A 108,776-nucleotide genomic window follows, 5' to 3' on the forward strand; every position below is an offset into this window, starting at 1 on the left:
CAGGCGCTGGAATCCCACCAGCCGGTGCACCAGCACGGCCGGCAGATGGTAAAGATCGTCCGCGAGGAGCTCGACGCGCTGCACGCGACGCTCGGCTGGGACGAGTTCCGCGCGATCTGGTCGCGGGTCGTCCGCCGGATCGTGCTCGGTGACTCCGCGCGCGACGACACCGAGCTCACCGAGCAGCTCGACCGGCTTCGCGCGGACGCCAACTGGGCCGAGTTTCATCCACGGGACGACGAGCTCAGAGAACGCTTCCTGAGTTCGCTCTCACGGTACGTCGACAAGGCGGAGCCTGGCTCGCTCGTCGAGCTGCTGCACGACCCGCTCCCCAATGCGCACGGCGACATAGATGGGGTGAGCAGCAGCGAGGTGGACGCGGTCGGGCAGGTGCCGCATTGGCTGTTCGCTTTCGATGCGGCGGGCATCGCTCTGTGGCGGCTCTTCGCGGTCCTCGCCGACCGCCCCGCCGCCCTGGAGCCGATCGTCGCCGAGGCCCTGCACCCGGAGGCTTCGCCGCTCCTGGCCGTGGCGGGCTCCGCGGTGCAGGAATCGTTGCGACTCTGGCCGACGACCCTCGTCGTACTGCGGGAGGCGCACGAGGACACCGAGTGGCGCGGACGGGTCGCACCGGCCGGGACCGAGTTCGCGATCGTCAGCTCGGTCTTCCATCGCGACGACAAAGCGATCGAGTTCGCGAACCGCTACGAGCCGTCGATCTGGCTCGACGGCCGCTCCGACGGCTCGTGGCCGCTGATCCCGTTCAGCGCCGGCCCGGCCGAGTGCCCCGGCCGAAACGTCGTACTCCTCGCCACCAGCACCGCAGTCAGCCACGTCGCCACCTCCTTCGACCTGGACGTCGATCCCTACACCCGCACCCGCCTGACCGACCCGCTACCAACCACCTTCAACCACACCACCATCCGCCTGGCTTTCTGGCCGAAACCACCACGCCGTACCCCACCCCCGCGCCGGATCCCGACGAGGACCCGAACGAACAACTCCCGTGGGACAACTGACCGCGGCACCCGCAACCGGAGGGACGCATGAAGATCGGATACTTCCTCTCCAGCGAGGAGTACACACCGGCCGAACTGATCGAGCAGGCGCGCCTGGCCGAGGAGGCCGGTTTCGACAGCCTGTGGATCAGCGATCACTACCACCCGTGGAACGACGCCCAAGGGCAGAGCGCGTTCGTCTGGTCGACGATCGGTGCCATCTCGCAGGTCTGCGAACTGCCCGTCACGACCGCTGTCACCTGCCCGACCGTCCGGATCCACCCGGCCGTGATCGCGCAGGCCGCCGCGACGAGCGCCGTACTGCTGAACGGGCGGTTCCGGCTCGGCGTGGGCACCGGCGAGGCGCTCAACGAACACGTGCTCGGCTCGGTCTGGCCGACGGTCGACGTACGGCTGGAGATGCTGGAGGAAGCCGTCGAGGTGATGCGGCGGCTGTGGACCGAGGACGGCTTCGTCAGCCACCACGGCAAGCACTACACCGTCGACACCGCGCGGATCTACACGCGCCCGCCGGAACCGCTGCCGATCTACATGTCCGGTTTCGGGCCGGAGGCAACCGATGTCGCGGCGCGGATCGCGGACGGGTACATCACCACGACGCCGGACAAAGACCTGCTGCAAAGGTTCCGCGACAACGGCGGCGGTTCGAAACCGGCCCAAGCCGGCTTCAAGGTCAGCTACGCGCCGACCGAGGAGGAAGGGGTCGAGCAGGCCCACCGCATCTGGGGCAACTCCGGCCTGCCCGGCGAACTGGCCCAGGTCCTCCCCTCCCCCAGACACTTCGAGCAAGCCAGCCAACTGGTCACCAAGGAGTCAACCGCCCAGTCGATCGCAGCCGGCCCCAAGGCGGAAACCCACCTCGACGCATTCACCCCGTACGTCGAAGCCGGCTTCGACGAGCTGTACGTCGCCAACATGGGCCCCCACACCGTCGACATGATGACCCTCTACCGCACCGAAGTCCTCCCCGAACTCCGCCGCACCAACCCCACACCCTGACCGGCGGCGTGTCACCCGCAGTGCTGCTGCGGGGCTCTGGACGGCGACGTCACATCGTGACGACGGTAGTCACGCCTGAAGAGTGTCAGTTCAACTCTTCCTGGGAGGACACCATGCCAAGCGCCAACCGCATCACCACGCCCGTCGTACAGAAGAACCTGGCCGAAGCGGCGGTTCGAGGATGACCGGGCAAGAGACCACAGCCACGGCCGCGCGGGCGGACACGGCGACCGCAGTGGCCAAACTGATCCGCTTCCTGGAGACCAACGTCGTACCGGACGGGCTCTTCGGACCGGACGTCTTCACCGATCTCACACTGCCACACTGGCGGATCCAGGCCACCACTGCCGACGAGGTCGCGGCGATCCGAATCCAAGGTCATTCGTCGCCCGGACAGGTCCGGGTGACCCGCGTCGACCCGACAGATCGCGGATTCATCATCGAGTTCGAGGAGCGATGGCACAACGAAGGCCAGCAGTGGTACTGCCGGGAGATGATCCGGGCCGACCTCACCGCCGCGGGCATCTCGGAACTGTCCATCTACTGCACCGGCGACTGGGACGAGGCGAAGCAGCGCGAGCACGCCGCCGCCGTACAACTCGTCCGGCCCTGAACCCGTTGCGGAGATCGTCCAAAAACCTACGATGGGCCTGATGGCACCCTCGCCGACGGTCCGCGACCTCCTCGACCGCGCCGACGCCGCTCGCGCGGCCGGTCGGGGAGACACCGCGGCACGGCTGTACGACGAAGCAGCGGCGCGCGGCCGCGACGAGGACGACCTGCCCGGTTGGACCCGGGCAGTGCTCGGCGCCGCGACCGTCCACCTGTTCGGCGCCCATCCAGGGAAGTTGCCGGCCCAGTTGTACGACGTACTCGTGCGCACCACCGACGACGGAGCGAGAGCCCGCCTGGCCGCCGCACTCGCTCGCTGCTGGGCGTACGCCGGTGAATCCGGCCGGGCCGCCCAGTTCGCCGACGAGGCCGTGAAGTACGCGGAACGGACCGGCACGCCAGAGCTCATCGCCGACTGCCTCGACGCCTCACTTGCCGCGCACTGGGGCCCCAACGAACTCGCCGTACGTCGGACTCTCACCCAGCGCCTCGACGACGTCGCGGCCCACGTCCTCGATCCGGAAGCCCGGCTGCAAGCACATCTGTGGGGTCTGCAAGTCGCCTGCGACAATCTCGACGTCCAGGCGATCCACCGGCAGATGCGTGCGCTCGAACGCCTGGGTGAGGAGTCATCTCGTGCGCTCTTCTTCGCCGCATCCCGCCGGCTGATGCTCGATCTGCTCCGAGGGCGGACCGAGACCGCCGCACGATTGCTCGAGATCGCCACCGAGGCAGCCCAGCAAGCAGCACTTGCGGACGCCTGGCTGGTAGTGACGGCAATGTCCACCTACGCCGCTGCACAAAGTGGTGACCGTTCGGCCTGTGCAGCCGGGGCAGCCATCGCCGAGTCCTTCGCCCAGTCCGAAGGCATCACGGTGATGTCAGCCGAGGCGGCCTTCCTCTGGGCCTGCGCCGGAGACGAGACTCGGACCCGCACTGTGGTGCACACGTTCCACGGCACAACGCTTGACGATCTGCCCCGGGACGTGAACTGGTTGCTGACGCTGCAATGCGTCCTGGAGGCAGCCTTGGCCGTCTCGGACCGCGAGGTCGTCGGCAAGGCGGCTCAGCTGCTGAGTCCCTACGAGGACCGAGCCGTGTTCAATGCCGGCGCGGTCATGTTCCACGGTGTCACCGACGACACGCTGTCGCGGGCGGCCGCCCTGCTCGGCGATCCGGCAACGGCTGACAGGTTACGCGGACGCGCCCTTGCGACCTACGAGCGGCTCGGAGCCACGTGGTGGCGAGACCGGCTGACCGCCTGGGACTGTCCCACTGTCGTTGCCAACGACAACGACTACATCCATTTCCACGCTGCCTCGGGAGGGCTCTGGCTGATCGGCAGGAACGCCGGTACGCCGATGCGCGAGCTCCGTGGTTTCGGCTATCTCGGTGAGCTGCTGCGCCGCCCGCGGCAGCCGATCGCGGCACTGGATCTCGTCGGCACCGATGCGGTGGTCGAATCGGGGCTGGGCGAGATCGTTGACCAGCAAGGGCTGCAGGCCTACCGGCGGCGGCTGCGTGATCTCGACCAAGAACTCACCGAGGCCGAAGACTGGTCGGATCCCGACCGGCAAGCCGCCTTACAGTTCGAGCGCGAGGCGCTGCTGGACGAGCTCGCCGCCGCCACCGGCCTCGGCGGACGACCCCGCACCACCGGCTCCAGCCAGGAACGCGCTCGCGTCGCCGTCAAGAAGGCCATCACCACCGCGATCGACCGCACGGCCACCGTCGACGCTGGCCTCGCCCACCACCTCCGAACGACGATCCACACCGGCCTCACCTGCACCTACGACCCCGGTCCCAGCAGCCCACGCTGGATCCTCGACTGACCTGCACGCGCAGTCCGGTAAGTACCTCGTAACCCGTCCCGCCCTTGACCGGAGCGACTGCCGGATCAATGGTCGAAGCGGGGGGATTGTGATGACGACGACTGCTCGAACCGTTCCTGATGACCGGGTGCTGCCCTACACGCGAGGCCTGTCGCTGGGCATCGTGCCGTTCCTCGTCGCGGGATTTGTGATTCTGTACTTGTTCCCTCAGCACACCGCGCGCTGGTGGGCCTGGCCGCTGCGACCGACGATGACCTCAATGGTGCTCGCGTCGGCATACCTCGGCGGCGCCTACTTCTTCGTTCGGGCGGTGCTCGAGCGACACTGGCACGTCCTCGCCCCCGGCCTGCTGGCCGTTGCGTTGTTCGCCACGCTGCTGGGCGTGGCGACGGTGCTGCACTGGGACAAGTTCAGTCACGACAATCCGGCGTTCTGGGTCTGGTCGGGCCTGTACTTCGTCGCCCCGTTCCTCGTCGTCGCTGCCTGGCTGGCCAATCGCAGGTACGCCGCGCCCCCACGCAGCAAGCTGATTCCTCAGCCGGTCCGTGTTGTCGTGACCGCCATCGGCGTACTCGCGGTGCTCCAGGGGGCTGCCATGTTCGCCTCGCCCTCGACCTTTGTGGATCTGTGGCCGTGGACGCTCACTCCACTGTCCTGCCGGACGTTGGCAGCCGTCTCCTGCCTGGGCGTGACAGGCGTCGGGATCTGGAGCGACCCTCGCTGGTCGACGCTACGCCGGATGCTCGAGGTGGAGATGCTGATGGTCGGCCTGATCCTGCTCGCCGCCGTCCGGGCCCGCCCCGAACTCGACCCGACCAAGCCACTCGCCTGGCCACTGCTGGTCGGATTCTCCCTGATCTTCCTCGCCTCAGCGGTAGCGTGGCTCAGACCACAACGACTACCGCGGCCTGAGATCTGACGACAATCACGACAGCCTACGAAGGCAAAGTGGTGAGTAAAGAGTGAGTTATGCCCCGGAAGTTCATTACCTCCGGGGCATGTTGCCTGGTGAGAGAGCCGGTGAGGGGACTTGAACCCCTAACCCCCGCTTTATGGCACCAGGATTGTCATCGTGCCTCGTCGACACTCAAAGATGGCTCTGACCTGCTTGCTCTCCCATGGAGAGTTGCCATTGCATGCTGCCGGTCCGCAACGCCTGCCGTCCAATCCAGTGAGTAAAACGGTGAGTCGAGGACGTGTGGCCTGCCAGGAGACGAACGGCCAGGCTCAGCCGCCCTCATGAACTCTGGTCGGCGAGTACCAAGCAATAGTGGCGCACAGTCGTTCCAGCGGAGATCGCCTACTTCGGACAGCGTCGTGGTGTTTCCCGAGCCGGATGGGCGGCACGGCTAGCGCGCCGTGGACTGACCGCTGACCGAGTTGGTCAGGGAGGCCCAGGCGAGAAGCCCGGCGTCGACGACGCGGTAGTACTGGGGCGAACGACCACCGCCCAGACGCGGCAGCTTCTCCAGCACGCCCGCGTCGGCCAGCCGCAGGACGACCGGTCGGACGAGGCTGTCAGCCAACCGGGAGGCGGCCGCGATCTGCCGAACAGTCACGAACTCGGCGCCGTCCTTTGACACTTCGAGCAGATGCGCTGCGCAGTCAGCGAAGTGCCGGTTGTTGAATAGCGCTGCCGACTTCGCCCGCCGCGCCTCCCCGTCGGGAACAGTCACTCGATCTAGTATGCCTTGTGTAGCGAAGTCCGTCACGCGGTTCGCAACCGCAGAGGAGAAGTAGATGTCGCAAGCGCAGGTGTTCACGGCGCGTCCGACGCGTGCCGATGATGCCGTGGACGGGCCGTCCGAGATCGTGATCGCGGGCCGACGGGTCTCGCCGACGGTCGTGTTCGACACGTATTGGGAGTTCGCTGCTCAGCGGCAAGCCGTCTACGCAGCCCGCCTGGCCGGAGAGTCCGGGCCGTGGACGGACGACCCGATTCTTAAAGCTCACAGGTTCACCAATTGCTTCCGGGCTGCCGACCGCGTCAGCCAGTACCTCATCTCCCAGGTCCTCTACGCCGGCGACTCTGACCCGGCCGAGGTCGTGTTCCGCGCGCTGCTGTTCAAGATGTTCAACAAGGTCTCCACGTGGGATCTCCTCACAGCCGCGCTAGGCCAGTTGACTTGGGCCGAGTTCGACCACGCTGCCTATGACACGGTCCTCAGCCGTGCGCTCGCCGACGGCCAACGGCTGTACTCAGCCGCGTACGTCATCCCACCGCCCAAATTCGGAGCTGTCCGTAAGCACACGAACCATCTGCGACTCCTCAATCACATGATGAGCACGGACCTGCCTGCCCGGCTGCAAACCGCAGTCACCATGAAGCAGGCGTTCGAGACGCTGCGGGCCTTCCCAGGTATGGGTGACTTTCTGGCCTTCCAGTTCCTCATCGATCTGAACTACTCCGAAGTGCTCAACTTCAGCGAGATGGACTTCGTCGTCGCAGGACCGGGCGCTCGCGACGGACTTCGCAAATGCTTCGGCCCGCAGGCATCGGGCATCGAAGCAGACCTGGTCCGCTACATGGCTGACACCCAAGACGCGAACTTCAGGCGGCTCGGCCTCGACTTCGGCGGCTTGCGCGGGCGCCCACTGCAGCTCATCGATTGCCAGAACCTGTTCTGCGAGGTCGACAAGTACGCACGCGTCGCGCACCCCGACGTCGCCGGTATCAGCGGCCGGTCACGCATCAAGCAGAAGTTCACCGCCGTGAACCAGCCGATGACTGCCTGGTTTCCCCCGAAATGGGGCATCAACGACGACCAACCCGCCGCCCCCTCTCGCCGGTCATCGCTCGTCGCGGTCTAGCGGCCTTCCGCACTCTTTGACGGTTGGTGACGCGTCGTCAGGCCTGTCCCCAGGCGTCGCCGAGGTGATCGGCGAGTGCGCGGTTTGATGCGTCGGTCTGGATGCGGCCGGCCGTCACGGTCAGCTGCCCCGGCGTCAGGTTGACGGCTTCCGCGACGTACTTCAGCAGCCGCGCCAACCCGAGGTAGTTGCCGTACCCCTTCTCCACCAGATACTCGTAGCGGTACTGGGCGAGCAGATGCACGTGTCCGGCGTCGAGTTGGAACGACAGCAGCGACAGGCACGGAAACGCGCGCCGCCCAGTGTCCTTGTGTGGAACGAAGATCGGCACAGCCACTTCGGCACTGCCCAGACCCTCCTCGTTCTTGCCGCTGTCCGCAGCGGCGTCGTCCTGCCGGTCGTGGGCAGCTTGGATACCGACCTCGTAGCGCGCGCTCATCGGTCCTGGCGTCTCCAGCTCGTGCGCGAGCTTGCAAATCAGCGGCGTCAGCTGGTCCAGGTCGCCGGTCGGGCTCGGGTAGGCCACGATGCGGCCGAAGTAGGTGCCCTTCTTGTTCGGTCCGAACCGTCGAAGAGTCGAATACGAGTCGACGTATCTGGCGACCAGAGCTTCCGGCGAGTCCGACTCGGCCGCCGGTCCGCTCGGAAAGATTGTGTGAGCGACGGTCTCAGCCGACTGCATCCGCAGATCCCGGAGAAGCGCGTCGTAGCCGTCGCGAATGGATGTGTCTTCTGCCAGCGGGTTCTCGATGCGCGTCAACGTGTGGAACGCTTTCCCGCCCTGTTCTTGCACGTCTTTCGCCGTCTCCAGCCACGCCTGCGACAGGTTGTCGGCGACGACGACACCCGGCGTAACGCGGCTCATCGGTCGCTGCTCGTCTTCGGCTGACGTCCGGCAGGCTGCGGCCCGGCCTCGACCGTCAGGGTCCAGCCAGGGTCAGCTTCGGCCTCGACGGTCAGAAGCCCGGTGTGCGGCTCGGCCAGGTCCACGACGTCCAGGACCACGCCGTCGGCGAACTCGGCCCCGGCTGTGGTCCCGGCAACGGCAAGCCACGCCGGTGCGTGCACCTGCGCCGCCGTGATTCCTGGAAGCACCAACCGGTCGCCGGTCTCCGTGTGCACGGGAACTCCACTCAGTGGCGCACCTACGACGAGAACGTCACGACGCCGGTCGGCTGGCGGCTCTACGCCCCGGTCGAGACGCGTTTTGAGTCGGCCGGGCGGCACCTTCAGCCACGTGTTCGTGTCTCGCGGAGACGCCAGTTTCAAGTTCGGCAGGTGCCTCAGCGTGGTCGCGTACGACGTTCCCAGAATGACCGACAACCGGTACACGTCCAGCGCAGACTCGGGCCGGTCGCGACCCAGGAGCCGCAGCGCGGTAGCGACGACGCGTCGCGGCATGAGGAACCATGCAGCGAACGCTTCGGCACCCATCTCCTGATCGGTCCAGCGCCGCGGTGCCCCATTCTCAGGGAGCGGGTCGATAGAGCCGCCACCGACGTCGATAGTGCTGCCGTCGTCAACAGTCGTGGTGTGGCGCAGCAGATGATGGCCAAGTTCGTGTGCCGCCGTGTGTCGGCGAGCTCCCCGCGGAAGGCCGCTGTTGACGAGGATGCCGACCGTCGCGTCCGGCTCGTTGAAGTAGAGGCCGAACAGGCGCGGCATCGGTCGCCAGAACAGGTCCAGGTCGGCGCGACCGATGGCGGCCTCCACGTCAACGCGTGGCGCCGACAGGTCGACCTCGAGGGCGCCGTGAGCGCGCGCGGCGGCAACGTTCGCCAGCTTGTTTGCCTGCTGCCAGGTCCCCATCCGCCCTCTACCCCCGATGCGTCCGACAACCGGCGCAACCTGAGTATCGACCTCGCGGGCAGTCGGCACCGAGCGCGACACGACGGCCCTCACGAGGAGACACCTCCGCGATGTTCGGGCTTGTCGACCTGCGCGCTGAACCGGAGGTACTCGGCGAACCGCAGGACTTCCTGACGGTCCTGATCGGTCAGGTCGTCGAACACACGTGCCAACGCGGCCACGGGGGCCGCCTCGTCTTCGTCGACACCTGACTCGCCCAGCAGGTAGCTGACCGGGTAGCGGTACAGCTTCGACAGCTTGCGCAGCTCGAGGCTGTCGACCTTGCGCTGGCCCCGCTCGATGTCCGACACAGCCGTGCGCGGGATGCCGGTCGCGGCCGCGACGTTCTGCTGGGAGATGCCGAGATACTCGCGAATCTCCCGCAGCCGAGCGCCCAGCGTCCGCCACTCCGCGTCGATGCCTGCGTCCGGAGCATTCACTGAGCGGCCTCCGACGGAAGCTCGAGGATCGCGCTGCGGACCGCAGAGGCGAACGCGGCCACTGACTGCATCGCCTCAGCCGTAGCCGGGTTCGCGTCCAGCTGCACGCCGAACCGCTCTTCAACACGCACCAGCACCTCCACTGCCAACAGCGAGTCGATCGGCAAGCCAGGCCCCTGCTCCTGCAGCTGCTGGCGCAGGTCGGCGGGGTTGACCCCACCGTCCTCGGCCAGCAGCTCGATGATCACGTCCTCAATCACTCGCTGCGTAGGAATCTCCATGACGCCTCCTGATGCCGTGCTGGTCGGATTCCCCGACGCCCTTGTCTGTTCATCCTACAGCTTATATGTTGGAAAATCAGACAGACTGCCGAAAAATCAGGAGGATCTCCTCATGGAGTTCAGAGACTTCCAGAACCGGGCGCTACGCACCGACCAGCGGCCTGGCATGGACCCGACTGACATTGTCGTTCACTTGCTCGGCCTGGCCGGCGAAGCCGGCTCGGTCGCATCGGAGTACAAGAAGATGCTCCGCGACGGCGGCTCACACACGTGGTGGCGGCCCAAGATGCGCGAGGAACTCGGTGACGTCCTCTGGTACGTCGCCGCGATCGCGCGGCATCTCGATCTGGACCTCGACGAGATCGCCCAGGCTAATCTAGAGAAGACGACTGACCGCTGGCTGCCCTCCAGTAGCGCCGCGCTCGACGCGAAGTGGCCCGACGCCGAACAGCTTCCACGGTCGGGAACCTACGAGTTTGTGCCCATTACGGCCGAGTCTGGCCGTCCTGCAGTCGATCTGTTCCTCAACGGCGAGAAGGTAGGTGCCCAACTCACGGACGCCTCCTACGTCGATGACGGCTACCGGTTCCACGACATCTTTCATCTGAGCTACGCCGTCATTCTCGGCTGGTCGCCCGTCACTCGGTTGATCCTCAAGCGGAAGCGGAAGAGTGATCCCGCCACCGACGAGAATGAGGACGGCGGCCGCGCCATCGTCATCGAAGAAGGCATCGCTGCGACCATCTTCGGCTACGCCTCCCAACACAACATGCTCGAAGACATCAATCGCCTCGACCAAAGCTTGCTCGACACTATCCAGATGGTCACCGGCCAGCTTGAGGTTGGAGTCCGAAGCCAGGCGAACTGGGAGTCGGCGATCCTCCAAGGCTTCGACGTGTTCCGGCAGCTTGTAACGCATCAGGGAGGGCGCGTGCACTTCGACGCCGACGAGCGCACCCTCACCTTCGAGGCTCCCGAGCACACGCCATGAGATGCGCCCGCCAGCCGTCACATCGAGCTGCGTCCAGGCCGGGCTGCGACTGAGTTGAGCGCCGTGTGGGACAGATGTTGCGGCGGTTCCAAAGCGCCGGCCAACGTCGTACCCGCCGCCGTTCTCGATCACGAGCTTCGCATTCGAGAGCGAGAGTTCTGTCTGCGCGTTCGCCTCGTACGAGTGCGGGTCCTGGTCAGGTTCGGAGACGATCGATATCACCTCGATCTTGTCCCCGCGATCTGCTTCACGATGTCGCCGTACGCGTCGGTCGACGCCACGACCTGCACCCCGGCCGTCAACGCCCATCACGCGGGTTCCAGTCACGACCGTGATGCTCGACAACGCGGAGCACTATCCCATCGAGGAACCCGGCCGGCAGCAAATGCAAGAAGCCATCATCGACTTCATCACAACCACCACGAGATAGCCTCGCATCGCCAGCGCCGAGCACCGGGGCCGCAGCAGGAGCGCGCCGGCCGCGTCCAGGAAGACCCACCGCGACAACCCTCTAGGCGCCGGCCAGTCATCCCGCCAGGTCGCCGACCAACTCGGACACGTCCCCACATCGAGGACAGCCGACGACGACTTCTGCGCGGCTCACATCGGACCACGCCCCCGCGACGGAGAGGAAGCCACTCGGCTGATCCATCCCTCTGGCGGTCGAGGGGACCAACTTCAGACACAGATGATCAAGTGATGTCGACGAGAGCTGGGAGTCAAGAGGTAACGTTCGGTGATGAACCCGAGTGGTGGCAATGATCCTAACCGGGAGGGAGTACGCCGGCTTCTGACCTCGACGGCGCATGTCGCCCGAGTGTCCGGGCGGCGGCCAATTCGAGGACTTCTGCGGCGGCTCACCGGCGGTCGTCTTGGCAGATCTACTGACTGGCCCAAGGTTCCGCGGCTACCCGCTCCGTGGCAGGACACGGCCTCGGCCGAGCTATCGAGTTGGCGACAGCGCGCGGCCAACTCTGCGGATCTCGCCGACCCGCTGATCCGCAAAGGCGAGTTCGTGTTTGCCGTCGACTATCGGGTTTGCCGGCGGTGTCAGCCTCGATGTGCCCGGTCGGAAGCCGCCGATAACCTGACCAACGGTTCACGACGCACACTGGGATCGTCGCATAAGCCGACACACGATTGAGGGGCGTCGACGATCGGACGCGCGATCGCCTCACTGCCGACGCTCGTCACGGCTGCCGATGTGACGCCGGCGGGCCTCCGAAAGGTCGCCAGGATCCATACCTTGCCGCGATCCGCCTGCCGAGAGTAGATAGTCACAATCTTCCTTCTGCCATCAGGACGCCATGCACCGACAGCGGGACTGGTAGTCGGCGCAGAGTGCTAGGGCAGAGCGTCTGCACTCATTCGTCGTCGAGCCACTCGGCGCCGGTCGCGTCGCGGTGGAAGCCTTGATGGTCTCCGCGTGCGCAGGGTCGACCGGTCATCGGATTCGTCCCATCGCAGCGAACGGCGGGCCTCAGATCGGGCCATCCGGTCGCATCATCGCCGCCACGCCACTCAACGCCCGCCCTCGGCGCCCCATCCGCACTCATACATGAAGGCTGCTTGAGCGAGCCAAGACAGGAGAACCCCATCCGCGGACACTTCCGGACATTTTGTGCTCCACGACATAGAACGCCGCGACCGACGTCCGCAATTGGGATGCGCTCGCGGCGGATCTCTTGAGCATCACCACGTCCGGCGACATACTCACGGCACCGAACCCCAGGTGACGCGAGAGGCGGACGGCTGACGTCCGATCGCGCGGATGGTTGCCAATGCCGCAGGACATCACAGCTCGGGGCCGGGGTCTTGTTGGGTGAGGTCAATCGCTGGCGGGCTCGCGCGGCGCCTTGGCCTTCGAGCGTCGCTGTAGTCCGCCAAGGGGCGGGTGGTGAGGAGGGCGTCGTGGAGGTGTTGGCGGCCGGGTTGGGATTGGGAGAGGGCGACTGCTGCGCCGGGGAGTTCGACCGCCCAGACGCGAATGAAGGTGCGCGATAGGTCGACGAGCATGTTGGCCGCCGTTCGCTGGGATTCCGCGGTGACGGCGACGATGGCTGTGTCGGTGGCGGCGTACCGGGCGAGGATTCTGGTTTGTTCGGCGGACAGGAGTGTGTCGCATAGGGGGATGGCAGCCCAGCGGCCGGTGGTTTGGCGGCTGATTCGTTCTATGGCGAGCGCGTCGAGTGGGTCGTTTACCAGGATGGGCATGGCTCCTTCGGAGAGAAGGTCGAGCTGTTCGGCGATTCCGACGAGAGAGCCGGAGCGACGGTGGATCTGGGTGGCCGGCGACATCGCGTAGTACGGCGACGACGTGCCTCGAACGCCGACAAAGCCGACGGTCTCCAGGCGATCGTTGCGCGCCGGGAACAGCACTTGGTCGCGGAAGCGATCGACTGTACGGCCTTCCGGATCGAGCAACGCGAGGCCGGCATTGCGGATTGATTCGACGTCGAAACCGCGCGAGCGCAGATGGTCGACCAGCCGGCACTGTGCGTCCGGTGCATAGCCGAGAGCCCAGTTCGCGCTCGGCTCCAGGACCGCCCGAGCGCCGCCGTTTCGCAGGTACTCCCCCGGCCAGCCTTTGGCTGATCGCAGCAGCTCGCGTCGGTAGAACATGGCCGCGGCTCGGTTCACGTCCAGCAGCCTGCGTCGCTCCGCAACGGTCGCGACCGAGTTCGGATCAGGTGGTCGCCGGTTCATGATGCCTCCGGCAACGTCGAGTCATCGTCATGACCTCGACGATCACCGCAAGGGCATCAGACCAGAACCCTGGTTCGAAGATCCAGGACTAGGAAGAGTTGCCAAAGGCAAGCAATGGAACGTTGTACAGATCTGGTTGCCGCACACGCGAGAAGGACGGCGCAATCACTTCCACCAGGTACATCTCAGTCAGGAACTGAATCTGGGCGCCGAGCAGGTGACTGGTGTGGGCGGTCGCGGAATGGGCCTTGAGGCCAACCGATACGTGGATGTGCGGCAACACCGTGCCCGACTCATCGTCGTACGCGAGAGTGCCGCCACCGACGGCCTCGACATTCTCCAGATGTACGGCGCTCCACACCGGCGCGGCTGGGTCATCCAGCTTCTCGCAGGTGCCGACCAATTGGACGTCGCGCATGCCCGCGATGAACATCGGGATGAAGCCCTGCCGCACGCCGTACTGAGCGCAGAACTCCGCCAACGCACTGTAGAAGTCGTCCCCATGATCGAAATGGACGGCGAACGTCCGCCCCATCGTCAGTTCAGCGGCGCGCAAGACCAGCTCCTTCAAGAGTGTCGAGATAGGCAACGTATCGAATCGCTGTCTCCAGACCACGCGTCGACAACAGCCGACTCCGAGGATTCGCGATCTCGGTGACCCCGGCCGCCGCGAGCTCCTCACACCGACGGACAAACCACTGCCACGGCACATTCAAATAGCTCGCCGCAGCAGCAAGTCGATACTCCGATGTCGGCTGATCGATCAACGAGTCCGACGCCAGTTGAGAGTCGATGTCGCGGTAGACAGATCGACGCGACGCGGGCGCGCTTGCATCGACGTACCAAACTCCCGATCCACCCAGCCAGTTGGCGACGATCGCCTCCTCCCCCAGCACGAACCCTTCCACCTCGGCATGCTCCGGCTCAGGGCTCAGCTCCACGGAGATCTCGAACGCCTCCATCAAGGCCATCGCCAGTAACAACAAGACCCGCTCGTACCCAGGCGACGCTGCAACGTCTGCCTCGGGAATGCAGAACCCGCGCCGCATCCGCGGGAACCATCGCGCCGTACGTCGCAGGTAGTCGAACTTGTGGCTCCACAGCAACCAAGAGGCCGCCTCCTCGCCGCGCCGCTCGCGGGTCCAGAAGAACGGCAGTCCGCCGACACGATCGAGATGCCGCGTGATGTGACGGGCGCAGAATCGTGAACCCAGCCACTGGGCCGAGACGGGACCGAGCGACGCCACGGCGTCGAGACCGACGTCCGACGAAGCCCGTTCCTCGTACGGCGCGATTCGCGCCTGAGCCCGGTCGAGTTGAGCGTCGTCGGCCAGCATGGCGATGTCGGCGTTCATCGTCGCCCAGATGATCCCCATCGTCAGGTCGTCGAGGAAGGTAGCCGACGAAATCGGCTGCGGACCGGTACGGCGACCGCCGCGATCAACGAATCGCCGACCATCGGCGACGTACAGGTGCTGATCATCGCCGGCCGCGACCACCAGTGATCGTCGATCGGGCCGGGTCAGCACTCTGTCCAGTGCACGATCAGAGTCAACCAGCAGCCAATCAGTCCCGACGTGGATCACCTTGCAGTAGTGCGCCAGAATCTCGGCGCCGGCAAACGACCGCCCGGCGGGGAGCGTGACGGTCGACGTCTCACCCGGCGGGTGCTTCACGTGCATCAGGTCGGACAGCGACACCGCAGCGGCAGGCTGCGGCGCCTGCGCAGTTCGCTTCCAGTAGAAGCCCAGATCGGCATCCGTCGCCGCGTTGAAGATCCGCCGTAGCGCACCCCTGACATCTGCGGACGGCCAGGTGTACCACCCGCACTCGTAGTCGGAGATCGCCTTCGCAGTGATCGTGATGTCCTTGCCCGTCGCTCGGTAGATCTCCGCACTGACTAGGTCCGCGAGCTTGGCCTGCGACATACCGCCGCGGGCACGTCGCAGCAGCCTGTTCGGAGTCCGGGCGCTCTCAGCCACGCTCAGACCCACCGCCGGCCAGAGCCGGGGGCCAGTAGCGATCGCGTCCGGACCGTCGTCGGCCTCCCTGTTCGACTCCGATGTACGCCGCTGCCAGTTGACGTCCACCGAGTCGGTCGAGGATCCGGATTCGGACAGCTGGCTCGAACCTCCTGGGCAATCGTCCGTGGGCACCTACGATGATCAGCCGTCCACCGTCGAGACGGCCGGTGTGCTCAAAGATCCAACGTTCGGCAATGCTGCGAACGGTGGCCTTCGGCGGCCGGCTGAACTTCGCCGTCCGCGCGACGGCGATCCACCAGTCGCCGTCCCGCCCGCGCATGGCGATCTCAAATGCGAACCTGGTCCTGCCCGTCATCACCCCTCCTCGGGTATGTAACGGCAGGATGCCTGTTGGCGGCCGGACAGCGTCACGGCGAGAACGGACATCTCCAGACGTCTCGCCTCACCGCAAAATGTCCCGAAATGTCTTAGGTTAGGTCTCGTGCCCAACGAACGACTACGAGCGGCGATGGTGGAGCAGGGCCTCACCCATCATGCCCTCGCGGAGGAGCTCGGAGTCAATGTCAAGACGATCGAACGCTGGGTCGTCGGCGACTATCTCCCGTTCCCGCGGAACCGCCACAAGCTAGCAGCCCGCCTCGGCCGCGACGAGTCCTACCTCTGGCCCGACGCACTGACCCGTGATCGGGCCGCGGCCGTATCCGCGAGCGAGCTCGTTCAGGTGTATCCACGGCGCTCCGACGTACCCATCGAGGAATGGCGCCGACTGTTCGACTCGGGCCAGCGGGACATCGGCATCCTCGTGTACGCGGGTCTCTTTCTCGCCGAGGACCCGATGCTCCACCGGATCCTTCGGAAGAAGGCCAAGGCCGGCGTCCGCATTCGCATTCTGGTCGGAGACCCGACCGACTCACACATCGCGGAACGCGGTGAAGAGGAGAGGATCGGCGACGCGGTGGCCGCCAAGATCCGCAACGCCATTGCCTTGTACGGCGATCTGCCCCGGACCGCCGGTATCGAGTTCCGGATGCACAGGACCGTTCTGTACAACTCGATCTACCGTGCCGACGACCTCCTCTTCGTCAACACCCACATCTACGGCCTCGCCGCCGCACAAGCGCCGGTGTGGCACCTCCGCAGAATCCCGGGCGGCGAGCTGGCCAGTCACTACATCGAGAGCTTCGAGCGGGTCTGGGACGAGGCCATCGCGATGAGGGAGGACTGATGCCAGGACGCATCGACTACCACGACGACCCTGATGCACCAGCTGCGAACAGCATGGTCCCGTCCGTCAACGTCATCATCGAAAACGAAGCCGGCGAGATCCTCCTGATCCAGCGATCCGACAACGGCAATTGGGCCTTGCCGGGCGGAGCGATCGACCTGGGTGAGTCGATGTCGCAGGCGGGCGTACGGGAAACCAAGGAAGAGACCGGCATCGACTGCGAGATCCTCGACGTGCTTGGGATCTACACCGATCCCAAGCACATCATCCTGTACACGAGCAACGGCGAAGCACGACAGGAGTTCTCCATCCTCCTGCGTGCTCGGTCGACCGGCGGTCAGCCAACGACCAGCAGCGAGAGCACTCAAGTGCACTGGATTCCGCGCGACGAGCTCAATGGCCTGAACATGGACCGATCGATGCGGCGCCGGATCTCGCACTATTTGGAGCCGGGTAACACGTTGTACTTCGACTAGCCCCTTAGGAGGTGCCCGACTTCTGAGGCCGCACGTCGAAGGGAAGCGGCCGACCGGAGGACGGACCGGTGTACGACGTGCTCACTCGAGTACCTCATCAGGATCTCGCTGAGACGCTCTTCCACCGTGACCTGACAACCATCGGGTGATGTGGTCACGTCGCAGTACGTCAACGCATCCAAGAGGTCCTGGTCTGGTGGCGCGAACTCGTCGGCCAGCTCCGGAATCCCCCGCTCGTCGGCCTCGACGAGCGCTCCCGAATGATGCGCGACGAGGCGGCACACCATGTCGTCGGCGACCATCACGTCGCGCAGGTAACGAGCGCCGTCGAGCGGATGGAATCCGGTCGATCGGAGCAGTGACGAGTACCCGATGTCGTGCAACCACGCGGCGGCCAGGACCAGGCCCGCTCGGTGACCGAGCACTGGCGTCAGTTCGGACGCGCGCGCCGCCACCCCTTGGGTGTGCGCCCATCTCCGCGGCAGTTCCTGCCGGAGGAAATGCTCGGCCGTTGAACTCGCTACCTGGACGTCGATCACGTCAACGACAGTACGACCGTCGAACCGGACACCGGTACTACATCTGCGGACATCTTCGGCAAAGGACTCGCTGCGAAGATGTCATCGGTTGATGGGCTCGGCCGCGGACCAGATCGTCTCGAAGCTCGCCACGTACTCGTCGAACATCTCGTGGCGCTCTGCTCGATTGAAGTGAAAGACCGGCGAGTCGACGACGGGAATGCCGTATGCGTGCTGATTGACCAACAGTTGTTCGTCGGAACGGTAGATCGAGTTGTAGAGCACCGCATCATGAAGCCGCACCTCGAGATCTTTGCCGTCAGGAAGGTGCCCCAGCAGTCCCAGTGCGGCGCGGATTCGATCTGCGAGGACCTCGTCGCGCAACTCCTCAGTTCCACGCTGGACGACCTTGGTGCTGTCAGGCGTGCCGAGGGCGATCCTGATTCGCACCCCTTGGCTGGTCTTCGCGGCGAGAAGGTCCTGGATCCGCGGATCTTCGAGCAGGAAGAGCGCGCTGTACGTGAGGATGCCAATCTCGGTTTGAGCTCCATCGAAGACCGAAGCCCACTCCTCCCGCGCGATGGCACCGCGCCGCGCGTAGACGCCGGCGAGCTCAGCCGGTCGCCTGCGCATGCCACCGGAAATCGCCAGCTCCGGCCACAGTCGCTCCTCGTCGACACCCAGTGCTCGGGTCAGCGCCACTCGAGTCTGCTGATGAGGCACCTGTCCGCCCAACCAACGGCGGACAGTCTTCGGGTCGACTGCCAGCGTCACGGACAGGTCCAACTCACTCAGGCCTGCGTCGTACATCGCCCGCCGGAGCACCTCGTTCACTCGGATCGTCGTCCTTACCCGTGGGTAGATGTCGGTAAATGTCTAATCCGAAGGTAGCACGAAATGTCCGCAAATGTCCGGCGACAGGGTTCTCCTGTCCAGCGCGCCGCGGGCAGTCTTTGAGTCATGCTCGGCGCCTTCGCCGGGCGGTCGCAGTGAGCAAGGAGCGTGCAAGTGAGTAGCGCCGCAGACGTCGGACAGCGTCGCGTTCGTCAGCCCGGGAGGCAGGCTTGATTCGCCGCGGGGAGCTGTACCGGTACCGCGATCCATCGGGCGTGAGTGGCACCGGAGTCGTCGCCCTCGTCGCCGAATTCCCTCCGAACGAGGACGGGCAGCAATGGCTCGCGGTCAAATGGCTCGGGCAGCATCCCTGCCTGACGTTCTGGTCGAACATCGGCGACCTGCTCGAGGTACATGGTCACCTGGGCGCGTCGGAGATCCGATGGCTCGACGCGGACCCATTCGACCAGGATCAGACGGCGTTGGCTGAAGGCAGCTCGCGCCGTTCCTAGAAGCCGGCGAGGCCGACGCGTGAGCCTCTCCTCCGCGTCGGTCGCGCCTTCCAACCCGTCGGGCGCAGCTGTCGACCGCCACGGGATCGGGTCCCTGCCGCTGCTTCCCCTGTCGGCGGCAGGGCCCCAGTCGTTCGGAGTCGCGCTTCAATCCCAGCGCTCGTCGACGATCTCGTCATTCAGATCGCTAAACCAGGAGACCACGTCGCTCGCGCGGTACCGCAGATGCCGGCCGACTCGCTTCCCGCGTGGACCGTATCCGTGGGTGCGCCAGCGGTACAGCGTCCGCTTTGGCACTCGCAGGTATGCCGCCACCTGGTCTATGTCCCAGAGCGGGTCCGGTTCGACCGCACGCATCAGAGACCTCCGATGGCAGCAGCTTCTTCGTGTTGGGTCAGCATTTCCCGCCGCTCTCGATCAGACTTCACAACCCGCCGAAGATCGCGAATCGTCCAACCGAGGATCTCGGCGGCGGCCTCAGCCGATCCACAGATTCGAGCAAGGTCCGCGGTTTCTGCTGCAGCAGAAGCTTCCGCCCGCGAGACCCTGTCGTCGTAGCGTTCAATAGCCTGAATCCTCGCCTCGGTGGCTCGGTCGAGAGCGTCGTACGCCCTGATGGTTCGGGCGGTGACGGACTCGATCTTGGCTTGCCGTTCGCGCGCTCGCCGTAGTGCGGCGACTCTGTCGCTGGCTCCCATCCTCGCCTCACAGGTCCGGGCCGTCTGGAGCCAGGAACACCGAGTCGAGAGGTCGCGCCGCCACCGGAGGCAGTGGAGCCCGGTTGACCTCGATGTGGGTCGTGGTTGCGTCGAGGAGCTGTCGGGCCGCATTGACAACTCGGGCGCCGGTCGCGGTCACGACGTCTGCCAGCTGCGCCGCGTCGACCGATCCGGCCCAGCGCGCCACATAGTCGAACGACGACTCACCCGCGCCGATCCCGTGGTGCGCGAGAAGGATGTAGGCCACCGACTCAGCCTCGACCTCTCGGATTGCACGGGTAGGCGTACCGGCCTCCGTCGCATGTAGACGGGTGTGCGCGACCTCGTGGGCAAGACGTCGGACGGCCACGGCATCGTCCAGATGATCTGCGACAACAATTCGGCGGTCGTCGTAGTCGGTGAAACCTTCGGACGCATCTCCGGTCGCACGAACCTCCAGGGTGTACTTGTCCCGAGAGACCTCGTCGGCGAGGGCATCCCACAGCCCCCGGGCGACGTCGGGACCCGTCGTACGACGTGGAAAGTGGATGGGTGGGCCGACTGTGTCGGTCACGTCGTACACCTCCCGACCCGAAACCCGATCACGTCATGTTGAACCGTGACGCTTGATCCAGCGTCTTGGCTTGTGTGGCCTCGACTCCGGATCGGTCGGAGGATCTTGATTGCCTGCTGCCTCCTGACCTTGCGGCCGAGCTGCTCCCAGGTCTGCGCCGGTGCAACCCAGTTCGCCTGCGGCATCTGCAGATTGATGAGAACGAGGTTCCCGAATCCGAACCTGGGAAGCAGGGCTGCGACATCCAGCAACCTCGACCAGTCGCTGGCGGTGTGGAGCTTTCGTACCTCCGTCTTCAACACTTGATGCAACTCTTCGGCGCTGACCCAATCATTGCCCACGGCAACCTCCAGTAAGATCGACGACAGCGGCTCAACGGCCGAGGTCGACCAGCTCTTGTCCTGGATTCGCAAACCCGGTCGATACTTCGAGAACGGGCGCGGGGTGCCGTCTTGCCTCAGCGCTACCGGGACGAAGCTGGCGCGATGTTCCGGCGAGCCGCCGGGCAGCGTCCGAGGCGACGTCGAGGTGGGCGACACAGTGAGCGAGCGCCTCCATCAAGTCCTTGAAGGGACCCGCCAGATTCGTCCGTACCCAAAGCGCCTGAAGTGGTCGACTACCGAGAGGCCGATTGAAGTATCTGAAGTCGTGCGGAACTACATCTCCACGCGGCACGAAGAGGCGTCCGTCTCCGATCATCTCGGTCACCATCAGCCGTTGGCGCTGGGCAACGCGATGAGCCGACCACAGGAGCTCGTCGACCACATCAACAAGGCTCGCCGTACGTCTCCGATCGACGACCTGGTCGCGATCATTCCAGACGCAGTCGAGAGCTTCTCTGAGTTCGAAAAAGGCCGCCTCGCCCGGCGACGCCGTCGGCCCCCGAAGATCAGAGAGGCGACGCTGCCAGACTCGAGCGACGTTGAGCGCGGAGGAGTCGTGCGCCTGCAGCGCCGCCATCACGGCCATCAGATCGCGACGATTCCGAGGATGCCAATCCACCGAAGCGCACTGCAGCCGGCCGACGAGGAGTGTCGTCGCACCGGCGACTGTCCGCACCTGACTCGTTGTAGACCGAAGGTCCCGCGTGAGAAGCGACCGCGATGGGACCGATTCGTGCGCTCGGTCCCATCGCGTCGCCGCCGAGGAGATGCGCATCAATTCGTCGCCGGTAGCCGGTGGTCCTATCGCAGTCAGCGAACCAAGCGGACCGAGATCGCCCGCTCCACCGTGCGTGGTCGAGTAGGTCTGCAGCTCGGCGATCGCTGCCCGAACACCGTCGTACTCCGGCGTTGCCTTCGGGATCTGCCGCAGCACGGCGTCGGCGGCGACTAGCGCGACCGCAGCTACCTCGGCCCTGGCCACGGCCAGATGACGAGGATCATCGAGTGCGGCAGCGTGGTGCGCGTTCTGTATCGCTAGCAGGTCTGCTCCCGCGCCAATTGCCTGAGCCAACCTCACCAACGAGCTATCGCGCGGGTCGTCTGCGCATTTGAGACCGTCCCCAGCCCTCAGCTCCACACGCAGCCACCGCAGATGGATCCGTGCGGCTGCGAGCACCGATCCCCATCCAGCGAGAAGCTCGGCGAGGTCTGAATACCTTCCGCGATGGACATTCACGGCGAGGCGGCGAGCGAGTCGCAACAGATCCTCATACGTGGCGCGCATCTCGAACCATCCGGATATCCGCGATAGCAGTCCGAAGAGCGTCCCCCAGGGCGAGCCGCCAAGTCAGATCCTCGATCGGCACATCGAGCCCGCCGACCAGCTCCGCAGCCTGCTCGAGCAGTACGACGGGATCGTCGGTCGAGCCACCGTCGTAAGGCTCGTACGGCATCACATCGAGCAGTTGACACAACCGATACCGGCTAAAGGCGGTCATCGCCCACCGCCCGTCTTCTGTCGCCTGCTCCATCGCCTCAACAATCGCTTCGGCGCGAGCGACCAGCTCAACAATCCGACGCCTCGTCTCGCCGTCACCCGGCAGGTTCTCGTTCACGCGGCTGTTCCTTCCGTCGCTGTCCTGGATCCAAAGGCCCAGGAGCAACCGCCGCCCACGAATATTTGCCGAGGGCACCGACCCACCTGAACCACAGCCACTCAACGGATGCCGCCAACAACTTTTCCACCCAACGAGAAGCTCGCGTAACAGGCGAGGATCGGAGCGACCGAGCGCCCACGCAGCGCTCCAGGAAAGAAGGCCCCACCGAATCCACACTCCCGACGCAGCTCGCGCGGCTACCAGACGCCGAATCCCCGATGCCCCTTCGAAGAATGTGTAGACCTGTTGCAGGTGCGGGTGAATCGAAATGGAGGCGCCGAAATGTCGCTCTGACCTGCACGTCGCTGCCTACCCGTGATCGTCACTCGCCCGCATTCTATGAAGCTGTGACTGTGGGCACGAGCTTGCCAGAGCGGCTGGCGAGCGCACGCGCGGCGAGCGATCGAATTCTTCAGTCAGACATGGGGAGGATCGGCATGCGTTGTCAGTCCCGACGGCGGCAGAGGATTTCATCCTGTCGTGATGCGCATCCTCCGTCGGTACGACCTTGGCTATGTGACCACTATTGGCGTCAGCCTCAGTGACGCCGAGGAACTCCGGCCGGGTCAGGTCGAGTCACTGACCCGATGGCGAACCGATCGCAGCAAAGGATCGGGCAGCTGCGATCGAGCGGGCGCGGTGGGGCGGTCCGCGGACTATCGACCCTGCATCGACCGTCCCGGCAGTAGCTGCGGTGCGCAACAATGCACCAGCTTTCACGAGGATGGGATCCTCGAAAGGTTGTCGGTGTTCCCCGGGGACTAGGATCCGCCACCTCTCTCGTCGCCGGTGACGATCGCGGAACCAAATCGAATCTCATCGATGCCGCGGGGCCAAAGTCGGACATTGCCGTCGCCATGTGTGACGGTGTTCCGGCTGCAGCGATGAACAGGAGATCGCTCGGCGATCGCAGCATCAGACACCAGGATGTCGCACATGCACTTGCCCGCCGTTGTACCGTCGGCGTTTTACCTCGGCAGCAACCCCGTCAATTCGTGGGGACAGAGACTCGAAACGATCAGAACGCGCATCGGCGGAGCCAGCCGGAAGCCTCGCGGTAGCCGTTCGAGTCGGCCACCAGCATCTCCGCCGTGGACATCGCCAGTGCCAGGAGCATCAACACCACCCCCGCCAGCAGACTCCACGAGATCCTGCCGAACCGGTCGTGATCGAACTCGTGTGCCGCCTCGAAGCCACCGACTGTCGCACCTGCGGCCACGAAGCCGAACAAAATCATAGACACGATGACACTCAACCGCTTCTGACCGACGACGTTTCGCAGGCGGGTCTCGATCCGGACCTCGGATCTCGGATCCAGCCTACTCAGGTGATCCTCGATCGCTCGCTTGACGCCTACCCGGGCACCGCGTTCCGTCAGTATCTGCGCGACGTAGTGAAGGATCACCAGCAGGATCAGTGGCGCGGCCAGGACAATCGAGTTCAGCACATCGGAGCGTCCGTCAGGGCGAGCCACCACAGCGACTGTTGCGATCCCTAGCGTGCCGACCAGGCCGAAGTACTTGTCCGCCGAACTCGTATAGGAGTCGATCTGGTCGCCGAGCTCTTTGATCTGAGCAACCAATCGATCGTTGGCCGCCCCGGCGGTGGCCGCTTGAACTGCCGCTGGCACGACGGTGGCCGCCTGCCGGGATGCGGTACGTCGCTTGAACACCCGTGCCCCCTCGTCTCCTGATACCCCGGTGCGCATGATTCCCGCTGACCGATCGATTCAACCCTGGGGCGTTGCTGGTCGCAGGTAAATTCTCCCATCGAGCAATTGGAAGCGCGACTCCATCGCGTAAGCGTCGTTCTCGGCAAATAGCGTTGTGCTCGGCCAACGCTCTGGTGGTTTCCGCCATGTTCAACTCAGCGATCGGCCTTCCGTGATGCCTTCACGTCCCGGAGTCTGCTGCTCCGGTCTGCTGGATCTTCTGCTCGTATTTCTCCATGTCTACGGCTGGAACTGTGCCGATGGCTTGGAGCTGCCGGAAGAGTCGGATGGCGAAGTGGATGAGCTGCTGTCCGTTGTCGCTGGTTGTGCGTTGGGTTGTGACCATGGCTCCGGTGAGTGTGGGGGTGTAGTCGAAGCAGAAGTCATCTAGGGCGATGCCGATGTTGAGGAACCCCGGGTCGTCAGGAGCGGGTTGATATCTGTCGAGGTTGGCGAGGGCATCGTGCCAACCGTTTCGCGTCGCAAGTATGCCGCCGATGATGGGACTGAGGGTAATCTGTGCTGGCTCGTATTTACCGCCTTTGTGGACGACAGGCGCCGAGGTTCGGTCTAGGTTGCGAACGGTGGTGACCTTCTGGATCGCGGCCTGCACGTAGGCGGCGTTGAGTTCGGGTTTAATTTCGAAGACAGCGTAGACGCTTTCAACGGGCACGAAGCGCACATTGTTGGCTCCACCGAACCATTGTGGCGAGTAATGCTTGTCATAGACCGCGACGTCGATTTGATCACTCATGCCGCCGTGGTGGTCAACTGCGAATATAGGACCGACTTCGTATCGGGTGGGAAGGAAATCACGGATGAGACCAGTCCAGTCGCCTTCGGACACATCCCCTTGGGTAGGGCCATGGCTTGTCACGTCGCGGATGGCGAGAAATGAGGCTTTGAGAGCTACTTGCTTATTAATGAAGGCCCGGTGGAGGTCGAATGCAGGGCGCTCGTTTTGTTTGTCGGTCACGGCTGTCTCCGGAGCGAGATAGGTGTGGCATAAGTCGAGTCGATGAGCCACGTAACGGCGTGCATGGCTCCTTCGATCTCGGTGACGATGATCGAGATGAACTGGGTGAAGTCGAGATCTGGGTCGTCGAGATGGTGGAGGTAGGAGATCAGGTCGCGGAGGCTCGGGACGGGTTCTTGGTTCGGATGCGTGTGCCATTCGCCGAGCCATTGGCTGCGGTCGTGGGTCCATGCTGTTGTGGCTAGCGCCGTGGCGTGCGCGAGGTCGCGGTCGAAGGTGTGGGGTCCGCGTAGCGCGTCAGGGCCTGCATCGCCTGCGTGCCGAATTTCAATGCGATGGCCGAAGTCATGTCCGAGAAGTATCCCGCCGGTTTCCAGCCCGTCGCGAGACTGCTGTGCTTCGCGGGCGATCGCGTCGAGAGCGGCTCCGGTGATGGATACGTCTGGCGGACCGTTCGACTCAGGGGAGGGCGTTGGAGAGTCGTCCAGACCACCGGTCATGCTGAGCCGCATGTTGGACAGTTCGGGCGCGGCGGCGGCAGATCTGCCCAGCGAGTTTCTCCAACGCGGTGGAGATCAAATGGCGGTGTGAGATCGCCTCTGGGGCGAAGGCCGACGATGGCGTGCTCTGCGGGCAGTCGCTGCGTGGTGTCGCCGTGCTGGGTCTCGAGGACGGTGGCCAAAGCGAACTTGGCGGCGAGATTGCCGACCTGGTGGAGGTCCGTGGGCACAGCAGTCATCGGCCGGTGCACGCGTCCGGTGCCGTAGTCGAGTTCTTGGCCGGCTTCAGCGTCCATCGCTCCCTGTTCCGCGAGATGGTGCCGAAGGCAAAGGAGGCACCCTATGCGCGGTGCAGGTCTGAGCCTGATGATCTCGCCGATGGAGCCGTCATCGAGGACGCATGCGAGGACGGCCGGAACGTTCGCCCTTCGTGCGAGGTGGCTGACGACTCGGCGTGGCGCGATGCCGTCGGCGGCGCAGAGTACAAGGTCGACATTCCTAAGTACGGGGCGAACATAATGAGCGTCATCGACGACGTCCACGGCATGCGGAGTGAATCTGGTGAGCGGCCATCGTTCTGAAAGATATGTGCTGAGCGCCTCGACTTTGCGCCATCCGACATGCTCTGGAGGCAAGACGTGCCGCACGACGTTGTGCCACAGATAGCGATCAGGATCGACAAGCTCGATTCGACCTATGCCATAGGCGGCAAGCGCCTGGGCTGCAGCTCCGCCAATACTCCCGCAACCGACAATCATGATCGAGTTACGCTGCAAGCGCGCCAACGGCCATGAGTCGGCCATCTGGTCGAGGCCGAGTACGTCTGGCTCGATTGCTATGGCGATAGGGCGGACGCCTTCACGCTCAATCAGCCAAGCTGCGAACTCGCCCGCGCCATGCTGCTTGAACACATCGAGCACATCTGGCTGATGAGTAACAAGGATTCCTGCGTTCTTCCCCGGATCTAGGATCCCTGCAAGGAGATTCCGGAACCACGAATAGTTGATAGCAGTGCCAGGCCGGCGCAGCGCGTGCCAGTGCCATTCGTGGAGCGGAATGCCGACCACGCGCCGCCACTGCCCGGGTACATCGACGTTGCCCCACGTCAGACGTTTATAACGGTCTCCTACATCGACCGGGAGGCGCAGTCCTCGGCTGGTTTCAATGAGGTTGAGCACGTAGAAATCGCCGGCGGTGACGTGACGGAGTCCAATTACGCCGGCACCGTCAATCGACGCCTTGAACTTCTCAAGGGCGTCATGCGGAAGGAGTACAGGCGGAACCGACATCAGGCGGTGTTCCCACTCTGGCTGGTGGTATCTTCGGCCTCGTCACCGGTCATGTTGTCGGATTGTCGTGTGGCTGAGGCGACGAGGCCGTCAAGGCAATCGTCACCGACGATGCCGCACACGGTCATCTTGTCGATGACCTCGGCCTTCATCAGCGCGTACTCGACATGCCACCCAGCGGCCTTCAAGAGCAATTCGGTAATGCTGGCCTCCGGTTGCCATTGGCCTTGACTCTGCAGCAGGCACAGGGATCCGTCGGGGGCCACGTGCCACATCGCCTGCGTTCGCTCCTCGATCGCTGGCTCAGGCATCACTGGGTAGATCGCTGGGGGCACCATCGGATGCGCCGCCGAAAAGACCACCTCGACCTCGAGCCCGGTCGCCAACAGACTGCCTAGACCCTCGGGTTCGGGACGCTCGAAGGGCCACAGCGGCAGACGTCCGCGCCATCCACCGTGCAGAAACCCCTGCGACCGTGGTTCGACGAACCCTAGATCGGGCGCGAACTCCTCGACCTCTCGGCGATCTCGTTCGAGCCGCTTCGGTTCGTCATCCATCCAGAGAATGCTGGCGACCGCGTCCGTACCGTTGAGCGTCATCCTTGCGGCGTGTCCTTGACCTTGTGCGGGGGCAAGACGGGCGGCACGATCACCGCCTTGCCCCCGTTCAACGGTGGCTCCGGGAAGTCGTCTCCAAACAACTCGCGCCAGTAGCCGATGGCGAGTGCAGTACCGTTCCGGAGCTGCGCTCGGACTGCGTTGCTCGATACGTCGCGAGCCGCCGCCAAGCGCTCGCCGAAGGCGGTGAGATCGAGATCTTTCTGTATGACTCCACACAGGCCGGCCGGATCCTCGATGTTAAAGCCGTTGTTCACGTGATCCCACGCCTTGTGGAAGAACTCGTTCAAGGCGGCAGGGCGATTCGTGTCGGTCGGGAGGTAGCTGAGCGCTAGAACCTCCATCACCAGCGACTTGATCTTGCTGTCCTGATCAGATGCCCACCGCTTTAGCATGCGAACAGTACCCGCGAACTTGTTCCACTCGGCATGGCGGGCGGCGATCTCGGCGATCAGGTATTCGGGATTCGTCCCAACCCAAATCCGGTTCTTGGCCTCCGGGACGAGGAGCACACCAGCACGACGCAAAGCAGGCATCGCGTCGACCGTGAAGCCACCGTCGTCGTCAGGGTCGTCGAGGAAGCACTTGACCGCATGATTGCGCGGCGAGGCAAGCCGCACCTCGCGTGCATGGGTGCCGTTTGTTGCGCCGAGCACCTCGTTGATCATGCTCCCCGTGTACGACAGGGCGTCTTGTGCGGAGTCACCAGGCTCTCCCCAGTCGGGGTGATCGGTTTCGTCATAGATCACGACCACGTCGACATCGTTGATGGGATCCTTGTGCGTACCTCGAGCCAATGATCCGCTTGGAAGGATCTCGTCGACATCAGCCTCGCCACCCAGGCCGCTCTTGAAGACATCGCGACGCTGCCTCGCCGTTCTGAGCGATGTCTGAGGGACGTTCACAACGTCCTGAAAAATGCCAAAGGCGTCGTTCACGTCCACTGCGGCTCTCCTTGTCTTTGCGTCTCCCACAACCCAATCTAAAGATGACCGCCGACAGAACCACCGGAACGCAACAGCATCCCGCCCCGCTCAAGCAACTTCACCAACCTGTCAGGCACATGCATCGGTGACAGCAGGTCACGAACTCACCCCGGCAGAACCTGTATCGCTACAGAGAGCCACTGCGTTACGGGCTACCACAAAGCCGAAGATCAGCGCTTGGGATCTCGTGAGGTGGTCCTGCGGCGAAATACGCCTATAATTGAGCTCTCAACCATCACGCGCTGCTCCACCGGCTGGAAGACGGCGCCGAATCGCACCCAGTGAGACCCGCGATACCGTCACACTTCTTGCACTTGAGGAGCGGGTTGGGCGTCGAGTGCCGAAATCGGTCGCGGCTGCGTCAGCCGTTGAGCTGTCATGTGGCATCGACGGCTTGGAATTGAACGTGTTCCGGGGTGCGGGCGCTCGTGCTGAGCATTCATCGGCTAACGGCCGGGGACGGCTACAAGTACCTGTTGAAACACATCGCGTCGGGCGATGTCGATCGACGGATGGCGACTCCCTTGACGGCGTACTACACAGCGTCGGGATACCCGCCGGGCCGATGGTTCGGCAGGGGCTTGCGCGGCTTGGGCGACGGTCTGCTCACGTCCGGAACCGGCGTCACCGAGGCACAGATGGCTGCGGTCTTCGGACGTGCGGAGGACCCGTTGACCGGTGCGGCACTCGGCCGCCCGTATCCCGTTTTCAAGGCGCCATCCGAACGGATTCAGGAGCAGATCCGTCGGCTTGATGACCACCTCAGCGACGCGGATCGGCATGCCGCGATCGAGGAGATTCGGCGTGCTGAGATGCGCCAGAAGACCAGGCAGGCAGTCGCCGGCTTCGACCTCACGTTCTCACCCGCGAAGTCGGTTTCGGCGCTGTGGGCGACGACAGATGTTGGCGTGCAGGAGCAGATTGTCGCTGCGCATCACGAGGCGGTTCACGCCGTACTCGCGCTCATTGAGGAGGATGCGACGTTCACTCGGACAGGCAGCGGAGGGATAGCGCAGCTCGACACACGTGGCCTGATCGCCGCGGCCTTCGATCATTGGGACACCCGCCGCGGGGATCCTCAGCTTCACACCCATGTCGTCGTGGCTAACCGTGTCCAGGGGACCGATGGAGCCTGGCGCTCGCTCGACGGCCGAGTTCTGTACCGGTCTGCGGTCGCGATGTCGGAGATCCACAACGTCTTCCTCGCCGATGCCCTGAGTCAGCGGCTCGGCGTGACCTGGGAACTCCGCGAACGAGGGCCGCAACGCAACCCAGCATTCGAGATCGGCGCCATACCGGATCGACTGATCGAAGAGTTCTCCGCTCGGACAGAACAGATCGAGGCGAACCTTGCGGCCCTACTTGAAGGGCGAGAACAGGAACCCAGCAGGCGAGAGATGTACGTCCTACGCCAGCAAGCGACGCTTCACAATCGGCCGGCCAAGCATCTGGCACGACCACTCGCCGCCCTCATGGCCGATTGGCGTAAGCGCGCCCATCGGACCATCGGCAGCGACGCTGTTGCGGCCATTCAACGCTCCCTCGAGTGGCCCGCCGATCGCCCACTCGCAGCTGGAGATCTCAGCCCTGAAACGCTCGGGGCGTACGGCGCCGCAACCATCCTGACCCTGCAGACAAAGCGGGCGACCTGGACCCGCTGGAACCTCCTGGCCGAGGCCGCACGCCAGACCCGACTCCTCCGAATGACCTCCTCGCAAGACCGCTTCGCCGTACTCCAGTCCATCGTCGAGGTCGCCGAACGGCACTCGATCAGACTCACGGTTCCCGATCTGGTCTCCGTCCCGGTTACGCGCGCCAGCGGCGAGAGCATCTTCACGATCCACAACGGCGAGATCTTCACATCTCCGGTGATCCTCGGCGCCGAGTCGCTCCTACTCGACCTAGCCCGCAACTCCGAAGGTCCAACTATCCCGGCAATCCGGACCGACGGACTCAGCGTCGACAAAGCCCAGGCACTCCAGCGAATCTGCGCAAGCGGACAGAGGCTCGAGGCACTGATCGGCCCCGCCGGTACCGGCAAAACCAGGCTGCTCTCGACCCTCACCGCCCGCTGGCAGGCAACCCACGGCGAAGGCTCGGTCATCGCTCTCGCGCCCTCGTCAGCCGCGTCGACCGTCCTGTCTGACGCCATCGGAGTACACACCGAAAACATTGCCAAATGGATCTACGAATCCGCCGGCCTGGGCGCCGAACAACGCCGACAGCTCATCCAGCAAACGTCGTACGCTGCGGGGCTTGCCCACCACGCACGCCGCAAGCGGCGCCACCTACGCCTGACTGAACAGCTCGCCGCTCTCCACGCCGAAGACGACAGTTGGATCTTCCGCAAGGACCAACTCGTCATCGTCGACGAAGCCTCGATGGCGAGCACTATGGAACTCGCGACCCTTGCGCGTGCAACCAAAGCTGCCGGCGCCAAACTCCTCCTCGTGGGCGATGACGCCCAACTCTCCGCCTCCGATACCGGCGGCGCCTTCCGCCTCATCGCCCATGACACCCAAGCCGCCGAACTCACCGACGTCTGGCGCTTCACCCACCCGTGGGAGCGCGATGCCGGCCTCGCCCTCCGCCGCGGCGACCTCACCGCTATTGACGCGTACGAGGAGCACCATCGCCTCTCCGCCGGCGCTTCCGACGACATGGAAGTCGCCGCCTACAAGGCCTGGCTCGCCGACACCCGAGCCGGCAAGACCAGCCTCCTCCTCGCCGCCGACAACACGACCGTCGCCCGGCTCAACACCCGCGCGCGCCTCGACCGCATCGCCACCGGCGAAGTCGAACCCGACGGCATCGAACTCCACAACGGCACCCACGTCGGCCTAGGCGACCACATCGTCACCCGCCTCAACAACCGCCGCCTCCGGTACGGGCGTAACTCCTTCGTCCAGAACGGCGACCAGTGGACCGTCATCCACCGATGGCCCGACGGCTCCCTCACGGTCCAAAACCACGCCGACGAAACCGTCACCCTTCCCAGCACCTACGTCCAAGAATCCGTAGAACTCGCCTACGCCACCACAGCCCACCGAGCGCAAGGCACCACCGTCGACACAGCCCACCTCATAGTCACGGATCACCTCACGCGAGCCCTCCTCTACGTGGGCCTAACCCGCGGCCGACACACCAACAACGCCTACGTAGCCACTCACCAAACCACCACCGACCTCCATGAACCCCACCCCGAACAAACCATGCAAGACATCCTCGAAGCGATCCTCGCAGACCCCGGCGTCGAACAATCCGCCCACGAAGTCCTACGCCAACAACTAGACAACGCCACCCGCCTAGACCGCCTAGTCCCCCTCCACGAACACCTATGCCAACTAGACGCCCGCACCCGCTACCGCCAAGCCTTCGACACCTGCGGCCTAGACCCCACCAACCAAGCCGCCCTAGAAGCCTCTCCCGCCTACGGCGCCCTCATCGCCGAACTCCGCCGCGCCGAGAACGCTAACCTCAACCTCCCCGACCTCCTCCGCCGAGCCGTCACCCAATCTCCCCTAGCGGACGCCAACGACCTCAGCGCGGTCCTCCATTCAAGAATCGAACGCCTCGTCTCTCGATCGCTCCGCCGCACCGGACACCAACCACCAACAATCGCGGGCCTGGTCACCCCGGCCACGCACGTCAACAACCCCAGGCTGCTCGGCCCACTACGCGAACTCGAATCCCAAATCGCCCGTCGAGCAGATTGGCTCGCGGACCGCACCATCTCGGAGCCAACCGCCTGGTATGACGCCTTTGCGAACGCGTCCCCTCATGGATCGAGCCAAGACCTCAAACCCCTCGTACGCGAGATCGCCGCCTACAGAGACCGCTACGACATCCGCAGCGCGGATGTTCTCGGCGCTCCACCGCCTCACGCCGCCGCCGCCCAGCTCCACCACCGAGCACGACTCATCAGCGTTCTACAAGACACCCTTGACACCGTCCGAGCGCCTGTACCGGCCGAGACAATGGCCGAACACCAAACGCTCCCGCATCACCTGTCTGACGGCCCGGCCATGAGTGGGACCGCTGCCGTCTCCATCCTGCCGGACGAAGCCACAGGATCGACCTACTGATCTGACGCAGTCTTCTGGTCGCTACGCAGCCACGGGCGCGGCTACGCGTCCGCGGCAAACTGAGGTCGCATCCACCCGCTCAACCTGTCGAAAATCCCACGAGGACGGAAGGGCGGCCGCTGGTCATCTGACACAGCTCGCCATCGGACGTTAGTGCAGCGCTGCCACCGCGGTCTCGATCACCGTGTCGGGAGGGCTCACGACGTCGGGCACGACGCCGGTTCCTTCCCAGTTGGTGCCGCTGATGCTGTCGACGACGTACGCCTCGGGCAGGTACGCCAGCACCGTCGGCGCCAGCCGGATCGGCGTGATGTGATCGGCGGCGCCGGGCGTGGTTTCGCCCACGACGGTGACCCGGCCGCGAGCCTGCAGGTGATAGGCGAGCGCTTCGCCGGACGAGAACGTGCCAGGCCCGACCAGAACGGCGACAGGCTGCCGCAGACTCATGCCGGACGGCAGGGCGGGCGTCCACCACTGACGCTGGCGGTCCGGGTAGACGACCTCGGACAGCTGTGTCGGCGTATCGCCGAGCAACCGGCCAGCGATGTGCGCGACTGTTGCTGGGTCGCCGCCGCCATTGGCGCGCAGGTCGAGCAGGATCCGGGCCGAGCCCTGCGCGAGGGCGAACGCGCCGTCAAGATACGGCTGGGCGAGACTGACGTCGTCGAGGTCATCGACGCTGATAAGACACGTGCCGCCCACCAGCCGCCGCACCTGCGAAACGCTCGCGGCCCGAGCCTGGACCACATCCGGGTCGGGATCCGGCCAGCCCGGCGGGACGGTGTCGGGCCGGGCGGTGCCGTCGGGCTGGAAGGTGAGCGCGAGATGCCGCGAGACCGTCCACGCACACCGCTCCATCGCCACACAGTCCGGGGCAGTAACCGGTCTATCCACGGCCCCGAACCGTTCGGTCAGCACAGCGATGAGGGCGTCACGGCGGGCGCCAGGTGGCATCAACCGGCGCAGCCAGCCCGTGAGCCGCTCGACAAGGTCACGCATCACCACGGCGTCAGCCATGATCGAACACTAGAACAGACAGTTCGCGCCAACGGCCTCGACCGATATGCCCACAGCAAGCCGACGGCTCGGCAGGCTCGGTGGCGGGACCGAGACCGTCCACAGCAGACCGCGGCAGTCCCGGACGGTGGCTCCTCATCTCGACCAGCTGCATCTCGGTCAAGAACTGGATCTGAGCGCCGAGCAGATGGCTGGTGCGCGCGGTCGCGCAATGAGCCTTGAGACCGACCGAGACGTGGATGTGCGGTCGGACCGTGCTGACTGACGACCCACTCCGCACCACCGACATCGAGACCACATCCTTTGCGAGCAAGAGCGCACCGAGACTAAGCTGCGATACGGACGGTGAAATCCACATTCCTTCCCTGAGTTTCGCCTGCCGCCGTCTGCCCCTGGCAGGAGACGAGAATCTTCACCGAGCCGCTTTCTGAAGGTTGCTTGATGCGCGAGCAGGATACAAAAAAAGCAATGACATCAAACTCGATATCAATGTCGTCGAGCGCACCAGGTACCCCCTTGAATGTAACGAAATAGCTCCCTGTGCTAGGTCGACTCGCTTCCGGCTTGATGCCGTTCGAGGTTCGAAACCTGTCCACCGATCCCCCAGCAGAGACGAACGCCCGACCGACGTAGCCAGCCGGTCCGGACGTAGGAGGCAGGTAGTAGCCATGGAGGTCGACAATGACATCGACCATGCCGGCGGAGTTGAATATCGTTACTTTACGATTTGCGCCGAGCTTGACGGTGGCAGGACTGTTGGCAATCCTCCCGGCGGCATATTCGACGTCACTGGTTCCGGGCCTCGATGTGCCAGTCGGATAAAGAGTGAGATGTCCGGTACTGGCCGTCCCGAGGGCGGCCGTTATCCCCAGTGACACGGCCGTCGCGTCGGCGGGCACCGTCGCCGGCATCGTGACAGTAATCTCCTTGCCCGGGCCGAGTTTCAAGGCTGGCGATGACAAGGTGCTGAAGACTCGCGCGGGATTGAGTGGCTGGAATGATCCAGGTCCAACCGCTGGGGCAACCGCGGCCACGGCTTGTCCTGGGAGCGCATCGGAGTAGGAGAGGCATCCAAAGGTCAGGAGGGCGCCCATCGCTGCCCCCAGTGCCGCCGCGCCGAATCGGCTTCGCATACCTAGCAACCTCCTGATCAACAGATGCTGTCTCTGACCATTACGCGACCTGGCACACGCACGGTTCGATCAGGTCCAAACAGTTCTCTTGTACCGAGCCAATGCGACGACAGCTACCCGGCGAGGAGCGCAACGTTCCCGGCGGCCCAGATTTCTCCCTCCCGTCCGCACGCTGAGCAGTGCGGGTGCGGAAGCACCACTGCTCTGCCCCCGGTTATCGGCCCTGAGCGTGGTGTGGCTAACGCTCCGTCCTCGCCAACAATGTTCCAGACCTTGGGTGCGCTTGCCGTGACCGCCAGAGACAGTCACGGCGCCAGAGTTGAACTTTCTGCCTCGGCTCGATGACTGGTTCGGCTGCAGCCCAAGAGGGAGGCCCAGTCTCGGAGGCGGCGGATGGCGAGGGTTAGGTCTCGGTGGAAGGCGAGGGGGTCGGAGGGGGCGGCGTCTTCTTGGTAGCAGGCTTCCCAGAAGGTTCGGAGGGCTGAGAGCTCTTCGACGATGGCGCCGTGGTGGGGCCAGCAGGGTGGGATGGCCTTGTGGTCGAGGTTGTAGCGGGCGGCCGCCCAGGTGACCCAGGTGGACAGGCGTTCTAATTCTTCGGCGGTGCTGGTGGGGTCTAGGTCTCGCCAGCAGATGACGTAAGGGTCTGTGGTGGCGGTGAAGGTTAGAGCTTTGGCCAAGTCGTCGTTCATATGGTGGCCGACTCGATGCTGTGGCGGATTTGGGCTGCGTCGGGGCGGGCGGTCCATGGGGTCATGTTCAGCAAGATGGGTGGGGCGGTTCGGGCGAGGAGTACGCCGGTGCCGAAGGGGAGAGTTCGGATGACGTCCGGCGGGAGGATCGGGATTCGGCGGGTGCTCGTGGAGATGGTGCGGGCGCCGTCTGGGCCGCGGCTCCAGTTGCGGAGTTCTTCGTCGCGTTCGCCGCAGACGGCCGCTAGGTCTTGGAGGTCTCGGGGTTGGGCTGAGCCGCCGAGGATGAGACGGAGGGTGGCGGCATCCCACATGGCAGCTGCGGCTTGTTCGCTCCAACGTTCGCGGGCTTGGGCGAGGGACTGGATGACGACGAGGGTGGAGATGCCGGTACCGCCGCCGTCTGCCATGAGGGACGGCAGTGAAGGTAGGGCGCACAGGTTGGCGATCTCGTCGAGGACGAGGGCGAGTGGTGGTTCGAGTCGTCCGCCGGGGTTGTGCGCGGCGAGTTGGCGGGCTGACTCGGTGATGTCTTCGAGGAGGGCCGCGATGAAGGACGAGCTCGCGCTGGCGCCGGATCCGGTACCCAGTAGGTAGATCGTGCCGCGCTCGCGGATGAACTCAGCGGGCTCGAGCCCCTCGCCGGGTGGCGGGTCGAACGAACGTCGTACGGCGGGATCCGCGAGCGCTGACAAAGCAGAGCGGACACCGGCCCAGATGGCGTCCCGGGTGCGTCCGTCCATGCGGACGATGCCGTCGAGCGTGTCGCCCCACCCTTCGGCGGCGTCGTCGGAGCGGTTGAGGATGTTGACGGCTTCGATGGCGGAGACGGGCTCGAGGCTCCAGCGGTAGAGCTGTTCGATGCCGGTGTCATCGAGGGCGGCGGCGTGGAGGAGGCCGCGGATGGCCATCTCGGTTTGACCGTGCCAGAAGGCACCATCACTGACGCCGCCCTTAGCGAAGCCGGCGCCGGCGGCGAGGCCGCTGGCGCGAACGATCGCAGTTGTTGGGTTCTCGCAGCCCCGAACGGGGGACCAGCGGATGCCTTCGACGTTGCCGAGGCCCTGCGGATCGAAGATGGCGACGGGACCTATTGCTCGTCGGAGCTCGAGGGTGGCCGCCAGGTTGTCGGGTCGGGTTGACGTGGTGACGACCGCTCCGGGTGCGTCGATGATCGTGTTGATGATCTGGTGAAGGCCTTTACCGGACCTTGGTGGGCCGACGGCGATGATCGAGTCTTCGACGGATGCCCAGCATTCGCGACCGCGCGAGTGACCCAGAAGGTTTCCGACTTCGGCAGGTGATGGTGTGCCTGCCTGAGGCCGGGCTGAACGTCCGCGCCGTACTACTTGCCGACGTCCGACCGCAGCGTCAACGTCCGCAGCAGTCGCGAGACCAGGTCGGCTTGCAAGAGCTCGGGTACGGCTGGACGTTGTCGCCCGCCGTCGGCGCCAGAGTCGCAGGAAGCAGAACGTGGCGATGAAGGGCAAGCAAGCGAGAACACCGAGCACGACCCAGTAAGTCGCCGCACCGAAGGACGCTTGAAAGGCGTCGGCGGGATCGGCGGGATGGAGTGCGACGTTCAGGGCATCGATCCAGGGTGAGCGGACCCAGTGGCCGGTGGTCAGCACGCTGGCGACCCCGCCAGCGGCGTACAAGACGCCGGCAGCCGAGAACAAGACAGCGGCACCGATGATGAGTAGGTCTGACATGTCTCGAGGTGGGCGTTGGTTCATTGCTCCTACATCCGGCCGTCGGTATCGAACAACTCGACCTCGCGGGCATGACGAACCAGCTGTACGACGAACGACCGGTTCGGCAGCCGCCACAGCGCCCGGCCCTTGGGCAGCTTCGCGATCGTCGCGATCTCAACGTCGGTCAGTCCGAGGAGGCTCGCAGTTCGGGACAACTGGTCGCTCTCCTGCCGGAGCATGATGCGCGTCGAGCAGTCGGCCAGCAGTCCCTCAGCCAAGGCGCGCGCTTCAGATCCAAGGTCGCCAACGGCGGCGAGGTCGGACAGTCGGTGCACGATGAGAATGTTGGAGACGCCCCACGCGCGGGAGAGCTTCCACTGTTCCTGCATCCGTCGTAGCAACGCCGGATCACGCATCACGCGCCAGCCCTCGTCGTACACGATGTACCGGTTGCCCCCCGCGGGATCCGCGACGGCCGCCTCGAGCCACGATGAGGCGCAGGCGAGGGTCAGGCGGAGCGCCTGGTCGTTGCCGCCGCTGCTCAGCCACGACGAGTCCAGCGTGACCATCGGAAGCGTTGGATCGAACTCGGTGGTCGACGGCCCATCGAACATCCCGGACAGATCGCCGTGCACCAGTCGCCGGATGGCGTGCGCAACCTCGCGACCGTCATCGGTGAGGTTCGCCGCTTGCAGTCCAGCGCGTCGAGCCGACGCCGGATCCGGGGTGAACAGAGCAACAACAACGTCAGGAATCGTCGGAACGTCCACCTGCTGCGAGACGGTCTCCAGGGCGAGGTCGATCGCGGTGTGTTCGACTGCGGCCAACGGGCGGCCGAGCGTCGACTCAGCCAACGTCCCCAGCAATCCTCGGCGCCGTGACCACACGATCCGTTCCCATTCGTCTGCGTCGACCGCCGTCGGCCGGCGACCGGCATCGAGCGGATTGAGACGTGTCGGCAGGCCGGGCCCGAGCTGGATCGTGGCGCCGCCTACCGCGGCAGCGACGGCCGTCCACTCACCTTTCGGGTCGCAGGGCACGTAGGCCTTGTGGCCGAGAGCAATGGATCGGGTGATCAATGCCTTCGCGGTCGTCGACTTCCCACTTCCGATCACACCAGCCAGTAGGACGTTTGGGTTGGTGATGATCCGCGCCTGGTAGAGAACCCATGGGTCGAAGACGAAGGAGCCACCGCTGAAGACATCGGACCCGATGTAGGTGCCGTCGGCCCCAAGTCCTCCTTCGGCCAGAAATGGGTACGCGACGCGGAGCACTCTCGTAGTCGCCCGATGCGCGTAAACGAGCAGGCGCCGATCACGACCAGAGCCCGCCTCTCCTTCGAGCAGCGTTGGGCGCGGCTTGCGCTGTACGTCGGACCGCACCCGCCGATTGGCTCGCCGAGTCGCTCGATCAGCTCCGTCGGCCTCGAAGTACGCCGAGAGTGGCATCAGAGACCAACTCCGAACGGCAGCGCAGCAGCGAGGAAACCCTCGAGCTGCTGACCAACCAAACGCCGCAGATCAAGCAGAGCCTGCGTCGCCGCGATCTCGATCTCCATGCAGGCGTCGTCGAGCGCTTCGTCGGAGTCGGCCGACACGACCACCAGCCCCAGCCACCGCACATCGCCGTGGCCTGCAGCGAGGTCCCGTTCGCGTTGGGCCACGTCGGCATCGACCTGGCGATCCTCCTCGGTCTCCATCTGACCGATCCGATTCCGGGTCGCGCGATCGCTGACCCGTTCGACCTGATGCCGCCGCGCGTCCCGCAGGGCTTTCGCAATCGGAATCGGCTGAAGCACCATGGTGAATGTCCGGCGAATGCCCGGCCGCAGCAGCAGCGGACTCAGGAACGACGACGTCGTACGCACCCGCGGCCACTCGGTGATCACATACACCCGATGCAGCGACGAATCCGTCCTCAAGTGGTCCCAAGCGGCATCAACCGCCAGCGGACCCGCATCGGCCGCATCGATGGGACGCGAGCCCGATAGCGTCCGGGTAGCCGCCGGATCAAACGCCATCCGCAGACTCGCCGCCAGATCACTCGCATCAAGCCACGCACCCGCCACCCCAGCAGCGGCGAGCGACGTCTGGAAAGCGCGGGCTTCCGACTCCAGCACTGCACTGGCACCCGCCAGACCACCGCCCTGCTTGCGCACCTCGCGCGCGACCGCATCCAGGTTCACGGCGAAGCTGAACAGCGTCTCGTGCTTGGCCGCAGCAGGCGCAGCACGCTCCAGGAGATCGGTGTAGATCCTCCCTGCAGGCGTCGTCGGATCCACCTTCCGTTGCCTGGCCCACTCCCCCAGCTCGTCGCCGGGATCAGGGAGTGTCCGCTCGAGTATCTGCGCCCGAGCGATCCGGTTGCCCTGGCACAGTCCGGCGATCAGCTGACCGTACGCCGCCACCCGCCGATCCTGCTCGTCCGCGTTCTGCAGCAGATGCGCCGGTCCCTCGATCCGAGCCACGGCGATCAGCCGTCGCCGCCGCGGATCGTGTACGACGCCAAAGCCGGTAGCTGATGTCAGGATCTGCAACGCACCTGCCTCTCCCGGCAATTGCAGACGCCCAAGGTGCCTCGGCTCCATCACCCGGGCTCGGAACGACTGCCGCCCACGGAGCAGCCCCCACATATGCATTCCTCTCAGGAACAACCATCGGTACAAAGGAATCTCTTCAGCCTGGGCAAACGCGACGACGCCGCACACCGGCACTAACGCCAGCCCGGTCACCTTTGCGAGCGGAGGCAGTTGGGTGGCCAGCGACAGCACGAACACGACGACTGCGACCAACAGCAGCGCGATCTGCATCGGCCGAAGTCCAAGCAGTACGGCGTTTCGCTCGGGCCGCGGGAACCGCGTCGACAACATGTCCGTCACCGTGACTCCTCTTCCTGGTTGCTGTCTCCACGACCATCGGCCCGCCGGCCATCGACATCGACCGACACCTGGCTGGTGGCGACGGCCACCGCCGAGGAGCTCTGGCCATCAGCACCAGGCGCCGCAGACTCGACCCCGACCGACGGAGCGAGCGTTCCCTCCGGCCCGACACCTTGTGATACCGATTCGCTCGCCGCAGACACCTCCGCCGTACGGTCGTCGCCCGACCCGCTTCCAACCACCGCGCCAGCATCGTCGCTGCCACCTCCGCCACCGAAGTGATGCGCCTTCCACTGCTGAGCCTGATCGAACCGCTCCTTGAGTGCACTCGCACCGGCTGTCCCCTGCTGCAACAACTGGACTGCGGTGTGCCCTTGGTCGCCTGCCCAGTGAATGAACGAGTACGTCGCAATCGGCGCGAAGGCCGCCATTGCGAACAGGAGGATCCCGGTCAGGAAGGTACCGATGCTCACCCCGCCCGCCTCGTCTGTATTCCCGGTGGCCGACAACCCGAGGCTGAACACGACAGCCATCGCCACCTTCGAGAACAGCAGAGCGCCGATGACCTCAACCCAACGCCGCAGCCAGTGCCTGGTCGCGGTCCAGGTCCAACTCGCCAGAGCAATCGGTGCGAAAACGACAAATGCAACGAGCGCAACCTCGCGGATGAGCATCACGAAGTACAGGGCTGTGGTCGCGAAAATACCCAGCGAGACCGCGACGCCCAGAAACCCTCCGAGCGTTGGGAGGCTCAGCAATGCAGTGATGTCGAGCATCCTCTTCAGCCCAGGCTCAACCGGACGTGCCCCGAGAATCGCGGTCGCGAGCTCATCGACCATCCGGCCAGTTGCCCCGACGACGGCTACGGCGAACGGGACTCCCGCCGTACCGAGTAGAGCTCCTAGGACCGCATGGCCCAGGCGGGCTGGCTCGCGTCGGATCGCCGCAGATGCGCATTGCAGGACGAAGGCAATGACCAGCAGCGGTAGCGAGATGGTGACGACCAGGTCGAGGTTGTCCTTCCACCATGACTGGCTGAAGTCAGGCGTCGTACTGGCGCTGAACGCCTGGAACACGTACGACGTCATCTGCGTCAGCCCCTTGGCCAGCCAGCTGACGAACGAGTCCCACAACGAGTCAGTGGCCGCGTCGGTGCCGGTCGTGACCGCACAGGCAGCCGGGCTGATCAAGCACTCCATCCAGGGCATCGGTCTCGTCCCCGATCAGCCGAGGTTGATGCCGCTGAAGAAGCGGATCAGGCTGTTCGCCGAACCGATCAGGATGGCGGCTCCGACGGCGGCGAGTACGCCGATCCGTCCCTTGCTCGCATAGCCCGGGTTGCCGTTGATGCTGCCCAAGGCCCAGGCTGCGGCCGCGATAATGAGCGCGACGACGCAGGCCACGAGGGCGAAGGTCACGGTCGCGCCTGCGAGCGTTCGGACCGCCGGCAGGCCGGGGAGGCCGTTGGTGTTCGGAGTGACGCCCGGGTCTTGCAGCATCACGGTGGCTTCACGGATGACTTCGATGTACTTGAGCATGCCGATGTCCTTCAGCTAGTTGAGTAGATGGGCGGTGCCCAGCCGAGGTAGGTGGCGCCCCATTTGGACTCGATGAGTCCGAAGTCGACGAGATACACGCCGCCTTCGCCGGGGACTTCGTCGTTGATGTCGTTGGAGACGATCCAGCCGTTGCCGACGTACACGGCGACATGGCCGTACGGCCCACCGGTCTTCCAGAAGAGCAAGGCACCGACAGGTGGGCGTCGATCGGCCCGGTGTGCGTTGCCGGTAGCAACCATCTGGCGCCACTGCTCAGCCGCTGAGAAATACCCGGCGCGTGGCCGACTCCAGATGTTTGCCGCGAGTCGAGCACACAGCTGGTAGTAGCCGTGGCTGCCGACCAGACGCAGTGCCCGCGCCACAGCATCATCGGCGCCTGCTAGGTCTCCGATGGTGCCGACCGGTGAGGGGCAACCGGCCGGCACCGCCTCGGCGGGGGTCGCGACGCACGTATCCGAGCGGCTCGACGCGAGAGCCAGCGGGGCCGCCATACCCACTCCAGTGGCGAGCAGCGCCGCGCCCAGCGTCAGCTTGAGGATCACGGCGAGACCTGCGCTGTCGCGGACCAGAACTTGCACAGCGGTGTGCACACCACAGCCACTGCGGCTTGTCGTTGGACGAACTTGGTCTCGGTGTCCAGGATCGTTGTCTGGTTCGCCGTGACGACGAACGCATGCCAGCCCTTCGGGGCGGAGGCATTGCTGGCCATCGCTTGGAGTTGCGGCGTGACCTCGGCCCCTACTTCGCCGACGGTGGCCCGAGCCTTGTGAAGGCTCAGCTGATCCCACTCCGACCACAGCGGCAGCAGGCTCCGCGCAACCTCGGGCGCGGCGCTGGTCGGGTCAGCGAAGACACTCACCGCGTTCTGCCAGTCGACATAGCTGTGCCGCGTCGTGTCATAGGTCCAGATCGCCCGTGCATAGGCGACCGCGAACTCCCGCGGATCAGACGTCACGGGCCGCCGCCACGCCTTCAGCTGCACCGCAGTCTCACCCGGTACGACGGTGCCGCCGGAGCTCGGCGTACCGGCACCGCCGTCTGGGCGCTGCCAGCGGGCAACCAACATCACGATCAGCACGACAACGCCCAGAACGACCAGGACGGGGACCACGATCTTCGACCGGATCGAAGACTTCACCTTTGTTCCTCTCTTGGGGATTTCGGTACGGCGCAGCCACGCGTAGCCGGCGACCGCGATCGGCGGCGGGACAAGCCGCAGCGCGGTGAGCACGCGCAGGTAGAACCGGAGCTGGGCGCGGTAATACCGAACGAGCCAGTGATGGCGGGGTACGACGGTGTAGTTGTGCGTCATAACGAGCCTCAACGGATGAGGCCGGGAGACTTTTCGTGCCCTCAATCTGGCCGAGGCAGGGCCGTGCGAGAACCTGGATCTCGCGATCCAGGAGTCCTGGATCAGATACCCGGGGTCTGGTCGGGCGGATCGGGGTCGGCCGCACGGGTCGAGAGAAATCCGGCGCCGGTCGTGCGATAGGTCATCAACGGCTTGGCCCTCGACAAGACGTCGTGCAGCCCGTTCGTCCCGCCCTCCCACTGGACGAGAGTCGCTGGTGCAACTGGGAGTTCGACCGCTCGAACGCGGTCGAAGAAGAAGGCCAGGTCGAGGAGGTACCCGGCGGCTTGATGCCGCTCGGCTTGATTACCACTGATGGCAACGATCACCTTGTCAGTCGCGCTGAAGCCTCGCAGCATCCGAGCCTGCGCAGTCGACAAGCCGGCACCGCAGACAGGAACTCCGGCCCACTCGCCGTTCATGCTCCTGCTCACCATCGACAGCGCGATCGCATCGAACGGCTCGTCCACGATCACCGGCGTGGCACCCGCGCCCAGAAGATCCCGCTGCTCCTCGATTCCGGCGAGCACGTTGGACTGCCGGTGGATCGGCGTCGCCGGAGTCAGCGGGCGTGCCACCCCACCACGTCCCATGCCAATGAATCCGACCGGCGACAGCCGATGATCCCGAGCAACCATCACCAGCCGATCGCGATGAAGGTCGATCGGTACGGCATCCTCGCTCCAGGTCACGAGCCCGGCTCGCACCATCGTCGGGTAGCTGAAACCCTCCGACTCCAGATGCTGAACCAACTCGGTCCCGGAAGCCGGGGCATACCCGACCCCCCACGCGGAATCCTGCCGCAGTACCTGCTCGATCCCTGATTCCCTCAGGTACTCGATCGGCCATCCACTCGACCGCTGCAGCAACTGCCCCCGATAGAACCCCGCCGCCGAGGCATTCGCCTCAACCAGCCGCCGCCGTTCCTCCAGCGACATCGAAAACCCAACCTCGTTCACAAGACCCTCCACAAGCCGACAGAACCGGCCTCGAAGATCTCCCGAACAACCACGCCACAGAACCCGGATCACCACATCCAGGACACACGCCACACAAAGGCATCGGCCTGCAAGCACGCGTACTCGCAGGCCGATGAATTGCAGAACCGCGGTTCGTTGCCGCCATCAACGACTTAGATCGGGAGAACCGGCCTCAGGCAGCTCGAACAGCGACGGGCTCAACCGCTCGGCGGTGGACGAGATGGCTTCCTCGGCCGAAAAACCGCGGATCACGGCCCGCGGCCGCCCAGACCCAACGGCGTACGCCGGGGTCAGCGAAGACGTCGTCAGGTCGTTCGCCCAACGCGAGCCGAGCGAGCGCGGAGGGCTTGCCGGCACCACCGCGCAGCAACCAAGACAAAGCCTCGGCCTGCTCGGTTGTCGCGCCTACTCGCCGCAGACGCAAGACGATGGCCGAGCGGTAGAACGGCGGCCCATCTGCTCCGACCCTGATGACGCGCCGCGCCACCGGCGGCCGCATGCCGGCGGCAACCAATTCAAGCGCCACTTGCTCGAGATGTTGCCCTAATCCAGTCAGACGTACGGTTTCGCTGTCGGGCAGTGGATCGGTCGGTGGGTGGCGACGGCGCCGGAGGACCTCTGCTCGTACGGCGTCCTGCAGGCGCCACCGCACGAGGTTGGCGAGGTAGCCCCACGACAGACCGTCGTCCGGCGGTTGAACGGCGAGCTGTAGGCATCGCTCCCAGGCGACCACTCGCGCGAGTTGTTCGGCTTCGTCGCTTCCGAGAGCTGCCCGCAGCCGGCTCGACAGCGGTGCCACGATGTGCAATTCGATCTCTTCGGCCAACCGTCGCGACGGTTCCGGTGCCCACCCCGAACTTGCCGCCGCTGCAATGAGGTCCTCCAGATCATCCATGACCTCAATTTGCTGAACACTGTCACCAACGAGAACCTGGATTCGGCGATCAAGGACTTCTGGATTGTTCCTCGACGAACTCCTCGGCAGCTAAGCCAGGATTGTGTCGCCACTTCCCATGCGACACCTGCGGCCAGGTCGATCCACGGCGTCGAGGACCTCACGCGACACGATCTGCTCGTCCAGCTGCACGGCCTTGGCCAGTTGGCAGATCGCACGCGCCACTCTCTCCGGCGGAAGGCCCGCAACCAATGGCGCGACGGCCCGTACGGCGTTGACCGGCGACCACCCCTATCCAGGATCCAGAGCTGTACAGAGACCGCGTTCACGCAGATGCGAAGCCGCCCAGCCGCGAGGTCTCTGCCGCAGTCGATCCTGGTAGAACGCGACAGCAACGACGTGTACATCTAACAGTCGCTGCCTCACAACCGCGGGCCACGGTCAGGCGGCTCCAGATCGAGTCCGCGCTCCTGCCTGAATCTCGTGCTCAGCGGAATGGTCATCGCGGGCTCCGCCGTGATCAACAGTTTCTGCAGCTCGCCGGGCGCCTCACTCGCGAGCTTCCGCGGGCTGCTGCTCAGTACAACCGCCCGGATCCGGTCGTAGAGCATCGTCAGATCCCGGACGTGCGCCGACGTCAACTGCACCGAGTTGGCGTCATCGCGCACGATGAGCGTGACGTCCTCGCCCAGCGTGAACTTCCTCAGCAACCGTGCCTGCTCGCGCGACAACGGCTGGCCAAGGTCCGGGATCGCTACCCACTCGCGATCCATCTCGCGGCTCAGGTTCGACAACACGATCGCATCCACCGGATCTTGCACAATCACCGGAACTGCACCGCCGCGCAGCAGATCCAGCTGCTCCTCGATCCCTACAAGCACCTCCACCGGCCGGTGAATCTCCCTCGTCGTGATCAGCGGCTGCGCCCGCCCCTCCGGATCGATGCCCACGAACCCCACTGGCAGTAAATGGCGATCCCGTGACACCAGCACAATCCGGTCCCGGAACCGATCTATTGCATCCCCGTCATCGGTCCACGTCACCAACCCCGAACGCACCATCGTCGAATAGTCGAACCCCTCAGACCGCAGATGATCGACCAGACCGCTATACCCCTCAGGCGCGTACCCAACCCTCCAAGGCGACTCCGCCGCCATCACATGCTCGGCGCCCGCATCCTTCAAGTACCGAACCGGCCACCCACCCGTTGCCTTCAGCAACTGCATCCGGAAGAACCGCGCCGCCGAAGCCGTAGCCTCGAGCAACCGTCGCCGCTCCTCCAACGTAATGGCAAACCCAGGATCATTCACAGAGCCCTCCAAAGCCAGACAATTCCGGCCTCGAAGATCTCCTCACCACCCACCAGACAGAACCCGGATCACCACTTCCAGGACCCCTCAGAGAAGCGGCACCCCACGATCCGCACCTGGCTCCCCCAACTCGGCATCACCAACCCCCACCCCACCCACCGACCGCCGCGGCCGACGCCCCGACTCCCGCACCAACCGCTCCTCAAACGAGTCATCCCACAACCCCGCCGACCGAGCCAGCTGAGCCCCCGCCGAATCAATGGCCTCATCCACCAACCGAATCAACGTCCCCATCGTCCACACACCAAGATGCTCCCGGAGAGAGTCGGAACCACCGGGTGCCTCCTGACCGTCACCATCCAGCACATCATCCATACCCACGAACATGACGACGGCAGGAGAGACCGGGAACCTCGATCTCTGGATCAAGGACATCTGTGGTCGCTATTTGGCGCTACCCGGATCCAGGCTGGCCTCGCGCAATTCGAGGAGACAAAGTCAGACGCTCGCGTCGCCAGGACCGCCTTCGGGCCGTCGGGGCCTACCCATCGCGCGGATGGCCTCCTGAACGCCGAAGGACATCATCCGCCGCCTCAAACGACACCTCGCCGGCGAGATCTACCACTACGCAATCCGCCGACGTCACCCCACCCCATACCGCCAACCAGCCCGCGCCTTGACATCCATAGGAGCGTCCATGGTGATACTAAAACATCCCGTCGCGGGCCTTGTAGCTGGCGGCAACTACTTTCGCAGCACGCGAGAGCCGATGGCGACGAACCCGACCAACTGCAGCACACCCCCGAGCACGTCGGGCCACTCGTTGCCGAGCACGAACAGCCCGATGATGTGCAGTGGCGACCACGCCGCGATGAAGCCGCCCACGACCGTTGGGATCACCGCACTCCGGAGCAGGGCGATCCCGAGCAGAAATGTGCCGACGATGGTTCCGACAGTGAAAAGAGAGGAGATCCAACTGAACGCCAGGCCATCGCCATTCGTCGCATTCAGAACCCTTGTGAAGTCCGGAACAGTTCCGCCGTCCTCAGCCAACTTGAGGATTACCGTGTTGTATACGCTGATGCCGAAGTAGCAGATGTACCCAGCTGCCACCAACGTGCCGGAAAAGAAACCCAGGCGGGCCGACCGGCTGCCAATAACACGCGTCGCTGCCATCGCGGCCGGCACCATGAACAGCGAACCGACGATCGCCGAAAGCGTGGCGTATCGTGCGGCGGCCGGATGAGCTGCTGCCAGCGCCATGATGTCGGCGCCCGTCTGATCGCTCGTGCCGTGCAGAGTCATCACCGCGAATAGCAGGTGCGTCATCAGCAACCCCAAGGGTCCAACCACCGTCGATGTCAGCAGGCCCACGCGCCGCGGCTCCAGCCCCGGAGCCGACAACTCCACCACCTCTTCAGTCTGCGCCATCTGTGCTCTCTCAGTTTGTGGGTCGACTCACTAGGCAGTACGGAGGACGTCACGGGTGCGGATCGCAGTCCGGTCGGCCACCACCCATCCGACATGACCAACCAGTCCAGCTCGATCACCGGCAGGCATCTGACCGTTGCTGGCGGCATCGTCCGGAAGCGTGGGCGAACCGAATAGGCAGGCGACCGCGTACTGAGAGCAGATGCGGCGATGTCTCCGCGGGTTCGAATCCACGGTGCCAGCGACGCTGTTCGGTGATCACGCTTGGAGGTAACGACGAATGAATGTTTTTAGCGGGGAGTTCTTGGGTGAGTTGGTCTGGCCTGACTCGGCGGGTTATGACGAAGCGCGGCGGGTGTGGAATGGGCACATCGACAAGCGGCCCGCTCTGATCGCGCGATGCTCCGGCACTGCCGACGTACAGGCGGCATTGCGGTACGCGCGCGAGCACGAGCTCGTCATCGCGGTGCGCGGCGGCGGGCACAACGTGGCGGGCAGGTCGACCTGCGACGGCGGCGTGGTCATCGACCTCGGCCTCATGCAGGAGATCCGGATCGACACCGACGCGCGGACCGCCACGGTCGCGCCAGGCGTCATCTGGCGCGACCTGGACGCGGCGACCCAAGAGGTCGGGCTGGCGCTCCCCGGCGGCACCGTGTCCGACACCGGCGTCGCCGGGCTCACACTCGGCGGCGGGCTCGGCTGGCTGTCACGCCGCGTCGGCCTCACCTGCGACAGCCTGATCTCGGCAGAGCTCGTCACCGCCGACAGCACCATCCTGCGGGTCGACGAGCACGACCACCCCGATCTGATGTGGGCACTCCGCGGCGGTGGCGGGTCGGTCGGCGTCGTCACATCATTCGAGTTCCGGCTGCACGAACTGAACCATCCCGTCCTGGCCGGAGCCCTGTTCTACACGGCCGACAAGGCCCCCGAACTGCTGCGGTTCGTCCGGGACTGGGCTGCCGACGCTCCCAGAAGTGCCGCTCTGATGGCGATGCTCGGGACCGCACCACCAGCACCGTTCTTGCCGGCCGAGATGCACGGACAGCCGATGGCCATGGTGCAGGCGGTATGGACCGGGGCACCATCCGAGGGCGAGGCCGCCCTTGCCGCCCTGCGTGCCTTCGGTCCACCCGTCGTCGACCTGGTCGGCCCACTGCCCTACACCGCGCTGCAGCAGGCGACCGACGTCATGGCGCCACGCGGCCACCAGTACTACCTCAAGGCATCCTTTCTCGACGCGCTCGACGACACCGTGATTGAGGCCGCTCTCAAAGCGCAGCAACAATTCACCAGCCCCACCTCAGGGATCGGCTTCACCCTCATCGGTGGTGCAGTCGGCGATATCGACGACGGCGCCTTCTCCCATCGAGACGCCAATTGGATGTGCGACATCCTCACCTCCTGGGCCCCCAACGACCCCAACGCCGAACCGCACCTTCACTGGGCCCGGGACCTATGGGAGAACCTCGAACCCACCACCCGCGGTGGCTACGTCAATCACTTGGCCACCGAAGAACTCCTCACCCGCCGTGGCTACAACCCCCAAACTGCAACCCGCCTAGCCACCATCAAAACCACCCACGACCCCGACAACATATTCTGAACAACCCGAGAGTCAAGCTTCCTGGGCGTAGTCCTGGAGGACGAAGGCTGGCGTCAGGTCGGCAAGGTCGCGCATCGCTTAGACGCGAACGAACACGTCCTGGACGTCGAAGGTGCGTTCCTTCAGGACCCAAAGCCGGGTTGGTTATCTGCGCGATCGAGATCGAACGACGGAACGTCGCCGACGCCATCGCCGCCTCCTCCGCGAGTTGACTTCGACGCCACCCACGACTGCCAACTCTCTGCCGCCCCCGGACCCACCACCCAGGGCCAAAAGACCGGATCCCGTAAGGGGTCCGGTCTTTCCAGGATCTCCGGAGACATCACAGTTGAGCCGGTTAGAGGATCCGAACCCCTAGCCCCGCCTTGTTAGCCAGATTCACCGTCGCTGCGGGTCGCCGTCCAACCGCGCCCATGACCTGTGCGGATGCGATGTCGAGCAAGTGAAGCTTCGCCGCGCACCAGCTGTCAGACGATGGACGCTAGTCCCGGCGTCAGTCGCGAGTACAGAGGCGTTTGGCGATTCTGATCGCATCCTGCAACGCAAGCCCCGGACTAGCTGTCCCGTCCGAGGCCGGCGTCGCGGGCGCGGGCGATGGCTTCGGGACGGCCTGCGACCTGGAGTTTTGTGAAGATGGCGGAGATGTGGTTGTTGATGGTTTTGGTGGTGAGTCCGAGGCGGCCGGCGATGGAGGCGTTCAAGGATCCTGCGGCCATCATTTCCAGCACTTCGCGTTCTCGTGGGGTGAGTTCGGGGAATGGCGGTGCTGGTGTGGGGGGATTGGCGAAGTAGTGCCAGACACGCTGGGCTACTCCTGGTCCGAAGATGGCCTCTCCGGCCGCGACCGCGGTGAGCGCGCGGACGATCTCCTGCTGACCGGCGCCTTTGACCAGGTAGCCGCGGGCGCCTGCACGCATGGCGGCGAAGACCGACTCGTCGTCGTCAAGCATCGTCAGGACGAGAACGGCGACAGACGGCGCAGTCCGGGCGATCTCGGCGGTCGCCGCGACACCGTCCAGATCGGGCATGTGCAAATCCATGACGAGTACGTCGGGGTGGTCCACTACCGCGCAACGAATGGCTTCGTGGCCGTTGGCTGCTTCCGCGACGAGCTCGATCCCCTCGGTTGCCTCGAGTAGCCATCGAAGTCCGTCACGGACCAACGGGTGATCGTCGGCGACAGCGACCCGGATCATGACAACCCGCTGAGGGGCAGAGTTGCGAGCACTTGTCCGCCGCTGATGGAAGGCCGCGCGTCGAGGGTTCCGCCGAGTTCTTCGGCGCGTTCTCGCATTGAGCGTAGCCCGACGCCTGCCTGCCATTCTCGGTTCGGTTTGTCGGTCGTGCCGCTGTCGGTGATGGTCAGGTGGAGGTCGGCGGCTGTGGCCTTCAAGCGCACAGACGCACGCCGCCCGGTCGAGTGACGTACGGCGTTGGTCAACGACTCCGTGACGATCCGATAGGCGGCGACCTCGACGGCGGCAGGAAGGGTCGGCATCGGTCCGGAGATGTCTATTTCGATCTTGAGGGTGCTGAACTGGGTGGCCGCCCGACGGATTGCTCCGACCAGGCCGACCTCGTCGAGGGCCGGCGGTCGCAGTCCGTAGACCAGTCGCCGGACGTCGTCAATGGCATCGCGGATCTGGTCGCCCAGTTCCTCGTTCAGTCTGCTGGCGGTGACCGAATCGGTGTCGATGAAATGGCTCACGGCCTGGACCTTGAAAGCGGCGCCGGTCAGCGCGGGGCCGAGGCTGTCATGGAGTTCGCGATGGAGGCGCCGGCGTTCCTCCTCGGTGGCTGTGACCAGGCGTTGGCGCGACACCTTGAGATCATCGGACAAGCGGGTCGCGTGCACGGCGATTGCCAGCGGTGTGGCGAGCAGTTTCAAGGCCTCCAGATCGGCATTGGACAGTCGACGTTCACCTGCTCGCGCCCCGACGACCAGTTCGCCCACGCGCTCGCCGCGATACGTCATGGCGATGACCTGCAAGTCGGTCGCGGGGCTACCTGTTGCGGCGAGTTCGCTTCCGTTCGAACGAATCGCCGCGAACGGAAGGCGTAGTACGGATCGGATGCCTTCCAGCACGACGGTCAGGTCGTCGTCAGCCAGCAGCCGACCGACGGTTGACACGGCAAGCACGGGGTCCCTGCGCGCGCCGTACAGCATTCGGTCGACCAGCCTCTGCAGCCGCGTCCGGATTGGGTTGAACGCCAGCGCAATGGCGAAGGTCGCCAGGACGGGAGCGCCGATGCCACGGAAGGTGCGATCGAGCACGGCGACCAGGGCGAGGTAGAGGAGCGATACGCCGGCGGTAAGGACCGCGTACTGCAGCGTACGGGCGAGAACGAGCCTGACGTCGAACAGCTGGTACCGGAGGATCCCTACGGTGATAGCGGCCGGTATGAGCGGTACGGCGAGGAACAAGAGGATGGTCGCGTTGTCGGACTCAGTCCCGAAGCTGGTCGGTAGGTTGATGCCGACAGCAACGATGACGGCCATGACGAGCCACAGAAGCTGGCGGCGGACCACCTCGCCGCCGCGTACATAGCGCACAACCAGGCTGGTCACCGATGCCAGCATGACGATGGTGACCAGCACTGGCAGCACCTCGATGAGCGGCGACAGTGCCGAGGGCCAGTATGGTGCCAGCAACGTCGTCGGCTGCCGGCCGGGTGCGTTCAGCGCCAGGTCAGCGGTGAAGGCGCCGACCAGCATGTTCAGGGTCCCGATCAGCAACGTTGCCCATATCAACAGTCGCCATCGGGGTGAGGCCGGCTGGCCGGTCGGCAGCAGTTGCAACGCCAGGGGCAGGCAGAGGTCTGTCCCCCAAGGCCAGGCCGCCGCGAAGACGGTGACCAAGGTATCCAGAGCGAGAGCAGACCATCCGTGGTCAATCCCGTACTGGAGCGCCGGAACCGTCACGGCTGTCGTCAGGGGAGCCAGACCGAGAACGAGGAATAACCAGCCGACCGGATTGTGCGGACGGTGACGCGCAATCAACCAGCCGCAGACTCCGAACGATACGCCGATCGCAACGTTCGGCACTAGGTAGCTACCGACCGCATCACCTGGTTCGAGGCCCGCGATCCAAGCGCCTGCCACGGCGATCAGCAGCTCGGCCAGAACCAAGCCGAACAGCAGGTGCGCACGCATCGTCGCCATGCCACCAATCATCGCCACGCGGACACCCAGCCGTACAGGGAGCCGACACCCAGAACGCCTGGGCAATCCTCCGGAGTCGGAGCACCTCGATGCCGTGGCGGGCTGGGAGTCGTCATGGGCAGAGTGGTTGGCAGTCAACCACGAGAAGAGGATTCATCATGAGTGTTCCGACCATTTCTACGGACCGGGTTCGTAGTACGCGACCTAGAGACGTTCGAACTGCTCGCCGGGTGGCGGCGGCGATCGTGCTGCCTATCCCGGCGTTCTGTATCGCCTTTGCCCAGCCACCTGAGTATGGTGCGGCCGATACGCGCGCCGCGTTGGATGCCATCGGCGCTCATCTCGGTGCGAAGCACCTTGCGGTCTGGCTCGGCGCGGTCGTGATGCTGACTCTGGTACCGGCGTTCCTTGCTGCGGCGCGACTCGCCCGTCAGCGGCGCCCGCTGCTCGCCGCGGCTGCGGCGCTCGTCAACATGGCTGCCTACCTCGGGAGCGGGTTGGGGCTCGCTGCCTCGGACATCTATCTCGAAACCGCAGCCAAGCCCGGGTTCGATCGAGACGTGATGGCACGATTCCTCGATGCTGCCACCAGCCACGGCGTCTTCGGCTTGAGTATCGGTCTGTTCGTGATCTGCCACATCATCGGCGCGGTCCTGCTCGGGATCGCCTTGTGGGGGATCATTCCTCGGTGGGCGAGCATCGTCCTGATCGTGTCGCAGCCGTTGCACTTCGTTGCCTTTGTCATCCTTCAGAACCAGGTACTCGACATTACTTCGTGGGCGCTGACCGGTGTTGGCCTGACGGTCTGTGCCGCCGTAGTGCTTCGGACATCCAACGATCACTGGGATCTGGCTCCCCAGGCTTGAGCGCAACAGTCAACCTCCCGGTCGTCATTTCTGTGGCTCCCGCCCGCCTCTGTGCGCTATCGAGGCTGAGCGAGCGCGATCCTGAGTCACGACCTCGTAACTGGCACTACGCACCACGAGGGCTGTCCGGTTCCAACTCGCAATGGCGGCTCGAACTCCACGCCCTCGTAGTCGTTATCACCCGGCCGACGGCTGCCAGCGCGAGTGATCCGGTGTTGTGGCTGCCCTCGTACTCCTGCCATGAATCAAATCTCTTCTGCAGGCAGCGCAGTGAACGGCAGTTCGGACGGGGCGGTCGCCGAGAGCGGCTGGCGGTTGGCCGTCGGCGTGATCGCTCTGGTTGGAGGCGCACTGGCGCAGCTCGTCTCGTCCGTCGTTTGGCCAGTACTTCCCGGGCAACCGACTGAAGCCACCCTGGAAACATTGAGACAGCACCTCCCGATGGCCAGAGTGGGACTCTGGATCGACCTCGGGATTCTGCTTCTCATCCCTGCGGCGCTGTATGTCGGCAAAGCATTCGGCTCTCGAACCCGAACCGCGGTCGCAGTCGGCGCTGGGTTGCTGTTCACGGGATGCCTGTTGCAGGTGCCGCCTCTGGCCGGCGACGTGGTCCTCCTCCACGCCGCCGAAGCCAACAATCCTTCCATTGTCGATGAGTTCTTCGGGTCGGGGACGATGACCATCAGCCTCTTCGGTGGTCTCTTGCTACAACTGGTCGGGCTCGTCGTCCTAGGCGTGCAGGCGATTCGGCGGCGGGTTGCCCCGGTGTGGATCGGCATCCTGCTCATCTCATGGCCCGTCGTACAGTTCATCGGTACGGCGACCGCCATCAAGCCGCTTGTCACCGTGGCGTATGTCGCCCAACTGCTCGCGTATGCCGGATGCGCGCTGTCCCTCGCTGCGGCGCAGAGTCAATCGTCCCCACGGCCTCGCTGAACGCAGATCTCAGATCCCGCCTAGTTGCCACAGGCCAACAATCGACCTTTGCACAGCTCGGTCGAGCCGGGCGTCTCGCACAACGCACACATATTGGTAGCCCATTGAGTAAGGAGCAAGGAATGGCATGGCAACTCTGGGTGGCAATCACGCTCCTGGCGGCCTTGTGCGCAAGCCTCGCCGCGCAGAGGATCAGGCGAGCCCACAAGGTATTCGACGAGATCGTCCAGCTCGACCGGGACAAACCTCGCGAGTCCACCTGGACGGCCGGCACCGACTACGCGCGCACCGACGCGCTCGGATCACGGACCTATCGGCACCGCAAGATCGGCTGACTCTTCAGGCTCACCGCTTCGGATCTTGACAGCCGCTCGGACGAGTCGCTCAATCCGGGCCGCTTCGTAGCTAAAGGGAAGAAATTGTCAAATTCACGTACACGTTCCCGTGTGATCGGTTTCCTTGCCGGCACTGGAGCCTTGTCGATGGCATTCGGCGGCGGCGCGATGGCGCTCCCAGATGCGGCTGCCGCTCAATCGACGACCAGCACGACCAAGCCGCTCGAGGCGGGTGTCGTCAAGATCGACGGCGTACCGATGGAGAGTGGAGAGCATGGGTCGCGGGAACATCAAGGTTGCGACTTCACCATCACCTTCTTCAACTTCGGTCGAGTGCGCAATGCCGCTGTCGACTTCTCCGGGGACGGAATTGGGGGTGTCCGGGGTGACCGGCACCCGGCAATCGGAAGTGATGACGCATTGGGCGAGGGCGACCGCGACGGGCGCGAGCACTACCGTGTCATCTCGGGCGACCCTGACTACCAGGTGCTGCCGTTGGAGATCACGGTGAAGGCGGAGGGCTCCTTGGGATCAGACCTCAAGGCCCAGCGGTTCTTGGTCCGCGGGTGTAAGTACACAGTGCCTGCCACGCCTCCCACCTCGCCCCCGACTGATCCGCCTACTACCCCTCCGGCAACACCGCCCACGGACGCACCCTCGACACCACCAACCGGGGAGCCACCAACGGGTGAGCCCTCAACTCCTCCGTCGGATGAGCCCTCGATTCCGCCGACCAAGTCACCACCTAGTCCTGCCGAGCCACAACCGTCGACCTCGCAAAGTGTGCCGGGGACTCCCGAGCCCTCGATCCCAGTCGTTCCGACTGCGATCGATGCAGGTCTGGTAGGCGCCCCGAATGACGACTCGTCCAGCCCGGTAGGGCTTGTGCTGCTGGCAAGCGGGGCTGGTCTCCTCGTCGTCGGCGGCGCACTTGGCCTGCGTCGACGCGGCAAACACACAAGCTGAGTAGCGGCTTGGCGCCGGTTCCGCTGACGATCCACTGCAGCGAGACCGGCGTTTCGGCGGTACGACGAACGCTACGAGCCAGGTGGGTCTACCGAACGAGGCGAGCAGTCACGACGACGTTGCTGAGATAGGTTGTTCCGTTCCAGTCCTCACACGTCACCAGTACCAGTCGGCCGGCAACCGTCTGATCGAAGAGTGCCACCGCATGATCCGCCAGGGCCCGCTTGCGATAGATCGCGACGCCAGTGACCCGATAGACGAGATCACCTCGAGATGTCCTCAGCACGATTTCGGCACCCGGCCGCAGATGGTCGAGATCATCGAAGGCTCCGCCACCGGTATGCACCGTGTGACCGGTAATGATGGCGGAACCACGCGTGGCGCCAGGGAGCGCACCCGCCGACCACCATCCGACCATTCGCGGATCAGAGGGCGGTGTCAGAGCCCCAGCACGTATGCCGATGTCGACCACCGGGGCGAGCACGGACAACTGCGGGATGGTGATCTGGCGAGGCCTGCCGAGCACTTTCTGCGGCCTCGGCTTCGGAGCCGGCGAGGATCGCGCGGATCGCGCGGATCGCGGCTCAGGGGGACGTGGCAACGTGGGTGGGCGGTCGAACGAGCCGGGATGAAGTTGCCCGGATCCAGCGGGCGTCCCTACTGACAGCAGCAGAGCGACGACGGCGACGGCAGGTCCGGCTACGCGAAACAGCGCGGTCTGACGCCGATGCCGACCGCGCTTCATTCGAACACCGCCTGCCACGAGAACGAGATGGTCCGGATCCGGAACCGATACGCAAGATCCTCACCAACCGGTTCTCGCTACAACGAGACCAGCAGCTCATCCCGTCACGATATTGATGATTCGTCCGGGGACTATGACCAGCCGCCGCAGCGTCAGCCCTGCGGTGTGCTCGGCGAAGCCGGCACTCCCGCGAAGGACCTGCTCAATGGTGGTCTTGTCGGCGTCTACGGGAACATCGAGGGTGAAACGCGTCTTACCGCCGATCTGGACGGGCAGGGTGACCGTCTCGACAGCGGCAAGCCGCTCATCGGCTTCGGGGAAGGGCGCGTACGCAAGGCTGTCTAGGTGCCCGAGCCGCGACCATAGCTCCTCCGCGATGTGCGGGGCGAGGGGAGCGACCATGAGGACCAGCGGCTCTGCCAGTGCCCGCGGCAGTGCTCCGGTCTCAGCGGAAACCTTCGTGGCGTGATTGGTGAGCTCCATGAGGCGGGCGACAGCGGTGTTGAACCGAAGGTTGTCGTAGTGAGCGCGGACGGTCTTGATGGTCTGATGGAGCCGCTGCGCTGTGTCGGCGTCGAGGTCGGCAGCGCTGATGGTTGGGCGGCCGCTAGCTTCGTCGATCATGGAGCGCCACAGGCGCTGCAGGAAGCGGTGAACGCCGATGATGTCGTGCGTGCGCCAGGGCCGGTCGGTGTCCAGCGGCCCCATCGCCATCTCGTACAGGCGCAGGCTGTCGGCCCCGTAACTGTCGTACATGTCGTCGGGGCTGACACTGTTCTTCAGGCTCTTACCCATCTTTCCCGCGCGGCGTGTGACCAGTTCGCCTTCGTAGCTGAGGGACCCATCGCCGTGCTCGGCGACGTCGGCGGCCGGCACGTACATGCCACGCTCGTCGATGAAGGCATCGGCCAGAACGTAGCCCTGGTTGTAGAGACGCCGGAACGGCTCCTTGGACGAGACGTAGCCGAGGTCGAACAGGACCTTGTGCCAGAACCGGGCGTACAAGAGGTGCAGGACAGCGTGCTCGACGCCGCCGACATAGAGGTCGACGCCGCCGTCACCTGGTTCCTTCACGTCGTCGGGGACCATCCAGTACCGCTCGATGGAGGGATCGATGAACGCCTTGTCGTTGGTGGGGTCGAGATAGCGTAGGTAGTACCAGCAAGACCCGGCCCACTGGGGCATGGTGTTGAGTTCGCGTCTGTAGGTCCTCGGGCCGTCGCCGAGGTCCAGGTTGACCGACGCCCAGTCGCCGGCCCGGGCCAGCGGTTGGAGCGGTTCGCTCGACTCGTCGTCGGTCGGGGTGGGGCGGAAGTCGACGATCTCCGGCAGTTGGACGGGTAGCAGTTCGTCGGGGAGCGCGAGCGGCAGACCTTCTTCGTCGTACACGATGGGGAACGGTTCGCCCCAGTAGCGCTGACGGGAGAACTGCCAGTCCCGCAGCTTGTAGGCGCGCACCTTCTCGCCGGCGCCGCGGTCGGACAGCCAGGCGATGGTGGCGGTAATCGCTTCGGACTTGGACAGGCCGGCCAAGGTGGGGCCTGGGTGAGGCAAGTATGGACCCTCGCCGGCAAAGGCCTCCGGCCATTCAGCGGCCGTGTCAGGAACGGCGTAGCCATCGAACCAGGCAACGGGTGGCTGGATGACCGCCGTGATGTCTAGGCCGAGCTCATGGGCGAAGTCGAAGTCGCGTTGGTCGTGGGCGGGTACGGCCATGACGGCGCCGGTCCCGTATCCCATGAGCACGTAGTCGGCGACGAACACCGGAATCGGCTGGCCGGTGGTGAGGTTGACGGCGTAGGAGCCGGTGAACACGCCGGTCTTGTCGTCGGCTTCCGTAGTGCGCTTCCGTTCGCTGAGTCGCGAGGCCCTCTCCTGGTAGGCGGCTACCGCGTGCTGCGGCTCCCACGTCGTTGCCTCGTCCGGGCGTCCAGCCGGGTACCGCCAGGCCTCAGGAGTGCCGTCCGGCCAACTGTCGGCAACAAGAGTGTCGAGGAGTGGGTGTTCGGGGGCGATGACCACGTAGGTAGCGCCTGGGAGGGTATCGGGGCGCGTGGAGAAGACCCTGATGGTCTGGGGTGAGCCGACGACCGGCAGGTCGATGTTGGCGCCGTCGTTGGCGCCAATCCAGTTGCGCTGCATGAGCTTGATGGACTCGGGCCAGTCGACGAGGTCAAGGTCGTCGATCAACCGCTCGGCGTACGCGGTGATCCGCAGCATCCACTGGCGGAGCGGCCGCCGGTAGACCGGGTAGTTGCCGATATCGCTGCGACCTTCGGAGGTCACTTCCTCGTTGGCGACGACGGTGCCGAGCCCAGGACACCAGTTCACCAGCTCCTCCGACACATACGCCAGCCGTTGGCTGTCGACCAGCTCGCGCCGCTCGCGCCGAGAAAGATCGTGCCAGGACCGGCCGGGAGTCTCCCGCTGTCCAGCGGAATATTCGGCGATCAGCTCGTCGATCGAGCGGGCCTGCCTCGCGGCGGCGTCGTACCAACTGTTGAACAGCCTCAGGAAGATCCACTGGGTCCAGCGATAGAAGGACACGTCGGTGGTGGCGAGCTCGCGGCGAGTGTCGTGGCCCAGACCGAGGCGGCGGAGTTGCCGTCGCATGTTGTCGATGTTCTGCTGGGTAGTCACCGCGGGATGTTGCCCAGTGTTGATCGCGTACTGCTCGGCAGGGAGCCCGAAGGCGTCGTACCCGAAGGTGTGGACGACGTGGTGCCCGGTCATCCGCAGGTATCGGGCGTACACATCCGTGCCGATGTAGCCAAGCGGATGGCCGACGTGCAGGCCGGACCCACTGGGGTAGGGAAACATGTCGAGGACGTAGAACTTCCGCCGTCCTTCCATGCTCTCGAACCCCTCGGACAGTGGACCAACTGGGTTCGGGGAGTTGAAGGTGCCTTCGGCCTCCCAGCGGTCCTGCCAGGCAAGCTCGAGCTGCCCGGCCAACTGGGAGTCGTACCTGTGGGGCGGCTCGTTGCTGGTCTTGCTCTGGCTCATCGAGATCCTCGCAATATCTGGTCCAGGAAATGAAAAAGCCCCTCACGAATGAGGGGCAGCCGCGCGACGGGAAATCGTCAGCGCGGCTCGAGAAGAAGGAGTCCGTGGAAGCTCGCCACAGCACGATAATACCTCGTCCGATGTCTCGGAACGGGCTCGGTTCTCCGCCCAATCCTCCACATTGCGCCCTCCCTACTGTCAACGGGTCACACTCACGCGCCGCCACCTCGCGTCCGTTGCAGACGGCGGACGCGAGGCGGCGACCCCTTCACCGCCTGCCGCCTCGAAGGGACCGCGACCAGGCAGACAGGCTCACCTGTAGATACGCTCGCCGACCGAGCATCGGTTCCCGCCGGTCAGGAAGCGACTACCTACGCAACGAACCAACCGTGATGTGGCGTCGTGTCCCGACTTGATCCGCATCGTCGTCGAGGACGGTGCCGGCGGCCCACGCGTCCGCAAGAGCCGCGTTGTGAGGGACGCTCAGGGCAACGTTGAAGTGCTGGTCCGATTGAGCGACATCGTTGCCGTGGACAACGACCGAGAAGGGCCGCACGGTTTGGCCCGGAGCAAAGGTCAGTTCCTTCGCAACAGGCGTGACGATCGCAGGGTCGAAGAAGAAGCCACTGGTCTCCGCGTGAACCGTGACAGGGATCGAGCTGGGACGTGACAATGTGACCGCGAACTCGACGGTCCGACTGCCCCGGTCTCCCTCCTCGATGGTCGGGGCGTCCGCGATGGACAACCGCGGCAGTGACGGCAATGTCGTCGTCCCCGGTGACCAACGACTGAAGGCCAGGTCGGAGACAAATACAGCGGCATGCGGGATCCTGTCGGTTCGGAGCTCTATCGTTCTGATCGCGTGCAGGTCAACCGCTCGCAACCTCGACAAGGGGATTCGCACAGTCCTCAGCAGCGTCTTCGGTTGAGCGTCTTCGGGTGCGCCCGGCAACGGCTTCAGCGCGTCACTCACGGCCGATACGGCGACCTCCTCGAAGTGCCCGTGCTGATCCGTGATCCGCACGGTGAGGTCCGAGCTGCCTGCCGCCTCCGGATCGGGGGCCGCGCGAAACGTCAAGGCACTGTAGGAGCTCACGTCCGGCCGGGGCGATCTCAATCGCACCACACCGTCGAGGCCATCCCAGCGCAGGACCGTTACCGCCGGATTCGGGACGCGAGGCACGAGGAGTACGGGTACCCAGTGGGGGAAGAGGTCGGCCTGAGGGTCCTGCACGCAGTACCGCGGATCTCGTGACAGACCTTCGTCCATAGGAACGCCCGAACAAGTTGATGCAGTCAGGGAACCTGAGATAGACGCTTTAGGCAACGGATGGTCGAAACGCGCGACGTCCAGACGAGAGCTACTGGGCATCTGCGCAACGACATGCACCTCCGTCGGCCGCAATGACGTCGGAAGTGTGTTCGAGCCGTCGAACATCGTGGCGAGCGCCGTCTCCCCACCAAGCATGAGCCGGAAGAACCCGTCAATATAGGCACGCCCAACCGACTGTTGCTCGGCTGCCGTCAGTCGTCCGGGCGTCGCCGAGCCGCACGGTGCTTTGTCCGGGTCATGACCCCAATCGTCCTCCGCGCTCCACTCACTGTTCCAGAAATTGTGATTGGCCCCCATCACCAGAACCGTCGAGCGTGGAACGTTGTCGGCCGCCGCGTATCGTGAGTCGTCGAAGTGATGCTGCCCCTGCAGGTCGTAGACATCGGCGTCGCAATAGCCCATCAGTAGGCTCATTCCGACACCTGGCAGCGTCGTACGGCTCCCATCAGTCGAAGCCAGCGGCATCACCGCCCGAATCCCGTACGGCGAAGGACGGCCGGCGTTCGCCAACGCGGCCGCGATGACACCATCACCACCGCGGGAGTGACCCATCAGCCCTACGTTGTCCAGATCGACACGACCGACGAATCGACGGCCGAACGGTCCGTCGGCAGATGACGACCAGCGACGCCACAAGTCCAAGTGAGCCAGCACCAGCTCACCTCGCGCGGTGGCACCGCGGTCGGGAGTCTTTCCGCCACCGGCATTGATCGCGTTGGCACTGACGGAAATCACGACATAGCCGTGACTGGCCAGCGCTTCTGCCGCAGCGCCGTACCCGCGAAAGCTGGGAACGGCCGTCTCTCCAGCCGGGCATGGCCAGGTCTGGACCTCACCGGTGCAGTATTGATGGAAACCATGAAGGAAGACCACCATCGGTCGTTTGCCCGCAGCGCCCCGGGGCGCATAGACCCTGCCCCGGAGCTCCGAGCGTCCGTTCAGCGCCGGCAGTTCCACGGCCAGATCCCCGAGGTTGTACTCCATGGTGTCCACGGCGAACCCAGAGGTGCCGGCAGGCGCAGCCGAAGCGATCTCAAACTCCCCAGCCTGCACAAGACCGACCGCAGCCACCACGACAGCCAGCACAGCGAGACGAATTCTCATGCCACGGGCCTCTCTCGAGAAGTCATCCTCAATACGATCCACAGGGGTCTGTCGGATCGCGCCTATAGCAGTCGAATCCCGTCATTACCATAGATCGACGCGCGCGTAACTGTGCCGCGCCAATCCCCGCGGCCACCGGTGGGCGACCGCGGGGCTGACGCCGCTAAAGCTTGATACCTCAGCGGGTCCGATACGCGTCGTACACAGTTTGCGTGGTCGCGTTGCCGGCCGCGTCCGTCGCCGTGGATCTCAGTGCGATCGACTTGGCGTGTGGTGTTGGGAAGACGACCTTGCCGCGGCTGACTCTGGTTGAGTGCCAGGTCGCCCCGTCGTCGTCGGAGTATTGGACGTCCAGCTTGGTGATACGACCACCGTTTACGACGACATCCACGACGTTGAACCGCCCAGGATCCATCGTGTTGGTTCTATCGACGTCCGGACGGAATCCGACGGTGTAGATCGGGATGGCTCGCTGAGCACCGGATGACGTGAACCTGGCCGTCAGGTCCGTCTTGGTCGAGAAGAACGACGTTGACTGAGTTGTCGTGACGTTCAGTTTGTACGACGATTCGTCCGCAGGTAAGCCCGAGGCCGTGATCGTGCCCGAGGTCGGCGCAGCGGCCACCTGAACGCCGTCACGCCTCAGCACAGTGTTCGCCGACGTCAACGCGATGCCGCCAGAGTGGCCATAGGCATCTCCGTAGCCGGCAATCTGAAGGTTCATGGTGTCGCCGGTACGCTCGGCTGTGAGCACCTTAGGCCCGAAAACAACTGCATTCCATTGCTCGTGGTAAAGCCTGCCGGCACGGTACTGCTTGGCAGGAGCGTGGAAGGACCACCGGCCGAACGGGTTGTCCTCGGAGAATTCCGAGGTGTCCGCGAACCATCCCCCAGGCGCACGGTCGAGATAGTACCGAATCGTTCTCGGCGTATCGAGCACGATCCAGGGCACGAAGACGCCACTGACACCAGGGAGCCTCGGGCCTACCGAGATCATCGCGGGCTGATCTGTCGTCTTGTTGACCGTATGATCGACGATTGCGAGATCGCGCCGCTGAACCTTGCGGTCGAAGCCGGTGACGAACTCTCCCGGCTGATAGTCGGCGATCGCGTACATGTACGGCGAGTTCGTGAATCGCGGGAAGGTGTCCCCCTTGATGCCCCACTGCGACGTCACGTGCCCGGTCAACTCCGCGGCAGGCAGCTTCGGTCCTGTGCTCAAGGTGTACAGAGTGCCGAACCTGAAATTCTGCGGACCGGCAGCCAGCAAAGCTCGTCCATCTGGAGCGTTACGGTCATAACCAACGTCGGATTGTGCTTGCTCTGCACTGGGGTTCGGCACAGATGTGTTGACGACCTTGGCTTTCCGCGCGTCGAGTACGACAGTCTTGTCCGAGTTCAGCTTGATGCTGGGAGCTACCAAGTCGTAGAAGGCGAAGTCCTCCGGGGCCTGCTCGAACTCCATGAAGTGGTCGAGCAAGTACTCGCCCTTCGGGAGCTGAATCGATACCGTGCCGTTCTCGTCCAGGTTGTGCAGCTCGAAGCGGTCGTCGGCGACGCCGATCAGTAGCACCGGAAGGCCGTCGTCAGCAGGTCCGCCGTCCGGACGGACCGCCGACACAGTCAGCCGGTAGGACTCTCTCTGCTTGTCGACCCCGACCGGTACGACGATCCTCTGACCAGGGGCCGTTGCATCGATCCGTCCCGAATACAGGCCGTCCGGTCCGTCGTGCTTCGTATCTGAAGTCACCTTCACCGACGCCGCCCCGCCGGCCGGGACGGTTAGTGTGTCGCTGCTCAGGCGAAGGGCGCCGGTAGGTGCCGGCGTACCGGTGGGATCACCGAATGAAGTTGAGAGATCCAGGGTGACTTCCTCGCTGCCGAGGTTCCGGTAGGTCACGGTCTTGGACACTGGTTCGTCGTCGCTATGAGGGAACGGCGCAACACCGAACGACACACTGCTTTGGTCGGCGACCACAGACTGCTTGATTGCCCTCACAACGTCGACGCGACCAGCCCCTTGTTGGAAGGAGGTTTGATCAGCCGCAGCCTTCGCGGATCCCATCAACGCGCCCTTGACCTCATCAGGAGACCAAGAGGGATGCTCCTGCCGAAGAATCGCTGCCGCGCCGGCGACGTGCGGAGTGGCCATCGACGTACCGCTCAAGCGAAGGTACCTGTCGTCGACCGGGTCACCGATCGTTGAGTCCTTGGACTTCGCCGCGACGATACCAGTGCCTGGCGCGGTGATATCCGGTTTGACCGCACCGTCGCCAACGCGCGGGCCTCGGCTGGACGTGAGGTTCAACAGATCTTGCTTGGTGACGTTGCCCACAGTCAGGGCCTCATCGGCGCTACCCGGGGATTCGACGGTGCCGTCCCCCGGCCCGGAATTGCCGGCCGCGATCACGAACAACGTCCCGCTGTCCTTGGTCAGGCGATTCACCGCCTCCTCGAGCGGATCGAGGTCGGGCGTGTCCGGTCCACCAAGACTCAGGTTCACGATGTCGGCCTTGACCTCGTTCGCTGCCCACTCCATTCCGGCGAGGATCGCTGAGATCTCACAGCCCGACTGCTCGCACACTTTGCCGTCGTACAGCTTCGCGTCCGGAGCCACGCCCTTGTACTTACCGTTGGAGGCAGCTGCAGTCCCAGCGATGGTCGACGCTACGTGCGTTCCATGACCAACCAGGTCTTCGTTCGGTTCGGTGGTGAAATTCCGCTCGCCGATCACCTGGGTCGCGAGATCAGGATGGGTCGTGTCGATGCCGGTGTCGAGCACCGCAATCGACACACCTTTGCCCGTGTACCCCGCCTGCCACGCGACCGGCCCACCGATCTGCGGCACCGACTGATCCAGCGTCAGTTGCCGTTTGCCGTCCAACCAGATCTTGCGAATCCCAGAGCCCGACAGCGCCCAGGCTGAATCACCCAGAAACTTGGCCGCATTCTTCTTCTCGATCGTCATCGCAGCTCCGCCGATCGACGGCAGTTGTCTCGTCACGGTCGTGGCCGGGGGCAACGAATGCCTCGCGGACCCGGCGTAGGTCACCAAGATCGGGATCGTCTCCGTCGAGGCGTCGTCGTACCCGTCCTTGACCAGCTCTGCCACATCGAACAGCTGGCGATCAATCTGCCCACTCCCGACCTCCTTCGTGAGGTCCGCAGGAATCCAGTAGGCATGATCCTTCGTCCGATAGGTGGCGAACCCGATGCCATCCCTCCCCGGACCAGGCTCGACGGTTGCAGCGCCGAGGTCGCCGCCGCGTAGAACAATGCGATCGCCAGTGATCAGCGTGACGCGCAAGTCCTTCGCCGACGACGCCGTCGCGACCGGCTGTCGAGCGTCGACTGCTCCGGCCGGGCCAACAGATGCACTTGCAACGGCCAGAGCAGCGAAGCCATACAGCGCTCCACGCAAGGTCTTCCGATGTACTGCCACTCAGCGTCCTCCCCTTTATATTCGGATGTGCGGATTGATCTACTTGACCGTCGGCCCTATCTGCTGCGCCGGATAGTCAGATTTCTCGTCGAATACCAGTTGGTTATCGCCGTCGAAGCCCCTTACTGTCACGGTCACCGGGGGTTTGCCATCATCGTCGTCAGGCCACCCAGCTACGTAGAATCCGCCGGTCTTGCTCATCAGGGCCTCGCGTGGACGCGTCTCGCCTGCGACATCGAGAACGACTCTCCTGACATCGATCGGGACCTGAATTCCTTGCCCCTCCGACATCGTCAGCTTGTGGGGGTTGCCCTTATCGATCACGTACGTCGTGCTCGTGCGACCGACGGATCCGACGCCGTGCATCTGTCCCTTGAGACCGGCGGAACTGCAGGTTGCAGCGATCGATCGATCCGGAGACACGAAGATGGCCATAAAGGCGTCCCCACGGCCAGACTTGACGGCTAAGGTCCACCTCGCATCGAGCGGTCCAGCCTTGTCGAAACCGTTGGCTTTATAAGTTCTATTGAATTCGAGCGCCTCTGCGTCACCGGCGCGGCATCGCCGCAGAATCTCCGCATCCTTCACCGGACTGATGGGTGGAGCCGGGAGAGCCTGCACGCCGTCGAGAGGGTCGGCGGGGGAAGGACCGGCTACCTGGGGAGCCGATGTCTGTCTCGAGCTGCCGAATACAGATAGCGCCGGCCGCAGAGCGATACCTGCGACCACAGCGAGGACTACAGTTCCAGCGGCTATGATCCGCCGGCGCCGAACGGAGGTTCGGCCGCGTCGCAGGATCATCTCCGCCGAGACGGTCTGATCTCGGTCATCGTCATCCGCCGCCAGATTCAGCAACTTCTCGATATCGCTCATGTCGTGTTCCTTTCTGACACGGCCAACATTCCGCGGAGTTGCGCGAGGCCCCTGGACGTTTGGCTCTTCACTGAGCCGGCGCCGATCCCCAGCGCATCGGCCGTCTGTTCGATACTGAAGTCGGCGTAGTAGCGCAGCACCACACAGGCGCGCTGTCGCGCAGGCAACGCCGACAACGCCTGGACAACCACTGCGCGATTGTCGACAACTGCCACTGCGTCGTAGGGCTCCGTGACAACGATCGCATCCACTTCGCGAACCACTTCTCTACGCCACCGTCGCCGCGACTGGTCCAGCACGGCCGTGACGACTGCGCGGTGGGCATAACCCATCAGCCCTTCGCTGCGTCGCAGGTGTGACCACCGACGGTAGATCCTGACCAGCGCGTCTTGCACCGCGTCCTCGGCTTGGTGCCGATCGCCACACATCAGGTAGGCAGTCCTGCGCATGCGCCGAGCAGCCACCACCACGAACTCGGTGAACTCGGTTTCGTCGCGTCGCCGCATCCGGATTCCTCTCTCACTCTCACCGGAGGAAACGCATCGAACCTCCAGAAAGGTTGACGCCGCGGATGCTTTCTAGCGACCTTTCAGAGATTCACGTTCTCCGAGTCAGCCCTAGGCGCCGACCCCCGCGATCGGTTCAGGTGCACGGCTTTGGCCGGCAGTATTTGCAAGAGCCGAACGAGACCGTTCGAACGTAGTAGCCGTTGGAAGGCAAGCTCCAGCACAAACAGACGAGCGCTCACGTGATGAACGTCCGGATTGGACTTGGGGCCTGAACGGGCGACTCAGTAGGGCAGCTCCGTCTGCATCGCAGTACCTGTGACTGCGCGTTGGATGCATAACCGCCTAATGATGGTTGCCTGCGGCATCCATTGTCTTGAGCTGGAAATTCACCAGCGACCGGGTACAGAGGCCGCTCCCCGTCCGCAGGCCTGACCGGATTGGTCAGCCGAGCTAGCCCGGTGCTTGCCTCAACTTCAGCGCGTCCGGGCGGACAGCTGCAGTTCCGCCCCGAGGCCGACGGGGCGGCAAAGCCTGGCATCGGTCCTGTTCGTCAATCAGCCATCACGACCTCCCAGTCGTCAGTCGAGCTGACCGACTTGCCTGGATGCAAATACAACGGTGCGCCCCGGTAGGTCAATTGAACGTATCCGTCCGCGCGGACTACCGAGCCGACGTTGTTCCGGTCGAGACGCACGACTGACAACGCGGAGCCATCGACGACGACAGGACGCCAGCCGATGGAGCATTGGTCGTAGCAGGTGACCTCGGGTGGATTGGTGTGATCACTCAGGTGCCTGTAGACGACGCGTTTGTTGACCGCGACAACTTCCGTATGGTGCCCAGCGACAACCGTCTCCTGCCTTGTCAGGAGGGCCGAGCCGGGAGACACCTGGGTGGTTGGGTGGACCGTCGGCGGATTGTGGGGCGAGGTCAGAGGTACGGGCTGTTCGCCGGTGGTGCGTGGGCCGGCGCATGCAGAGGCTGCGATCAGAATGAGGGAGGCCCCGAGCCAGAGACGGGGGATCATTCGTGCACGCCGCGCTCGCTCTGCCCAATCGACCCCGCGAGCTCCGCAGGCTGGATCACGGTCACGGCATCTGCCAATCCTGATCACCTTCGTCGACGTCGAGGACAGCCTTGCCGTGGAGCCTGCGGCCCAGGAGTGCATCGGTGGCTTCCGCGTGCCGGCTCCAGTCGCCCCGCCAGCTCACTGCCGGATCCAACCGGCCGGCCACGACCTCGGCGGCAAGCCAGGTCAGATCAGCGGAGAAGTCGGTACAGCAATCGGCAAGCAGGTAGAAGTTCTCGATGCGTCGACCATGCCGCCCGCCAAGAGGGCGCAGCGATTCCGGCGGGAAGACGGAGTCGCCCTTCGACGCATTTCCGACGGAGATCAAGCGTCCGTTGGCCTCCAACGCGTCGTACCCCTCGACGAGCTGCTCTCCACCGACGTTGTCGAGTACGGCGTACACGGGCCGCTGGACCTTGGCAGGTGTGTCGACGACCTCGGTAGCACCGAGCATCCGCAACGCGTCAGCCTGAGCAGAGCTGCCGGTCACTGCGACCACCTCCGCACCGGAGCGCGCCGCAAGTTGGACGGCGTACCTCCCGACTCCGCCAGAGGCGCCCGTGATCATGACCCGGCGCCCGACGGTCTGACCCATCAACCGGAGCACGTGCAACGCGGTAAGCGCAGCGACGGGAATGGTGCTCACCACGCCAAGATCCGCACCGTCCGGCACGAGGCCGATCCAGCGAGTCGAGGCAGCGCGGTACTCCGCCCAGGCGCCGTCGTACCCGAGCGTGACGACACGTTCTCCGACTGCCGGGCCGCTGCCGTCGACGGCAGCCTCCACCACCACTCCGGCCGCGTCCCAGCCCAACACGCAACCATCCCGCATGTCCGGCTTCCGACTGAGTGCGACCTCGCCAAAGTTCAACGAGGTCGCCACCACCTTCACCACCGCTTCATCCAGTCCAGGGAACGGCAACGGGACGTCTCGTAGCTCGAGGTGGTCCGACGACGAGTGATCAACAACAAGCGCGCGCATAGGTGATACCTCTCCTCGATGGACGAACCCCGCGCAAGGGATACAGATATCTACGTGCTGTGGCTCACAACTAGTTCGCGGCGCAACACAGGCATCCTCCACCGCCTCGACCCGCTGGCCGATCCGACGCGACGCCACTCGGTCAATACGAACCAGCCCGTGGGCCGCGATTCGTCGGCTCATGCTCCACGACATTCTTGGAGACCGCCGGATGACCTATCCCATGATCGTGATCGAAAACTCCGTGTCTACCGGAGATCCGGTGTCGCTCGAATAGCACCTGACCCTGAATTTGCCGTTCACGAGGGCAGTTCCATTACAAACCGGGGTACTTGATGTTGGCGCGAACGCGGGTGTGACCTGGATGGCGGCGTGTACGCCGGCTGGCACTCCAACAAATGTGACGAAATATGGCTGTGCGTCATGCTCGACGAAAACATTCCCGGCCAAATTGAATTTGTCAACGACAGAACCATCGACGCCCACTTTGGCCCAAGCAACAAAGCCCGTAGGACCTGTCACCGGGGGGAGGTAGTAGCCCTGGACATCGATGTTGACATCCACCAGGCCGGCCGAATTGAAGATGGCGAGTTTGTGGCTGGTGCCTAGTTTGATGGTGGCGTGGTTGGCGATGATTTGGCCGGCGGTGTAGCTGACTGCACTGCTGACCGGCTTCGGCTCACCGCCGGGGAAGACCATCAGGTATCCCGACTTGCTGCCCTTGATCGCGGTCACGTTGATCGAAACCGCCGTCGCGTTCGGGGGCACGACCTGCCCGGGGAAGGTGATGAGTCGCGTCTCACCTGCCTTCAACTTCCCCGCCGACGACTGCTGCGTCGTCAGCACCCGCTGCGGTGTGATCGGCTGAAACGACCCTGGTCGCGGCTGCGCCACCGCTGCAGCGGTGGCGGCCGCCGCATCACGCTGTGGAAGCGCATCCGCGACCCCCAGACCGCCAACAGCAACTGCAGCCCCAGCTATCCCCACCACAAGACTTTGCAGCAGCGACCGAGCGCCCATATTCATCCTCCAGATATGTGTCCTGGTAGGAGTACGCAACCGCCGCACGGCCCGGATCGCCGTCTGGAAGCAGCGACCCGGAAACATGACTGACCTCGAGCTGCTCCTCGGCGGCAACCTACGGTCTCGCCCGCAGGCAGGATCTGTATCCGGCGGTTAGTCGATGGTGATGACGACCTTGCCCCTGACGTGGCCGGCCTCGACTATGTGCTGGCCGGCCGCGGTCTGATCAAGAGGGAAGGTCTTGTGGATGTTGACGTGGAGGGAACCGGCTTCGACCAATCGGGTGAGCTCGTTGAGTCGCTGAGTTGAGCGGTCGACGGCCACCTGGCGGATGCCGAGCTCGTCTGCGAGCGGATTGATTCCGACCGTAACGGCTCGGTCGCGGTCCTGGACGAGGTCGATCGAGGCTCTCAATGACTCATCGGTTGCTGCAGCGTCTATCACCGCATCTACTCCTCCAGGTGCTAGCTGGAGTAGCCCTTCAGTCAATCCGTCGCCGTAGATGACCGCGTCGGCGCCGAGCGAGTGCAGGTAGTCATGATTGTGTTCGCTGGCGGTCCCGATCACGGTGGCACCGATCGCGCGCGCCATCTGCACTGCCATGCTGCCTACGCCGCCTGAAGCAGCATGCACGAGCAGCTTCTCTCCCCGCTTGAGCTCGACCGCTTGCAGGGCGGTGTGCGCTGTCATACCAGCCCCAGCTAAACCGCCCGCTTCAGGCCACGCGAGCTCCTTCGGCTTCAGGACGAATTGGTCGACGGGCATCACGGCGTACTGCGCGAAGGCCATGCGATCGACCCAGCCCAAGACCTCATCGCCGAGACGCACTCCAGTGACGCAGTCGCCCACGGCCTCCACCACGCCGGCAAGTTCGTTCCCTAACTGCTGAGGAAATTCTGCGGGAACGAACCCCGCCATCTCGCCGCTACGGTAGTAGTTGTCAAACGGCTGTATACCCGCAGCTCTAACGCGGACCAGTATCTGCCGTGGGCCGGGCACGGGTGTCTCGACCTCGACGACGTGGAGCACCTCCGGCGCACCATACCGATCGAAAACCACGGCGCTGCTCACGAGGCTCTCCTTCCGTAGACCGGTAGCATCGAGTCCGACTCGAGCAAGCGTTACCAGGATGCTAGGCACGCAAGCGAACCGTAATTCCCGTATCCGCGCGTCCATCCACATCAGCGCAGATCACTCCGACAACTATGTCCTCACCGGATAGGTGTCCGGGAGGATTGACCGTGCAAGAAACTCCTACGAGGTTGCTGTCGACGTCCATATCAGACTCTTTTGCCGACGACCCCACAGACTTGAAGGTCACTCGGTATGAACCGGCTTCTACGCGGGCGAATCTTGGTGCAAGTCCATTTGATGTCCGGAAGCTTTCGACCGTTCCTAGCGAGGACACTCGGACCTGCCCGCTGTAGCCAATTTGGCCACCCGCCGGGGGGAGATAGTAGCCGTGGAGGTCGATGATGACGTCGATCGTGCCGGCCGAGTTGAAGATGGTGACTTTGCGGCCGGCGCCGAGTTTGATCGTGGCGAGGTTGTTGACGATCTGGCCGCCGGCGTAATTGACATTGGTGATGGCCGGCCTGAGGGTTCCAGTGGGATAGACGGTCAGATAACCAGTCCTGGCGGTACCGCGGATCGCGATCACGCCGAGCGTGACTGACGTAGCGTTGGCTGGGACACTGGCCGGCATCGTGATGGTGACCTCTTGATGGCCGGGCTTCAACTTCAGCGACGCCGATGTCTGGGTGTTCAGCAGCCGAGCCGGGTTCAACGGCTGAAATGACCCCGGCCCGACCGAGGCCGCCGGAGCAACAGCTGCCGCAGCCTGGGCCACGCTGCGCCCAGGCAACGCATCCGCGTAACTCAGACACCCGACCGCAACCAGGGCACCAATCAACGCCGCGACCGCGACCATCGTGATTCGGCTTCGCATACTGCCCTCCAGGTCTCCCGGCGACTCACCCTCTTAGGACTCATACGCACCTCGACGCCAGACCGGTTCCCCACGCGCCCGAGCCGCGCCGGTACCTCGTTGACCGCGTTCAACGAACCGACCGCCGCCCAGCCTGCGTAACGAATCGAGGCGAAGTAAACGTCACGAGGGAGCGCAGATGATGTCGACGGTCATCGCTGTCGAGTCCATGTTCGACGGCGCGAAGATGGTAGGTCCTTCTACGATCCATCTTGCGGACGGCAAGATCATCGACGTCCGGCCTCGAACCGCAGGAACCGAGGGCATCGGGGCCGAGGTAATAGACCTGGGTCCGCAGAGGTGTCTGTTGCCGGGGTTGATCGACTGCCATGTCCACCTGGCGTTCGATGCGGGCCTGGATCCTGTCGCAGATCTGATCGCCGCTGACGACAGCGAGCTGATGGAACGAATGCGTCGCTCGGCTTCAACTGCATTGGATGCTGGGATCACGACCGTTAGGGACCTCGGGGACCGCAACTATCTCGCCGTCGGACTCGCCAACGATCTGAAGGGCCGTCCAGCACACGGTCCTGAGGTCCTCGCAGCCGGCCCGCCGATCACCACGCCCGGAGGTCATTGCCACTTCCTCGGCGGGGAGACCAAGAGCTCAAGCACAGACCTCCGGACCGCCGTGCAGACTCGGCATGCGAAGGGCTGCACGGTGGTCAAGGTCATGGCGAGCGGCGGGAACATCACCCCGGGTTCGGTGCCACACAAACCGCAGTACGACGCTCAAGCACTGAGGACTGTCGTGGAAGAAGCCCATCGGCTCGGCTTGCCTGTAGCAGCTCACGTCCACAGCCCGGCCTCCATCGCAGACGCGATCGACGCCGGCGTCGACACTTTGGAGCACGTGACCTTCTGGACTGCCGATGGCCCTCGCCCGGACCGGGCACTCCTGTCATCTGTTGCCAATAGCAACATCTTCGTGAGTATGACACTCGGCATGCTTCCCGGCGCCGAACGACCTGCGTCTTTCGCCCAGCTCGACATCGTTGCCGAGGCGTATCGAGACCTTCGGAACGCGGGCGCAAGGCTCATCGTCGGTACGGATGCCGGGGTGAGCGCCCGGAAGCCACATAATATCCTCCCGTACGCTGTCGGCGAATTGCCGGCTATCGGTTGGTCGCCCCTTGAGGCGCTGAGCTCGGTCACCAGCCTGGCAGCAGACGCGTGCGGAGTTGGCCATCGAAAGGGCCGAATCCAGATCGGCTTCGACGCTGACTTCGTAGTCGTCGAGGGCGATCCTCTAGCCAACCTTGACGCTCTCCACCAGGTGCACATGGTTTTCAGAGACGGCTTTCAGGTCCGCTAAGCACGGCTGTTCGAGCAACCATCGGCTCCGGGATCCCAGGACTCGCCTACCTATTCGATGCCGCCTGCCGAGGTCTCAGGCAGGGCCCGAAAGATGGGCATTGGGTACCTACGACTCAGAGCCGACAGAGAGCAGAAGATAGCCCAGCGGCCACCTCCCGACGGACTGGGGAAACGATGCGAGACGACCATCTGCTCCGCGACATCCTCAGGGGAGTTCTTGAACGCCACGGCCGCACAGCCTTCCGCGTGGAGGCTCGAGAGTTCTGGACTTTCGTCAGATCGGATCGGCCCGAGCCGCCAACTCAAGGGTGGAAGCTGCACCTGTCGGCCACCATGCTTTCGGCGCCGATCGTCCTGTCGCGCGCCGCAGAGGTTCTCACCGCAGCAGGCACACTCTTCAAGTTCACGAGCCGTCTGACCAACCTATGGGACTTGCTGAGTCCCCAAGCCCCTCGTGGCTCCAGTGGAAAGTTCATCACTGTCTATCCAGACAACGACGACGAAGCGCGGCGACTGGCACTAGACCTCGACGTGGCAACGTACGGACTACCTGGACCGGCGATCCTGTCCGACCGTCAGTTGCGGCCAGGAAGTCTGGTCCACTACCGGTATGGCGCCTTCAGCGGTCACCGTGTCCTCGCCGACGAAGGCATCTACGATGCCTGGCTGGCTGACCCCGCCGGCGATCTGCTTCCTGACCTGCGACAGCCCCGCTTTGCACCGCCCGCCTTCGCCCCATCACTTTTCGACGAGCAGCCCTCTACCCGCGTCGTCACCTCCGTCCGACTGAGAGACAGATACCTGGTCCGCGAAGCCATCACGATCACGAACCGCGGCGGAATCTATGTCGCAGAAGACACCGAGACCAGCCAGCCTGTGGTGATCAAAGAGGGCAGACCTCACGTGGCATCGGATCTGACCGGGCTGGACGCACGGACTCGGATCTCGAGAGAACGAGACGCACTCGAAATCCTGGCACCGCTGGGGATCACCCCAGCTCTGATCGAATCCTTCGAACAGGGCGGACACCTGTTTGTCGTAGAGGAAATGGTCGCGGGCACCACGCTGCGCGACTGGATCGAACATCGAGCGGGTCCGCAGGGACTCGATGGCTTCGGCACGGCACCCGAGACCACCCGGACCGTTCTAAGGCGTCTGGTGAGTCTCTTGACCGACGTCCACTCGAAGAATCTCGTCGTCCGCGACCTGACACCGAACAACCTGATGGTTCTGCCTGACACGAGTCTCCGGCTCGTCGACCTCGAGCACTCAACAGCGCCCTCCCAACCGACAGTCATCGGCGGAACTGCAGGCTACGTATCGCCCGAAATGCTCGGACAGATCGGCGACGTACGACAGGCACCCGATCTCTCCCTGGATCTCTTCGGCTTGGGCGCAGTCAGCTGCTTCGTGGCAACGGGACACGACCTGGTGCGGGTGCCGGTCGATGGTCTAGGCGCACCGGATTGGTCCGGATTAGCTGAAGAGATCCGTCGTATGAGCATGAGCACGCCCGCCCTCGCGGCTGTTCTGCCGATGGTGCTGGGTCTCCTGGCGCCGCCGGCAACGCGATGGAACCTTCAGCAGTGCACCGACTACCTCCAGTCCAGCCGACCGGCCATCGCGATCTCGCGATCACCTGGGCAAACCAACGTCGCGTCTCTTGCTGGTGGATGTCTAGAGGAGATACTCGCGGCGTTTCGCAAGTCGTCGATTGATGATCGGCCGTGGCCGGTCGTGGATCAACCTAACGAGACCGACCCGTGCGCCGTGTGGACGGGCGCGGCAGGACAGATCGCAGTACTGACCGCCGTACAGCGGTACCGACCAAGCTCAACGCTGGAGACTGTCCTGCACTCGGCGATCGATTGGCTACGTCGACGCCTCGAGACGGAGGACCGTTGGCCGACAGGACTGTACTACGGGCGCAGCGGCTCGCTCCTAGCCCTGTACGACGCCGCCAAGGTACTGGACGACGAGAAGGCCAAGGCCTTCGCTCTCGACGCGGGCTCCCGGATCCCGACGTCGTCGGGGATCCCTGACATCACCCACGGCCTTGCTGGAGCGGCTGTGGCACTGCTGCGACTTGGCCTGCTGGATCGAGCCGAGGCGACACTCGAGAGTCTGCTGGCAGGCATCGTCCGCAGTCCGGCCGGCCCGGAGTGGCCGACCTCGTCACCTTCGTCCCCTCGGCTAGCCGGCACCAGCCATTACGGATTCGCCCACGGAATTGCGGGCATCGGCACGGCCCTGCAGTACGGCGGTATCCTCCTCCAACGCCCTGACTGGCTCACGGTCGTTGACGAGATCGCAGGGATACTCATCTCGGATGCCGAGGTCGACGGCGACACGGTGTGGTGGCCGATCGACAGGCACGACCGAACCAGCACCCGACCACGAAGTCCGCACTGGTGCTCGGGATCCTCAGGAATCGGAAGCTTCCTCGTCCGGTTCTGGCGTCGGACGGGCGACAGTGCAGCGCTCGACCTTGCCGTCAAAGCTGCCACAGCCGCGTATCGCACGCGGTTCATTTCAGGCAACGAGACTTGCCACGGTCTCCCGGGCAACGGGGACTTCCTGCTGGACATGGCCGGCCTTACCGGCAACATCCGCTTTGCGGAACAAGCCACCGATATCGCCACGGTTCTCGCACGGCGGGCAGTACACCGCGGAGGTCGGGCGGTTCTCCTCACGGCTGCCGGAAAGATCGACACCGCGTATCTGAACGGCCTCGCGGGAGTGCTTGGATTCCTGACACGGCTGGCCTCTGATTCGTCCCGCCTCTGGATGGTCGACGATCTCGTCGACCATCCAACCGCGGGCGCCGCAATCAACCCAGACATAAGGGGGAGGTGAGCAACAATGTCCACTGAAATCGACGACCTGCAGACTCTGCCGGAACGTCAGCCGACCGACAACGGCCAAGGCCGCATCTCGGCGTGCACCCGCATCGGCTGCACCGTGAACTGAGTCCATGGGTGGTGTGCGCCTTTAGGGAGCGCACACCACTCCACATGAGACTAGTGCCAACAGATGCCACGGCTAATTGAGCCGACACTACCTATTCGTTCGCGAGATCTCGACCAGAGTCGGGAAGAAGTCCAGATCGGCAAAGGTTTGTCTCGAAGGTCGCTGGAGGGTCGCGACCGTCCGCCCACCGCTAGTGGTCTTGGCGAAGAACAGCCCGGCCAGCTGGTTCCGGAACGTGAAATGGTTACCGGTCCCAGTGTTCTCTTTGAACTTCTGACTGGATGATGCGTCGCAGTCCGCGCTGACCAAGCCGACTCCGATGAGCTTGTCCGGCAAGTCCGAGATCCTGACGTTCTGTTTGTTGCGTGGGATGTCGACACATTGTCCGGTCGCACGGTTGCGCAGGACAATGAAGCCCTTCTCACCACTGGGGACTCTGTCCCACTGCAAGATGCGGGGAGTGTTCGGATCGCCGGCCGTTGCCCCGCTGAACTGGCCTCCCTCTTCGAATGCCTTCACGAATCGGATTTGGCCGCTGGACGAGGGCGCGAACTGAACCGCATCCCCCAGGGCGAAATTTCCGTTCGTCCAGGTCTCGAACCGCGGGCTGTCGGCCGTCGAGGCCGTAGTGGCTGCTTCGGCCGTTGAGGCAACCGAGGCCGTCAGCACTGCCATTGCTCCGACGGCGACGGCCGCCCATGCCCTCGAGAACGTTCTAACTGACATGACCTTGCCCTTCTCCAGTTGGTTGATTCACCTCTACTACGAGGGGTCGCGCATGCCTGGATCAGTCGCCTTGCCAGGCGGCGCTGCAGGGTTCGACACGCGGGTCGAACAGAACCGGCCGAGAGTCCTGCCTCGTATCCCTTTGGGGGATCAACGGTTCCGCCAGGTCCAAGGGACCTCAGTCGCAATGGGTTCAAGGAGATACATGAAGAAGCAACTAGTCGCAGGTGCCTTGATGACGTTGGCAATCCTCGGCACGGCGTCCTGTGGCGGCGAGAAGACCGCCAGCAGCCCAACCGGACAGAACACCGGGCCATCAACGAGTGAACCCAGCAACAGCGGCGAACCCGAGGTGCCGATTGCTCCTTCGGAGCCCCTGCCCACACCGACGGTGAAGCCAGGAAAGATTCATCTGGCCGTCCGCGATGCGCAGGTCAAGGGTACGGCGGCGCAGATCGTCACCATCAACGGTTGGACTGCCTACCGTTTCGAAGGCGACGATCCCAAGCACCCCAAGGTGACATGCGACTACGACTGCCTCTACAGCTGGCCCGGCGCTCTGACCGACGGATCGCCGGTCGAGGTCGAAGGCATCGACAAGTCCCTGGTGAGTACCGTTCCTCGCGAGGACGGCCTGGTCCAGGTAACCCTCGCCGGGTGGCCCCTCTATCGATTCAGGGAAGACAAAGCCCCCGCTGACACCAACGGCGAAGGCATCGTCGGCCGATGGTCCGTGATCAAACCCGACGGCAAGCCCGTAATCAAGAAGTGAGCCGACCGTAGAAAGACGTCAACCGACCCGGCGACATGTACGTCGCCGGGTCGGTCAACATTTCGCACCGCATCTCACCCCACCTTCCTGGCAGCACGCAGACGTAGCCGCCACGCCGCCGGCAGCGGCTCTATGCGCCGAATGGCGGTGTTCTACCGCACGACATCGGCGGAAAGAGAGTGACGATGTTATTTGTTGTCGCACTGACGGCAGTCCAGTACAGCGGGTCCTCCTCCACAGCGGATGAATCCCTCGCTGCTCGCGGATTGTCGCCTAATTCATCAATTGAATACTGAAGCCATTACTGCCACTGGGCTCTCTGGTACAGCTGACCGCTATAAGCAGACCAAGTTGGACAATATCGGCATCTGGTGGCGTGACAGCACAATCGAAGGTGGCAGTCTTTCCCAATACCGTGAACTGCACATTTGCTACCGAAGACTTTACCCCGGGGAAGACAAATTGCCAATGAGTCGGGTCCGGTTGCTGCCAAAGAACCGGAGCCAAGCCCGTCGAGGCATAGCTGGCCGGTGTACCACCGAAACTTGTAAGCCAGCCGAGGTAGCCCTTGGGTCCGGTTGTTGGTGGGTTGTGGTAGCCGTGGAGATCGACGACGACGTCGACGGCTCCGGCCGAGTTGAAGATTGTGACTTTGCGCCCGGCTCCGAGTCTTACTGTCGCGAGGTTGTTGACGACCTGGCCGCCGGCGTAGTTGACATAGGTGATGGCAGGTTTGCTCGTACCGGTGGGGTAGGCGGTCAGGTAGCCGGTCCTGGCCGTGCCGTGGACCGCGATGATGCCGAGGCTGACGGTGGTGGCGCTCGCCGGGACGCTGGCCGGCATCGTAATGGTGATCTCTTGATGGCCCGGCTTCAGCTTCAACGAAGCGGACTTCTGGGTGTTGAGCAGTCTGGTCGGGTTCAGAGGCTGGAAAGGCCCAGGCCAACCGCGGGTGCCGCAGCAGTAGCTACGGTTGCGGCCGTACCTCGACCCGGCAGCGCGTCTGCATAAGACAGGCAACCGACCGCAACCAGCGCACCTATCAGCGCCGAGACCGCGGCCATTGTGATCCGATTTCGCATACCGCGTCTCCTAGCATCCGGGGAACCACTCGCTCCCGAGTAGTACGCAACCTCACGCAGAACCGGTTCTGAAGAGACGTCGAGTCAGGCAGCGACACGGCCGCTCGTGGGCCACAGGAAGACTAGGTCCAATGGGCGGATGCGCAAGACTGGCGTCGGCGAGGTCGGGTCGCGAACCACCTCGGCAACAAACTCCGTATTCACTCACAGTGATGACTCCAGCGCCCCGGCGGGAGTCCAGCTGAGGAGGAGATATGCGGGCAACCGGCAAATGGTTCGGCAAAGGTGGAAGATCGGGCAGAACGGCTTTGGTACGGGCAGCAGTTGGACTGGGGCTCGCGATGGCGGTGGGCCTATCTGGGATCACAGCGTCCTCCGCTGCCGCACCGAGCGTGAAGACATCACTGACCCTCATGGCACCGGCGTCAGGCCCATACAATACGTTCATCCAAATCACTGGCCGGCTCACCCGTGCGGGTACGGCATCCGGCTTGCAGAATGCAACCGTTTTCCTCCAGCGATCACCGCGCGGACTGGGCAAGTACAGCAACCTGACCAGCACTTTGACACGTTCAGCGGGCGCGTTCGCTTTCAGTGTCAAGATGACAGGCGCCTACGACTATCGCGCCTATTACGGCGGTACCAAGACGTTCAAGGCGGCCGTCAGTCCGAACCGTTACCCAGTGACCACGCGCCAAGTGCTGCTGGACGCCGTCAAGGACACAGATTGGGAGACCGGCGCATTCCGGGCATCCGCCCGTGTTGTGCCTGCTCCACCGAATGGCACCACGGTCAGCCTGCAGCGGTTCGACCCAAGGTCACGCCTCTGGCTGCCTCAAGGGAGCGCGAAAACTGTCAACGGCCGTGTCACCGTCAATACCAACGCCCCGGGCTCAGTCACGTCCTACCGCCTCGCGATCGGAGCCGTGGGTCAGTTCGGTGCGGGCATCTCCACATCCCGAAGCTTCGCCCATTTCGTATGGCGCGGCGCATTCATCAAACCAATCAAGGTGTTCGGTGTAAACGGCGACGCCTTCGTCGGTTTTCCCGGCGAGCCCGCGCACCCTCGACGAGGTCGATTCGAGTTGCAAAGAACTGCCACAATCCAGCCGACGGTCATGCAAATTGTTCCCGACCGCAGCGGCTGCACCCGGGTCAGGAGTAAATTCACAAATCAGTCCAACGCAAACTTCGACATCAGCTTTCTCGGTTCCGCCGAAGCGCATGTCCAGCTCGGCGCGGCTCCGGCGGTATTGACCGTAAGTCGCACGTTCACCGACTCGAGAGACTTCACGCTGCTGATCGCCAACCGGCAGGAAGCCAACCTCGATATGCGAGGCGACATCGACCTACTCTGCAGCAATTGATGCGATAGTTCTACTCTGAGGGTTATTTAGAAGCCCTCAAGAAGAGCCAAGAAAGAAGGGACCCCCGAGCCCCGAACGGGTGACACGCGGCGGGCGCGGACACCTTGCCGGGTCCGCGGACAGGTCATTGCTTGTCCGCAGACCCCAGAGCGTGTCCAAGCAAGAGTCACGCGCCTGCCGGTAGACGATCCCGACCCGCCGCACCTGCGCACCGACCCAGCAGCGCACCCAGCCACTCCAATCTCTTATCTTTTTGATTTGTTTCCTTCTTTGAGGGTTCTGAGTAACCCTCTCTCTCGTGCAAAACTAGTAACAAACTGAGGGACTGCGCTGGCAAAGACCGGTGCAGTCCCTCACTTGTGTCACGCGTAACTGCTCCTCGGCCAGAAGTCCCATCGCAACTGCCAACGCTAGGCTTCGTTGGACCGCTACCGACGTGCCGCACCGCCGGACGGTCATTTGGGGGACCCATCTGCTATCGACATCGAAAGCCGAACGTTATGGCCTTTTGTAGCTCAGCCGTCACAGCCCTGGCATACACAAGGCAGATCGGGCGGACCTGCGGCTGCACCATCCCGGCCAGCCACTGTAGCGCTTAGGCAGGCTCCGCATCAGCCCTGAACCGGGCAGCAAGGTGGAGCCGTATAGGTCGTAGGAGGATCTCGTCCTGCGACTGTGTGCGCAACATCGCCGTCAGCGAAGGCCAACCCGCGGTGGGTTGAGGCTGACAGAGTGCTCAGTCATTTGGGGTAGGCCGAGGTCGTCCGACACAGTGACCTCCGGGATCGTGTGCCCGCAGCCCCAACGATCCCGGAGGTCACATCTGGTCTCAGGATCAGATGCAGGTTCCGCCGCCTGGGCAGTCGTCGTCGAAGATGACTCCCGTGCCGTAGCCGTCATCAGCCAGCATCGAATCCGAGACTGGAGTCAATTGCAGGAGGACTGACTCGTCCGGCTCGATCTCGAGATCGTCCAGCACGGGGACGGTGATCACGGCGCTGTCCGCACCGGCCGGAATCGTGAGCGTTCCATCAACCGGGGCATAGTCGATCCCTGGTTGAGCAGTTCCCGCTCGACTTTCGAATCGGAATGTGGTCGATCGGGTGGTTGGCTCCCGCAGGTTGACCAAGAACTGCAAGGACGATCCTGGCTGAACGGTGCCTGGCGGCCCCGCATTCGCTGGATTCTCGATGGCCGTGGCGTCTGCAACGATGAGGCGTCCGGGCTCGTCGTTCAGGATCGTGACCGTCGCATCCTGACCGTCCGGGTCTGCTCCGGCCGATCCGCTGATCCGGAGTCGGAACGTCTCAGTCCCTTCAGGAGCTTTGTCCTTCACGATGCCAATCGGGACGGTTGCCGTCAGGTGCCCGGCAGGAATGACCACCGTTGTGTCCATCGGCAGATAGTCGCCGGGGGCAACTGCCGTGGAATCGGCAGACTGCAAAGTGACGGTCACGTCGTGGGCAGTCGGCTTACTGAGCTCCACGGTCGCCTGCGCCGGCGCGTCCTCGGCGACCGTAAGGTCTTTGACCGAGACCGTCGGCGGCCCATCGTCGTCCTCGATCGTCACAGTGGCGTCGGGATCCGCCAGCCTTCCGTTGATGGCACCGTCCAGGTGCACACTGAACGACTCTGCCGGCTCAGCGGCGTCATCTCCTCGGAGAGGGACCTCAGCGGTTCCAGACGTCGCCCCGACAGGGATTTCGACGATCCCTGCGGTGTCCTCGAAATCTGTTCCTACTTGCGCTGTCCCAGCTTCGGTGTGAAATCGAACTTTCACCGGCCTGGCCGCCGGCGCGTCCAGACCGACCTTGACCTGAACCGCGTTCGATCCGCCGCTCCCCTCGACACCCGAGGCTTCCTCCACCCGGACCGATCGCTCCGCACGTTGCCAGTCCACTCTCATGGCCGCGGCATTGGCGCGCAGCTTCCAAACGGTATCGAAGTCAGTCATGTAGACGCTTTTCTCACCACTAGGAAGGGACATGGCATCGAACGCGAGCTTGGACCCATCCGGCGACCAGGACAACGACATCACTTGGAATCTCCCGGTGGAGAGTCCGCCGCGACGGATGACGTCGGTGCCGTCAGGCCGCATGGTGTAGATCGACCTCCCGGCGGAGTCCGTTCGAATGAAGGCAATCACGGTGCCGTCCGGAGAGAAGACCGGCCCGATGTCCCCGACTTGCCAAGTCAGCTTTGCCCCCGCCGTGCCGTCCGCGTGAACGGTGTAGATCCCGCTCTCCTGCTGGTTACCCGTGAGATACCGGCTGAACACGAGTGTCCGGCCATCCGGCGACCACGAAGGGAAGGAAGCATAGGACGTGTCTCCTACATGAGTCTTTCCAGAGCCATCCGGGTTCATCAAGTAGAGGCCTTGGTTGAGACTGACGTACGCCACCTTCTTCGCGTCTGGCGCCCAGGTAGCGTGTGATCCCTTACCCAGGTACTTGTCTTCAGCCCCAGATGCGGTGCTCGCGAAGAGTTCCTGAGGCGGGATGCCTGCCCTGTTGTAGATGATCGTCTCTCCATCAGGCGACCAGGCCGGCAACTGGCCATTCACCGGCAGCGTCGCCGCCGCCCATGGCCATGGCGTCACAGTGGCAAGTCGTGGTGTAGCCGAAGTAGCAGCTCCGAGATCGAAGATGATCTTTCCGCCGCCACCATCGGGTAGCGCAGTGTCCGATGGCGCGCCGGCCGGTCTGGATTGCGTAGCTCCCGCCGTCGCAGACCCTCCAACCAGGCCCGCGATAACGACTGCCATCGCCACCCACACACGCCAACCACTCAGATTTCGGCTAATGAAAGATTTAGTGTCCACAAGTCCACTACGTGGACGAATCAAGCCGCGGTTCGCGCAGTCGGAGGCAAATTACTTCACGCCAGGGCGATCTGCCTACCAAACACTGCTGCCCCGGTCTCTCCGGAGACCGGGGCAGCAGGTGGCGGCGCCTGCAGGGGATCGGCGCCCGCCTTGTGATGTTTACGATTGCAAAGGCTCCATCGGATCAAATTCAGGACGAACTGCGACCTAGCCTAATTGCTCGGGCCTTTCAGGGGAGGTCACCCGGCTCGCCTTCTCGCCGCTTCCGAGGTGGGACAGCAGTTTCGCGAGTCGACGTTGGGCTCGCGCAGTACGACTCTTCACCGTGCCGATCGGAATCCCGAGCAGCACGGCGACCTCGCTTTGGGAGTATCCGTCGTAGTAGGCGAGCTGCAGGACATGACGCTCATCCTCCGACAGTTGCTCCAGCGCCTCTCGCACCTGCCACTGTGTCCATAGCTGTTCCATATCGATGTTCTCGGCAACGAGTTCGCGATTGTTCTGTCGCGGCCGATCGAGGATCAGCTGGTCGAAGCTGCGACGGTCCCGGCGGTATACGTCGACCGCCGTCCGGCGGACGATTGCGATGAGCCACGGTCGTAGATCACGATCGGCATCGAAGGTTGATGCGGCACGCCAGGCCTGTACGAACGCCCGCTGAACTGCATCGGCGGCCATATCGCGATTGCCAAGCACGCTCAAGGCCGTCGAGAACATCGGCCCTGAATAGCGCTGGTACAACTCCGACAACACGCTCTCGTCGGCCAGGCTGAACCGCTGCTCGAGCGTCGCCGTCATGGGCGTCGTCGACATCACACACCTCATCGCACGTCGACCAGCAGCACGAGCCGGCCCCCGTCACTCGTCATTCGATGGGACCCGGAGGTCATCCACAATGGTGAACAACCAACACCTGATCCTCACGGTCAGTTGAATTCTGACCGTCGATACGCAGCCCCACATCGGTGGCGATTACCTATCCGGGCTGTGTAGGCCCTGCTACCTATTCCCCGCACGCCTGCGGCGCCACTCTCGGGTCGCTCACGCCTAGCCCGCAAGACTTCTACGCGGACATCGCCGCCGCCAGTTCACGTCCGCGTACCCGACGAGCGGCGATCGCATCCCGACCGGTCCACGCCTAGCCTGCCCCTCCCCTACGCCGCAGCGGATCTGCCGCAGAGATCCGTCAGTCTGCCGGCATCCGTAGATGTCTTGACAACGCTGCTCCATGTTTGACGTCCACTGGTTCAGCTGAACTGCACATTTCTGCTGACGGGGACCCACATGACTGCGAACGACACGGACCATCGGAGGCCGACCAACGTCCTACGCGGGGGAGTACCTACATCGCGTGCAGCGATTCGCCGAGGACCTCTACCGATCCTCACTGCCGCTTTGCTCTGGGGGTCCAACGGTCTGGTGGGCTCACTCGCTCCCGCCGACTCGTCAGCAGTGGCCGTCGGAGCAGCTGGAATGGCCTTTGGCGGATTCCTACTGCTTTTCACGACGAACGGGGTTCGCGAGTTCGTGTCGTCGCGCAGTCGCCGCGACCTACTTACCCTCGCCATCGGTGCGCTAGGAGTCGCCGGCTATCCCTTGTGCTTCTATCCATCAGTTGCGCGCGGAGGGGTGGCCGTACCGACCGTAATTGCCATGGGCAGTGCGCCGATATTTGCGGGACTCCTGGGCTGGGCCTTCCATCGGTCACGCCCTCCGGCTGCCTGGGTCGCTGCAACTTTCGTCGCTGTCGTCGGCTGCGCGGCCCTGGTGCTTGGGCGCGCGACCTCAGGGAACTCCCCTAGCAGCGCGGGCTTCGGACTTGCCGCGCTCGCGGGCCTTTCGTATGCGACCTATTCCCTCATCGGAGGTCACTTCATCGGTCGCGGCCACGGCTCCGCCCCAGTCATGGCCACAACGTTCGGGGGCGCGGCAGTCATCGTGTCGCCGGTCCTGATATTCACCGACTCTCATTGGCTGACGACCGGGCGTGGCGTCAGCGTTGCACTGGAGTTGGCACTCGTCACGACCTTCCTCGCCTACCGACTGTTCGGCAGCGGACTCAGGTATACGAGCCCGCAGGTTGCCACAACGCTGACTTTGGCTGAGCCCGCCATGGCGGCTCTGGTCGGAGTATGCCTACTTGGAGAACGCCTGCCGGTGTTGTCGTGGCTAGGGATGGGGCTCCTAGGACTCGGGCTCGTCTCCCTCGTCTGTGCAAGTCGACGTACTGGCTAGCGATGCATGCCCTGCTTGGTTGAATCGCCGGCAAAGGACAGAGCGACACAACTAGGGCGACGTCCCCGTCTCGTGTCAGAACGGGGACGTCGCCTGCTGACTGGGGAGCCAGCAGTAGTAGTACGGTCGATCACGCCTGGCCGGTTCTCCAGCTCACCGAGTTCCGCGCAGGTCTGCGGTGTGGCGACGCAGGGCGTCGAGTGCTTCGGACACCTGGGTCACTCTGGTCCGGAAGTTCAGCACGCACATGCGGATGACGAATCGGCCATCGATTCGAGTGCTGGACAAGTGGACCCGACCTTCACTGTTCACCCTGCGCAGGAGTTCAGCCGTATCGCTGTCGGGGTCGTTGCCTTCTGCCTCCAGACGGAAGCAGAAGGTCGACAACTCGGGTTGTTCAGACAGGACGAGGTGCGGAACCTTCGAGAGTTCCTGGTGGGCGAAGCGTGCGAGGTCGAGCTTTTCATCAAGCATCTCGCGGAACGCCCCGACTCCGTGCAGCTGTAGGGGTAGCCAGAGCCTCAAACCCCGGAAGTCGCGGGTGAGCTCCGGACCGTAGTCGGAGAAGTCCGGCAGCGTGCTGCCCCGGAGATCCTGCAGATAGTCCGCATCCCCCGCCGAATGGGCACTACGCAGCAGCTCTCCGTCCCGCACCAGCAGGCAGCCCGTCCCGAAGGGCAAGAACATCCCCTTGTGGGGATCCAGGGCCAGTGAGTCCGCCCGTTCGATGCCGGCCAACACCTTCCGTCCCCGCTCCGTCAGCTGGAAGAATCCGCCGTACGCCGCGTCAACATGCAGCCAGATGCCCTTGTCTGCCGCAACATCCGCCACAGCCGACAGCGGATCGACTCTGCCAGTGTTCGTAGTTCCGGCACTCGCCACGACGAAGAAGGGCTTCCGCCCGGAAGCCCTGTCCGCGGCGATCGAAGCCTGCAGGGCGGCCGGGTCCATTCGGAGGTCGTTGTCGACCGCCACGATGCGCACGGCATCCCCACCGAACCCAAGCAGCCGAGCGGCCTTCGACACGTGGGCGTGGGTCTGATCAGTTACGTAGATCGTCCCACTGAGGAAGTCTGCGGGTAGTAACGCGTTCCGCGCTGTGATCAGGGCCGACAGCACCGCAAGCGAGGCACCCGTGGTCAAGATGCCGGCCGCCTTGTCGGGCAGATCGAACAGATCACTCAGCCAGCGCAGAACATCGGTCTCGATCGCAACCAGCCCCGGAGACGGCATCGCCTGGCCGGTATAGCGATTCAAGACATCCGCTATGAGATCCGCCATGCCGGCCGCGACTATGCCGCCACCCGGGACGAACCCGAGCAGGCCGCCGTGGGAAGGATTCAACCCCCTAGATGCCGCCCGATCGATCACCCGCAACAGCTCGTCCAATGGCCTACCCTGTTCCTGCGGCGTCTGCCGCACTTCTGGATCGGCCAACAGGTCTGCGATTCCATCCGACCTCGATACAGGGGCCTCGGGCAACGATTCGACTGTCACGCAGAGGTAGTCGACGACGCTGGCGAGCAGGCCACGGAGCTCATCGCCCGTAGGCTCCAGGACACGCCGCCCGCCCGTCTTGATCTCCATGTCAACTTTGTATCCGCGCTCCCCCGGCACGACATCGGTGCCTATTGCCTATCTGATGATGCTCATTCGATCCAGCGCATGGTGAAATACCTAGTGATCACCGATGGGGAAGGTCAATGAACCTGATCGAACGTGGCGCCTCGATGGATCGAATGCAGGCGGCAGCGCTGGATGCGACCGATGGCCGCGGCTCAGTGCTGACAATCAGCGGCGAGGCGGGCATCGGCAAGACGGCTCTCGTCGACGCCCTTGTGGAGAGCCTCGGTGCCGAAATGCTTGTTCTCCGAGGCACCTGCGACGATCTGCTCGCGCCGGCGGCCTTTCGGCCCCTCCGAGAGGCGCTAGGTGACCTGTACGTGCAACCCACCGACAGTGGCCCGGGTGGGACCCTCGCAGCACTGATGGAACTGACCGCGGGAACTGGTTCAGCAGTCCTGATAGTCGAAGACGTTCACTGGGCAGATGACTCCACATTGGACGCGCTGCAATACCTCGCGCGCCGCATCAGCCAGTACGCGATTCTCCTCGTGCTCACCTATCGAGACGACGCTCTGGACACCCGGCACCCGCTTCGACCGTTGCTCGGGGCCCTCATCTCTGCGCCGACACTGAGAATCAAGCCCGCCAGACTGTCCCCGGCAGCAGTGGCGTCCTTGGCCTCCGGAACCAGTTGGAACCCAGATGAGCTCTTCGCACTGACCGGGGGCAACCCGTTCTTTCTCACCGAGGCGTTGGAGAGCTCCGGCACCCTACCGGGCAGCGTCGTCGAGATGGTCCTGGCCCGAGTCCGGGACCTCGATCGTGACGGCATCGAACTGCTCGAACAACTGGCCGTCATCCCGACGCCGGTGGATCGCCAACTCATCGCCGACCTGCTCGGTGACCAGGACCTGGCACTCGAGGAGGTCGAGCGGCGCGGACTGCTGGTCGAGGTCGGCGACAAAGTGACCTTCAGGCACGAGATCGCCCGACGGGCGGTCGAACAAAGTACCTCCAAACTGCAGAGGCGGCGGCTCAACCAGAATGTCGTCCGGCTGCTCCTTGAGGTCGCCGAACCCGAACTCCCCCGGGTGCTCCATCACGCGGTGGAAGCCGGCGATACCGAGACATTGCTTCGCTTCGCTCCGTTGGCAGCGGCCGAGGCGACCAATGCCGGTGCCCATCACCAGGCGGTGACTGCCCTGGAGGCAGTCCTACCGCACATCGAGCGTCTGTCGCCGACACAGCAGGCCGATATCGTCGACGACTATGCATGGGAGCTGCACATCGCAGGCCGCTTCCTGGACGCAATGCAGGCCTCCCGCCGAGCGCTCGCTCTCAGAGAGGCTCTCGGCGATGCGGACCGGCTGACCAAGACCCTGCTACGCCGGGCCCGTCAGCTGATCATGTTCGACGACCTCACCGCCGCCGAGGATGTCCTCGAGCGGACTGTCCAGTTGGCGCAGGAAGCATCTCTGCTGTCGCCCGCAGCAGAGGCGCAATCCATGGACGGCATCATCAAGATGACAAGGGGCGCGACGAGCGACGCACTGGCCGTGCTCGAGTCTGCTGGTAGAGCGGCCAAAGTTGCCGCCCGGTCCGACATCGTGGTCCTCAGTCTGTGCTTCCGCGGCATCGCCAGGGTCATGCAGGCCGATCCGCGCGGCCTGACAGACATACGCGAAAGCGTCGAACTGGCGATCGACGAGGACGAACACGAGTCGACGGGACGCGCCTACAGCAATCTGGCCGAGACATGGTTCCGGTTCCATTGCTGGGACGACTTGCCACAATGGCTCGAACGCGGAACCGAGTTCACCACCAGACACGGGTATTGGGCGTCCGCCGTCCTCATCGACGCGTACCGAGCTCAGCTGGAGCTCCGCCGCGGCCACTGGGACGCGGCCGAAGGACGTATTCGTCAGCTCCTCGACTCCACCGACGACTCAACGCAGCCGCACGCCTACAGCCGCACTGCGCTAGGCCGTCTACTTGCCCGCCGCGGTGATCCCGGCGCTGAGAAGATTCTTGAAAGCGTCTGGCAACGCGCGATGAGCCGAGGAGCAGCTGTTGCACTCGCCGATGCCGGCGCCGGGTATGCCGAGTGGGCTTGGCTCAACGACCGGGCAGACATTGCGCCGGCTATCCGGGGCGTCTTCCTCAGTCATCCTGCAGCCAACGCGCCATTGCTCAGTGAGCTCAGGCGCTACCTCGCCCGCGCAGGAGCACCGCTACCACCACCTGACGGCACCCTGCCATCTGACGGCTTCACTCTCGGCGACGCCGGTAGCCACGTGGCGGCCGCCGAGTTCTGGCTACAACTTGGCGATCCGTACGAACGCGCCCTGGCGTTGGCCGAATCCAACGACCCGATGAATCGTCGTAACGCCCTGCGGATCCTCAGCCAGCTGGGAGCCGTCGCTGCCGGCCAAAAGCTGCGCCGTCAATCGAGAGAGTTCGAGGTGAGTGCTGCTCGGCCGAAGACCGGCGGTGACGGCAGTGGCCTGACGGACAGACAGCTTGCTGTTCTCGCAGCGCTTGCCGACGGTGGCACGAACAACGAAATCGCCGCACGGCTTGGCCTGTCCGCCCGAACTGTCGAACATCATGTCGCGGCAATACTGCGCAAACTCCAGGTGAGCAACAGGCGGGCTGCCGCCCAAGTCGCAAGGGATCTCAAGCTCGGAGAAAATCGCTGATCCAACCAGCACTCAATTGCCATCGACAACGATACCGAGCGCCCTTGCCGCAGCTATGGCCTCGCGGCGGCTACTGATCCCCAGCTTGGTCAGGATCGCCGCAACGTGGTGATCGACGGTACGAACCGAGAGGACCAGCCGGTCTGCCACCTCCGCGTTGGTCAAGCCTTCGGTGACAAGCCCGAGCACCTCCAACTGTCGCGTCGTCAGACCGACCGTGCTGCCCGCTTTGAAGGTACTCCGGATTGGCACGCCACGAATCCCCAGTCCCCGCAGTCGCCTGCGGACCAGACTCGCCGGTGCGCGGGCATCCAACGACTCCAGGATGCTCAGAGCAACGAGCATCGGTTCCCGCTCGCCCGACTCGGCCAGCTCCAGGGCCTGCTCATATGGATCGCCGAGCCCTTCCCACTGCGCTGCGGACGTACGCCAATCGCCTTGATGCGGTTCGAGTCCTGCACGCCCCAGGTAGCGGTGGAATTCGGAGAAAGCCGGGCCGTCGCCGAGGTTTGTCGCCACGACCTTGTCCCGAATCTCGACAAGGACGTCCTGCCGGCCCGCCAACCACGCCCACTCCGCGTACGCCGTGCAGACGTCCGCAAAGGTCGTGACGGCAGGAACGAGGGTCATTCGTTCCCAGGCCGCTGCAAGCAACGGCTCAGCTTCCATGGATCCCCGTCGCGCAAGCAGCCGGCCGAGTACCGGATAGCACGAGGTGCTGAGGAGTTGCGGATCATCGAACGACTCGAGGAGACGTCGTACTCGCTGCTCTGCTGAGTCCCACTTCCCCTGGCGAAGGTCGAGCCTGGCCCGATCGATCTCGATGTAGTAAGCGAGGGACCAGTAGCCGTGCTCAGTGGCAGCATCGCTTGCTGACAGTAGACACTCCCGCAGACGGCCCCAGCTCAACTGGAGGTAGAGAACGCTCGCAAGACTGAGTTGTGATCGCACAGCGAACTCATGGTCGCCCGCCGAACTCGCGACCTCGATGCCTTGCTCGATCTCCACTACTCCGGCGGCGTCGCCGGCGAGGCATCGCGCCAATCCAGTTGCGCACAACGCCAGTGTCACCCACCGCTGCTGCTCGGTGCGCTCTGCCGCCTCGATAGCGGGAGCAAGGATCGCGATCGCTTCCGCGAATCGTCCATCGAATGCCCCCAGCATCCCGCGATGAACCTCGACGGCGACCTTCATCTTCTCGGATTCGAGCGACTGGGTGACTGCAGCTGCCCGTTCGACTGCGGCCGCGGCACCACGGAGATCGCCGACCACGGACAGACGCCTTGCCTGTCGCAGCAACACCTCTCCGAGTCGCTCGGGATCGCTCGCCTGGACACGGCAATTGACAGCCTCCTGCCCCAGCTCGACCGCGTCCGACAGGCGGTTGGCAATCAGAAGCTCCCAAGCACACTCGTCGTACAGGTCGGCGCGCTCGCCGGGCTCCAGCCGGCCCGCATAAGGCAGAACGGCCCGCAAAGTCGTCAGCGCCTCTCGATGGGAACCAATGTTCGTCGCGAGCCGGGCCAGTTTGGGGCCATAGCGCAGCATCGCATCGACATCGCCGGCGTTGACCGCGTGATGCACCACCTGGGACAGCTGGGGTGAGGCAGCCCGGAGCAATTGCTCCATGACTATGCGGTTGAGCCTCGTCCGGCGGGATCCAGGAATGCTCCGCTCGACCGCGCGTCTGGTGATCTCGTGGCGGAAGCCCAGTTCGGTGCCGTCGACCGTGATAATCCCCTGCTGCTCTGCCTCGCTCAGCGCCTCATGATCCGGAATCAGAGTCTCGGCGAAAGAGACGGCGACCTTCGCCGGGAGGACCGAGAGTTGCTCGACCGCGGCGGCCCCGGCAGGGCTGAGGCCATGCATCCTCGCCAGCACGGCATCGACAACCGTCGCCGGAACGCGGTCGCGCTCGGCCAGAGCCTCGATGACAAAGAACGGGTTCCCATCGGTGAGCTCCATCAGGTCCGAAGGTGACCATTCTGATCCTTGTGCGAGGTCCCGGATCGCGTCGACGGACAAGGGCTGGAGCGCGACTCGGTGCACCCGCGCGACGGCCGTTGCGTAGAGGAGGCGCCGCAGTGGATGTCTCCCGGTGACCACCTCGTCCCGGTAGGTCAATACCAGCACCGCCCGCATCGACCCCAGCCGACGCACCAGATAGCGCAGTACGTCGAGAGTGGCGTCATCTGCCCAATGCACGTCCTCCAAGATCAGAACCGTCACCACTGACCGATCAAGCTCGGACATCAACTCCGCCAGGACATCGCCCGCGGAACCGCCGGTCAGCACCTGCTCGAGTTTGGTTCCGCTACCGGCCAGAGCATCCCGCAGTGCGCCACGGGCCGCGGGTGCGAACAGATCGTCACAGCGCCCCAAGTACACCCTGTTCGGTGCGGTCACCCCCTCGACAAAGGCGCGGACCAGGCTCGACTTTCCGATCCCGGCCTCGCCAGTGACGAGCACGACCGAACCGTTGCCATCGGTGGCTTCAGCTACCGCAGCCTGCAGGCGCTGGAGCTGGTCCTCGCGCTCGTACAGAAGGTTGGCATCGATGTCGCCCACCCCGCTCACTATATGGACCTCGCGGTTGTACCGGAATTGCCGCGCCGGTCTCGTTCAACCGATCCAGATGCCCAGCGCAACAACCGCTGACTGCTTTCTCGGCAATTCGGCCAAGCCGACGGTCGGCTCACAACAGTCCCCGACAGTTCACTCTGCGCATGCGGCTGGATGGAGCTATCTCTGTGCCACCGGGACTTCGCCGGCGAGAACGACCTGTCCTGACGAGGCCGGCCCGCCGCCCTCCTTCTGCACGGTCACGGTGATCATCGAGTACTCCGACAGCCCGACGCCGGACCAGAGAATCACCGGATCAACCCCCTTGCGAAGGTGGAACGTACCGATCGCGACGCTTCCTCTGCTCCCCTTCACCCACGCTTCGTAGTACTGCCCATCGCCGGCCGGCGGGAGTCCTCTCACATCGAGCTTGATCTCCACTCCAGAGGACGTGTCGTGGATGTGGACCCGAGCCTGAGCCTGCGGAGCAAGCGCCGTACCGGCCAACGTCAGCTCGCGGCCTGATCCTCCACTGATCGCAACCGCAGCGACGACCCCGGTAGCTGTTGCTGCCACCACCAAGCCGGCTGCTGCGAGAAGGATCGGCCGGCGACGACGTTTGTGCGGCTCGATCGGCGCCGACGTACCCGCGCCGCCGAACAACTCGAAGCGAATACGCTCCTCCAGATCGCCCGGCGGCTCGGCCCACACGACATCTTTCCGCAACAGGTCGTCAACGGCCGCTAGTTCATGATCTTCAGCCATCGGTCTCGTCCTGCCTTCTCGGTATAGTCCTTGCCCAGGTCGCTCACGCCTGTTACATAGGCCGTACGGCTCACAAGTGAGACACAATTACTACGGTATTGCTTGCCCGAACGGATCGGCTGGTCACAGAACTCTCAGCCAACTCCGGGTCCGAACGAACGCTTCACCTGCCCGACCGCTCCGACCTCACGCTTGATCACCAACTACTGGCGTACGGGTCGATCCAGCTGTCGACCAGTCGAGGATCCGGATTGACCACCTCGACCGGGTGCCCGTACCCCGGGCCAAAATACACGGCACGGAGATAAGAGCTCGTAGTAATTCGGAGCGCTTCGACCTTGTTCGTATTCAGGTCAACGATTCTTGACATGCCCGTACGCCAGAACACGTAGTAGTCGACCCCGTCACCACTGATCGCGTTCACTCGCGTGAGACCCGTCATGACCTCAATTTTACTGAAGGCGGTGTCAACGACCGGCCGCATCCACAGAAACGGCGATTCCATGTGGTAGACCCTGGAGTCGTTAGGCCCGAAGCCATCAGGAGCCATGTGCACGCCGTTCCACCGCTCGTTCCCGACGGTGGTGACCGATTGTCCACCTATTTCACGCCGAGACCATCGCATCAGCAGATTCCCGCTTTCGAAGCTGTGCGCCGCCACGGGCCGGATGATCGCGGACGGCCAACCGTCCCCGTAGGTCGTTCGCCAGAACAACCCGAAGGCATCGGGCGTGTTCAAAGTGGACAACGACCATTCATGACCGAGTCGCGCCGTCGCCTGCCACCGGAACGGCCCGGTCCGACGATAGGCACCATCATTTATTCTGGCGTATTGATAGTAATAGCCACCAGGCCAGCCATTGAATGTACGATCACTGGTGAAGACTTGGAAGGACGCGGTCGCCTTGTCGTAGATTCGCAGGAAGTTCATCCATCCATCATCAGGCGTCCTGAAGACCAGAGCCGCATCGTCCGTAGATGAATCATTGACCCTGAATCTCGCAGCGACTCCGCCTGAAATGTCCGCATACTGGCCAGAATTCATTCTGAACAGCAGGGTCAGACGGCACGGCGTTCCGTCGACTGTAATCTCGTAGTCCGTCGTCGCGAGGTCGGCGTTGGCCGTTGCGTCACCAGCCGGACCGATTCCAGTCAACCCCAGGCCGAGCCCGCCCGCAACACCTAAGACTCGGCGCCTTGAAACTGATCTCTCTGACATGGTCTTCGTCCCTACTATGAAGTGGCGGATCACAAGGAGATACGACTCATCAGCGGCGGGCGGATCGCCTGCGCCACAGCTGGATCGGCCGTGGACGGCTTTTCAGCAGGGGCCAAGACGGCTCGAGCATTGATGCGGTAGCGGCCCGGCGGTTGGCCATGAAAACGGCGGAAGGTTCGGGCAAAGGCGAACTCAGAGTCGTACCCGACTCGGTCGGCGACGACCGATATCGGATCCGCGCCATCCCGTAGCAGCACTGCTGCCGCTATCATCCGCCAGCGGCCGAGGTACGCCATCGGCGGCTCCCCGGTCAGTACCGCGAATCGACGCGCAAACGCCGACCGAGACATACCCGCCTCGCTCGCGAGTTGAGCCACGGTCCAGCGTCGGTCGGGCGCGTAGTGCATCAACCTCAGCGCTTTGCCGAGCTCAGGATCGAGAAGCGCCCCGAACCACCCAGCAGCGTCGTTCCCTCGCTGCTGCTGCCACGATCGCAGGATATAGACGAACAACACATCAACGAGTCGCCCTTTAACGTCTTGTGCGCCGGGACCTGAACCGTCAACTTCGGCAGCAAGCAGCCGCACAACCGCATCGAGCGCTTCACGACCGGTGCCGTGCGCTGCCGGCAAGTGCACGAGTCGAGGCAGGCCGGACAGCACCGGATGGCTCAGACCGGCACCGAATTCGTAGACCCCGCAAAGAAAGACCGTCTCCTCGCCAGGCCCACCGACGATGACGGCGCCGCCTTCGCGAGGTGGGACACCCCCAAACGGAATCGTCGAGCTATCGGGCTCGTTTCCGACGGAGTACGGCCCACTGTGCGGCAGGAGCGTCACATCGCCTTCTGTCAGGCGAATGGGTGCGGAGCCATCGTCGAGCCTCAGCCAGCAGCTCCCGCGAAGCACGATGTGAAAGCTTGCGCCTTCAGACCCGTCAAAGCGCAGTCCCCACGGTGCGCCCGCGACCAGTCGACCGGCGACGCCACCGCCCAGGCCGGTCACGGCCAGCACATCGCTCAAGACGTCAACCATTGAATCCTCCGGTTTCTGACAGACGATCTGCAAGGAATCGCGGTGTTTTCGTCATGGCTCCCTCCCGCCGTGCCGCCATAGCCTCGCCGTAGGTTCTGCACCAGGACAGGTGCGGACGAGACCGTCCGGAGGGACACATTGTCGAAATTCATCCGAGCCGCAAACCCCGGAGGCCGGCGTGAGTGAGCAAGTGCAAGCGATGACCGCGCCCGTACCGCATTCGTCACCAATGCCCGACTCCCTCGAAGGCAAGACCGTCGTACTAGTGGGCGGAAGCTCTGGGATCGGTCTAGCCACCGGCGCGCTCCTGCGCGCGGCGGGTTCCCGCGTCGTGCTCGTTGCCCGTGACCACCTCCGACTGGCTGCCGCTGAAGCAACCGTTCGAAAGACCGCACCCGGACCAGGTATGGACCCGACGGTGGCCACCCGGATTGCGGACGCCACCGACGAGGACGCATTGACTCGCGCGCTCGAATCCGTGGACGCGGTCGACCACATTCTGGTCACCGCGGGAACCTTCGCAATGGGGCCGCTGAGCAGGGTTGATCGGCAATCCGGATCCGCTGTGGTGGACAGCCGGCTTTGGTCCGCGTACGCCGCCGCCCGCATTGCGCAATCACGACTCCCTGCCGGCGGTTCGCTCACCCTGATGTCCGGCGGCTTCGTCGAACGTCCGGCGCCGGGAACAGCACTTGCCGCAGCGGGAGCAGGCGGAATCGAAGCCCTGACCCGTGGCCTGGCAGTTGAGCTCGCCCCGCAGCGGATCAGGGTGAACACGATCCGCGCGGGGAGCACTGACACACCGTTGATCCGGGGATTTCTCGGTCATGGTGCCGACTTGGACAGCGCCGCCGCAGACGCCGCGATCGCCGCGTACGGCGCCGGCTCGCCACTCGGCCGGCTGGCAACTCCGCACGAGATTGCGGCGGCCGCACTGTTCTTGATGGCGAACCCATATGTCACCGGCAGCATCCTTGTCGTCGACGGTGGAGAGAATCTCGTCTGAAGCGCAGGAGCGAGGCCGACTCTGATTCGCCTCAGACCCCTGCTGCATAGACAGGTACGAGTGATGTGCTGGATTTGGTTCGCCACTGCACTAACAGGCGTCGGCGAACCGATTCGGCGGCGAGCTGCGTATGCCCGTTGACATCGATCGGCAGAAATTGCGATAGCGGTCCGGCTAGGTGACTGGACGGTCCAGTCGATCGCAGGCTCCTGAGAAACAAGGATTCACAACCATGACACCCAACACCGAGCAGATATCGGCCGCCAAAGCCATCTGCGAACGGTCCATTCATCTGATGGGCGCAGGCACTCTTGAAGAGTTCAAGGCCGTCTACCACCCGGACGGGACCAACCGTGAAGCCGTTGACGAACCGCCGGCGGCCCGAGGAACCGGTCCCGAGGCGTACTACGCCACCGCACTGTGGCTCCGCGAGGCTTACGACAACTTGCGGTGGGAGGTTCACGAGGCGGTCGCGGAGGGGGACGTCGTCGTCCTCCACACGACGATGCACGGGCAGCAGGTGAAGCCCTTCGTCTCCTACGACGCTGACGGCAAGCCTGCACAAGCGTTCCCTGCCACGGGTCGCACTCTCGCAGTAACGCAATCACACTGGTTCCGCGTTCGGGACGGCTTGGTCTTCGAGCACTGGGCCAACCGCGATGACCTCGGAACAGCAACCCAGCTCGGCTGGATCCCGCCGACACCCGTCTTCCTTTTCCGGATGTTCCTGGCCACCCGCCGCGCACGCGCGGCCGCCCGCTCGAGCTCATGACTCAACGCAAGTAGCCGCGCGGCCGCCCTGACGGCAACCACACAGGACGGCCGCGCGTGCGTGTCAGCGTGAGTTGAGACCAGCGCACCGGACCTCCAGCCGCCTAAGCGGCGCAGATGACGGCGTCTCGGAGGGCTCCCTGAGGTCGGCATCACGCCCCGGGCGGCGGCGGCGTTGACAGATGTCTCACGGGCCGGCCCGTACCGGCGGTGGGCTGGGTGGTGACGCCGGCCAATCAGCTCACCGCCGGTGAACGCGACCAGTCCTGGCTGTGCTGAACGGCGCCGACTTCATCGACGGCACTGCGTGACTATCCCGGCGGCAGATCCGGCTACTGACGCGACGGTTCCGCCGAGGTTGCGACTGGTGAGGGCACAGCGTTTCGTAGCAGCACTTCGGCACTCGCCCCCAACACCCAGTCATCGAGCTCGTGCTCCTCAGGCCTACTACCTCAAGCCGAGCGGAACCGGCCATGACGGCCGGACCGTTGCGCGGCTCTGCGCCGCGGGGAAGGGCTCGGTGTCGTCGATACACGTACTCCCGGTCGGAGGGAGGGTGAGGTTGTCGAAATACGCCGTCAAGGCGTCGAGAACGCAAGCGTTGAAGGATGGCACGGCACCATGACCGGTCGAGTTGAAGGTCAACAGTCGGGCGTTGCCGAGGTCAGCGGTGAGACGCTCGGACCAAACGAACGGCGTCGCAGGGTCGTAGGCACCGCCGATAACCAGGATCGGCGCCGATCCAGCGTTGCGGATCTTCCCCCGGAACGCATCCCGGTCTTCGACCGGCCAAAGTGCCGCCGGCAGATCGTCGTACCCGTAGCTCCACCAGAAGTGCCTGAACAGTGCATAGTTGTGACGAGTCGCGGCAGCGTAGTCGGCGATCTTGCGCGAGAACTGCTGATCCACGGCCATCACGGCCGATCCGGTCGCATCCGTCAGAAACCCGTCAAGGGCTACGATTCCAGCCGGGTCTCCTGCCGAGATTCGCACCAAGGCGTCGGCGAAAGCCGGCCACAGGTCCTGCCCATAAAGTGCACCGCCAGCAGCGATGAGGACCTCGTCGCCCGACACCGGGGCGGGATGATCGGGTTCTCCCGACGGCAAGGGAGAGCGGTTGAGCTTGCGGATCAGCGCATCGAAGGCGGCCTCAGGATCTGCGCCTCCGAACCCACAGCGAGCAGCCGCACAGGCAGCGAAGAACCTGTCCAACACGTCTTCGAACGAGGCGGCCTGCTCTTGGCCGTAGTCGGTCGGACGGTCGTAGTACATCTGCGCGTCAACTGCACTGTCCAAGAGGAGTGCACGGCTCTTTCCTGGGAACATGCTGGCGTAGGTTGCACCCAGGACCGTGCCGTAGGAAAGCCCGTAGTAGTTGAGTTTCTTGTCGCCGACGGCGGCGCGCAACAAGTCCAGGTCGCGCGCGACGTTAGCAGTACTGATGTGCGCCAGCAGATTCCCGCTGTGCTTGAGGCATTCCTGCCCCTCCTCTTTGGCTGCACGAACGAGCGCCTGCTCGTCGGCCGTCTCGGGCCTCACGAAGCGCACCGGTTCGCTACTGGGCTTTGATGGCCCGCAGTTGACTGTGGGTTTGCTGCTGCCGACTCCACGTGGGTCGAAGCCGATCACGTCGAAGCGGCTCAGCAACTGGAATGCTGGCGGAGGCGCCGTACGAACGAAGTCGACACCGGAACCACCTGGTCCACCGGGGTTCATAAACAGCGAGCCAATGCGATGTGCCTGATCGATGGCCCGCTTGCGGATCAACGCCAGTTCGATCTTGGTGCCCTGCGGCTTGCGATAGTCCAACGGCACAGACGCCGTCGCGCACTCGAAGCCGTCATCGCAGGCTCGCCATTTCAAGAACGGAACCGACGGAGACCCGGCCGCCTCGGCGACGATGCCACTGGAGAGGAGCACGACAGCCAGTACGGCGTACAGTCCGCGCTTTCGAAAGATCCTCATCCGGATCCCTTCTGCTAGTGGCTACCAGAAGCCGTTGTCGAAGGTTGCCTGGACCGATGAACGGCATCGAGATCGGCCAGTGCCCATCTCCTCGACCCCCTCCTATGCGTTACGCCGCCATACCGTCCATCGGTTCTCATGCTGCGAAACCGGCCATGAGCAAGCCGCACCTTCCTGCGGCGACCGGCGTGAGTGAGCGAACCGATTCGGCGGCGAGCTACGTACGTCTGCTGACATCGTCGAAGAATTGAAGGAAAACAATGAATGCGCCGTCGTGGCGCTCTCGGATCGCAAGCCTCCTATCGACCAGCGGGCACGAGACGACTACCGCTGTACTCCCCGGCCTGCTCGCCGGTCTGCATCCATCGGTTCCCCTTGCATTGAGCCTCATCGAAGCGGCCGGCAACGGAGCACAGGGCATTGCTCGCTTCCTCGGTGCGGAGCTCGGCGGGCGGACGCCTCACCGCAGGCGGCGACTGTCGACCTTCGGACATCTCGGTATCGGGTTGAGCAGCTCACTCCTGGCACTCGCAACCTCCGTAGCCCAGATATCCATCTTTCGAGTCGGCTCGTACGCCGCACGCGGCCTGCGAAGCCCGCTCAGACATGGCCAAGCCATCGAAGCGACAAGCCCGCTGCGTGCCGGACGTGCCGTCGGCTTCGAGCGGTCCGTTTCACATGCCGCAGCCGTCCTCGGACCGCTGGCTGCTGCCGGGCTGATGTTTGTGTTTTCTCCGCGGGCAACGATCGCCCTGTCGATCGTGCCCGTGACCATCGCCCTGCTGCTGACAACTCGAGGACTTCAAGGGGATCAGCCAGGGGTCGTCCCAGAAGCGTCGTTGCGAGCACGGCTTCATCAGCTGCGTCACGGCCGACTCGGTCGGCACCTCGCTGCGGTCACGGCGTACCAGCTGTCAAGTATCGCCCCGGCTTTGCTCCTCCTGCGATCTGCGAAGGTCCTCGGCGGATCATTCACCTCGACGGAACTGCTGCAGGTGGTCGCCCTCTTCTATGCAGTGTTCCAAGCTTCCGCGGCAGTCAGCTCGAACTGGTGCGGCCGGCTGGTCGACATGTTCGGGACCAGCCCAGTCATCTCTTTGGCCTCCATGGCGCTCCTGGGCTCCTACCTAGGGTTTGCCCTGGCCCCGAAGGGCGCCTTGCTGCCCATCACGATCTGCTTCGTTCTCGCCGGTTCCGCTGCCGGCGCAGTCGAGACCGCCGAGATCACCGGCATCGCCCGCTATGCCCGGGCCGAATCGACCTGGACCGCCCTCGGCGTCCTGACTGCAATCCAAAGCTTCGGCCGCATGATCGCGACCGCCGTCGCCGGCCTCCTGTGGACGACCGTCCAGCCAGCCGCAGGCCTGCTCTACTGCACCCCTTTGCTACTCCTCGCGACCGCCCTGTCCTATCCCCACGAGGTGAGAAAGGCCGACTGAAAGTGATGAGGACCTGGGCCCACGGCGGAGGTCCTCATCACGCGGCGACGCGACGGCGCTCAGTTCAGCTTCACAGGAACCCACTCCTGCGTATGACGTTTCGCTGTACTGAGAGGCATCTGGAGCGGAAAGTGGCCGGCGACGGGGTTCGTCTCGATGACCATCTTGCTGTTGACATTCCTGAGCACCTTGAAGAACACATGCGGGCCAGGGGTCGTGGTGGACGTCTGCTCGAGGGTCCACTGCTGCGACGGCTGTCCACTGAACGGCCGAACCACGATTGGCATGCCCTCCGTCTTGGAGGCGTCCAACACGTCCAGGCATCCGATCGCGAAGCCATTACTGGCACCCCAACTGCAGATGTACGAACCGTTCGGTGCCTCGAATACCTCCCAGCGTTGACTGTTTGGGAGCGGCCACTGCACAGGGCGCACAACCGTCCAGGCAGTGGCAGTGTTTGGAGGTGCCGGGAGCGACGTCATGGTGAAGGCCGGCCCCGCCGGGCTGTTGAGCTTGTACGTTCCGGGCGGAAGCTTGAAGACCGTTGTCGCCGAGGCCGGCTGGATTGCTGCGGCAAGGAAGCTCGTACTGATCACCGCGCCGACGGCGAATCTGAGCGAACGCCTGAGCATGCGATTCTTCGTTGACATCAAGGAGACCTCATTCATCGTCGCGGCCGCCGACTATGACTAGGCGGCCTACCAGTCACTCGACAGCCAGTACGACGCGGCCCTCCCCTTCAGTTCGGGGCCCCGCGTGATCGGTCGGCGCTGCGTTGATGGTCGTGCTTGCCTATGGCATCGATCGAAGTGCCCCCAGGAAACCTTGGCGATCCACAGAACCGACTGAGGCGTCACGGCCGTACTACTGCGGGACAGGCATCGGCACCTGTTACGAACAGAGGCGACCCATGGTCATGCGCTGGTCGCGTTTCAGGTCCGATTCAAAGACAAGGGAGAAGATGACCAAGTCAACTGCTCGTTCTCGCGTGGCCGGCATCGCGGCCGGAGTCGGCGCGCTATCGCTGGCACTGGGAGGCGGCACTCTATTCCTGGCCGGACCGGCAGCAGCGGAGTCGTCGACAACTACGACTAACACCGGCCGGCCCCCAGAAAGCGGCATCATCAAGATCGACGGCATCCGGATGACGGATGAGGTCAAAAGGCCGATAACCCATGAGGGCTGCGACTTCGTCATCACCTTCTTCAACTTCGGTCGAGTCAACAACGCCTCGGTCAGCTTCGCCGAAGACGGAGATGCAGTCGAGGAAGTACGCGGGGACTTGAGTCCGTTCATCGGGGATGACGAAGCCCTCGGAGAGGGTGATCGTGATGGCCGCTACGAGTACCGGCTCGTGCTGAAAGACCCCGTACCTGACTCCGTCGATCTGGGCATCTTCGTCCGGGCCGACGGTACGGAGGGGAAGGATGACAAGTCGGCGTCCTTTCGGGTGACGGGCTGCGATGTGACGCCGCCGAGCACGCCGCCAACTGAGCCACCCAGTACGCCGCCGACGAGCCCTCCCACCGAGCCGCCCAGCACACCGCCAACCGGGTCGCCATCGACGCCCCCAACTGAGTCGCCGTCGACGCCGACAGAACCGCCGGCCACTCCGACGCAGCCGCCGGGTTCGCCCTCTGCTCCCCAGACCTCGGTGTCGGAGCCGGAGCCGTCCGGCCCAGCGGTTCCGACCGCGATCGACGCAGGTCTGGTGGACTCGTCGGATGACCGACCGAGCGATGGTTCGTCAACGCCGGCTGGCATCGGACTCCTTGCAGTTGGTGCCGTTCTGCTCGCCGGTGGCGGCGCAATCTCGTTACGACGTCGCGGAAAGCACAACAGCTGAGATCCGCACATCGCCGCCAGCCCTCGCGCCTTCTCAGGCATGCGGGCTGGCGGCATTGTCGCGTCCAGAACCGTCTGGGCGCTGACGCCGTATTCCTCATAGCCGGGCAAACGTCCCACGAGGAGATTCGAAATGAAACCCGTTCTGTCAAGCCTCCGACGAGTGCTCGCCAAACCGTCGATGGGAGCCGGACGGCCATGCGGCTGCCATCCGCGATGGATGCTGTCCCGTTGCTGACCTTCCTCGGCTATGCCTCGCCTCGCGACGCTGATCTCGTCGGACACATGGACGTCCCGTGGTACGCATCGAGGTTCGACGAGGCAACCTGGCACGTCATGTCGGCCGCCGGGGTCTCGGAACGGTATATGCGCACCAATGGTCGGGGGCTGGTCGCCATCCGCCAGTGTCTAGACCTTCTTCAGACAGTTCGAGCTGGGGAATCAATCGCAATCTATTCCGAGATCGTCAGCGTCGGCCAGAAATCGATCGCGATGGCCCACCGCATGCAGCGAGCGGACGGCACAGCTGTAGCCACCGCCGAAACGACAGGAGTCCATATAGACACCGTCAGCCTCCTGTCGTGCGCTCTGCCAACAGACATCCTCAAGCAGGCAAGCGCTCTCTGTTCTCCGCAGAACTGATCAAGTTGGCTGCTGCGTACTGGAAGTGGGCGCGCACCATGACGTGCGCCACCTTGGTTCGCGTTGCACGAAAGCGGAGGATTCCATGTCCATCGGAGACCGACTTGCCCGACCCGTGTGCACGACGATCGCCTTGCTGACGCTGGCTGCGTGCGGTACCAATCCAACCGACCAGCGGGCGGACAAGCAAGCCGCGCCGATTCCGTCAGCGCAATCCAGCCAACCGGCTGGTGGGCCGACCGAGGAAGCGGTGTCGCCGCAACCGACAACCAAACTCTCCCCTGGACCGGTTGCGCTTTCTGTGCGCCAGGCCGACCTCAAGGGCCTCAAAGCAGGCATCGTGACTGCGAATGGCTGGACGGCGTACCGCTTCGAGTTCGATACGCCCAAGCCATCGCGGTCGGTCTGTATGAACGATTGCTTCGATGTCTGGCCGGCCATCACCGTCAACGACGCCTCGGAGATCACCGTGCAGGGCGTCGACCGTGCGATCATCGGGACTCTCAGGCGCCCCGACGGGTACCTACAGGTGACGCTGAATGGTTGGCCGCTCTATCGCTACAAGCCAGACAAGACACACGACGACGCCAAGGGCGAAGGCATCGGCGGTGGAAACTGGTCGACGGTCGGGCCCGACGGCAAACCAGTTATCAAAAAGGGAAGCATTCCAAAGAGCTAGCCCCGCGAGCGGCAGCACGTTCTGACGACTCGAGACGTGTCGTCCCGGTCCGGTTAACGACGAATCACGCGCTGGCACGGGTTCAGGTGACGCCCAAGGGATCTGCGGCCGGGCAGCTGCGGACCGGCGGTTGGTGGTGGACCTCCGGCCGGTGGTCGTGGGCTGCGCAAGTACTGGCGGGCCTGACGCTGCTCGACTACCAGTCCAACAGATCTCGTTCGCCGCTCGACTACAGCCATCCTCCTGCCGACCGTGGTCCTCAATGGCTCGATGTGCCGCCAAGCAAACGCCAGGTCACGCTCGAGGTTCTGCTGCCTCATAGCCAGCCGCTTGCCGTGCGCACACACGCGGTGGATCAGCGCCCAAGTTACAGGCCGTCCTCATCTTCCGGCCCCTCCTGGTGCCCTACTCCGCTGCTGGTTCCCCTGGCGGGCCTCACCGTCGTTGCAATCTGCCGCGACGCTTCAGGTGTCATTCTCTGGGGCCGCTCCTTGCGGGTTCGCTGCGGTAGCCTGGATTTGTGCTGCTGCCCCGGCTATGACGACGAAACCGGGGCAGCAGCTGGGCGGCGCGGGTGGTGGGGGTAAGCCGGCGCCTGCCTCAATAGTAAATACGGTACGAGAACCTAGAGCGGTTCAAATCGCCGACCGATTCACCTGGTATTTCGGTTCACGAGATAATTCTTCCTACGGCTTCGCGGACTCCGGGAATTAACGGGCGGATTGGACCATCTGGACAGCTGGTGGCAGACCATCCACGGTGGGTCGTAATCGCGGGCACCAGCCTCGTTGCGCCACTGATCGGGTTGATGTAGTTCACCGTGCTCAACGGATCGATATCGGCGCATTTCACCACGCGCGCCAGCACTCGGATCAAACTGTCAAGGGCGGCTGGCGTCACCGCTTCAGTGGCGAGGTCGCTCAATAGCGCGATTCCGACATTCCCAGCATTGAACCCTCCTACATGACCTCCGCCGTACACCTCGTCTATGGCGCCGACCGCCGTACGATCATCTGTCACGCGGCCTGCTCCGGCATATCTGCCTTCGTAGACCGTGCCAGTCTTGTCGATCAGGAAGTGATACCCGATGTCTCCGCGGTCTTCAGCGACTGTGTGGAAGACGTAGAGCGCGCGCAGGTTCGACGTGTAGTCCAGATCATTAGCCGGCGAGACCACGTGATGGATTGTGATCGTTTGGATACGGTTTTTGATCTGTGGAAGCAGCTCAGTCCCGTAAGGAGTGAAACGCAATCTCTCGTCGGCGCCCCAGCCAGCTCGGCTGACGTACTGCAATCCGTCTACCCGTGAGTCTCCCGCAAATGGCGCAGAAGGTATCCCAGCTGAGGTGTTGACGGCTATAGCGCGGAAGTCGCACATATTGGACGCTGGCTTCAGCTGATACGAGAGGGCGCGGTGAATTGGCAAGAGCGCCCCGCGACGGCCACCGTTGGCCGGATCGCCGGCTCGGAACGGCCGCCACGGTCCCCAAGCCGCGTCACGGTGGCGCAGCCGCAGTAGGCCACCGCGGCGAACGCCGGACCATGTGAGGCAGAGATAGTCCATCCGGAACCCTGGAGTGCCTAACAGCATGTCGGGACCGGAAAACCACGTCAGAGTCTCCGGAACGGCGGCCTCGTGGCGGCCAGTGGCGCCAACGACTCTCAGTTCCATGAGAACTTTCTACGCTTGGCTCATGAGCTAGCCATCCGTATCAGTTGCCCATTTTGCATCTGAGACAGAGATAGCAATCTGCGGCGCCACCCACCGTTGCAGGGTGACGCCGCAGACCATCGAGTTAACTGTGAGGATCAGCCGGCCGCCGCCTGCTTTCCTTCGGGACTGAGAGCATGCCAGGTGCCCTTCAGGCCCTCGCCGAAGACATCGCCAGGCTTCTTGTCCTTGACGAATCGATAGAGCGGCCAGCCACCGAGGGTCGCTTGGACATCCTTGTCTCGTCGCACCACGGTACTGAGTTTGGCCTGATCTACCCCGGCTCCCGCCAATGGTTGCCCACTTTTCACGTAGACCGGGACCCAGGCCGTCAGACACTGTTCGGAGTTGCAGACCGACTTCGGCGGGTCAGTTCCATCGAGCACCGACAAATACACGGTGAACCCGTTCGCATCCACCGCCGTCGGGCCAAGCTTCGTCGTTCCGGCCTTGATCACTACCTCACCATCAGCAGGTGGCACGGCGGATTCCACCGGCTGACTCGCGGGCGGCGTATCAACAGTCTCGACGGGCTGACTCGGTGCTGCGGATTCAGGTGGCTGCGGTGGAGTGGTCTGAGTTACCGCCGGCGCCGGCGGAGGCGCCGCCACGGGGGCTGACGTCACTGTGTTGCCCACTACTGGGCTGAAGGCAGCAACAGCAACCGTTGCCCCAATCACCCAGATCGTCGTTGGAAGGTTCTTCAGCACGATGTCTCCTAAGCCTTGAAGACGCCGTCGCCGCGCTGCTGGATCGAGACAGGGGGAAGTGGCTTCTTCGCCGGCCCCGAAACCGGCTGTCCGCTACCTGCGTCGAACTTGCTCTTGTGACAGGGACAGTTGATCGTTCCGTCGCGGACCTCGGTTACGGTGCACCCTTGGTGGGTGCAGATCGCCGAGAAGGCGGCGACCTTACCGCTCTGATCTTTGGTCAGTACCACCCGCTGCTGCGAAAGAATCACGCCACCGCCGGCCGGGATGTCGGACACCTTCGCCAAGGGTGGCTGAGCAGGTTCGGACGCAGGCGCCGATTGGGTGCCGGCGGGTGCATCCGGACTGGTCGGTGCCGATGCCGCACCGGTCGCCTGCGGTTGGGTGCTCGCGGTCGGTGGAGCGGATTGCTCCACGACGCATCCACTCAGGATCGCGGCACCAGCTATCGCGCTGCCGGCGGCGAGAATCGTACGGCGATCCATCGCCTCGCTTGACTTGACCATAGGAAGCTCCTTGATTAGATGAAGATCTGGTAGCGCTCGTGACATTGGGCACCGGCCGACGAGTGATTGGTCGCGCGAGGTGCTGGACTAACGCTCGCGAGAGGTCACCGCAGCGGGACACCTGGCTGGGTGAAGTACCACAGCGCCGCGGAAGCCCACGCGGCGACGAGGAGGACGAACAGGACACCTCCTGTGGCTGGAAGCGACCACCCCGGCATCCGCTTCGCCCGCAGAGCCAGCATCTTGGTCGTGAAGGCGCCATAGAACGCGCAGCCGACAAACGAGTGGATAGCGGTCCGCGCATCAAATGTGCTGTACCCAAGACTCCAAAGGCAGTGATAGGCCACCGGCAGCGTGGCCACGAACGCGATCGTGCCGCTCCAGCGGTGCAAGGTGCCCAGGTAGGCCGGCGCCGGCTTCGTCGTTGGGAGTTTGCCCCACATCCACCCCGCCGACAGGATCTGAAACACCGCGAAAGCTACTGCGACCGTGGCCAGCCACGCCTTCATCGGACTCATTTCGGTGAACCCGATGATCAGGCCAAGTGGCCGGCCCGTCGGTACGTGCGTTCGACCGTAGATTCCCAGTGACAGGGCGACGAGCGCTCCGACCACTGCGAACCCCAGCAACAGCAAAACGGCCGGGCCGCCGCCGTCAGCGGTCTTCTTGGCCTGCTCTCGTTCAGGAACATCTTTCGCAGCGTCCGTCTGCGTTTCATCGGCCGGCTCATCAGCAGGCATCTCAACAGTCGCGTCCGCATCCACGGCGTGATCCCCTTCAGTAGCGATGACTTCGCAACTGATACGGCTGACCGACGGCGCGCGGTTCCTGTGAATAGTTTCCCGATCGGCCGGATCAGCTGTTGGAGATCCGCCGGGCGGTCACAACCGCATTGCTGAGATAAGACGTCCCGTCCCACTCGGAGCAGGTGACCAGTACGAGTCTGCCGGCAACTGCCTGGTCGAAGAGCCGGGTCGCCTGGGTTGCCAACTCCTGCTTTCGATAAATGGCAGAGTCGGTGACCTGGTACCGGAGTTCGCCGCGGGATGTCGTCACGACGATCAACGCTCCCACGCGAAGCTTCTCGAGGTCGTCGAAGGCACCGACGCCGTTGTGTACAGCGTGACCTGTGACTACGGCCGATCCACGGGCGGCTCCGGGCAACGCTCCTCCAGACCACCAGCCCACCTTCTGTGGGTCGGACGGAGGCGACAGCTCACCGTTACGAATCGCAATGTCGACGACCGGTACTCGAAGTGACAGCTGCGGTATCAGGATCAGCCGCGGGGTAGCTGGCTTCGGTGAGATGTGAGGATGCTGTGTCGTCTCTTCTGGCAGCGCCCTGTCCGAGCTTGGCAGCGCCGCCACCGATGTCGAGCCAGCGGGACGTGAGTCGTGCCCGAGCGCAATTGCGGCACCTGTTACGAGTACCAGGACGCCGGCGATCATCGTCAGCCGTCGGAGCAGGAACGTTGGCCTTCTCCGCCGATGTCGGCCATACCCCATTTCAGGCACCGTTCTTGCTGCACGGGACCGAGGCGTCCCTTACCACCTTGAGCGACTGTCAGTGGAGATACGTTGAGCAAGCCATCGACGGATCGGCACAACTCATGCCCACCGCCGACGATCAGGCGGTTCTGCTGCTCGGAAGCAGATGGTCGCCGCTCGTTGACGGCCGCTGGCCGGGAAGGTCACGCAGGTCCCTGAGGGAATCGGCCAACTTGCGATAGGCCCGCCACGTTCGACTCTTGACCGTACCCAGGGCGATGCCCAGTCGCCCTGCGATCGCGGTCTGCGGGAGGCCCTCGAAATGAGCCATCTGAACGACCAGACGCTCGTCGGGACTCAGACCGTCCAGGGCTTCGCGGACTCGCCAGGCCTGCCAGGTCGCCTCGATTTCCGGTCCTTCACTGACAAGGCCCATCGCGACCTCTGACGATCCGTCGATCGGCACGCAGTGCAGCGCTTTCCGCTCACGTCGGTAGACGTCGATCGCCGCGCGACGCGTGATCGTGAACAACCAGGCACCGAGATCCCTCGCAGGATCGAATATGCCCGCAGCCTGCCACGCGCTCACGAACGAACGCTGAACGGCGTCCGCGGCGAGCTCGCGGTCCCCGAGAACGCTCAGCGCAGTCGTGAACATTGGTCGCGAGTACAACCTGTAGATCTCGGCGAAGGCGGTCTCATCGCCGCGATGGAATCGTTCTGCCAGATCTTGTCTTGCGGTATCAGTGGACACGGAGCAACCCCCACAGCACTGTGTCTGAAACAGCGGGCCAAGCAGGTTCGGCGCGCCCTACACACTGAGCACTGCAGAGCGCACGACGCCAGAACCGGCTTGCACCTCAAGATCCCATCGGGCTCGCGCACCTACATCGGTGTGAACTACCTATCTGCCCACCGAAGGCCGACTACCCATACCGACGGGTCAGATCGTCTTGAGGCGGAAGGTCGTGTTGCCGCTCGCTTCGAGAACAAATTCACGGCCTGCCCCTGGCTTGAACGTGAGGAAGAAGGGCGCGAAAGCCGAGGTGTTCTTGAACTCGAAGATCGAGCCACCCCGGTCGATCATTTCCCAGACCTGGCTGTTACTGGTATCGGCTGGCGAGGTCCCGATCGACTGCCCACGACCCGGGAATCCGAAATTACTGTACGCCCCTGAGCTCTCGAGAACGATCTTCTCCGAATCCAACTGAAACTGGTGGCCGCTGACCGTCCGATTGTTCAGGATCATGACGGCCGGGTGCCCGTTTATCGTGCGAGCTACGCCATCGTCATCGCGGGCCCGAATGATCCTCCATCGCTCGCGGGAGCTAGTGGCGCGTGTCATTAATTAGGTGACGGTTGGTGTTGGGTGAGAATGAGGTATGCCGAACCGTCCTGCTGTTGCGCTGGTGCTTCGTGAGGG

General features: G+C 64.1%; 94 protein-coding genes (1 of these 94 cut by a window edge). 29 read left to right on the top strand and 65 right to left on the bottom strand.

The genetic code is table 11. The annotated features are described in order from the left end of the window. The 5 genes from ACWF4Z_RS13125 to ACWF4Z_RS13145 form a co-directional block, all read left to right on the top strand. Positions 1-1,050 carry the 3' portion of a cytochrome P450 gene (locus tag ACWF4Z_RS13125; RefSeq protein ID WP_452243224.1) on the top strand. 408 nt of this gene lie to the left of the window's left edge, so 1,050 of the gene's 1,458 nt are visible here — the last part of the coding sequence; its start codon lies off the left edge, out of view; it ends in the stop codon at positions 1,048-1,050. Beyond that, positions 1,047-2,018 carry a TIGR03557 family F420-dependent LLM class oxidoreductase gene (locus ACWF4Z_RS13130; RefSeq protein ID WP_452243225.1) on the top strand — a complete coding sequence of 324 codons (972 nt, stop codon included), beginning with the start codon at positions 1,047-1,049 and terminating at the stop codon, positions 2,016-2,018. Before ACWF4Z_RS13125 ends, ACWF4Z_RS13130 begins: the two co-directional genes overlap by 4 nt. Before the next feature lie 181 nt (positions 2,019-2,199). Then, a complete protein-coding gene (locus ACWF4Z_RS13135; protein ID WP_452243226.1) occupies positions 2,200-2,631 on the top strand; it encodes a hypothetical protein in 432 nt (143 codons plus the stop codon). 40 nt (positions 2,632-2,671) lie between these two features. Continuing rightward, complete coding sequence (locus ACWF4Z_RS13140) at positions 2,672-4,462, top strand: hypothetical protein (protein ID WP_452243227.1); 1,791 nt, start codon at positions 2,672-2,674, stop codon at positions 4,460-4,462. 91 nt (positions 4,463-4,553) lie between these two features. Then, positions 4,554-5,381, top strand: coding sequence for a hypothetical protein (locus ACWF4Z_RS13145; RefSeq protein ID WP_452243228.1), 828 nt, complete (start codon positions 4,554-4,556; stop codon positions 5,379-5,381). Positions 5,382-5,811: 430 nt separating this feature from the next. Here the strand turns inward: ACWF4Z_RS13145 and ACWF4Z_RS13150 are convergent, their stop codons facing one another. Beyond that, positions 5,812-6,138: a hypothetical protein gene (locus ACWF4Z_RS13150; RefSeq protein WP_452243229.1), complete on the bottom strand. Its 327-nt coding sequence runs from the start codon at positions 6,136-6,138 to the stop codon at positions 5,812-5,814. 64 nt (positions 6,139-6,202) lie between these two features. Here ACWF4Z_RS13150 and ACWF4Z_RS13155 point away from each other — a divergent pair, with 64 nt between their 5' ends. After that, positions 6,203-7,273 (top strand): nucleotide kinase domain-containing protein, encoded by a 1,071-nt coding sequence (locus ACWF4Z_RS13155; RefSeq protein ID WP_452243230.1) that lies wholly within the window; start codon positions 6,203-6,205, stop codon positions 7,271-7,273. Between the two features lie 37 nt (positions 7,274-7,310). On the opposite strand, the gene ACWF4Z_RS13160 is transcribed toward ACWF4Z_RS13155, so the two are convergent. From ACWF4Z_RS13160 to ACWF4Z_RS13175, 4 genes are all read right to left on the bottom strand, one after another. Then, entirely contained in the window at positions 7,311-8,138 is an 828-nt protein-coding gene (locus ACWF4Z_RS13160) for a hypothetical protein (RefSeq protein ID WP_452243231.1), read from the bottom strand. Continuing rightward, entirely contained in the window at positions 8,135-9,082 is a 948-nt protein-coding gene (locus tag ACWF4Z_RS13165; RefSeq protein WP_452243232.1) for an ImmA/IrrE family metallo-endopeptidase, read from the bottom strand. The genes ACWF4Z_RS13160 and ACWF4Z_RS13165 overlap by 4 nt, the downstream gene beginning before the upstream one ends. Positions 9,083-9,171: 89 nt before the next feature. Continuing rightward, the gene (locus tag ACWF4Z_RS13170; protein ID WP_452243233.1) at positions 9,172-9,561 is read right to left on the bottom strand and encodes a helix-turn-helix domain-containing protein; all 390 of its coding nucleotides are present in this window, start codon (positions 9,559-9,561) and stop codon (positions 9,172-9,174) included. Next, positions 9,558-9,842, bottom strand: coding sequence for an acyl carrier protein (locus ACWF4Z_RS13175; protein ID WP_452243234.1), 285 nt, complete (start codon positions 9,840-9,842; stop codon positions 9,558-9,560). The genes ACWF4Z_RS13170 and ACWF4Z_RS13175 overlap by 4 nt, the downstream gene beginning before the upstream one ends. On the opposite strand from ACWF4Z_RS13175, the gene ACWF4Z_RS13180 reads away from it, so the two are divergent. After that, complete coding sequence (locus ACWF4Z_RS13180; RefSeq protein ID WP_452243235.1) at positions 9,841-10,833, top strand: MazG nucleotide pyrophosphohydrolase domain-containing protein; 993 nt, start codon at positions 9,841-9,843, stop codon at positions 10,831-10,833. The genes ACWF4Z_RS13175 and ACWF4Z_RS13180 overlap by 2 nt on opposite strands. Before the next feature lie 1,794 nt (positions 10,834-12,627). On the opposite strand, the gene ACWF4Z_RS13185 is transcribed toward ACWF4Z_RS13180, so the two are convergent. The 3 genes from ACWF4Z_RS13185 to ACWF4Z_RS13195 all read right to left on the bottom strand — a co-directional run bounded on the left by ACWF4Z_RS13185 (position 12,628) and on the right by ACWF4Z_RS13195 (position 15,695). After that, positions 12,628-13,539 carry a hypothetical protein gene (locus tag ACWF4Z_RS13185; protein WP_452243236.1) on the bottom strand — a complete coding sequence of 304 codons (912 nt, stop codon included), beginning with the start codon at positions 13,537-13,539 and terminating at the stop codon, positions 12,628-12,630. An 88-nt stretch (positions 13,540-13,627) separates the two neighbouring features. Further along, positions 13,628-14,095 carry a PPC domain-containing DNA-binding protein gene (locus ACWF4Z_RS13190; RefSeq protein WP_452243237.1) on the bottom strand — a complete coding sequence of 156 codons (468 nt, stop codon included), beginning with the start codon at positions 14,093-14,095 and terminating at the stop codon, positions 13,628-13,630. After that, complete coding sequence (locus ACWF4Z_RS13195; RefSeq protein ID WP_452243238.1) at positions 14,082-15,695, bottom strand: hypothetical protein; 1,614 nt, start codon at positions 15,693-15,695, stop codon at positions 14,082-14,084. The genes ACWF4Z_RS13190 and ACWF4Z_RS13195 overlap by 14 nt, the downstream gene beginning before the upstream one ends. A gap of 310 nt (positions 15,696-16,005) precedes the next feature. On the opposite strand from ACWF4Z_RS13195, the gene ACWF4Z_RS13200 reads away from it, so the two are divergent. Together ACWF4Z_RS13200 and ACWF4Z_RS13205 are read left to right on the top strand one after the other, a co-directional pair. Further along, positions 16,006-16,749 carry an XRE family transcriptional regulator gene (locus ACWF4Z_RS13200; protein ID WP_452243239.1) on the top strand — a complete coding sequence of 248 codons (744 nt, stop codon included), beginning with the start codon at positions 16,006-16,008 and terminating at the stop codon, positions 16,747-16,749. After that, a complete protein-coding gene (locus ACWF4Z_RS13205) occupies positions 16,749-17,225 on the top strand; it encodes an NUDIX hydrolase (RefSeq protein WP_452243240.1) in 477 nt (158 codons plus the stop codon). The genes ACWF4Z_RS13200 and ACWF4Z_RS13205 overlap by 1 nt, the downstream gene beginning before the upstream one ends. Here ACWF4Z_RS13205 and ACWF4Z_RS13210 read toward each other — a convergent pair. Both ACWF4Z_RS13210 and ACWF4Z_RS13215 read right to left on the bottom strand, forming a co-directional pair. After that, on the bottom strand, positions 17,222-17,764 hold the full coding sequence (locus ACWF4Z_RS13210; RefSeq protein ID WP_452243241.1) for an HD domain-containing protein: 543 nt from the start codon (positions 17,762-17,764) through the stop codon (positions 17,222-17,224). The genes ACWF4Z_RS13205 and ACWF4Z_RS13210 overlap by 4 nt on opposite strands. Positions 17,765-17,845: 81 nt before the next feature. Then, a complete protein-coding gene (locus tag ACWF4Z_RS13215) occupies positions 17,846-18,445 on the bottom strand; it encodes an XRE family transcriptional regulator (RefSeq protein ID WP_452243242.1) in 600 nt (199 codons plus the stop codon). Positions 18,446-18,807: 362 nt separating this feature from the next. On the opposite strand from ACWF4Z_RS13215, the gene ACWF4Z_RS13220 reads away from it, so the two are divergent. Then, a complete protein-coding gene (locus tag ACWF4Z_RS13220) occupies positions 18,808-19,089 on the top strand; it encodes a hypothetical protein (RefSeq protein ID WP_452243243.1) in 282 nt (93 codons plus the stop codon). A gap of 147 nt (positions 19,090-19,236) precedes the next feature. On the opposite strand, the gene ACWF4Z_RS13225 is transcribed toward ACWF4Z_RS13220, so the two are convergent. From ACWF4Z_RS13225 to ACWF4Z_RS13235, 3 genes are all read right to left on the bottom strand, one after another. Then, the gene (locus ACWF4Z_RS13225) at positions 19,237-19,446 is read right to left on the bottom strand and encodes a helix-turn-helix transcriptional regulator (RefSeq protein WP_452243244.1); all 210 of its coding nucleotides are present in this window, start codon (positions 19,444-19,446) and stop codon (positions 19,237-19,239) included. Positions 19,447-19,794: 348 nt separating this feature from the next. Further along, positions 19,795-20,361, bottom strand: coding sequence for an ImmA/IrrE family metallo-endopeptidase (locus ACWF4Z_RS13230; RefSeq protein WP_452243245.1), 567 nt, complete (start codon positions 20,359-20,361; stop codon positions 19,795-19,797). Positions 20,362-20,733: 372 nt separating this feature from the next. Further along, positions 20,734-21,420 carry a hypothetical protein gene (locus ACWF4Z_RS13235; RefSeq protein WP_452243246.1) on the bottom strand — a complete coding sequence of 229 codons (687 nt, stop codon included), beginning with the start codon at positions 21,418-21,420 and terminating at the stop codon, positions 20,734-20,736. A 57-nt stretch (positions 21,421-21,477) separates the two neighbouring features. Here ACWF4Z_RS13235 and ACWF4Z_RS13240 point away from each other — a divergent pair, with 57 nt between their 5' ends. Further along, positions 21,478-21,696 (top strand): hypothetical protein, encoded by a 219-nt coding sequence (locus ACWF4Z_RS13240; RefSeq protein WP_452243247.1) that lies wholly within the window; start codon positions 21,478-21,480, stop codon positions 21,694-21,696. Between the two features lie 316 nt (positions 21,697-22,012). Here ACWF4Z_RS13240 and ACWF4Z_RS13245 read toward each other — a convergent pair whose 3' ends face one another. The 7 genes from ACWF4Z_RS13245 to ACWF4Z_RS13275 all read right to left on the bottom strand — a co-directional run bounded on the left by ACWF4Z_RS13245 (position 22,013) and on the right by ACWF4Z_RS13275 (position 28,439). Further along, entirely contained in the window at positions 22,013-22,360 is a 348-nt protein-coding gene (locus tag ACWF4Z_RS13245; protein ID WP_452243248.1) for a hypothetical protein, read from the bottom strand. A gap of 1,060 nt (positions 22,361-23,420) precedes the next feature. After that, the gene (locus ACWF4Z_RS13250; RefSeq protein WP_452243249.1) at positions 23,421-24,074 is read right to left on the bottom strand and encodes a hypothetical protein; all 654 of its coding nucleotides are present in this window, start codon (positions 24,072-24,074) and stop codon (positions 23,421-23,423) included. A gap of 220 nt (positions 24,075-24,294) precedes the next feature. Continuing rightward, positions 24,295-25,089, bottom strand: coding sequence for a DUF6602 domain-containing protein (locus ACWF4Z_RS13255; protein WP_452243250.1), 795 nt, complete (start codon positions 25,087-25,089; stop codon positions 24,295-24,297). Continuing rightward, positions 25,086-25,601 carry a Mov34/MPN/PAD-1 family protein gene (locus ACWF4Z_RS13260; protein WP_452243251.1) on the bottom strand — a complete coding sequence of 172 codons (516 nt, stop codon included), beginning with the start codon at positions 25,599-25,601 and terminating at the stop codon, positions 25,086-25,088. Before ACWF4Z_RS13260 ends, ACWF4Z_RS13255 begins: the two co-directional genes overlap by 4 nt. Continuing rightward, positions 25,586-26,878 (bottom strand): ThiF family adenylyltransferase, encoded by a 1,293-nt coding sequence (locus tag ACWF4Z_RS13265; protein WP_452243252.1) that lies wholly within the window; start codon positions 26,876-26,878, stop codon positions 25,586-25,588. Before ACWF4Z_RS13265 ends, ACWF4Z_RS13260 begins: the two co-directional genes overlap by 16 nt. Continuing rightward, the gene (locus ACWF4Z_RS13270; protein ID WP_452243253.1) at positions 26,878-27,477 is read right to left on the bottom strand and encodes a ubiquitin-conjugating enzyme E2 variant; all 600 of its coding nucleotides are present in this window, start codon (positions 27,475-27,477) and stop codon (positions 26,878-26,880) included. The genes ACWF4Z_RS13265 and ACWF4Z_RS13270 overlap by 1 nt, the downstream gene beginning before the upstream one ends. Beyond that, positions 27,474-28,439 carry a nucleotidyltransferase domain-containing protein gene (locus ACWF4Z_RS13275; RefSeq protein ID WP_452243254.1) on the bottom strand — a complete coding sequence of 322 codons (966 nt, stop codon included), beginning with the start codon at positions 28,437-28,439 and terminating at the stop codon, positions 27,474-27,476. Before ACWF4Z_RS13275 ends, ACWF4Z_RS13270 begins: the two co-directional genes overlap by 4 nt. A gap of 470 nt (positions 28,440-28,909) precedes the next feature. Between ACWF4Z_RS13275 and mobF the strand changes: the two genes are divergently transcribed. Beyond that, positions 28,910-32,566: a MobF family relaxase gene (mobF, locus tag ACWF4Z_RS13280; RefSeq protein ID WP_452243255.1), complete on the top strand. Its 3,657-nt coding sequence runs from the start codon at positions 28,910-28,912 to the stop codon at positions 32,564-32,566. A 150-nt stretch (positions 32,567-32,716) separates the two neighbouring features. Here mobF and ACWF4Z_RS13285 read toward each other — a convergent pair whose 3' ends face one another. The 13 genes from ACWF4Z_RS13285 to ACWF4Z_RS13345 all read right to left on the bottom strand — a co-directional run bounded on the left by ACWF4Z_RS13285 (position 32,717) and on the right by ACWF4Z_RS13345 (position 47,506). Further along, the gene (locus tag ACWF4Z_RS13285; protein ID WP_452243256.1) at positions 32,717-33,583 is read right to left on the bottom strand and encodes a S41 family peptidase; all 867 of its coding nucleotides are present in this window, start codon (positions 33,581-33,583) and stop codon (positions 32,717-32,719) included. Between the two features lie 326 nt (positions 33,584-33,909). After that, the gene (locus tag ACWF4Z_RS13290; RefSeq protein ID WP_452243257.1) at positions 33,910-34,716 is read right to left on the bottom strand and encodes a hypothetical protein; all 807 of its coding nucleotides are present in this window, start codon (positions 34,714-34,716) and stop codon (positions 33,910-33,912) included. Between the two features lie 688 nt (positions 34,717-35,404). Further along, entirely contained in the window at positions 35,405-37,120 is a 1,716-nt protein-coding gene (locus tag ACWF4Z_RS13295; protein WP_452243258.1) for a type IV secretory system conjugative DNA transfer family protein, read from the bottom strand. 29 nt (positions 37,121-37,149) lie between these two features. After that, positions 37,150-38,550 carry an ATP-binding protein gene (locus tag ACWF4Z_RS13300; protein ID WP_452243259.1) on the bottom strand — a complete coding sequence of 467 codons (1,401 nt, stop codon included), beginning with the start codon at positions 38,548-38,550 and terminating at the stop codon, positions 37,150-37,152. Next, positions 38,550-39,971: an SCO6880 family protein gene (locus tag ACWF4Z_RS13305; protein WP_452243317.1), complete on the bottom strand. Its 1,422-nt coding sequence runs from the start codon at positions 39,969-39,971 to the stop codon at positions 38,550-38,552. The genes ACWF4Z_RS13300 and ACWF4Z_RS13305 overlap by 1 nt, the downstream gene beginning before the upstream one ends. A gap of 5 nt (positions 39,972-39,976) precedes the next feature. Further along, complete coding sequence (locus ACWF4Z_RS13310) at positions 39,977-41,188, bottom strand: hypothetical protein (RefSeq protein ID WP_452243260.1); 1,212 nt, start codon at positions 41,186-41,188, stop codon at positions 39,977-39,979. 15 nt (positions 41,189-41,203) lie between these two features. Next, positions 41,204-41,518, bottom strand: coding sequence for a DUF6112 family protein (locus ACWF4Z_RS13315; RefSeq protein ID WP_452243261.1), 315 nt, complete (start codon positions 41,516-41,518; stop codon positions 41,204-41,206). Positions 41,519-41,529: 11 nt separating this feature from the next. Further along, complete coding sequence (locus ACWF4Z_RS13320; RefSeq protein ID WP_452243262.1) at positions 41,530-42,081, bottom strand: CHAP domain-containing protein; 552 nt, start codon at positions 42,079-42,081, stop codon at positions 41,530-41,532. Continuing rightward, positions 42,078-42,851, bottom strand: a complete 774-nt coding sequence (locus ACWF4Z_RS13325) for a hypothetical protein (RefSeq protein WP_452243263.1) — start codon at positions 42,849-42,851, stop codon at positions 42,078-42,080. The genes ACWF4Z_RS13320 and ACWF4Z_RS13325 overlap by 4 nt, the downstream gene beginning before the upstream one ends. A gap of 101 nt (positions 42,852-42,952) precedes the next feature. Beyond that, positions 42,953-43,849 carry a hypothetical protein gene (locus tag ACWF4Z_RS13330; protein ID WP_452243264.1) on the bottom strand — a complete coding sequence of 299 codons (897 nt, stop codon included), beginning with the start codon at positions 43,847-43,849 and terminating at the stop codon, positions 42,953-42,955. Positions 43,850-44,042: 193 nt separating this feature from the next. After that, on the bottom strand, positions 44,043-44,765 hold the full coding sequence (locus ACWF4Z_RS13335; RefSeq protein WP_452243265.1) for a hypothetical protein: 723 nt from the start codon (positions 44,763-44,765) through the stop codon (positions 44,043-44,045). A gap of 422 nt (positions 44,766-45,187) precedes the next feature. Continuing rightward, positions 45,188-46,075, bottom strand: coding sequence for a hypothetical protein (locus tag ACWF4Z_RS13340; RefSeq protein WP_452243266.1), 888 nt, complete (start codon positions 46,073-46,075; stop codon positions 45,188-45,190). A 744-nt stretch (positions 46,076-46,819) separates the two neighbouring features. Further along, positions 46,820-47,506 (bottom strand): hypothetical protein, encoded by a 687-nt coding sequence (locus ACWF4Z_RS13345; RefSeq protein WP_452243267.1) that lies wholly within the window; start codon positions 47,504-47,506, stop codon positions 46,820-46,822. Between the two features lie 280 nt (positions 47,507-47,786). On the opposite strand from ACWF4Z_RS13345, the gene ACWF4Z_RS13350 reads away from it, so the two are divergent. Next, positions 47,787-49,115, top strand: a complete 1,329-nt coding sequence (locus tag ACWF4Z_RS13350) for an FAD-binding oxidoreductase (protein WP_452243268.1) — start codon at positions 47,787-47,789, stop codon at positions 49,113-49,115. Positions 49,116-49,669: 554 nt separating this feature from the next. Here ACWF4Z_RS13350 and ACWF4Z_RS13355 read toward each other — a convergent pair. Together ACWF4Z_RS13355 and ACWF4Z_RS13360 are read right to left on the bottom strand one after the other, a co-directional pair. Further along, entirely contained in the window at positions 49,670-50,311 is a 642-nt protein-coding gene (locus ACWF4Z_RS13355; RefSeq protein WP_452243269.1) for a response regulator, read from the bottom strand. Then, the gene (locus tag ACWF4Z_RS13360) at positions 50,308-52,290 is read right to left on the bottom strand and encodes a histidine kinase (protein ID WP_452243318.1); all 1,983 of its coding nucleotides are present in this window, start codon (positions 52,288-52,290) and stop codon (positions 50,308-50,310) included. Before ACWF4Z_RS13360 ends, ACWF4Z_RS13355 begins: the two co-directional genes overlap by 4 nt. A 146-nt stretch (positions 52,291-52,436) precedes the next feature. On the opposite strand from ACWF4Z_RS13360, the gene ACWF4Z_RS13365 reads away from it, so the two are divergent. From ACWF4Z_RS13365 to ACWF4Z_RS13375, 3 genes are all read left to right on the top strand, one after another. After that, complete coding sequence (locus ACWF4Z_RS13365) at positions 52,437-53,144, top strand: hypothetical protein (protein WP_452243270.1); 708 nt, start codon at positions 52,437-52,439, stop codon at positions 53,142-53,144. Positions 53,145-53,585: 441 nt separating this feature from the next. Beyond that, the gene (locus tag ACWF4Z_RS13370; protein WP_452243271.1) at positions 53,586-54,080 is read left to right on the top strand and encodes a hypothetical protein; all 495 of its coding nucleotides are present in this window, start codon (positions 53,586-53,588) and stop codon (positions 54,078-54,080) included. Positions 54,081-54,202: 122 nt separating this feature from the next. Then, positions 54,203-54,415 carry a hypothetical protein gene (locus tag ACWF4Z_RS13375; RefSeq protein ID WP_452243272.1) on the top strand — a complete coding sequence of 71 codons (213 nt, stop codon included), beginning with the start codon at positions 54,203-54,205 and terminating at the stop codon, positions 54,413-54,415. Between the two features lie 93 nt (positions 54,416-54,508). On the opposite strand, the gene ACWF4Z_RS13380 is transcribed toward ACWF4Z_RS13375, so the two are convergent. The 12 genes from ACWF4Z_RS13380 to ACWF4Z_RS13435 all read right to left on the bottom strand — a co-directional run bounded on the left by ACWF4Z_RS13380 (position 54,509) and on the right by ACWF4Z_RS13435 (position 71,415). Then, positions 54,509-54,868 (bottom strand): hypothetical protein, encoded by a 360-nt coding sequence (locus tag ACWF4Z_RS13380; RefSeq protein ID WP_452243273.1) that lies wholly within the window; start codon positions 54,866-54,868, stop codon positions 54,509-54,511. A gap of 601 nt (positions 54,869-55,469) precedes the next feature. Next, positions 55,470-55,907 (bottom strand): class F sortase, encoded by a 438-nt coding sequence (locus ACWF4Z_RS13385; RefSeq protein ID WP_452243274.1) that lies wholly within the window; start codon positions 55,905-55,907, stop codon positions 55,470-55,472. A 315-nt stretch (positions 55,908-56,222) separates the two neighbouring features. Then, positions 56,223-59,132, bottom strand: a complete 2,910-nt coding sequence (locus ACWF4Z_RS13390) for a leucine--tRNA ligase (RefSeq protein WP_452243275.1) — start codon at positions 59,130-59,132, stop codon at positions 56,223-56,225. 367 nt (positions 59,133-59,499) lie between these two features. Then, positions 59,500-61,551 (bottom strand): Calx-beta domain-containing protein, encoded by a 2,052-nt coding sequence (locus tag ACWF4Z_RS13395; RefSeq protein WP_452243276.1) that lies wholly within the window; start codon positions 61,549-61,551, stop codon positions 59,500-59,502. A 196-nt stretch (positions 61,552-61,747) separates the two neighbouring features. Further along, positions 61,748-65,011 carry a S8 family peptidase gene (locus ACWF4Z_RS13400; protein ID WP_452243277.1) on the bottom strand — a complete coding sequence of 1,088 codons (3,264 nt, stop codon included), beginning with the start codon at positions 65,009-65,011 and terminating at the stop codon, positions 61,748-61,750. Positions 65,012-65,050: 39 nt separating this feature from the next. Beyond that, positions 65,051-65,884 (bottom strand): hypothetical protein, encoded by an 834-nt coding sequence (locus ACWF4Z_RS13405; RefSeq protein WP_452243278.1) that lies wholly within the window; start codon positions 65,882-65,884, stop codon positions 65,051-65,053. Further along, positions 65,881-66,390: a SigE family RNA polymerase sigma factor gene (locus ACWF4Z_RS13410; protein WP_452243279.1), complete on the bottom strand. Its 510-nt coding sequence runs from the start codon at positions 66,388-66,390 to the stop codon at positions 65,881-65,883. Before ACWF4Z_RS13410 ends, ACWF4Z_RS13405 begins: the two co-directional genes overlap by 4 nt. 553 nt (positions 66,391-66,943) lie before the next feature. Continuing rightward, positions 66,944-67,420: a hypothetical protein gene (locus ACWF4Z_RS13415; protein ID WP_452243280.1), complete on the bottom strand. Its 477-nt coding sequence runs from the start codon at positions 67,418-67,420 to the stop codon at positions 66,944-66,946. Positions 67,421-67,481: 61 nt separating this feature from the next. After that, complete coding sequence (locus tag ACWF4Z_RS13420) at positions 67,482-68,444, bottom strand: zinc-binding dehydrogenase (RefSeq protein WP_452243281.1); 963 nt, start codon at positions 68,442-68,444, stop codon at positions 67,482-67,484. Positions 68,445-68,660: 216 nt separating this feature from the next. Continuing rightward, positions 68,661-69,464, bottom strand: a complete 804-nt coding sequence (locus ACWF4Z_RS13425; RefSeq protein WP_452243282.1) for a hypothetical protein — start codon at positions 69,462-69,464, stop codon at positions 68,661-68,663. 156 nt (positions 69,465-69,620) lie between these two features. After that, positions 69,621-70,538, bottom strand: coding sequence for an NADP-dependent oxidoreductase (locus tag ACWF4Z_RS13430; RefSeq protein WP_452243283.1), 918 nt, complete (start codon positions 70,536-70,538; stop codon positions 69,621-69,623). A 61-nt stretch (positions 70,539-70,599) separates the two neighbouring features. Next, positions 70,600-71,415, bottom strand: coding sequence for a hypothetical protein (locus tag ACWF4Z_RS13435; protein ID WP_452243284.1), 816 nt, complete (start codon positions 71,413-71,415; stop codon positions 70,600-70,602). 178 nt (positions 71,416-71,593) lie between these two features. On the opposite strand from ACWF4Z_RS13435, the gene ACWF4Z_RS13440 reads away from it, so the two are divergent. Together ACWF4Z_RS13440 and lanL are read left to right on the top strand one after the other, a co-directional pair. Further along, positions 71,594-72,769, top strand: a complete 1,176-nt coding sequence (locus tag ACWF4Z_RS13440) for an amidohydrolase family protein (RefSeq protein WP_452243285.1) — start codon at positions 71,594-71,596, stop codon at positions 72,767-72,769. A 176-nt stretch (positions 72,770-72,945) separates the two neighbouring features. Next, a complete protein-coding gene (gene lanL, locus ACWF4Z_RS13445) occupies positions 72,946-75,627 on the top strand; it encodes a class IV lanthionine synthetase LanL (protein ID WP_452243286.1) in 2,682 nt (893 codons plus the stop codon). 201 nt (positions 75,628-75,828) lie between these two features. Here the strand turns inward: lanL and ACWF4Z_RS13450 are convergent, their stop codons facing one another. Further along, on the bottom strand, positions 75,829-76,467 hold the full coding sequence (locus tag ACWF4Z_RS13450; protein WP_452243287.1) for an RICIN domain-containing protein: 639 nt from the start codon (positions 76,465-76,467) through the stop codon (positions 75,829-75,831). A gap of 241 nt (positions 76,468-76,708) precedes the next feature. Between ACWF4Z_RS13450 and ACWF4Z_RS13455 the strand changes: the two genes are divergently transcribed. Further along, complete coding sequence (locus ACWF4Z_RS13455; protein WP_452243288.1) at positions 76,709-77,239, top strand: COG4315 family predicted lipoprotein; 531 nt, start codon at positions 76,709-76,711, stop codon at positions 77,237-77,239. 273 nt (positions 77,240-77,512) lie between these two features. Here the strand turns inward: ACWF4Z_RS13455 and ACWF4Z_RS13460 are convergent, their stop codons facing one another. Next, complete coding sequence (locus ACWF4Z_RS13460) at positions 77,513-78,121, bottom strand: hypothetical protein (protein ID WP_452243289.1); 609 nt, start codon at positions 78,119-78,121, stop codon at positions 77,513-77,515. Between the two features lie 454 nt (positions 78,122-78,575). On the opposite strand from ACWF4Z_RS13460, the gene ACWF4Z_RS13465 reads away from it, so the two are divergent. Next, complete coding sequence (locus tag ACWF4Z_RS13465; RefSeq protein WP_452243290.1) at positions 78,576-79,688, top strand: hypothetical protein; 1,113 nt, start codon at positions 78,576-78,578, stop codon at positions 79,686-79,688. A gap of 835 nt (positions 79,689-80,523) precedes the next feature. Here the strand turns inward: ACWF4Z_RS13465 and ACWF4Z_RS13470 are convergent. Together ACWF4Z_RS13470 and ACWF4Z_RS13475 are read right to left on the bottom strand one after the other, a co-directional pair. Further along, on the bottom strand, positions 80,524-82,287 hold the full coding sequence (locus ACWF4Z_RS13470) for a Calx-beta domain-containing protein (RefSeq protein ID WP_452243291.1): 1,764 nt from the start codon (positions 82,285-82,287) through the stop codon (positions 80,524-80,526). A 432-nt stretch (positions 82,288-82,719) separates the two neighbouring features. Further along, entirely contained in the window at positions 82,720-83,325 is a 606-nt protein-coding gene (locus ACWF4Z_RS13475; RefSeq protein ID WP_452243292.1) for an RNA polymerase sigma factor, read from the bottom strand. Positions 83,326-83,796: 471 nt separating this feature from the next. Here ACWF4Z_RS13475 and ACWF4Z_RS13480 point away from each other — a divergent pair, with 471 nt between their 5' ends. Continuing rightward, complete coding sequence (locus ACWF4Z_RS13480) at positions 83,797-84,747, top strand: DMT family transporter (RefSeq protein WP_452243293.1); 951 nt, start codon at positions 83,797-83,799, stop codon at positions 84,745-84,747. A 153-nt stretch (positions 84,748-84,900) separates the two neighbouring features. On the opposite strand, the gene ACWF4Z_RS13485 is transcribed toward ACWF4Z_RS13480, so the two are convergent. Beyond that, a complete protein-coding gene (locus tag ACWF4Z_RS13485) occupies positions 84,901-86,364 on the bottom strand; it encodes a pyridoxal phosphate-dependent decarboxylase family protein (RefSeq protein ID WP_452243294.1) in 1,464 nt (487 codons plus the stop codon). Between the two features lie 86 nt (positions 86,365-86,450). Between ACWF4Z_RS13485 and ACWF4Z_RS13490 the strand changes: the two genes are divergently transcribed. Then, a complete protein-coding gene (locus ACWF4Z_RS13490; protein ID WP_452243295.1) occupies positions 86,451-89,012 on the top strand; it encodes an ATP-binding protein in 2,562 nt (853 codons plus the stop codon). Positions 89,013-89,024: 12 nt separating this feature from the next. Here ACWF4Z_RS13490 and ACWF4Z_RS13495 read toward each other — a convergent pair whose 3' ends face one another. The 4 genes from ACWF4Z_RS13495 to ACWF4Z_RS13510 form a co-directional block, all read right to left on the bottom strand. Further along, on the bottom strand, positions 89,025-91,580 hold the full coding sequence (locus ACWF4Z_RS13495; protein WP_452243296.1) for an ATP-binding protein: 2,556 nt from the start codon (positions 91,578-91,580) through the stop codon (positions 89,025-89,027). Positions 91,581-91,754: 174 nt separating this feature from the next. Further along, positions 91,755-92,339 (bottom strand): anti-sigma factor, encoded by a 585-nt coding sequence (locus ACWF4Z_RS13500; protein ID WP_452243297.1) that lies wholly within the window; start codon positions 92,337-92,339, stop codon positions 91,755-91,757. A gap of 196 nt (positions 92,340-92,535) precedes the next feature. Beyond that, positions 92,536-93,270, bottom strand: a complete 735-nt coding sequence (locus ACWF4Z_RS13505; RefSeq protein ID WP_452243298.1) for a hypothetical protein — start codon at positions 93,268-93,270, stop codon at positions 92,536-92,538. 317 nt (positions 93,271-93,587) lie between these two features. After that, positions 93,588-94,580, bottom strand: a complete 993-nt coding sequence (locus ACWF4Z_RS13510) for an AraC family transcriptional regulator (protein WP_452243299.1) — start codon at positions 94,578-94,580, stop codon at positions 93,588-93,590. A gap of 190 nt (positions 94,581-94,770) precedes the next feature. Here ACWF4Z_RS13510 and ACWF4Z_RS13515 point away from each other — a divergent pair, with 190 nt between their 5' ends. Both ACWF4Z_RS13515 and ACWF4Z_RS13520 read left to right on the top strand, forming a co-directional pair. Then, a complete protein-coding gene (locus tag ACWF4Z_RS13515; protein WP_452243300.1) occupies positions 94,771-95,598 on the top strand; it encodes an SDR family oxidoreductase in 828 nt (275 codons plus the stop codon). Positions 95,599-95,830: 232 nt separating this feature from the next. Beyond that, complete coding sequence (locus ACWF4Z_RS13520; RefSeq protein WP_452243301.1) at positions 95,831-96,370, top strand: ester cyclase; 540 nt, start codon at positions 95,831-95,833, stop codon at positions 96,368-96,370. Between the two features lie 446 nt (positions 96,371-96,816). Here the strand turns inward: ACWF4Z_RS13520 and ACWF4Z_RS13525 are convergent, their stop codons facing one another. Beyond that, complete coding sequence (locus ACWF4Z_RS13525; RefSeq protein WP_452243302.1) at positions 96,817-98,334, bottom strand: alpha/beta hydrolase; 1,518 nt, start codon at positions 98,332-98,334, stop codon at positions 96,817-96,819. A gap of 260 nt (positions 98,335-98,594) precedes the next feature. Here ACWF4Z_RS13525 and ACWF4Z_RS13530 point away from each other — a divergent pair, with 260 nt between their 5' ends. Continuing rightward, a complete protein-coding gene (locus ACWF4Z_RS13530) occupies positions 98,595-99,773 on the top strand; it encodes an MFS transporter (RefSeq protein WP_452243303.1) in 1,179 nt (392 codons plus the stop codon). 59 nt (positions 99,774-99,832) lie between these two features. On the opposite strand, the gene ACWF4Z_RS13535 is transcribed toward ACWF4Z_RS13530, so the two are convergent. Continuing rightward, positions 99,833-100,060, bottom strand: a complete 228-nt coding sequence (locus tag ACWF4Z_RS13535; RefSeq protein ID WP_452243304.1) for a hypothetical protein — start codon at positions 100,058-100,060, stop codon at positions 99,833-99,835. A 160-nt stretch (positions 100,061-100,220) separates the two neighbouring features. Between ACWF4Z_RS13535 and ACWF4Z_RS13540 the strand changes: the two genes are divergently transcribed. From ACWF4Z_RS13540 to ACWF4Z_RS13555, 4 genes are all read left to right on the top strand, one after another. After that, positions 100,221-100,466 carry a hypothetical protein gene (locus tag ACWF4Z_RS13540; RefSeq protein WP_452243305.1) on the top strand — a complete coding sequence of 82 codons (246 nt, stop codon included), beginning with the start codon at positions 100,221-100,223 and terminating at the stop codon, positions 100,464-100,466. A gap of 217 nt (positions 100,467-100,683) precedes the next feature. Then, positions 100,684-101,619 (top strand): hypothetical protein, encoded by a 936-nt coding sequence (locus tag ACWF4Z_RS13545; RefSeq protein WP_452243306.1) that lies wholly within the window; start codon positions 100,684-100,686, stop codon positions 101,617-101,619. A gap of 197 nt (positions 101,620-101,816) precedes the next feature. Then, positions 101,817-102,260, top strand: a complete 444-nt coding sequence (locus ACWF4Z_RS13550; protein WP_452243307.1) for an acyl-CoA thioesterase — start codon at positions 101,817-101,819, stop codon at positions 102,258-102,260. Between the two features lie 85 nt (positions 102,261-102,345). Next, positions 102,346-102,939: a hypothetical protein gene (locus ACWF4Z_RS13555; protein ID WP_452243308.1), complete on the top strand. Its 594-nt coding sequence runs from the start codon at positions 102,346-102,348 to the stop codon at positions 102,937-102,939. 669 nt (positions 102,940-103,608) lie between these two features. Here ACWF4Z_RS13555 and ACWF4Z_RS13560 read toward each other — a convergent pair. The 7 genes from ACWF4Z_RS13560 to ACWF4Z_RS13590 all read right to left on the bottom strand — a co-directional run bounded on the left by ACWF4Z_RS13560 (position 103,609) and on the right by ACWF4Z_RS13590 (position 108,602). Beyond that, positions 103,609-104,232 (bottom strand): N-acetylmuramoyl-L-alanine amidase, encoded by a 624-nt coding sequence (locus tag ACWF4Z_RS13560; protein WP_452243309.1) that lies wholly within the window; start codon positions 104,230-104,232, stop codon positions 103,609-103,611. A 515-nt stretch (positions 104,233-104,747) separates the two neighbouring features. Continuing rightward, on the bottom strand, positions 104,748-105,359 hold the full coding sequence (locus ACWF4Z_RS13565; RefSeq protein ID WP_452243310.1) for a COG4315 family predicted lipoprotein: 612 nt from the start codon (positions 105,357-105,359) through the stop codon (positions 104,748-104,750). Between the two features lie 8 nt (positions 105,360-105,367). After that, positions 105,368-105,865 (bottom strand): Rieske 2Fe-2S domain-containing protein, encoded by a 498-nt coding sequence (locus ACWF4Z_RS13570; protein ID WP_452243311.1) that lies wholly within the window; start codon positions 105,863-105,865, stop codon positions 105,368-105,370. Positions 105,866-105,969: 104 nt separating this feature from the next. After that, positions 105,970-106,629, bottom strand: coding sequence for a DUF6529 family protein (locus tag ACWF4Z_RS13575; RefSeq protein ID WP_452243312.1), 660 nt, complete (start codon positions 106,627-106,629; stop codon positions 105,970-105,972). Between the two features lie 91 nt (positions 106,630-106,720). Beyond that, positions 106,721-107,371: a class F sortase gene (locus ACWF4Z_RS13580; protein ID WP_452243313.1), complete on the bottom strand. Its 651-nt coding sequence runs from the start codon at positions 107,369-107,371 to the stop codon at positions 106,721-106,723. 121 nt (positions 107,372-107,492) lie between these two features. Then, positions 107,493-108,107 (bottom strand): RNA polymerase sigma factor, encoded by a 615-nt coding sequence (locus tag ACWF4Z_RS13585; RefSeq protein WP_452243314.1) that lies wholly within the window; start codon positions 108,105-108,107, stop codon positions 107,493-107,495. Positions 108,108-108,296: 189 nt separating this feature from the next. Further along, a complete protein-coding gene (locus tag ACWF4Z_RS13590; RefSeq protein ID WP_452243315.1) occupies positions 108,297-108,602 on the bottom strand; it encodes a hypothetical protein in 306 nt (101 codons plus the stop codon). Positions 108,603-108,776: the final 174 nt, after the last annotated feature.

Source organism: Kribbella sp. NPDC055071, from assembly GCF_053608045.1.

Coding starts and splice junctions, on each gene's coding strand:
- ACWF4Z_RS13130 (WP_452243225.1), top strand. CDS start 1,047: ATGAAGATCGGATACTTCCTCTCCAGCGAGGAGTACACACCGGCCGAA.
- ACWF4Z_RS13135 (WP_452243226.1), top strand. CDS start 2,200: ATGACCGGGCAAGAGACCACAGCCACGGCCGCGCGGGCGGACACGGCG.
- ACWF4Z_RS13140 (WP_452243227.1), top strand. CDS start 2,672: ATGGCACCCTCGCCGACGGTCCGCGACCTCCTCGACCGCGCCGACGCC.
- ACWF4Z_RS13145 (WP_452243228.1), top strand. CDS start 4,554: ATGACGACGACTGCTCGAACCGTTCCTGATGACCGGGTGCTGCCCTAC.
- ACWF4Z_RS13155 (WP_452243230.1), top strand. CDS start 6,203: ATGTCGCAAGCGCAGGTGTTCACGGCGCGTCCGACGCGTGCCGATGAT.
- ACWF4Z_RS13160 (WP_452243231.1), bottom strand. CDS start 8,138: ATGAGCCGCGTTACGCCGGGTGTCGTCGTCGCCGACAACCTGTCGCAG.
- ACWF4Z_RS13165 (WP_452243232.1), bottom strand. CDS start 9,082: ATGGGGACCTGGCAGCAGGCAAACAAGCTGGCGAACGTTGCCGCCGCG.
- ACWF4Z_RS13180 (WP_452243235.1), top strand. CDS start 9,841: ATGACGCCTCCTGATGCCGTGCTGGTCGGATTCCCCGACGCCCTTGTC.
- ACWF4Z_RS13175 (WP_452243234.1), bottom strand. CDS start 9,842: ATGGAGATTCCTACGCAGCGAGTGATTGAGGACGTGATCATCGAGCTG.
- ACWF4Z_RS13185 (WP_452243236.1), bottom strand. CDS start 13,539: ATGAACCGGCGACCACCTGATCCGAACTCGGTCGCGACCGTTGCGGAG.
- ACWF4Z_RS13205 (WP_452243240.1), top strand. CDS start 16,749: ATGCCAGGACGCATCGACTACCACGACGACCCTGATGCACCAGCTGCG.
- ACWF4Z_RS13225 (WP_452243244.1), bottom strand. CDS start 19,446: ATGCGTGCGGTCGAACCGGACCCGCTCTGGGACATAGACCAGGTGGCG.
- ACWF4Z_RS13260 (WP_452243251.1), bottom strand. CDS start 25,601: ATGCGGCTCAGCATGACCGGTGGTCTGGACGACTCTCCAACGCCCTCC.
- ACWF4Z_RS13265 (WP_452243252.1), bottom strand. CDS start 26,878: ATGTCGGTTCCGCCTGTACTCCTTCCGCATGACGCCCTTGAGAAGTTC.
- ACWF4Z_RS13270 (WP_452243253.1), bottom strand. CDS start 27,477: ATGACGCTCAACGGTACGGACGCGGTCGCCAGCATTCTCTGGATGGAT.
- ACWF4Z_RS13285 (WP_452243256.1), bottom strand. CDS start 33,583: ATGGCTGACGCCGTGGTGATGCGTGACCTTGTCGAGCGGCTCACGGGC.
- ACWF4Z_RS13290 (WP_452243257.1), bottom strand. CDS start 34,716: ATGCGAAGCCGATTCGGCGCGGCGGCACTGGGGGCAGCGATGGGCGCC.
- ACWF4Z_RS13295 (WP_452243258.1), bottom strand. CDS start 37,120: ATGTCAGACCTACTCATCATCGGTGCCGCTGTCTTGTTCTCGGCTGCC.
- ACWF4Z_RS13300 (WP_452243259.1), bottom strand. CDS start 38,550: ATGCCACTCTCGGCGTACTTCGAGGCCGACGGAGCTGATCGAGCGACT.
- ACWF4Z_RS13305 (WP_452243317.1), bottom strand. CDS start 39,971: ATGTTGTCGACGCGGTTCCCGCGGCCCGAGCGAAACGCCGTACTGCTT.
- ACWF4Z_RS13310 (WP_452243260.1), bottom strand. CDS start 41,188: ATGCCCTGGATGGAGTGCTTGATCAGCCCGGCTGCCTGTGCGGTCACG.
- ACWF4Z_RS13315 (WP_452243261.1), bottom strand. CDS start 41,518: ATGCTCAAGTACATCGAAGTCATCCGTGAAGCCACCGTGATGCTGCAA.
- ACWF4Z_RS13325 (WP_452243263.1), bottom strand. CDS start 42,851: ATGACGCACAACTACACCGTCGTACCCCGCCATCACTGGCTCGTTCGG.
- ACWF4Z_RS13335 (WP_452243265.1), bottom strand. CDS start 44,765: ATGGATGATCTGGAGGACCTCATTGCAGCGGCGGCAAGTTCGGGGTGG.
- ACWF4Z_RS13345 (WP_452243267.1), bottom strand. CDS start 47,506: ATGGCGCAGACTGAAGAGGTGGTGGAGTTGTCGGCTCCGGGGCTGGAG.
- ACWF4Z_RS13350 (WP_452243268.1), top strand. CDS start 47,787: ATGAATGTTTTTAGCGGGGAGTTCTTGGGTGAGTTGGTCTGGCCTGAC.
- ACWF4Z_RS13355 (WP_452243269.1), bottom strand. CDS start 50,311: ATGATCCGGGTCGCTGTCGCCGACGATCACCCGTTGGTCCGTGACGGA.
- ACWF4Z_RS13360 (WP_452243318.1), bottom strand. CDS start 52,290: ATGATTGGTGGCATGGCGACGATGCGTGCGCACCTGCTGTTCGGCTTG.
- ACWF4Z_RS13365 (WP_452243270.1), top strand. CDS start 52,437: ATGAGTGTTCCGACCATTTCTACGGACCGGGTTCGTAGTACGCGACCT.
- ACWF4Z_RS13370 (WP_452243271.1), top strand. CDS start 53,586: ATGGCCAGAGTGGGACTCTGGATCGACCTCGGGATTCTGCTTCTCATC.
- ACWF4Z_RS13375 (WP_452243272.1), top strand. CDS start 54,203: ATGGCATGGCAACTCTGGGTGGCAATCACGCTCCTGGCGGCCTTGTGC.
- ACWF4Z_RS13390 (WP_452243275.1), bottom strand. CDS start 59,132: ATGAGCCAGAGCAAGACCAGCAACGAGCCGCCCCACAGGTACGACTCC.
- ACWF4Z_RS13405 (WP_452243278.1), bottom strand. CDS start 65,884: ATGAGCGATATCGAGAAGTTGCTGAATCTGGCGGCGGATGACGATGAC.
- ACWF4Z_RS13410 (WP_452243279.1), bottom strand. CDS start 66,390: ATGCGGCGACGCGACGAAACCGAGTTCACCGAGTTCGTGGTGGTGGCT.
- ACWF4Z_RS13415 (WP_452243280.1), bottom strand. CDS start 67,420: ATGATCCCCCGTCTCTGGCTCGGGGCCTCCCTCATTCTGATCGCAGCC.
- ACWF4Z_RS13420 (WP_452243281.1), bottom strand. CDS start 68,444: ATGCGCGCGCTTGTTGTTGATCACTCGTCGTCGGACCACCTCGAGCTA.
- ACWF4Z_RS13425 (WP_452243282.1), bottom strand. CDS start 69,464: ATGGGCGCTCGGTCGCTGCTGCAAAGTCTTGTGGTGGGGATAGCTGGG.
- ACWF4Z_RS13435 (WP_452243284.1), bottom strand. CDS start 71,415: ATGCGAAGCCGAATCACGATGGTCGCGGTCGCGGCGTTGATTGGTGCC.
- ACWF4Z_RS13440 (WP_452243285.1), top strand. CDS start 71,594: ATGATGTCGACGGTCATCGCTGTCGAGTCCATGTTCGACGGCGCGAAG.
- lanL (WP_452243286.1), top strand. CDS start 72,946: ATGCGAGACGACCATCTGCTCCGCGACATCCTCAGGGGAGTTCTTGAA.
- ACWF4Z_RS13450 (WP_452243287.1), bottom strand. CDS start 76,467: ATGTCAGTTAGAACGTTCTCGAGGGCATGGGCGGCCGTCGCCGTCGGA.
- ACWF4Z_RS13465 (WP_452243290.1), top strand. CDS start 78,576: ATGCGGGCAACCGGCAAATGGTTCGGCAAAGGTGGAAGATCGGGCAGA.
- ACWF4Z_RS13475 (WP_452243292.1), bottom strand. CDS start 83,325: ATGTCGACGACGCCCATGACGGCGACGCTCGAGCAGCGGTTCAGCCTG.
- ACWF4Z_RS13480 (WP_452243293.1), top strand. CDS start 83,797: ATGACTGCGAACGACACGGACCATCGGAGGCCGACCAACGTCCTACGC.
- ACWF4Z_RS13490 (WP_452243295.1), top strand. CDS start 86,451: ATGAACCTGATCGAACGTGGCGCCTCGATGGATCGAATGCAGGCGGCA.
- ACWF4Z_RS13500 (WP_452243297.1), bottom strand. CDS start 92,339: ATGGCTGAAGATCATGAACTAGCGGCCGTTGACGACCTGTTGCGGAAA.
- ACWF4Z_RS13505 (WP_452243298.1), bottom strand. CDS start 93,270: ATGAACTTCCTGCGAATCTACGACAAGGCGACCGCGTCCTTCCAAGTC.
- ACWF4Z_RS13520 (WP_452243301.1), top strand. CDS start 95,831: ATGACACCCAACACCGAGCAGATATCGGCCGCCAAAGCCATCTGCGAA.
- ACWF4Z_RS13525 (WP_452243302.1), bottom strand. CDS start 98,334: ATGAGGATCTTTCGAAAGCGCGGACTGTACGCCGTACTGGCTGTCGTG.
- ACWF4Z_RS13530 (WP_452243303.1), top strand. CDS start 98,595: ATGAATGCGCCGTCGTGGCGCTCTCGGATCGCAAGCCTCCTATCGACC.
- ACWF4Z_RS13535 (WP_452243304.1), bottom strand. CDS start 100,060: ATGCCAATCGTGGTTCGGCCGTTCAGTGGACAGCCGTCGCAGCAGTGG.
- ACWF4Z_RS13545 (WP_452243306.1), top strand. CDS start 100,684: ATGGTCATGCGCTGGTCGCGTTTCAGGTCCGATTCAAAGACAAGGGAG.
- ACWF4Z_RS13550 (WP_452243307.1), top strand. CDS start 101,817: ATGCGGCTGCCATCCGCGATGGATGCTGTCCCGTTGCTGACCTTCCTC.
- ACWF4Z_RS13555 (WP_452243308.1), top strand. CDS start 102,346: ATGTCCATCGGAGACCGACTTGCCCGACCCGTGTGCACGACGATCGCC.
- ACWF4Z_RS13570 (WP_452243311.1), bottom strand. CDS start 105,865: ATGGTCAAGTCAAGCGAGGCGATGGATCGCCGTACGATTCTCGCCGCC.
- ACWF4Z_RS13580 (WP_452243313.1), bottom strand. CDS start 107,371: ATGGGGTATGGCCGACATCGGCGGAGAAGGCCAACGTTCCTGCTCCGA.
- ACWF4Z_RS13590 (WP_452243315.1), bottom strand. CDS start 108,602: ATGATCCTGAACAATCGGACGGTCAGCGGCCACCAGTTTCAGTTGGAT.